Genomic DNA, 111,153 nt, shown 5'->3' on the forward strand with positions numbered 1-111,153 from the left:
CGGTCGGGACGAGCGGTATCGCTCCGAGGGGTGCGCGCACGGCCTTCACGTACTGCGGTCCGCCGACCGAGGCCGGGAACAGCTTGACCATGGCGGCACCGGCCTGCCACACGGACAGGATCTCGCTCGTCGTGAACGCTCCGGCCAGTACCGGGACTCCGAGCAGTCGTCCCTCGGCGATGACGTCCAGGCAGGTCGCCGGGGTGATGAGGTACGTGGCGCCCGCGTCCACCGCCCGCTGGGCGTCGGCCGGGGTGATGACCGTGCCGGCGCCGAGGGCCAGTCCGTCGGGCTTGGCCGCGGCGTACTCGCGGAGCGCCGCCAGGACGCCGGGGGTGGTGAGCGTGAACTCGACGGCGCGCACCCCGGTGGCGTGGAGGGCGTCGGCGACGTCGGCGAGGTGCCGGGCCGTGCCGGAGCGGAGGATGGCGATCACCGGGGTGGCGGTGACGGCGTCGAACAGGTCCGTCATGACGGGGCTCCCTGTTGATCGTGGGCGGTCGTGGGGCCGGGGGCGGCAGCGGGGTCGGCGGGTCCGGTAGGTACGGGCCGGGGTGCGGGGGTGGACGCGGGCGCGGGCGCGGGCGCGTCGGCGAAGGGGGCGATCGGCAGCCCGGTGGCCCCCGGCCGGCAGACGAACAGCCGTCCGGCGTCCGGTTCGGCGCGCAGTTGCTCGGGACTGCGCCCTTCGCGGGCGGTGGTGATGACCAGGACGTCGAGGTCGGGCCCGGCGAAGGCGCAGCTGGAGACGTGTGCGGCGGGTACGTCGACGACGGCGTACGGCGTTCCGTCCGGGGCGAACGCCCTGACCTGGCCGGCGCCCCAGACCGCCACCCACACGCGGCCCTCGGTGTCCACCGCGAGCCCGTCCGGTTCCTCGTCCGCTCCGAAGCGGGCGAAGGGACGACGGCTGCCGAGCGCGCCGGACGGCGGGTCGTAGTCGAAGACGTCGACGCGGTGCGTCGCGCTGTCGGCGAAGTAGAGCCGGCGTCCGTCGGGGCTCCAGCCGAGGCCGTTGGAGATGGTCACCGAGTCGAGGAGGGTGGCGACGCTGCCGTCCGGGTCGAGGCGGTGGAGGGATCCCGCGCCGGGGGTGATGTCGTACGCCATCGTCCCGGCCAGCAGCCGGCCCCGCGGGTCGCACTTGGCGTCGTTCATCCGGCGCCGCACCCCGTCGGAGGGCAGGGACGGGGCGGCGAACGGGGCGGCGCGGCCCGTCGCGCCGACGGTGAGGAAGCCGGTGCCCGCGGCGGCGATCAGGTCGCCGGACGCACAGGGCGCCACGGCTCCGACCGGCCGGTCGAGGGTGAGGGTGCACAGGGGCGCCACGTCGGGCGGTCCGGTGCCGTCGGCGCGGGCGATGAGGGCGCCGCGGTGGATCAGGCCGGCGGTGATGTCGACCCAGAGGAGTTCTTGGCGGTGCGCGTCCCAGACCGGCCCTTCGGACAGGAGTCCGGGCTCGGGGGCGCAGGGGACCGCGGTCCATTGCATGTCGTTGCTCCTTGTCGGTTCCGCGGGCAAACTCTAGGACTTCGTCTAACCCCTGTAAATACTCTTCCTCCAATGCCTGGAATAAGCTCGTGCGACCACGTGGCACATCCCGATCACTCGCCACACCCGATCGCTCACCACCCATGGGGAGGAAACGGCACATGGTCAGGCGCACTGCCCAGGACATCCGGCGCGGCAACCGGTTCGACGTGCTGCGGTGCGTCTACGCGGTCCCCGGGCAGGTGACCCGGCAGGACATCGCGGTGGCCACCGGGCTGTCCTTCGCGACCGTCGCCAACCTCGTGGCGGAACTCCTCGAAGCCGAGGTGCTCGCCGAGGCCGGGCACGAGGACTCCAGCGGCGGGCGCCCGCGGGCACGCCTGGAGGTCAATGCCGGGCGCGGGTCCCTGATCGGCATCGACGTGGCCGAAACGACCCTCCAGGCCCAGCTGTTCGACCTGAAGCTGCGCGTGCTGCACAGCGTGGAGATGCCCCTGCCCGTGCCCCTGCCCCTGCAGGAGGCCGCGGAGGCCGGGGAGGCCCGAGAGGCGTTGGAGGTCCGGCCGGCCGATGTCGTCGACACGATCGCGGCCGCCGTGGAGGAGCTGATGACCGCCTCGGGCACCCGCCCGGCCCAGGTACTGGGAGCCGGAGTCAGCGTCCCCGGCGTCGTCCAGCGGGAGGGCGGCGTGTCCGTCTTCTCGCCGTACTGGTCCTGGCGCGAGGTGCCGCTGGGCGCCCTGCTGGCCGAACGGCTCGGCATGCCCCTCTACCTGGACAACCCGCTCAAGGCGAGCACGGTCGCCGAGATGTGGTTCGGGGCCGGCCGGGACGTGGACGATCTGGTGGTGGTGACCCTGCGAGGGGGCGTCGGCGCGGGCATCGCGATCGGCGGCGCCCTGTACCGGGGCGCGGCCAATCGCGCGGGCGAGTGGGGGCACACCCGTCTCGTCGACGGGGGGCGGGAGTGCCGGTGCGGCAAGCGCGGCTGCGTCGAGGCGTACGTGAGCACCGCCGGCGTCGCCAGGACGGTCCGGGAAACGGCCCCGGACGGCGCCATGACCGGCCACGGCGACGAGGCGGCGGTCGTGGACGCCCTCGCCCGCGCCGCCGCCGCGGGCGACCCGGCCGCCGTCGAAGCGGTCACCCGGACCGCCCTCCACCTGGGCACGGCCGTGGCGGACCTGCTCAACCTCTTCGACCCGCAGGTCCTGGTGATCGGGGGGCCGACGGCCGAGCGGCTGGGCGAGCGGCTGCTCCGCGAGACGCGGGACGTCGTCGCGCGGCACGCGCTGCCCCACGCCCTGGACTCGGTGGAACTCCGGCTGAGTGCCGTCCGGAACAACCCCGTGAGCCTCGGCGCCGCGACGTTCGCCCTGGAGGGCTTCCTCGACGACCGGGAGACCTTCGGACCCGTGAAGGCCGGCCGCCGCGCGGCCCGCACCCGGCCGGTCGCCTGAGGTCCCGGCCGGGCCGCCGGGCCGCCGGGCCCTCGGGCGCCTCCCCGGCCGGCCGTTGTCGCTTCGATACCTGTTCGCAACAGGTTCGATTGCTCCAACTCGCGCTCCCGGACGTCCCATTCAGCACCGATGACGTTCGAGGGAGACCGCATGGAGCCCCACCAGGACCGCACGCCCGGCACGCCCCGCACCCCCGGCACGTCGCTCAGGGGCCGCCCGGCCCGGCGGAGAACCTACGGCAGACTGACCGCCGCGCTCCTCGCCGGCGGCCTCCTGCTGACCGGCTGCGGAAGCGGCGGTGCGAGCCGCAGCGCCGACGGGGAGTGGAAGGGCGGCGACTCCGGGCCGCGGCCGTCCGCCACCCGCCCCGGCGGGGAGAGCACGGAAGGCGAGAGCGACGGACGGCGCCCCACCGCACCGCCCGCCGACTACCTCTCCACCTTCGCGCTCGACGTGGACACCGCCAGCTACGGGTACGCCCGCCGCACCCTCGCGGACGGCAAGCTCCCCGACCCGGCCACCGTGCGCCCCGAGGAGTTCGTCAACAGCTTCCGCCAGGACTACCAGGAGCCCGACGGCGACGGCTTCTCCGTCACCGTGGACGGGGCCCGCACCACCGAGGCGAACTGGTCCCTGGTCCGCGTAGGCCTCGCCACCCGCGTCGGGAACGGCGGGGCGGACGGCGCCGAGGCGCGGCCGCCGGCGGCGCTGACCTTCGTCGTGGACGTCTCCGGTTCCATGGCCGAGCCCGGCCGCCTCGACCTCGTCCGCAGTTCCATGAAGCTGATGACCGACCAGCTCCGCGAAGACGACTCGGTCGCCATCGTCACCTTCAGCGGGAAGGCCCAGACCCGGCTGCCGATGACCCGCGTCGAGGGCCACCGCGACCGGATCCAGGAGGTCGTCGCCGCGCTGCGCACCGCCGACTCCACCAACGTGGAGGCGGGGGTCGTCCGCGGGTACGAGGTGGCGGTCGAGTCCCTGCGGCCCGGCGCCACCAACCGGGTCGTCCTGCTCTCCGACGCCCTGGCCAACACCGGCGCCACCTCCGCCGACACCATCCTGAACCGGATCGGCGAAGCCCGGAGCAAGCACGGCATCACCCTGTTCGGCGTGGGTGTGGGCAGCCAGTTCAACGACGCCTTCATGGAACAGCTCGCCGACCGGGGCGACGGACACACCACCTACGTCTCCGACGCGGAGGGCGCCCGCAAGGTGTTCTGCGAGGACCTGCCGGCTCACGTGCAGCTGCGGGCCCGCGATGCCAAGGCCCAGGTCGCCTTCGATCCGCAGACCGTCGAACGGTTCCGGCTGATCGGCTACGACGACCGCCGCGTCGCCGACGGCGACTTCAGGAACAACAACGTGGACGGGGGAGAGGTCGGCTCCGGCCACACCGTGACCGCCCTGTACGCGGTGCGGCTGCGCCCCGGCGCCACCGGACACCTGGCTACGGCGACGGTGCGCTGGCTGGACCCGCGCACCCGGGCGCCGCACGAGGAATCCGGCAAGATCGAGGCGGCGGCCCTGTCCGGCGACGTGTGGACCGGGGCGTCCACCCGCTTCCAGGTCACCGCGGTGGCGGCCTACTTCGCCTCCGCCCTGCGCGAGCGCGACGGAGGCTGGGAGCGGGTACCGGGCGCCCTCCCGCTGGGGACCCTGGCCGGGCACGCGGACCGGCTGTTCGGGAGCACCGAGGATCCGGCCGTACGCCAGCTGGCGCAGTCCGTGCACGAGGCCCGGGCGCTCACCGGCTGAGCGCCCGGACGAGGGGGTGCGGGTACGGGGCCGCCGCCGCTAGTGGTCCAGTACGGCGGCCCGTACGCACAGGACGTCGGGGAGGTGCTCGGCCAGCAACTGCCAGCTGTCCCCGTCGTCCTGGCTGGCGTACAGCTCGCCGTTGCGGTTGCCGAAGTAGATCCCGGCCGGGTCCGCGTCGTCCGTGCAGAGCGCATCGCGCAGCACCGTGCCGTAGTGATCGCCGGCCGGCAGTCCCTTCGTCAGGGGCTCCCAGCTGGCGCCCGCGTCCCTGGTGCGGAAGACCCGGCAGCGGTGCTCCGCCGGGACGCGGTCGGAGTCGGCGTTGAGCGGGAAGACGTAGGCGGTGCCGGGCCGGTGCGGGTGGGCGGCCACGGCGAAGCCGAAGTCGGAGGGCAGGCCCCCGCCGATGTCCGTCCAGCGGGTCCCGGCGTCGTCGCTGCGGTAGACGCCCCAGTGGTTCTGCAGGTAGAGCCGGCCGGTGTCCCCGGCGTCCTGGGCGATCTTGTGCACGCACTGGCCGAACTCGGGGTTCGGATCGGGCAGGAACACCGCCGAGACCCCGCGGTTGGACGGGGCCCAGCTCGCCCCGCCGTCCGTGGTCCGGAACACCCCGGCCGTGGAGACCGCCACCGTGACCAGATCCGGGTCGCCCGGGTCGGTGATCACCGTGTGCAGGCCCTCGCCGCCGCCGCCCGGAACCCACTTGTCCCGGGTCGGGTGCTCCCACAGGGGGCGGACCAGCTCGAAGGACTCGCCGTGGTCGGCCGAGCGGAACAGCGCGGCCGGTTCGGTGCCCGCGTAGACCACGCCGGGGGCCTCGGGGCCGGCCGGATGGAGCTGCCAGACCCGCTCCAGGGAGGCTCCCGTGTCCTCGGGGAACTTCACGGCGGCCGCCGCGGGCTCCCGCCAGGTCGCGCCCAGGTCGTCGGAGCTGAAGACGGACGGCCCCCAGTGCGTGCTGTCCCCGGCGACCAGGAGCCGGGGCGCGCCGGCGCGCCGGTCGATGGCCACGGCCGAGACCGCCTGGGCGTTGAAGTGCGGTTCGCCGAACTCCCAGGTGCCGCCGGACCCCCGGCGGCCGATGAACAGTCCCTTGCGGGTCCCCGCGAGCAGTACCACGTCGGTCATGGCCGACACCTCCGGACGTCTTTGTCCTGCACGGCAGCTTTTCCGCCAGTCTGCACCCGACCACTGACAGAGGCAGGCCGCGGCGCGCTGGCCCGCCCGGTCGTACGAAGGGTCTCGTACTACGAGAGAATTCGTAGTACGGTGAATCTCGTACTTAGCGGCCGGTTCCCCGGTGCGCTTCCAGTCGCCCCCCGGAGACCCCTCATGAGTGCTGCTCCCGTTTCCTTCGCCGCCCTGTTCCAGCCGTGGACCATCCGCTCGGTCACCGTCCCGAACCGGGTGTGGATGGCCGCGATGTGCCAGTACAGCGCCGAGCCCTCCGGCCCGGACGCCGGGGTCGCCCACGACTGGCACTTCGCGCACTACGCGGCCCGCGCCACCGGCGGCGCCGGCCTGATCATCCAGGAGGCCACGGCCGTCACACCCGAGGGGCGGATCTCCCCGTACGACCTCGGCATCTGGAACGACACGCAGGTCGAGGCGCTGCGCCGGATCACCTCCTTCGTGAAGGGCCAGGGCGCGGTTGCGGGCATCCAGCTCGCCCACGCGGGCCGCAAGGCCTCCAACGACCGCCCGTGGAAGGGTGGTCGGCCCGTCGGACCCGAGGCGCACGGCTGGCGTCCCAGCGCTCCGAGCCCCGTGCCCTTCTCCGCGGACCACCAGGTGCCGCACGAGCTGACGGTCCGGGAGATCCGGGAGATCGTGGAGCAGTTCGCGGCCGCCGCCCGGCGCTCGCTCGCCGCGGGCTACCAGGTCGTCGAGATCCACGGCGCCCACGGCTACCTGATCGGCGAGTTCCTCTCCCCGCACACCAACAAGCGCACCGACGAGTACGGCGGCTCCTTCGAGAACCGCACCCGCCTCGCCCTCGAAGTCGTCGACGCCGTACGGGCGGTGTGGCCCGAGGAGCTGCCGCTGTTCTTCCGGATCTCCGCCACCGACTGGCTGGAGGAGGACGGCTGGACCGCGGACGAGACGGTCCGGCTGGCCGGGCTGCTCACGGAGCACGGCGTGGACCTCCTCGACGTCTCCTCCGGAGGCCTCGCCCCGGGCGTGACGATCCCGGTCGGCCCCGGCTACCAGGTGCCCTTCGCGGCCCGGGTCAAGGCCGAGACCGCCCTGCCGGTCGCCGCCGTGGGCCTGATCACCGAACCGGAGCAGGCCGAGAAGATCCTGGCCAACGGCGAGGCCGATGCCGTCCTGCTGGGCCGCGAACTGCTGCGCGACCCGTACTGGGCCCGCCGCGCGGCCGCCGAGCTCGGCGCGCAGATCCGTACGGCCGGGCAGTACCGGCTCGCCTGGTGAACCGGCGCGGCGCGGGGGCCGGGCTCCCGCGCCGCACCCGGCCGTTCGGCTCCGTTCCTACGATGGTTCTCGTACGATGGAGGGATACCCCGAACCGCGGCATCGCGGTACCGCCCAGTGAGTGGAGTACGGACATGACGGAACGTGACGCGACCCGTGTCCTCGCCCACCCCGAGGCGGCCGAGATCCGGCTCGAAGGGGTCCTGCACGCCCTCTCCGACCCGGTTCGGCTCTCCATCGTCCGCGAGCTCGCGGCCACCGACGCCGAGCTGGTCTGCTCGCACTTCGAGCTCCCGGTCACCAAGTCCACGACCACGCACCACTTCCGGGTCCTGCGCGAGAGCGGTGTCGTGCGCCAGTCCTACCGCGGCACGGCCAAGCTGAACGGACTGCGCCGCGCCGATCTCTCCGAGCTGTTCCCCGGACTGCTCGACGGGGTCCTCGCGGCGGCCGCCGCCGAGGAGACGCGCGACCGGGGCTGACGCGGGGATCAGTCCGTGCCGCCCGCCGCGGCCAGCAGGCCCGCCCAGTCCGGGATCTTGACGGAGCGTCGGCCCAGGGACCGCCCCAGTTCCGCCTCCGCCGTCTCGATCGCCAGCCACCCCGGCCACCGGACCGGCCGCAGTCCGGCCCGGAGCAGGGCCTCCAGCGGGTCCCGCTCGCGATCGCGCCGGGCCAGTGCCCCCGCGTCCTGGAGCAGGGAGGAGGCCGTCTCCTTCGCGCAGGGCCGGTTGGTGCCGATGACCCCGGTCGGGCCGCGCTTGATCCAGCCCGCCACGTATTCGCCGACGGAGGCGCGGCCCTCGCGGAGCACCCGGCCCGCCGCGTGCGGGACCGTACCGCGCCGCTCGTCGAAGGGCAGCCCGTCCAGCGGAACTCCCTGGTACCCCACCGAGCGCAGGACCAACTGCGCCGGGACGTCCTCGTAGACCCCCGTGCCGGTGACCCCGCCCAGGCCGTCGGGAGCCGTCCGTTCGAACCGCATCCCGGTGACCCGGCCGTCCGGGCCGCCGAGCACCTCCACGGGGCGCAGGAAGAACCGCAGCGCGATCCGCCGGTCCCCGCCGCTCGCGGGGGCGGCCGCCCAGCCGCGCAGCACCTCCACGTTGCGCCGGTTCGCGGCGGGCAGGGCCGCGCCAGGGTCCGCGTACGCCGGGTCGAGGGCCAGTTCCGCCGGGTCGGCCAGCGCGTCCACGCCGGGCATGGTGCCCAGCTCGCGCAGCTCCTTGGTGGTGAACTTGCCCTGCGAGGGCCCGCGCCGGGCCACCATGTGGACGGCGCGCACCCCGCTGGCGCCGAGCGCGCCCAGCGCCGGCTGCGGCATGTCGGTGGGGGCCAGTTCGGGTACGCCCCGGGCCAGGATCCGTGTCACGTCGACCGCCACGTTCCCGGCGCCGACCACGATCGCCGAATCCACCCCGGGAAGCCCGAAGGCCTCGGCCGCGGCGTCCGGGTGGCCGCTGTACCAGGACACGAAGGCCGTGGCGGAGTGCACCCCGGCCAGGTCCTCGCCGGGGATGCCGAGCATCCGGTCCCGGGCCGCGCCCACGCAGTACACCACCGCGTGGTACAGCTCCAGGAGCCGGGCGGTGGGCAGGGCTTCGCCGCCGACCTCGACGTTCCCGAGGAAGCGGATCCGCTCGTCCTCCAGCACGGTGCGCAGGCTGCCCTGCAGGGACTTGATCTTCTCGTGGTCGGGGGCCACCCCGTAGCGCACGAGCCCGTACGGGGCGGGCAGCCGGTCGAGCACGTCGACCCGGATTCCCGGCACCTCACGCTGCTGTACGAGTGTCTGTGCGGCGTAGACCCCGCTGGGGCCCGATCCGACGACGGCGATACGAAGCACGGCGGAGCTCCTCCCGCAGGTGTTCCCAGCATGACACCGGGGGCCGGGGGCGTCAGCCCATCGCGCGCATCCGGTGGACCTCGGCGCTCTGGGTGGCCGCCACCTCGTTGGCCATCTCCTCCACGGCGGTGTTGTTGCCCGCGGCCAGCACCTCGCCCGCCATCTTCAGGGCGCCCTCGTGGTGGGCGGTCATCAGGGCGAGGAAGAGCCGGTCGAAGTCCGCCCCCCTGGCCGCGGTCAGTTCCCCCAGCTGCTTCTCGGTCGCCATGCCGGGCATCGCCGCGTGGTCGTGGCCCCCCGGGGCGGCGCCGGGCGCCGGGTTGCGGGCCGCCCATCCCTCCATCGCGCCGATCTCGGGCTTCTGCGCGGCCGCGATCCGCTCGGCGAGCCGCTTGACCCCGTCGGACGCGGCCCGGTCCGGAGCGAGCGCGCTCATGGTCAGTGCCTGACCGTGGTGTTCGATCATGTTCCGCACGTACGCTCGGTCCGCCGCGTTGGGGGTGTCGTCGGGCAGTTCCCTCGCGGCCTGTTCGGGGGAGATGGTGCGCGCCTTCTCGCCGGGTTTGCCGGGGGCGACCACCACCGGCTCGCCGTCGGCCGCGCCGTCCGTACCGCCGCCGTCCCGGCAGCCGGTGAGGGGGAGCAGGAGCCCGACGGTCAGGGCCGCTGCGACGATTCGCCCGAGTGAGACTTTCGCCATGTCCATGCTAAGGACCATACTGCCGGGGTCCGCGTTCCGTTCCCACCACGGGCGGAACCGATCGGACCCATGGGAGGGCACAGTGACCTCGATGCACACCAGCAGACGGCGCAGATCCCTGGGAGTGGCCGCAGCCGCGGCCGGACTCCTCACCACGTTACTGGCGGCCGGACCCGCGGCCGCCACCCCCGATCCGGGAGACCTGCTCCCGGGCGCGGGTGCGCCACAGAGCGCCGCCACCGCGGCCGGCGCGGGCCGGGAGTTGGCGCCCGGCGAGATACCGGGCCAGGACGAGATCGTCCACAGCCGCAACATCAAACCCCTGGCCAACATCCCCAGTACCGACCCGAACCAGATCAATTCCGACATGACGTTCCAGGGCAAGTACGCCTACGCGGGCAACTACAACGGCTTCGTGATCTACGACATCGGCAACCCCAGGAAGCCGAAGAAGGTCACCGAAGTGCTGTGCCCCGGCGGGCAGAACGACATCTCGGTCGACGGGGACCTGCTCTTCCTGTCCACCGACTCCTCGCGCAGCGACGACTCCTGCAACAGCGTCTCGCAGCCCGCCACGGAGAAGTCCTCGTGGGAGGGCATCAGGATCTTCGACATCAAGGACAAGAAGAACCCCAAGTACGTCAAGTCCGTCGAGACCCCGTGCGGCTCCCACACCCACACGCTGGTGCCGGGCGGCCGGGACGACTACCTCTACGTCTCCTCCTACAACCCGAACGACGCGTTCCCCGACTGCAAGCCGCCGCACGACGGCATCTCGGTCGTGAAGGTCCCCAAGAAGAGCCCGACGCAGGCCGCGGTCGTGGCCTTCCCGATCCTCTTCCCGGACGGCGGCAACCCGGGCGGGCCCACCAACCCGGGCGTCTCCAAGACCACGGGCTGCCACGACATCACCGTGCTGCCCTCCAAGGACCTCGCCGCGGGCGCCTGCATGGGCGACGGCATCCTCTTCGACATCAGCAAGCCCGAGGAGCCGCGCGTCATCGACCGGGTCCAGGACAACGTGAACTTCGCGTTCTGGCACTCGGCCACCTTCAACGAGCGGGCGAACAAGGTGGTGTTCACCGACGAGCTGGGCGGCGGTGGCGGCGCCACCTGCAACGAGGCCACCGGCCCCACTCGGGGAGCCGACGGCATCTACGAGATCACCGGCCGCGGTGACCAGCGCAAGCTGGTCTTCAAGAGCTACTTCAAGATCCCGCGCATGCAGGCCGACACCGAGAACTGCGTGGCCCACAACGGCTCGCTGGTCCCGGTCGGCGGCGGCCGCGACATCATGGTCCAGGCCTGGTACCAGGGCGGCATCTCCGTCTGGGAGTTCACCGATTCCACCAGCCCGAAGGAGATCGCCTACTTCGAGCGGGGCCCGCTGACCACCGACAAGCTCGGCCTCGGCGGCTCCTGGTCCGCGTACTACTACAACGGGCACATCTACTCGAACGACATCGTCAAGGGCCTCGACGTGCTGAGGCTCGACGACTGGCGCACCGAAAGCGCCAAGTGGGTGTGGCTGGACCGACTCAACGTGCAGACCCAGCCCGTGTACCACTAACGGGGCGAGGGAAACGTTCCGCCGGGCGGTCCACCGTCCGGCGGGACACCCGACTCCCAGTCCAGCCCGTACCGCTGGAACAGCTCGGCCCGCAGCCGGGCCGCCGGCATCGGCGCGCCCGGCAGCAGCACCGCCACCACCGCACCCATCAACAGCGCCCGCAGCAGCGGGTAGTCGGTGTCCACCTCAGTCGATCCGTACCGGACGACGGTGTCCCGCAGCAGCTCCGCGAGCCGCTGCTGCTCGACGCACTGCACGAACCCCTCCGCCTGCAGGATCCCCGCCATGTGGGTCCGCATCAGCCGGGGCTGGTCCCGGGCCAGCCCGAGGATCGCGTCGATGGCCCGGGCCAGGCGCTCGCGGCCGTCCTGCGTACGGGGCTCGCGCTCCAGCGCCGCTTCCAGGGTGAGGTGCATCAGCCGGTGCACGGCGGACTGCAGGAGCTGGCGCTTGCCGGGGAAGTAGTAGGACACCAGACCGCGGGCGGCTCCGGCCCGGTCGGCGATGTCGCCGAGGGTGGTGGCCTCGTAGCCCCGCTCCGCGACCAGCTCGACCGTGGCGTGCAGCAACCGCTCCCGGGAACGCCTGCGCAATTCTTCATTGACCGATGCGCTGCGCGGGGACATGCTTGCTCCTGCGTTGACTGGCTCGCAGCCAGTATACTCAGCGCGCCGGACCGCCTGCTCTGGGCGACACGGGGGATCGCCCAGAGCAGGCACCGTCCGAGGCCGGAACCGAGACCGTGAGCGTCACGAGTGCCGCGCCCAGCAGCCAGCCCGCCAGGACGTCCGAGAACCAGTGGACGCCGAGGTAGATCCGGGTGAAGCCGACCCCGAGGACCGAGACCGCGGCGAGGGCGACGAGCAGCGCCAGGGTCGGGCGGGGCCGCGTGAGCGGGCGGGAGACCGGTCGGGACACCGGTTGGGAGAACGGCCGCGCCGGCCCGCGTGCGAACAGCCATACGAGCAGCCCGCAGACCGTCGTCGCCGTCAGGGCGTGCCCCGACGGATAGGCGGCGTAGTCCGCGGAGACGACCGGATCCGGCCAAACCGGCCGCTCCCTCCCCACCAGGAGCTTCAGCCCCTGACTCACCGCCGAGGCCGCGAGGGTGGCCAGCGCGATCAGCAGCGCGCACCGGCCCCTGCCCCGCCACCACAGCCACAGGCAGGCCGCGCCCGCCAGGGCCCGCATGGTCCACGGGTCCCAGACCCAGTCGCTGAGCACCCGCATCGCGTGGGTGACCCCGGGGTGGGAGACGGCGTACGCGTGCAGCCCCCGCGCGATCCGCCCGTCGAGGGACAGCAGCGGACCCCAGCGGGCGGCGACCAGCACCGTCAGCACGGCCGCCGCGGCGAGCAGCGCGCACAGCAGTGGGGTCCGCAGCCGTACGTGATCGCTCCGCATCCGCCGATCCTCGCACCCGGCGCCGCCGATGCTCCGCAAGGGCGGCGGTCCCGCGATCCCCGGCGGGCGGCCCTCAGGCGAGGGCGCCCAACCCCGGGCCGAACGCCACCAGCAGCGGGATCGCCGGCGCCAGTGTCGCCAGGGCCGTCAGTCGCATCCGGCGCACGGCCGACAGGCGGGGCGCGGCCGCCAGCAGCCGCCGGACCCGCTCGGGGACGTGCGCGTCCGGCGCGGGGGACGGGCCGAAGACCCCGCGGTCCTCGTTCAGGCCGATCAGGGCCAGGGCGGTGGTCAGGCGGCCGTACCGCCGCGAGGCCACGTCGTCGGCGGCCAGCTCCACCAGCCGGTGCATCTGCGCCTCGAACGCGGCGAAGACCGGGACCCGCGGGAATCCCCCGGACAGGGCTCGCGAGCAGTGCAGCAGCCAGTCGTGCCGGGCCGACGCGTGCCCCTGCTCGTGGGCCAGTACGGCATCCAGCTGACTGCCCTTGAGCCGGCCCAGGGCCGCCGTCGTGACCACCAGCCGGGGGGCCGGACCCGGGAGCCACCAGCTGTCGGGCCGCTGCCCCTCCAGGACCACGAGCCGCGCCCCGGAGGCCTGCTCGCCGGGCAGCAGAGGGGCCCGCAGCAGCAGTTCGGCGCCCTGCGCGCGGCGCCGGGCGCGGGCCCGCAGGATCTCCCGGGCCAGCATGGCGCCGGTCCACAGCCCGCCGCCGGCCAGTGCGAGGGCGGTGCCCGTGGCCCAGAGCCCGCCCCCGGCGCCCAGCCCGTAGGCGTCCACCACCCCGTGCGGAGCCGGGGCGAACAGCCCGCCCCGTACGGCCTGCCAGGCGGCGGCCGCGCTCAGCAGCATCGACAGCGCGAGGCACAGCAGGACGGCGCCCACCACGCACTGCCACGTCCACAGGGCCACGACGGGCTCGCGCTCGGGCCAGCGGGCCCGGGCCAGCAGGCGGGGTGCGAGCACCGCGGTCAGGGCGCCGAGCAGCAGGAGAACGGCGGGGACCATCATGGGCCTCAGCCTAGGAGCGTGCGGCTACCTGCGGGTATGGTCCGGGCCAAGGGTGATGGAGGACACGTTTGGCGGGCCCGCCCGCGGCCTCACATCGTGAGCAGCATCGCCAACATCCCGATTCCCATGGCCAGTCGGCAGGCGCGGATCACTTCCGCCGGTCCGGCGGGTGCTCCGGGTCCGCCCGTGCCGAGTGCGCCGCCCGCGCTCCGCGCGCCCCCGACCGTGACCAGCCGGGCGCCGCCCAGCACCACGTAGCCCGCGTAGTAGACGAGTAGCAGGCCGGTGAGCAGCGGCAGTCCGGCGCCGTGCCCGTGGGCGTGGCCGGAGGCCCCCGCGGCCGCGCCGGTGCCCGAGGCCAGCGCCATGTAGACCATGGTCAGCGAGCCCACCAGATGGTGCGCGTGGTGCGGTCCGCCGCGCAGCAGCCACAGCGCGTGCAGCGCCGCCCCGCAGAAGACCACGCCCAGCACGGGCGCCTGCCAGTCGCCGCCCAGCCGGAGCGGCACCGCCATCAGGGCCATGCCGAACCCCATCGCCGCCTCCCCGGCCGCCGGTCCGCCACCGGCTCTGCCCGCGCGCCGCAGACAGTACGCACCGCTCGCCGCGCAGAGCAGGACGAGGAGCCAGGCGGAGACGGCGGTGGAGACGGAGGTGGAGAGGGACGTGGCGGGACCGTGCACGGCGGAACCTCCCGGTTCGTCGGCTTCACGGGAAGAGATGCCCCCTTCACACGGCCATCACGCCGGGCGAGGTTAGGCTCTGTGGGATCACCGGAAGAAGCACGTCGCAGACCTCGCGCAGAACGGAGCCCTCGATGCCGAGCGCCGCCCCCCAGGCCTTGACCTACCGCAGTGCCGTGGAGGCGGACATCCCGGCGCTCGTGGAGCTCGTGGAATCGGCGTACCGGGGAGAGTCGAGCCGCGGGGGCTGGACCACCGAGGCGGACTTCCTGGACGGGCAGCGGACCGACGCCGAGGACGTGGCCCGGATCGTGGGGCACCCCGAGGGCATGCTCCTCGTCGTGGAGCGCGCCGGTGAGATCGTCTCCTGCTGCCACCTCGAACACCGGGGGGACCACGTCTACTTCGGCATGTTCGCGGTCCGGCCCGGACAGCAGGGCGGCGGACTGGGCAAGGCGGTCATGGCGGAGGCCGAGCGCCGCTCCCGCGAGCAGTGGGCGGCCAAGGAGATGCGGATGACCGTGATCAACGTACGGGAGGAGCTCATCGCCTTCTACGTGCGCCGTGGTTACGAGCGCACCGGCGAGATGAGCCCCTTCCCCTACGGGGACGAGCGGTTCGGCGTCCCGCTCCGCGACGACCTGGCCTTCGAGCTGCTGGTGAAGCCGCTGTAGCCGCGGGGGCGGGGTCCACGGACCGCCGTGCGCGGTCCTCAGGCGGTGAAGCGGCCCGTGGAGCGGATCTCCGGGAAGTCGGTGAGCACGCCGTCGAGTTCGAGGGCCCGCGCGAGGCGCAGCCGCTCCAGCGTGTTGACCGTCCATCCCGTGACGCGCAGTCCGGCCTCGTGCGCCGACTCCACGGTGTGCAGGGTGAGGTGGCCGATGTTGAGGGCCACCGCCTCCGCGCCCGCCAGGGCGGCCCGGGCGACGACCTCCCCGGCGTCGGCCGGGGTCTGGTTCGCGTAGAGCACGGTCCGTACGCCCGGAACCAGACGGGCCGCCTCCACGAGCACCTCGTCGCGGAAGGAGGCCACCTCCACCCGGCCGGTCAGATCGCGGCGCAGCAGCAGCTCGGCGAAGGTCCCGACGGCGCCGAGGTCGTGGACCTGGATCCGCAGCGGGGCGCGGACCGCGTCGACGACCTCGTCGAGGACCGGCACGTGTTCGCCGTCTCCGGCGTCCAGCTCGCGCAGTTCGGCCAGGGTCAGGTCGGCCACTGCGCCCGAACCGTCGGTGGTCCGGTCCACCTCGGCGTCGTGCAGGACGACGAGGGCGCCGTCCTTGCTGAGCCGTACGTCCAGCGCGACGACGTCCATGCCGGACCGTTCCGCGCGGACGAACGACCGCAAGGTGTTCTCCGGTTCGACACCCATGACCCCGCGGTGCCCGATGGTGAGGAAAGTCAAGGTTCTCTCGCTTCCGTCGACGGCGGCCCCGCGCGCGGTCGCGGTGTCCCGACCGGCCGCGCGCGATATGAGGACGCATGCTAGTGCGCCCCCCGTGCGATGAAACCGCCTTTGCGGGGCCTCCGCAACGCCGTCCGGCCGCTTCCCGACGGGCCCGCCGGGGGCTGGTGAGCCCCCGCCGCGGCCCGCGCGGTCACCCGGGCGTGGGCGCGTCCCCGCCGGCTTGACGTTCCTGCGCGTGCGGGCTCTCCAAGGTCTCCACGCCCTTCAGGACTTCCAAGCCTTCCATGCCCTTCAGGCCTTCCAGATCAGCGAGCAGCTCCCGCGTCAGCTCCAGTTCGGCCAGGTGCTGGCGCTCGCTCCAGCGCAGGGCGAGCACCGGGAAGGCCCAGTCCCGCTCGGTCGCCGCGTGCGCCATGGCCTCCCGTACGGAGGCCAACTCCTCGGTGGTGCGCTCCAGATGCTCCGTCACCATCGCACGCAGCCGCTCCGGCTCGGCCAGGTGACCGAGCCAGACCCGCAGCAGCAGCCCGTGCTTGAGCACCGGGGGGCCGGCCTCGGCGACGTCGGAGGCCCAGCCGGCCAGCGCCTCGCGCCCGGCGGGGGTGATGCCGTAGCGCCGCTTGGCCCGCGCCTCTTCGGGGCCGGAGCGCACGGAGGCCGCGTAGCCCAGTTCCTCCAGGCGGCGCAGCTCGGCGTAGATCTGGCTGATGGCCGGGGACCAGTAGAAGAAGCGCAGCGAGGAGTCCGCCCACTTCTTCAGTTCGTAGCCGGTCCGCTCGCCGGGGAAGGAGAGCAGGCCGAGAACGGCCCACGCGGTCGGTGGAAGCTCTTGCTTCTTCGCCTTCTGACTACTAGTCATATTTCGAATAGAAGTGAGACCCGGCACGGGACGCGACCCTGGAGGCATAAGTGAAGTTCTCCGTCATCTTCGAGGCACAGCTGGCCGACCCGACCGTGGAGCGCGAGCACCAGGTCATCCGTGACTGCGTGGAGCAGGCGGTACTCGCCGAACAGATGGGATTCGACCGGATCTGGGCCGTCGAGCACCACTCCCTGAAGTGGTACGCCCACATGTCCGCCCCGGAAATCTTTCTGAGCTTCGTCGCTGCCCGGACGAACACCATACGCATCGGCCACGGAGTCGTGTGCATGCCCTTCGCCTTCAACCACCCCGTCCGGGTCGCCGAGCGGGCCGCGATGCTCGACCTGCTGTCCGGCGGGCGGGTCGACCTCGGGGCCGGGCGGGGCGGGACCGTGCAGGAGACCTCGCTGTGCGGGGTGGACAGGGACCGCACCACGGCGGAGGTCGAGGAGGCACTGCGGATCATCGGGAAGGCCTGGCAGGAGGACGAGCTGGAGTACCACGGGGAGCTCATCGACATCGATCCGCACCCGATCCTGCCCCGGCCGAGCCAGCGGCCCCACCCGCCGCTCTTCCTGGCGTGCAGCCGCGCCGAGACCCTGGTGCAGGCCGCGGAGCTGGGCGTCGGGGCGCTCGTGATGGGATTCGCCGGGCCGGAGTCCATCGCGGGGATGCGCTCCGTCTACGACGCCGCGATCGCCGGCCGGGACGGCGGCCGCTTCGTCTCCACGGCGGTCAACGACCACTTCTCGGTGCTCTGCCCGACGATCGTGCTCGACGACCCCGAGGAGGCCCGCCGGATCGGGATCCGGGGACAGCGGTTCTTCGCGCAGTCCATCGGCCACTGGTACGGCGGGACGGGGGTGCCGGACGAGGCGGTGGTCGAGGGAGCCGACGAGGGGGCGCAGATGCGCAGGGCGGCCGAGCAGGTGGTCGCCCGGCTGCACGAGCAGGACATCCCGGTACGGCCCACCGCCACGGCCACCTTCAACGCGGACCACGCCTACGGGAGTGCGGACGAGGCGATCGCGTACGTGGAGCGGCTGCGGGAGGCGGGGGCCGACGAGATCATGTGCCTGATCCAGATGGGGACCGTGCCGCAGGAGGCCTGTCTGGAGACCCTGCGGCAGTGGGGCGAGAAGGTCATCCCCCACTTCGCGAACCAGCGGGCGTAGGGGGCTGCCGCCGTGACGGATGTGACCGCCGCCCGGGGCGACCGGCTCGATCCCTCCGCCCGTCCCTACGCCGACGCGCTGGCCTCCCTCTTCCCCGACCTCGGGGGGCGCGTCACCGACGCAGACGAGGCCCGCCGGATCCTCGCCGCCGTGCCCGCCACGGCCCGGCCGGCCGTCGTGGGGGCCGTGGAGGACCGGGAGGTCCCCGGGCCGGCCGGGGCGCCGCCGGTCCCCGTACGCGTCTACTACCCCGACCCGGAGCGGTGGCCGGGCCCCCGGCCGACCGTGGTGTTCTGCCACGGCGGCGGCTGGGTCCTGGGTGACCTCGACCGCTACGACGCCACCGCACGGGCGCTCTGCCGGGCCTCCGGCGCCGTCCTGGTCTCCGTGGACTACCGGCGGGCGCCCGAGGCCCGCTTCCCCGCCGCCGTCCACGACGCGTACGCCGCCCTGTGCTGGGCGGGCGCGCACATCGAGGAACTCGGCGGGGACCGGGCCGCCCTGGTGGTGGCCGGGGACAGCGCCGGCGGGAACCTCGCCGCAGCCTCCTCGCTGCTGGCCCGTGAGCGCGGGGGCCCCGCCGTCGCGCTCCAGGTGCTGATCTACCCGTGCCTGGACGCCGCCCAGGACGCCGGGTCCTACCGGAGCAACGCGGAGGGGTACTTCCTGACCTCGGCGCACCTGCGCTGGTTCTGGGAGCAGTACCTGGGCCCCGGCGGCGACGGCGGCCATCCGCTGGCCTCCCCGCTCGTCGCCGACCCGAGGGGGCTGCCGCCCGCGTACGTGGTGGTCGCCGGCTGCGATCCGCTGCGGGACGAGGGGGAGGCCTACCACCACCGGCTGCTCGGCGCCGGGGTCCGTTCGGCCCTTGACTCCCACCCCGGAATGTTCCACGGGTTCCTCGCACTGGCCGGAGTGCTCCCCGAGGCGGGCCAGGCCTTGGCGCGGCTGGGCGAAGTCATCGACTCCACGCATAAGAACGGGAAGACTTCCGGTGAAACCGGGGGTGACGCAGGATAATTTCCCGGATCTCCTCTTGAGAAGGAGAGCCTCACCCGCTTACGCTGTGCCGACGTGAGGTTCTCCTGTGGAGGAAGTGACATGACGGAAACTCTTGTGCCGGGCATCGGCGGTGCCGTGACGACCGCTGGTGTACGGGTGGTCGACCACCCGGCATGGCCCGAGCTCAAGGCCGCCGTGGAGGAGATCCGGCCCTGGCAGTCGGCCGACGGCTCCATCGACTTCGAGCGCGAGGGGTCGCACATCCGCGCAGCCGCCCCGGCCGCGGTCGAGCGCGTGATCGAGGGCATCGAGGCGCTGTCGCCGCTGCTCCCGCACGGCGCCGCGTACCACCGCGCCCTCATCGGCGACCTGCGCAAGTGGGCCGACGGCGGCTTCGGCGTACCGGACTTCCTCGACTCCCTGCTGGCCTTCGCCCCGGCCGCCGAGCGCGCCGACGGGCTCCAGCACCTCGTGGTCTTCCCGATGTACACGCAGAACGGCAACCCGGACCGCAACCTCGAAGCCGTCGTGCTGAAGATGGTGTGGCCCGAATGGCTCTCCGAGCTGGAGCGCACCCGGTACGACAACCCGCTCTTCCTCGGCATCACCTTCGAGGACTTCACCCCGGGCTACGACACGCACTCCGCCGTGCTCTTCCCGGAGACCATCGCGGTGCGCGAGGCCCCCGAGCGCTTCACCTGGGGCGGCATCTTCTGCGACCGCGAGGCCGCCCGCTACCGCAAGGTCACCGAGGCCGCCGTCGACATCCTGGGCATCGAGCTGCCCGAGGACATCGCCCGGATGGTCGAGGACCAGGAGCGCTGCGAGAAGGCCTTCGTCCTGTGGGACATGGTCCACGACCGCACCCACAGCCACGGCGACCTGCCGTTCGACCCCTTCATGATCAAGCAGCGCCAGCCGTTCTGGATGTACGGCCTGGAAGAGCTGCGCTGCGACCTCACCGCCTTCAAGGAGGCCGTGAAGCTGGAGTCCGAGGGCAACGAGCACGGCCGTGACGTGCAGTACGCCGTCCTGTTCGACCGGATGTTCCGCTTCCCGGTGTCCGGCGACCGCAACCGCAACTACGACGGCCTCGGCGGCCAGCTCCTCTTCGCGTACCTCCACAAGCACGACGTCGTGCGCTGGACGGACAACAAGCTGAAGATCGACTGGATGCGCGCCCCGCAGGTCACCAACCAGCTGTGCGCCGAGATCGAGGACCTCTACCGGGCCGGCATCGACCGCCCGAAGCTCGTCCACTGGTTCAAGGCGTACGAGCTGGTCGCGGAGTACCTCGCCCCCCACCCGGGATCCAAGTGGGCCAAGGGCCCCGACGCCCTGGACCTGACGCAGCCGCCCCGCAAGCTCGTGGACGACGTGCTTCCGGACGAGTTTCCGCTGAGCATGTTCTATGAGGCCCTGGCCAAGAAGCTCAAGGGCGTGATCGCCTCGACCAAGGGCATCACGGCAGGGAACGCCGCGGACCGCGAGACCGCCGCGCGGGTCGCCGCGTGAGCACTCGCCCACAGGAGGCTGCACAGATGAACGGCTCCGGTAACGGGAACGGGAAGCTCCACGGGGCGGTAGTGGCGGTGGCGGGGGCCGGCGGGCCCGCCGGCCGCGCCACCCTGCTCCGCCTCGCCGAGGCGGGCGCCATCGTCGTCGCCTCCGACGCCGACGCGGCCCGGCTCGCCGAGGCCGTGGACGCCGCGCGCTACGCCCACGGCGGTGCCACGATCACCGGCGACACCGTCGACCTGCTCGACCTGGACGCCACCAAGGCCTGGGCCGAGCAGACCGAGAAGGAATTCGGCCGCATCGACGGCCTGGTCCACCTCGTCGGCGGCTGGCGCGGCAGCACCACCTTCACGGACGCGGACCTCGCGGACTGGGCCTTTCTGGAGAAGCTCCTCATCCGCACCGTCCAGACCACTTCCCTCGCCTTCCACGACGGGCTGCTGCGCAGCGACCGCGGCCGCTACGTCCTGGTCAGCCAGTCCGGTGCGCACAAGCCGGTCGCCAACAACGCCGCGTACAACGCGGGCAAGGCGGCGGCCGAGGCCTGGACCCTCGCGATGGCGGATTCCTTCCGCAAGGCGGGTGGCGAGGACGGTCCGGGCGCCGCGGCTGCGATCCTGGTGATCAAGGCATTGGTGCACGACGCGATGCGCGCGGAGCGTCCCACTGCGAAGTTCGCGGGCTTCACCGACGTCAAGGAGCTGGCCGAGGCCATCGCCGGCGTCTGGGAGCGGCCCGCCACCGATGTGAACGGACAGCGCCTGTGGCTCACCCCCCAACCGTGAAGACCGGTGCCGTGAAGACCGCGATACGCAAGTCGGCGGCCAAGACCGACGCCCGCCGCCACCACGACCCGGCGGTGCGCGGCTTCGCGAGCGACAACTACGCCGGGATCCACCCGGAGATCCTTGCGGCCATCGCGCTCGCCAACGGGGGCCATCAGGTCTCCTACGGCGACGACGAGTACACGGAGAACCTCCAGCAGGTCTTCCGCGGCCACTTCGGCCCGCACGCCGAGGCCTACCCGGTCTTCAACGGCACCGGCGCCAACGTGACCGCCCTGCAGGCGCTCACCGACCGCTGGGGTGCGGTGATCTGCGCCGAGTCGGCGCACATCAACGTCGACGAGGGCGGTGCGCCCGAGCGGATGGCGGGCCTCAAGCTGCTCACCGTCCCCACGCCGGACGGCAAGCTCACCCCCGAGCTCATCGACCGGCAGGCCTGGGGCTGGGAGGACGAGCACCGGGCGATGCCGCAGGTCGTGTCGATCACCCAGAACACCGAGCTCGGCACGGTCTACACCGTGGACGAGGTCCGTGCCATCTGCGAGCACGCGCACGCCAAGGGGATGAAGGTCCACCTCGACGGTGCCCGGATCGCCAACGCCGCGGCTTCGCTCGACGTGCCGATGCGCAGCTTCACGAACGCGGTCGGCGTGGACGTGCTGTCCTACGGCGGCACCAAGAACGGGATGATGGCCGGCGAGGCCGTCGTCGTGCTGAACCCGGACTCGGTCCGGCAGATGAAGCACATCCGCAAGATGTCGATGCAGCTTGCCTCCAAGATGCGCTTCGTGTCGGTGCAGCTCGAAGCGCTCCTCACGAAGGACCTGTGGCTGCGCAACGCCCGCCACGCCAACGCGATGGCGCAGCGGCTGGCGGCCGGGGTGCGCGAGACCGACGGGGTGGAGATCCTCTACCCGGTGCAGGCGAACGCGGTGTTCGCGCGGCTCCCGCACGAGGTCACGCGCCGCCTCCAGGAGCGTTACCGCTTCTACTTCTGGGACGAGATCGCGGGCGACGTCCGGTGGATGTGCAGCTACGACACCCAGGAAGAGGACGTGGACGGCTTCCTCCAGGCCCTCAAGGAAGAGCTCGCACGGTAGTGGCATAAATTCATAGGCATGCAGTCGAATGCATGGGTATGCTCCTGGATCATGGAACTGATCCAGGAGCATTCCGACGTTGCCGCCTATCTGGCGGCCGATGAAGCGGTCGACCACGGCCATCCACTGGTCGAAGAGACCGCCGACGCGCTGTGGACGGCCACGGGCGACGCATATTCATACGCCAAGGCGGCCTTCGAGTTCGTCCGTGACACCATCCCGCACTCCGCCGACTCCGGGGACGACCGCGTCTCCTGGCGAGCCTCCGACGTCCTGGAGACGCGCAACGGGATCTGCTACGCCAAGTCCCACGCGCTGACCGCCCTGCTGCGCAACCGGGGAATCCCGGCCGGCCTCTGCTACCAGCTCCTCGGCGACGGCGACGGATCGAACCTCGCCCTCCACGGCCTCGTCGCGCTGCGCCTGCCCGGCGGCGAGGGCTGGGCCCGGGTGGACCCGCGGGGCAACAAGCCCGGTGTGGATGCCCAGTTCACCCTCGACCGCGAACAACTGGCCTTCCCGGTCCGTCCTGAACTCGGCGAGATCGACTACCCGGGGGTGTACGCGGCACCCCGCCCGGCCCCGCTCAACGCGCTCCAGGAGTCCGCGGACCGGACGCAGTTGTGGCGGAACCTGCCGACGGCGCTGTAGCCGCCGGGGCGGCGGCGCCGTCCGTCTTCCGTAGGCGGCCGCGCGCCGTCACCACGGTGTGCAGCAGGGCGGCGGCCAGTTGCAGGACCGCGATCGCGAGCACCAGGATCCAGGGCGGTACGTCGGCGGCGAGCCCCACGAGGGCGGCGCCCGTGGACGCGGCCGTCACCTTCAGTCCGGCGCCGAGCGTGAACACCTGGGTCCGCGTCCCGTCGGGCGCGAACTCCGAGCGGATCCGCAGGGTGGCCGTCAGCAGCGGCCCGTCGCACACCCCGGCCGCGGCGAACGCCACGGCCGCGAGCGGGAGGGACGGGGTGAACGCGGCCACCGTCAGTGCCACCCCGGTCGCCGCCATGGCCCAGCAGGCGAGCCGGCCCGAGGGCACGGTCGTGATCCTGCCCAGCGTCAGGGAGCCGGTCAGGGCGCCCAAGGCGAAGGCGGTCATCAGTACGCCGCCGCCACCCGGGCTGCCGAGCGAGGTGGCCAGGAGGACCGAGGTGACGGTGAGCGCCCCGAGGCCGAGGAAGGCCAGGGTCGTGGCCGAGGTGATGGCCCGCAGCTGCCGGATCCGCCACAGGGCGGCCAGCCCGGCGCCCATCCCGACCCGGGGTGCGCCGGGGCCGGGGTCCGGGCTTCCGTGCGGGCTCCCGTACGGAAGGGTCGCCGCCAGCGCCGCCGCCAGCGCGCCCGACGCGGCCAGGAGCGCCATCGCGGGCCCGGCCGAGCCGAAGGCCGCGACGAGGCTCACGGCCGCCGGGGCGGTCACCGCCGCGCCGTTGTAGGTCGAGGCGTCCCAGCCGTACGCCCGGTCGCGCGCGGGGCCGGCCGGAACCAGTCCCGCCACCAGGCTCGACAGCCCGCCCGTCACCATCGGCCCGCAGGAGCCGCCGAGCACCGCCACCGCGAGCACCACCGGGGTCGGAGCCCGCCCGAGCAGCAACGCCAGGGCCGCCACGGCCGCGGTGAATCCCGCCAGAGCGCCCACGTGGAAGAGGCGGGGCCGGCGCGACCTGGCCGCGGCGGCGCCCGCGAGCGGAGCCGCGAGCACGTGCGGGGCCAGCCAAGCCGTCAGTACGAACGCGCCGTGTGCGGCGCTCCCGGTGCGCTGGAGGGCGAGCAGCACGACGGCCATGCCCATGCCCTCGGAGGCGAAGCGCGCCGCCAGTGCGGCGGCCAAGTACCGTCCGAGCCCCGGCATCCCGGCCCCTTTCGCCGGATGACGTGGCAGAGGGGTGTGAGGCTACGCCATACCGGTGTAGGGCGAAAGGATCGCGATTTTCGGGCAATAGGAAACTTTCCTGTCTGACATCGTTGTCAGCCTGGCATGCGCATGCGTATCTTCGGCCGCACGGATCCCCCCACGGACCCTCCTCAGGAGCACTCACCTCCGATCTCCGACCTCCGACCGGAAGGCGCTTCATGCGTTACGGAGTCCCCGCCGGGCTGCTCGCAGCGGCCCTCGGCCTGGTCGCGGCGCTGACCCTCGCCCCCACCTCCGCCGCCGTCACCCCCCACACCCCCGTCACCCCCGCCGCCCCCACGGCCTTCGCCCACCCCGGAGTCCTGAACAGCCGCGCCCAGCTGGACTTCGTACGCACCAAGGTGCAGGCCGGGCAGCAGCCCTGGAAGGCGGCGTTCGACGCCATGCTCGCGAGCCGGTACGGCTCGCTGTCGCGGACGCCCAAGCCGCGCGAGATCGTCGAATGCGGCTCCTACTCCAACCCCAACCTCGGCTGTACCGACGAGCGGGAGGACGCCATAGCCGCGTACACCGACGCGCTCGCCTGGTACGTCACCGGCGACGCCCGGTACGCGAAGAAGTCGATCGAGCTGATGGACGCGTGGTCCGCCCGGATCAAGGACCACACCAACAGCAACGCCCCCCTGCAGAGCGGCTGGGCGGGCTCCACCTGGCCGCGCGCCGCCGAGATCGTCAAGCACACCTACACCGGCGGCTGGCCGAACCAGGGGCGCTTCGCCACGATGCTGCGCGAGGTCTACCTGCCCGAGGTGATCGGCGGGAAGCCGAACAGCAACGGCAACTGGGAACTGATCATGATGGACGCCGCCGTCGGCATCTCCGTCCACCTCGACGACCGCGCGAGCTACGACAAGGCGATGGCGATCTACCTCGGCCGGGTGCCCGCCTACTTCTACCTGGCCTCCGACGGGCCGCAGCCGAAGTACCCGCCGCGCTCCACCATCGACACCAGGAGCGAGCTGATCGGCTACTGGCACGGCCAGAGCACCTTCGTCGACGGTCTGGCGCAGGAGACCTGCCGGGACTTCGGCCACACCGGCATGGGCATCGCGGCGACCATGCACGTGGCCGAGACCTCGCGCATCCAAGGGCGCGACCTGTACCCGGAGTTCAAGGACCGGTTCCGGCACGCGCTGGGCTTCCACGCCACGTACGAACTGGGTGGGGCCGTGCCCTCCTGGCTGTGCGGCGGGAGCCTGGCCAAGGGCCTGGGCCCGGCGACCGAGGTCGGCTACAACGCCCTGCACACCCGGCTCGGCGTCACGATGGAGAACACCCGCAGGCTCACCGAGGGCCGCCGCCCGGCGGGAACCGAGAACCACTTCGAGGCGTGGGAGACGCTGACCCACGCCCAGAACCCGAACTGACCGAACCCCTGACGACGGACTGCGGCCCCGCCCGATGGGCGGGGCCGCAGTCCGTCGTCAGGGGCAGGCCTCAGCCGGCTTCCTTGACCTGCTCCGGGGTCGGCGCGGTGCCGCCGAGGTGGGCCGGCAGCCACCAGGAGTCCTCGGCGCCCTTGGGCTTGGCCGGGTAGGCGGCCTGGGCGGCGTCCAGCAGCTCCTGCACCCGTCCGCGCAGCCGGCGGGTGATGGCCCCGGCGTACTGGTCGGCGGGAGCCTCCAGCGGCTCGCCCACCCGCATCGTCACGGGGATGTGGCTGCGCTTGAGGTCCTTGGGGCGGCCCTTGGTCCACATCCGCTGCGTGCCCCACAGCGCCACCGGGATCAGCGGGACGCCGGCTTCCTGGGCCATGCGCGCCGCACCGGACTTGAAGCTCTTGAGCGTGAAGGACTGGGAGATCGTCGCTTCCGGGAACACGCCGATGATCTCGCCCGAGCGCAGGGAGTCGAGCGCGTGCTGGTAGGCCGTCTCGCCCTGGGCGCGGTCCACCGGGATGTGCTTCATCGCGCGCATCAGCGGACCGGACACCTTGTGCCGGAAGACCGATTCCTTCGCCATGAAGCGGACGAGCCGCTTCTGCGGGCGCGCGGTCAGCCCGGCGAAGATGAAGTCGAGGTAGCCGATGTGGTTCGACACCAGAACCGCCCCGCCCTTGCGCGGGATGTTCTCGGTGCCCTTCATGTCGATGCGGACGTCGAGCGCACGGAAGAGGGTGTGTGCGGCGCCGATTACCGGGGGGTAGACGAACTCAGCCATGTGGGGAGGCCCCGCTTTCTGCCTGGAGGTGCTCCCGGCCGGAAGTTACGGCAGCGTAGGTACGCGGCCATGGGGATCGTGCCCCATACGAGAGCCGCAGGCCAGCCCAGACGCCCGTGCCCGGCGAGATTCTCGTCACGCCGGGAATGCGGCGTGCCCGCGGGGCGCTTCGATCAGCGTATGAACGTACCGGGATGATGGACGGGTGCCCGTACGGGCAGGCGACGGCGGAGACGGGGGCGCGGGTGCGCGCAGGCGAGCGGGTCGAGGGTGTGGGCGAAGGCCGGCTGGGCATCGCCGAACTGGGCGCCGAGCCGGGGGAGCGGGCCACGCTCGTGCAGTTCTCCAGTGCCTTCTGCCAGCCCTGCCGGGCCACCCGGCGGATCCTGGACGAGGTCGCGGCCTTGGTCGGGGGCGTCCGGCACATCGAGATCGACGCCGAGAAGAACCTGGACCTCGTACGGGCCCTCGGCATCGAGAAGACCCCGACGGTACTGGTCCTGGACGCGGAGGGCCGGATCGTGCGGCGGGCCGCCGGAATGCCGCGCAAGGCCGACGTGATCGCCGCCCTGGGCGCCGCCGTATGAGCCGGGCGCGGACCCGGCGGGCGCGGGGCGCGGCCCCCGGCCGGCGCGGGAGCCGGGCGTCCGGTGAGCCGGTACGCACGTCCGCACGCAGCGTGACGCGCCCTACATCTGCCCGTTGAGGCTTGACTGTGTACACGAGAGATCGCCAGGCTTGCGATATGCGGTATGAACTCCTGCTTTACGGACGGGACACCTCCTGATGACGGCTCCGACGGCTCCGTCCCCACGGGTGGGCGCAGGCCTGCCCGGCTCGCCCGCGCTGTTGCGCTCGGTGTTCCGCCGGCACGCCGCGGGCGTCGCCGTGATCACCGCCGAGAGCGGCGGCCGGCCGGTGGGTTTCACCGCGACCTCCCTCAACTCCGTCTCGGCGGACCCCCCGCTCCTGTCGTTCACCATCGGCACCGGGTCCTCCAGCTGGCCGGCGATACGGGACTCGGAGTACCTCGGGGTCCACATACTCGGCGAGCACCAGGAGGAGCTGGCGGGCCTGTTCGCCCGCAACGGGGCCGACCGCTTCGGACCTGCCACCGACTGGGCGCCCGGCCCGCACGGGGTTCCGGTCCTGGGCGGCGGCGTGCTGGCCTGGCTGGTGTGCCGGGTCGTGGCGCGGGTTCCGGCCGGTGAGCACCGGGTGATCATCGCGGAGGCGGTCGCCGGGGACCCGGCGGGAGACCCTGCGGGGGACCCGGCCGGGGAGGGCAGGCCGCTGCTGTACCACCAGGGGCGCTTCAACGCGTTGAGGGACTGAATCGTCCCTGCTGGGGCCGGTTCCACCGGCGTTGGCCAGATCACAGTTCACCGGCCTTGCAACCTGGCGGAACCCGCTGTGTACTGACGAGTAACATTCCTGAACGGGGCGCGGGCCGCCCCGGCGGGAACGGCCCGAGATGGCGCCTATGCTGCCTGAACAAGGCGGTACCAGAAATGTCGATGCGGTAGGAGAGCCGGCGTGAGCCTGAGGATCGTTGTCTGTGTGAAGTACGTGCCCGACGCCACTGGCGACCGGCAGTTCACCGAAGACCTGACCGTCAACCGTGACGACGTCGACGGCCTGCTGTCGGAGCTCGACGAGTACGCCGTCGAGCAGGCGCTGCAGATCGCCGACGAGGCCGACGACGCGGAGATCACCGTCCTGACGGTGGGCCCCGAGGACGCGAAGGACGCGCTGCGCAAGGCGCTGTCGATGGGTGCCGACAAGGCCATCCACGTCGAGGACGACGACCTGCACGGCAGCGACGTCATGGCCACCTCGCTGGTGCTCGCCAAGGCGATCGAGAAGGCCGGTTACGACCTGGTCATCACCGGCATGGCGTCGACCGACGGCACCATGGGTGTTCTCCCGGCGATCCTGGCCGAGCGCCTGGGCGTCCCGCAGGTCACCCTGCTCTCCGAGGTCAAGGTCGAGGACGGCGTCGTCACCGGCCGCCGCGACGGCGACTCGGCGAGCGAGCAGCTGGAGGCCTCCCTCCCGGCGCTCGTCTCGGTGACGGACCAGTCGGGCGAGGCCCGCTACCCGTCCTTCAAGGGCATCATGGCCGCCAAGAAGAAGCCGGTGGAGTCCTGGGACCTGGAGGAGCTGGAGATCGAGTCCGACGAGGTCGGCCTCGAAGGCTCCTGGACCGCGGTCGACTCCGCGACCCAGCGTCCGGCCCGCACCGCCGGCACGATCGTCAAGGACGAGGGCGAGGGCGGCAAGTCGCTGGCCGAGTTCCTGGCCGGCCAGAAGTTCATCTAAGAGCTTCGGCCCCTTCTCAAACGCCCCCTGACTACTTCGCATTCGCAGGAGCATCCCCAATGGCTGAAGTCCTCGTCTACGTCGACCACGTCGACGGCGCCGTCCGCAAGCCCACCCTCGAACTGCTGACGCTGGCCCGCCGCATCGGCGAGCCCGTCGCCGTCGCCCTCGGCGCCGGTGCCGAGGCCACCGCCGCCGTGCTCGCCGAGCACGGCGCCGTCAAGGTCCTCACCGCCGACGCCCCGGAGTTCTCCGACTACCTCGTCGTACCGAAGGTGGACGCGCTCCAGGCCGCGTACGCCGCCGTGTCCCCGGCGGCCGTACTGTTCCCCTCCTCCGCGGAGAACAAGGAGATCGGCGCCCGCCTGGCCGTCCGCATCGGCTCCGGCATCATCACCGACGCCACCGACCTGGAGGCGGGTGACGAGGGTCCGGTCGCGACGCAGGCCGCGTTCGCCGCGTCCTTCAGCGTCAAGTCCCGCGTCTCCAAGGGCACCCCGGTCATCACCGTGAAGCCGAACTCGGCCCCGGTCGAGGCCGCCCCGGCCGCCGGCGCCGTCGAGGCGCTCGCCGTCACCTTCGGCGCCCTGGCCACCGGCACCAAGGTCACCTCCCGCACCCCGCGCGAGTCGACCGGCCGCCCCGAGCTGACCGAGGCCGCGATCGTGGTCTCCGGCGGCCGCGGCGTCAACGGCGCCGAGAACTTCCACATCATCGAGGCCCTCGCGGACTCCCTCGGTGCGGCCGTCGGCGCCTCGCGCGCCGCCGTGGACGCCGGCTGGTACCCGCACTCCAACCAGGTCGGCCAGACCGGCAAGTCGGTCTCCCCGCAGCTGTACATCGCCTCCGGCATCTCGGGCGCGATCCAGCACCGCGCCGGCATGCAGACGTCCAAGACGATCGTCGCGATCAACAAGGACGCCGAGGCCCCGATCTTCGACCTCGTCGACTACGGCGTGGTCGGCGACCTCTTCGCGGTCGTCCCCCAGCTGACCGACGAGATCAAGGCGCGCAAGGGCTAAAACCCTGTCGCAGGCGTTGACCTGCGAGTAAGTGGTCTCCGGGGCCGTGTGGTGTTTCTCACCGCACGGCCCCGAGTCGTTTGTCCCAGGCGGCGGAGGGACCATTGACTGAGCGGAACCCCGTGACTAAATTCTGTAATGCGGATCTAAGATTCCGTGAAGCGGAAAAGAGGAGAGTGCACGATGGGTCAGCAGGAGAAGGTGGCGACGAGCCTCGCAGGCGCGGTCAGCGAGGGCATCAGCGCTTCCCTCAAGCCGGTGGACGCGGAACTCGCGCGCCACTACCCGGGCGACCCCGGCACCCGTCAGCCGATCCACACGGTCTACGTGCCCGGTGACGTCTTCGCCGCGGACACCATCCGGACCTGGGGCGACCAGGCCCTCGCGGCCCTCGACGAGCACGCCCCGGACGCCGCCACCTTCGCCAAGGTACTCGGCATCTCCGACGAGCTGGCCGTACCGGTCTACGACCGCGTCCGCGCCAAGCTCGCCTCCGAGCCCATCGAGGACCTCCGCGTCGACTTCGAGGACGGCTTCGGTGTCCGCTCCGACGAGGAGGAGGACCAGGCCGCGGCCCGCGCCGCCCGCCTCGTCGCCGAAGCCTTCTCCAACGGCACGAACGCCCCGTACATGGGCATCCGGATGAAGTGCATGGAGTCCAACGTCCGCGACCGCGGCATCCGGACCACCGACATCTTCCTGTCGGGCCTGCTCGCGCACGGCGGCCTGCCCGAGGGTCTGGTCCTGACCCTGCCCAAGGTCACCTACCCCGAGCAGGTCACCGCCTTCGTGCAGCTGCTGGAGGCCTTCGAGACCGCCCGCGGCCTGCGCCCCGGCAGGATCGGCTTCGAGATCCAGATCGAGACCAGTCAGTCCATCCTGGCCTCCGACGGCACCGCCGCGGTCGCCCGGATGATCGAGGCCTCCAAGGGCCGCGCCACCGGCCTGCACTACGGCACCTTCGACTACAGCGCCTGCGTCGGCGTCTCCGCCGCGTACCAGTCGAGCGACCACCCCGCCGCCGACCACGCCAAGGCGATCATGCAGGTCGCGGCCGCCGGCACCGGCGTGCGCGTCTCCGACGGCTCGACCAACGTCCTGCCGATCGGCACCACCGAGCACGTCCACGAGGCCTGGAAGCTGCACTACGGCCTCACCCGCCGCGCCCTGGCCCGCGCGTACTACCAGGGCTGGGACATGCACCCGGCGCACCTGCCGACCCGCTACGCGGCCGTGTTCGTCTTCTACCGCGAGGGCCTGGAGACGGCCGCCGCGCGCCTGAAGGCGTACGTCGCCAAGATCGAGGGCGACGTCATGGACGAGCCCGCCACCGCGAAGGCGCTGGCCGGCTACCTGGTCCGCGGCCTGGACTGCGGCGCCGTCGGCGCCGACGAGGTCACCGCCCTGACCGGCCTGACCCGCGCGGAACTCGACGCCTTCGCCATCCCGCGCCGCTCGGCGACGCTGACGGCCACCGCCTGAGGCGTTCGGCAGTGACGACGTGGCCCGGCCGGGCGGATCCCGGCCGGGCCACACTGCGTCCTGTCGTCAGGTGGTGCGTCAGAGCCACGGCGGCGAGAGCGGCCACGAGCACGCACACGCCCTGCCAGCCGGCCCGGCCGTAGACGCGCACACCGAGCCAGGACCCGGCACTCCCGCCCAGGTAGGCGCAGGTCATGTAGGCGGTGTTGAGGCGGCTCCGCGCGTCGGCCCGCACGGCGAAGACCCGCGCCTGATTCGCGATCATGCCGGCCTGCATCGCGATGTCCAGCACCAGCGTGCCCACCGTCAGGGCGACCAGACCCGGCACGCCGCCCCGGACTCCCGCCGCGAGGACCGCCGCCGATACGAGGACCGCGAGCAGGCAGACGAGGTTCACCGGATCGGGGCCCCACCGGTCCACCATGCGCCCGGCGAGCGGAGTGCAGAACATGGTGGCCCCGCCGACCAGCGCGAGCAGCCCCACGGCCTGCGGCCCCAGACCGTACGCCGGACCCGTGAGGAGAAGCGCCGCACAGGTCCAGACGGCCGAGAACCCACCGAAGACGGCTCCCTGGTAGAGGCAGGAGCGGCGCAGCCGCGATTCGCTGCGCAGCAGGCGCAGGGAGTCGGCGAGCAGCGCCCCGTACGGCCGCCGGGCGGGCGGCGGCGTGCGCGGTACCGACACGGCCAGGACGGCCGCGAGCAGCAGGAGGAGAACGGCTGCCACCAGATAGGGGGCCCGCCATCCCAGCCATTCGCCGAGCGTCGCACCGAAGGTGCGGGCCAGCAGCATCCCGCCGATCGACCCGGCCAGCAGGGTGCCCAGCACCGCCCCTCGGCGGTCCGCGCCCACCAGCCCGGCCGCCAGCGGGACGATGATCTGCGCGGCCACCGTGGTGATCCCGGTGAACATCCCGGCGGCGGCGAGGAACCCGAGGCTCGGGGCGCAGCCCGCGGCGAGCAGACCCAGTCCGGTGAGGGCGAGCAGGGTGACCAGGAGCGGGCGGTGGGGGAACCGGTCGCCGAGCGGCACCAGAAGGAAGAGCCCGGCCGTGTAGCCGACCTGGGTGGCGGTCACCACCAGGGACGCCGCATCGGGGGAGGTGCCCAGCCCGGCGGCGATCAACGGGCTGATCGCCTGCGGGAAGTAGAGGGTGCCCACCGCGACCGCACAGACCGACGCCAGGGTCAGTACCGTCCTGCGGCTCATCTCGGCCTGCCGGCCCGCCGTTCGTGTCATGGAGGGAAGTCCACGGCACCCGCGGTGCACCGCAAATTGATGTAGCGTATTGCTTAATGATCAGCTTCGAGCTCGGTGTCGAAGACCTCGCCGACACCCGCTTCGCCCTCTCGCCGCTCGGCGAGACCGTGCTGAGCCTGCGGGTGCTGCGCGAGCCGGGCCTGTCGGCGGTGCACCTCCCGTGGCGCAGGAGCGTGCTCGGCCGGCTCGGTGCGCTCGACACGGCTCTGCTGATGTCCCTGGTCGCCCAAAGGCGCACGCTGCCCGACTTCCTGACCCCGCGGCCCGCGAGCTTCGCCCCGGACTTCGAGGCGGAACTCGCCGCCGTCCGGGCCACCTCCCCCGACACGGTCCGCCGCGACCTGTTGGCCGCGCACGCCCCGGACCCGCTCCCCGACCCGCTGAGCGCGGCGGATCGCGCCGATGACGCAGCGGTCGAGGTACTCCGCGACGACATCTGCGACCTGCTCCGCAGCTACTGGGAGGCGGCCGTCCGGCCGGCGTGGCCGCGGATGCGACTGTTGCTGGAAGCCGACATGACCTACCGCGCACGGCAGTTGGCCGTGGGAGGCGCGCGCCGGCTGTTCGCCGACATGCACCCGAACCTGCGCTGGAACGACGGCGTCCTGCACATCGGCGCGATGATCAACAGCCACCGCGTCGCCGCGTCCGGGCGTGGACTGCTCCTCCTGCCGTCCGTCTTCGTCCACAAGCCGGCGCCCCCGGTCAGCCCCGAGGAGCCGCCCACGCTGGCGTACCCGAGCCGGGGGGTGGCGACCCTGTGGACCCCGCCGCCCACCGCGGACGAACCCGCGCTCGTGGCGCTCATCGGCGCTCCCCGTGCCCGGCTGCTCGGCCTGCTCGACGAGCCGCTGGCAACGGGCGAGATCGCCCGCCGCTTCCGGGTCACTCCGAGCGCCGTTTCCCAGCACCTGCGGGTGCTGCACGCCGCGGGCCTGCTGAGCAGGGCGCGCGACGGACGACAGGTCCTCTACCGGCGCAGCCCGCTCGGCGACGAGTTGGCCGGAGACGCCCGGGCGGCCGGGAACCCGGAGCCGTGAGGGTCAGTCGGCCGGCGGGAGCTCGCCCGAGCCGCGGGGGATCAGGCGGGTGGGGAGTTCGATGCGGGACGGGGGGAGGTCGGCGCCCGCCAGGCGCTGGAAGAGGCGGTCCGTGGCCACGCGGCCCAGGGCCGCGGCGTCCTGGGCGATGACCGTGATGCCGGGGTTCAGCAGGTCGGCCAGTTCGAAGTCGTCGAAGCCGACCAGGGCCACCGGGCGGGGCAGGGACGCGAGGACGCGTACGGCCGTGACCGTCACGCGGTTGTTGCCCGCGAAGAGGGCCGTGACCGGCTCCGGCCCGGACAACATCGCCCGGGCGGCGGCCGAGACCCGCTCCGGGGCCGTCGTGCCGAGCGAGACCCAGGCCCCGTCGACCGGCAGGCCGGCGTCCGCCATGGCCGCGCGGTAGCCCCGCAGTCGCTCGGTCGCCGTGTGGATGTGCGGCTGGTCGCCGATGAAGCCGATCCGGCGGTGGCCGCCCGCGATCAGGTGCGCCACCCCGTTCACGGCGCCCCCGAAGCTGTCGGACAGCACCACGTCCGCGTCGATCCGGCCCGCCGGGCGGTCCACGAACACCGTGGCCACCCCGGCCCGGATCTCCGGCTCCAGATAGCGGTGGTCGTTCCCGGCCGGGATCACCACGAGCCCGTCCACCCGGCGGGCGCACAGCGCGAGCGCCAACTCCCGCTCGCGCTCGGGGTCCTCGTCGCTGGAGCCGTTGATGAGCAGGGCGCCGTGGGCGCGGGCCACCTCTTCCACGGCCCGGTTGAGCGGCCCGTAGAAGGGGTCGGAGAGGTCCTCCAGGACCAAGCCGACGGTGGCGGTACGGCCCTTGCGCAGGACGCGCGCGCTGTCGTTGCGGCGGAAACCGAGCGCGTCGATGGCCTCCTGGACCCGCTTCTCGGTGTCCGGGGTGACCCCCGGCTCCCCGTTGACCACGCGTGACACCGTTTTGAGGCCCACGCCGGCCCGGGCCGCCACGTCCTTCATGGTCGGCCGGTTGCCGTAGCGCGGCTCGGACGGGCGGCGGGTGTGGGGCACGGTGTCGGACCTCCGGAGGGGCGGGCGCTGTGACGGTGCGGGCCCGACGCTGCGGACAGGCCCCTGACCTTGAGGATAAGCACTCGGAGGGGCACCGGGGTTTCCGTGGCAGGGTGGTGCGGGCAAGCCACTGGGGGCATCGGGAGAGGGGCAGACGTGATTGTCTGGATCAACGGCACCTTCGGCGCCGGGAAGAGCAGCACAGCGCGCGAGCTGACCGGCCTGCTGCCGGAGAGCACCTTGTTCGACCCGGAGTTCATCGGTGACGCGCTGCGCGTGCTGCTGCCGCGCAAACGCCTCGCGGAGGTGTCCGACTACCAGGACCTGCCGAGCTGGCGGCGGCTCGTCGTGGACACGGCGGCGGCGATGCTGGCGGAGCTGGGCGGGGTGCTGGTGGTCCCGATGACGCTGCTGCGGCAGGAGTACCGCGACGAGATCTTCGGCGGGCTCGCGGCGCGTCGGATCGCGGTGCGGCACGTGCTGCTCGCCCCGGAGGAAACGATCCTCCGGGAGCGGATCGCGACCCGGGAGGAGCCCGGGTCGGCGGCGGACGCGGACCTGCGGGTGCGGCAGTGGGCCTACGACCACATTCCGGCCTACCAGCACGCGCTGGGCTGGCTCGCGGCCGACGCGCACGTCATCGACAACGGGCCCCTGACCGTACGGGAGACGGCCGAGCGGATCGCCGAGGCCGTACGCACCGGCACGGCCCGGGTCTGCGACATCGTGCAGACCCCGCAGCCGACGCGCGAGACGGTCGCGGCCGGGGTGCTGCTCTTCGACGACGCGGACCGGGTGCTCCTGGTCGACCCGACGTACAAGCCGGGGTGGGAGTTCCCCGGCGGGGTCGTCGAGGCCGGGGAGGCCCCGGCGTGCGCGGGGGTACGGGAGGTCGAGGAGGAACTCGGGCTCGTACTGGAGCGCCTCCCCGAGCTCCTGGTCGTGGACTGGGAGCCGCCTGGGCCGCCGGCGGGCTACGGCGGCCTGCGGCTGCTGTTCGACGGGGGTCGGCTGTCGGCGGCGCAGACCGGGCGGCTGCGGCTGCCCGGACCGGAGCTGCGGGCCTGGCGGTTCGTGACGGAGGAGGAAGCGGCGGACCTGCTGCCGCGGGTGCGGTACGAGAGGCTCCGGTGGGCCCTGCGGGCCCGCGAACGGGGCCGGGCGGCGTACCTGGAGGCGGGACGGGCGGTTCCGTAGCCGGGGGCGGGCGGCGGGCGGCGGGCGGCGGGCGGCGGGCGACGGGCGACGAGCGGCGGGGGCCGGGGTGGGCCCGGCCCCCCCGCCGGGATCAGCCCGTCGGGGTGGGCGAAGGCCGAGCCGCGGCCGCCGCCTCCGCTGCCGCCAGGAGGGTGGCCGCGGTGTCCGAGGTCAGGGGGTCGCCGTGGCCGAAGCAGGCCACCGCAGGGGCCAGTGCGGCCAGTCGGAGCATCGACTCGACGGCCCGGGCGCGGTCCACGTTGAAGACACCGAGGATCACCTGGCCGACACCGGCGACGCAGTCGCCCGTGAACAGCACGCCGTGCTGCGGGAGATGGACGCCGATGCTGCCCGGGGTGTGACCCGGAGCGTGGACGACGACCGCGCCGTCGCCGAAGGGGAGTACCTCTCCGTCCTTCACCTCCCGGTCCACCCGGGTCGGCGGGGCCTCGGGAACCGTCAGGCCGTGTGCGTACAGCGGGAGTTCCCAGTCCAGCAGGACCGGCTCCGGGACCGGCTGCTCGCCGCGGATCACCGGCGCGTCGAGCGCGTGCGCCAGTACCTCCGCGCCCCAGCGCACTGCGAGTTCGCCCGCCGCTCCGACGTGATCGCGGTGGCAGTGGGTCAGAACGATCCGCTCCAGCCGCTCCGGCATCAGCCCGAGGGAACGTATCGCCCCTTCGATCGCGTCCGCCGAACCGGCGTGGCCCGCGTCGATCAGGGTCAGGGCCTCACCATCGCGCCAGAGGTAGGCCTGGCCGATGGGGAAGCGGAGCATGTGGAGGCGGCCGAGTACGACTTCTACGAGATCCATCACCCGAACGTACGGGGACGAACCACGCCGCCGGCGGAGGTTGCGCCGGTAGCGTGGTTCGCCCGTAGCCGAGCGTTCGGGGAACCGCCCGCGACACCGTCAGGCGCGCTTGGACTCCGCGTAGTTGACGAGGAACAGCGCCTCCGTGACCGACAGGCGCTCCAGCTCCTCGGGGGAGACGCTCTCGTTCACCGCGTGGATCTGCGCCTCCGGCTCGCTCAGGCCGATGAGCAGCATCTCCGCGTCCGGGTACAGCTCCGTCAGCGTGTTGCACAGGGGGATGGAGCCGCCCATGCCGCTGATCTGCATCTCCTGGCCCGGGTAGGCCGCCTTCATGGCCTGCGCCATCGAGGCGTACGCCGGGCTGTCCGTGTCCGCCTGGAACGGCTGTCCCTGGCCGACGACTTCGAGCTCCAGACGCGCCTTCCACGGGGTGTGCGCCACCAGGTGGGCCTCCAGCAGCTTGATCGCCTCCGCCGTGTCCACGCCCGGCGGCACCCGCAGGCTCACCAGCGCGCCCGCGCTCGCGTGCACCGAGGGGGTGGCACTGGCCAGCGGCGGGGAGTCGATGGCCAGCACGGTGACGGCCGGCCGGGACCACAGCCGGTCCGCGATCGTGCCCTCGCCGATCAGCTCGACCCCGTCGAGCACCTTCGCGTCGGAGCGGTAGTCGGCCTCCGGGTACTGGAGCCCCTCCCACACACCGTCCGAAGCCAGCCCGTCCACCGTGGTCGAGCCGTCCGGCGCGCGCAGCGAGGCCAGCAGTTGGATCAGGGCGGCCATCGCGTCGGGGGCGGCCCCGCCGAACATGCCGGAGTGCAGGTTGCCGCCCAGGGTGTCGATCTTGACCTTCAGCAGGCACATGCCGCGCAGGGTCGCGGTGACCGTCGGCAGGCCCGTACGGAAGTTGCCCGCGTCACCGATCACGACGGCGTCGGCGGCCAGCAGTTCGGGGTGGGCCGTCGCGTACTGCTGGAGACCGCCGGTGCCCTGCTCCTCCGAACCCTCGACGATCACCTTCACGTTCACCGGGACGCCGCCGTTGGCCTTCAGGGCGCGCAGCGCGAGCAGGTGCAGGATGAACCCGCCCTTGCAGTCGGCGGTGCCGCGGCCGTACCAGCGGCCGTTCCGCTCGGTCAGCTCGAAGGCGGGGGAGATCCAGGCCGCGTCGTCCAGCGGGGGCTGCACGTCGTAGTGCGCGTACAGCAGGACGGTCGGGGCGTCCGCCGGGCCGGGCAGGTACCCGTACACCGACTGGGTGCCGTCGGGGGTGTCGAGCAGCGCCACGTCCTGGAAGCCCTCGGCGCGCAGCGCGTCGGCGACCCAGTTCGCGGCGGCCTGGCTCTCGCTCTGGGGGAAATTGGCCCAGTCCGCCACCGACTGGAAAGCCACCAGCTCGGACAGCTCCTGCTTGGCGCGGGGCATCAGCGAGGCGACGGTCTCGGCGATCGGATGAGACGGCATGGGCACGCTCCTCTTGGGTGCGACGTTGGTGTACGTGTACGGGTTACGTATACGCCTCCCGCACGCGCGGGGTGTGCGTATGCGGGCTACGGCAAAAGACTCTTCCGATCCTCGCACAACGGGGCAGTCGATCTCGCGCCGTAGGATTTCCCCGGCATCGGAGCAACGGCATGAACCGCATGATCAGGAGCATCAGCACATCGTGAGCAGCGACGAGAGCGACAGCGGCGACGTACGCGACGCGGCGGCAGGACAGCCCGCTCAGGGGGCGGACGCGCAGACGGCCGGGGAGACCGGCGAGGTGTGGGACGTGGTCGTGGTCGGGGCCGGGCCGGCCGGGTCCTCGGCCGCGCACGCGGCGGCCGCGGCGGGACGGCGCGTCCTGCTGTTGGAGAAGGCGGAACTGCCCCGGTACAAGACCTGTGGCGGAGGCATCATCGGCCCCTCGCGCGATGCGCTCCCGCCGGGTTTCGTGCTGCCCTTCAAGGACCGCGTCCACGCGGTCACCTTCTCGCTCGACGGGAAGTTCGCCCGGACCCGGCGTTCGAAGCAGATGTTGTTCGGGCTGATCAACCGGCCCGAGTTCGACGCGGCGCTGGTCGCCGAGGCGGAGAAGGCCGGCGCCACGGTCCGTACGGGTACGGCCGTCGCGCGGGTGGAACAGCACGGGGCGTCCGTGCCCGACCGGCGGACCGTCGCCGTGATCCTCGGCGACGGCGAGACCGTGCTGGCCCGGGCCGTGGTCGGCGCGGACGGCAGCGCGAGCCGGATCGGCGCGCACGTCGGCGTCGAGATGGACCAGGTCGACCTCGGCCTGGAAGCGGAGATCCCCGTCCCGGAGACGGTCGCCGCGGACTGGAAGGGCCGGGTCCTCATCGACTGGGGACCGCTGCCCGGCAGTTACGGCTGGGTCTTCCCCAAGGGCGACACCCTCACCGTCGGGGTCATCTCGGCGAAGGGCGAGGGCGCCGCGACCAAGCGGTACCTGGACGACTTCATCGCCCGGCTGGGCCTGTCGGGCTTCGAACCGGCGATCTCCTCCGGGCACTTGACCCGCTGCCGCAAGCCCGGATCGCCGCTTTCGCGCGGGCGGGTGCTGGTCGCGGGCGACGCGGCCGGACTGCTGGAGCCGTGGACCCGGGAAGGCATCTCCTTCGCGCTGCGCTCGGGGCGCCTCGCGGGGGAGTGGGCCGTGAAGATCTCCGAGGCCCAGGACGCCGTGGACGCACGCCGCCAGGCGCTCAACTACGCCTTCGCCGTCAAGGCGGGGCTGGGCGTGGAGATGGGCGTCGGCAAGCGGATGCTGGAGCTCTTCGAGGCCAAGCCGGGCCTGTTGCACGCGGCGATCACCGGCTTCCGGCCGGCCTGGCTGGCCTTCGCCCGGATCGCCCGGGGCTCGCTGACGCTGGCCGAGATGGTGCGTACGTACCCGCTGGCGCGCAAGGCACTGCACGTGCTGGACGCCCGGCAGGCGCGGAGCAGGGGCGCGGGCGGGGCTGAGGCCGGTTCCGGTACGGGCTCCGGTTCTGGGGCCGGGGCCGGGGCCGGGGCCGGGGAGTCGGACGGGGCCCAGGGCGGGGCCAAGGGCTGAGCCGAGGAGTAGCCCGAGGCTGAAGTCGCTGACCCCGATGGGGGAGCAGCGGCGCCGAGGTGCGGAGTGTGGCGGTCTTGCCGGGTGTGCCGGCGAGGCCGCCGCCGCGTTTTCGGGGCTGGGGCTGGGGCTGGGGCTGGGGGCGGTGCCGGTGCCGGAAGGGCGGCGGGTCGCCCGGCTTGGGGGCGGTGCTGGCACCGGGCTCGGGCCCGGAGTCGGGCACTGCTCCGGGGGCGAGGCCGGGCCGGGAGGGCGGCGGGTCGCCGGGGATCGCCCGGGCGGGCGGGTCAGGAGGTGACCGTGATGCGGAAGACCGGGTGGTCGGGTGCGGCGGCGCGGAGCTCGGACTCGGAGGACTTCGCGGTGACCCCGTCGAAGAACCGGTTGACCTCCCAGCCCCACTTCTTCAGATATCCGCGCAGGACGACGGCCTGCTCGGCGGGGTCGGTGAGCTCGGTGACGGTGAAGGTGTGCACGGTGCGGCCCAGGCGGAGCTCGCCGCCGCCCGCGGCGCGCATGTTGCGGACCCACTGGGAGTGGCCGCGGGCGGAGACCAGGTACCGGGTGCCGTCCTGGGTGTACGGGTTCACCGGGATCCGCTGCATCTTGCCGGAGGTGCGGCCGCGCACCGACAGCTCGGCGGTTCCGGCCAGGCTCATGCCGAGCCGGGCGAGCTTGCCGACGAGGGCGTTGAAGCGGATGTCGAGCGGGCCGGCCTTGACGTAGTAGGGCTTGGGCGCGGTCATGACGGCCTCCGAGGAGTTTGGGAGAGCACTGCTCTCGCTTGAGAACAGTGTGCACGGATCGATGCTCCAAAACAAGAGCAGTGCTCTCTGAAGAGATCGACGCTCTCGTTGTTGGGCAGTGCTCTGCCTGCATGGCACACTGACACCCATGAGCACCGTGCGAGGGGCCAGGGAACGGGCCCGCATCGAAGTCACCGCCGCCATCAAGGACGAGGCGCGCCGCGCGCTCGCGGCGGAGGGCGCCGCCAAACTCTCGCTGCGGGCCGTCGCCCGCGAGCTGGGCATGGTCTCCTCCGCCCTCTACCGCTACTTCCCCAGCCGCGACGAGCTCCTCACCGCCCTCATCGTCGACGCCTACAACAGCGTCGGCGCCGCCGCCGAGGGCGCCGACGCCCGCTCGCTGGCCTCCGGCGGCACCCCCCGCGCCCGCTGGGCCGTGGTCTGCGCCGCCGTCCGCGACTGGGCGCTGGAGCACCCGCACGAGTACGCCCTCATCTACGGCTCGCCCGTCCCCGGCTACACCGCCCCCCTCGACACCGTCGGGCCCGCCTCCCGTGTGGGCAACTCCCTCATCGGCATCGTCCGTGCCGCCTACGAGGGCCGCGGCATTTCCCTCCCGCCGCTCCCCGCCGAGCTGCGCCCCGAGGCCGCCCGCATGGCCGCGGACTTCGCCGAAGGCCTGCCCCTCGAGGCGGCCGCGGCCCTGGTCGCGGCCTGGGCGCAGCTCGTCGGACTGATCTCCTTCGAACTGTTCGGCCAGTTCGAGCGGGTCGTCGAGGACCGCGCCGCCTTCTTCGCGCACGCCGCCGGACAACTGGCGCACGGGGTCGGGCTTCCCGCCGTATAGGCGCACACAGGCCCGTGCGGGGGACGGCCTGTCGACTGCGCCAGTGACTCCGAGTCCGGAGCGCGGGTCGCGGGCCGGTGAGGTTCTAGTCGCGACCTGATTGCCGCACGCGCGGCACGCATCCACTGGCGCCGACTCGTTGCGCACGATGTCCCGCACCTGGGCGGTCTGATCCTCGGCGGCGACCGCCCCGGTGACCGCGCAGAGGTCCGCCCCTGAGCTGTCTCGCCGGCACCGTCTGCTGTGGTTCCCGGACGCTCACTGGGGCCGGGCGACCGAGGCGGGAACCTTCGTTTGTAATAGGTCAATACGCTATCCGACTATTACCGTATGCTGTCTTCGGCGCTTCGCCCCCGGTCCGTAGGGACCGGGGGCGCCGGCGTCCGGAGGAGAGGTGTGTCGTGATCGAGCGGTACACGCGCCCCGAGATGGCGGCGCTGTGGAGCGAGGAGACCAAGTACGCGACCTGGGTGCGCGTCGAGGTGCTGGCCAGTACCGCGCAGACATCCCTGGGAGTCGTACCCGACGAAGCCCTGGCCGACATCCGGCGGGCCCCGCTGCCGGCCGTCGTGAGGATCCGGGAGCTGGAGGCCGAGCGGGACCACGAGATCCTCGCCTTCCTCGCCGCCTGGACCGAGACCATGCCGGCCGACTCCGCACGCTGGGTCCACCACGGCATGACCAGCTACGACCTGGTCGACACCGCCCAGGGTGTGCTGCTGGCCGACTCCGTGGACCTCGTGCTGGACGCGGCCCGCACGCTGACCGGGCTGCTGATCGACCGGGCCGAGGAGCACTGGGACACGGTCTGTGTGGCCCGCACCCACGGCGTCCATGCCGAGCCGACGACCTTCGGCCACAAACTCGCCGTCCACGCCCACGCCCTGCACCGCTGCACGGGCCGGCTCACCGCCGCCCGCCGGGCCGTCGCCGTGGGCACCCTCTCCGGAGCCGTCGGCACCTACTCCCACATCTCCCCCCAGGTCGAGGCGTACGTCTGCGGCGAGCTGGGCCTGGGCGTCGAACCGGTCCCCACCCAGGTCGTCGCCCGCGACCGCCACGCCGAGCTGATCGGAGCGCTCGCGATCACGGGCGCCGTGGTGGAGCAGTTCGCCCTGGAGATGCGCCTCCTGCAGCGCACCGAGGTCGGGGAAGTCGAGGAACCCCGCAGCGGCGCCTACCAGGGCTCCAGCGCCATGCCCCACAAGCGGAACCCGACGACCAGCGAACGGCTCTGCGGCCTGGCCCGGGTGCTGCGCGCGAACGCCGGAGCGGCGTACGAGAACATCGCGCTGTGGCACGAGCGCGACCTCGCGCACTCCTCCGTGGAACGCGTCGTCCTCCCCGACAGCCTCGCCATCGCCCACCACCAGCTCGTCTCCGCCGCCGAGCTTCTCACTGGCCTCACGGTCAATCCCGAGCGAATGGCCCGCAACCTCCGGGCCACGCGAGGGCTCGTCTACTCCTCCGAGGTCTTCCTCGGCCTCACCGAGGACGGAGTCGACCGCGAGAGCGCCTACCGCCTCGTACAGGCCGCCGCCGACGACGCGCACACGACGGGGTCATCCCTGGCCGAGACGCTCGCGGCCCGCGGAGTGCACGCCCCCGACGCGTGGTTCGAACCCCGCCGGTTCCTCGGCAACCGCGACCACCTGAAGTCCCGACTCGACACCCTCAAGAAGGAGCACCAGCGGCATGTGGACATGTGAACAGGTCATCGGAGCCGGCCTCGACGTCGCCGAGGTCGCCGCCCTCTACCGGGCCTCCACGCTCGCCGAGCGCCGCCCCGTCGAGGACACCGGCCGCTTCACGAGCATGCTGGCCGGAGCCAACCTCGTCATCACGGCCCGGGACGGCGACGGCCGGCTGATCGGCATCGCCCGCTCCCTCACCGACGGCGCCTACTCCACCTACCTCAGCGACCTCGCCGTCGACGTCGCCTGGCAGGGCAAGGGGGTCGGCCGCGACCTCGTCCGCGCCACCCGCGAGGCCGCACCGCGGGCCAAGGTCATCCTGCTCTCGGCCCCCGCCGCCGTCGACTACTACCCGCACATCGGCTTCGAGCGCCACAACTCCGCCTGGACCATGACCGCCCCCGCAGGCTGACCGCCCCCGCAGACTGGCCGCCCCCGCGGGCTGACCGAGCCGCAACCGGATCGTGGGTACGAGCACCGCCACGGCCGGCTTGTCCATCGCCGACGGGCGCGGCATGGCGGTGAGTCCGCGCCGTTCAGGGCTATTCATTCCGTACCGGTCAAGATGGTGACTTTATGGGCGCATGGGTCGCGAACCATCTGATCTGCCTCTCACGCAGGTGTCCCGGTTCGGGTGCCCACCCGTGACCACGACGCACCAGGAGAATCCCATGAGCACGCACGACTCGGCGGTGTCCCAGGCCCCCGACCTCTCGGTGGCACGGCGGCGCAGCGCCGAGTTGGAGGCCCTGATCGCCGCGGATCCGGGTCGGTTCCGGGTGCTGACCGGGGACCGGCCGACCGGGCGGCTGCACCTGGGGCACTACTTCGGCACCCTGCAGGGCCGGGTCAGGCTCCAGGACCTGGGCGTGGACACCTTCGTGATCGTGGCCGACTACCAGGTGCTCACCGACCGGGACGTCGCCGAGCACCTGGCCGAGCACGTCGAGGACCTGGTGCTCGACTACCTCGCGGCCGGCATCGACCCCGAACGGTCCACGATCTTCACGCACAGCTCGCTTCCCGCCCTCAACCAACTGCTGCTGCCCTTCCTCTCTCTGGTCTCGGTCGCGGAACTGCGCCGCAACCCCACCGTCAAGGACGAGATCGCCCACTCCCGGCAGGCCTCGGTCAGCGGGCTGATGTTCACCTACCCCGTGCACCAGGCCGCCGACATCCTCTTCTGCAAGGCCAACCTGGTCCCGGTCGGCCAGGACCAGCTCCCGCACCTGGAAGTCACCCGCACCATCGCCCGCCGCTTCAACGACCGCTACGGCCGGGGCACTCCGGTCTTCCCGGAGCCCGATGCCCTGCTGTCGGCGGCCCCACTGCTGCTCGGCACCGACGGCACCAAGATGAGCAAGTCGCGAGGCAACGCCATCACCCTGTCGGCAACCGCCGACGAGACCGCCCGGCTGATCAAGGGCGCCAAGACGGACGCCACCCGCCGCATCACCTACGACCCGGCCTCCCGCCCCGAGGTCTCCAGCCTCGTCCTGCTCGCCGCCCTGTGCCAGGAGCGCGACCCCGTCGCGGTCGCCGAGGAGATCGGCGACGGCGGCGCGGCGCAGCTGAAGAAGGCCGTCACCGAGGCGGTCAACGAGCGCCTCGCACCCATGAGGGCCCGCCGCGCGGAACTCGCGGCCGACACCGGCTACGTACGCGAAGTCCTGCGCTCGGGCAACGAGCGGGCCGGTGCCGTCGCCGAGGCCACCCTGGCCGAGGTCCGGACCGCCATGGGCATGGCCTACTGATGCCCGGGCCCGTGTGGTTGCGGCACATCGCCGAGATCCGGGCCGTTCCCGTCGACCGCGCCCTCGTCGCGCGCGGCGCCCTGGGCATGCTGCTGCCGCTCGCCGTCGGCCAGCTGGCCGGCAGGCCCGACCTGGGAGCAGCGGCGGGCCTCGGCGCGTACGGCGCGGCCGTCGACGACACCGCCGCGCCCTGGCGCACCCGCGCCCTGACCCTGCTGCTCCCGCAGCTGGGCGGCGCGATCGGACTGGCCCTGGGCCGGCTCACCGGGGGCCAGGCGTGGGCGCAGATCCTGCTGGTGGCCGTCGTCGCCCTGGTCTCGGGACTGCTGTCGACGATCGGCCGGATCAGCGACATGGCCGCCCTGGTCCTGCTGCTCGCCACCGCCATGGGCCTCGGACTGCCCACCGCCCCGGCCTGGTGGCAGGTACCGCTGCTGTTCCTCCTCGGCGGCATCCCCCTGATGCTGCTGTCCCTGACCGACGCACTGCGCCACCCCGGACGCGCCGAACGCCGGTCCGTCGCAGGGGCGCTGCGCGCCGTGGCCGACCTCCTGGACGCCCCCGAGAGCGCGTGGGCCGAGCGCCGCCACCAGGTCACCGTCGCCATGGACGCCGCCTACGACACCGTCGTCATCCGCCGGCTCTCGCCGCCCCGCCCGGGCAGCAGCGCCGCTCAACTGGCCGCCCACCTCGACCGGCTGATCGAGGTGATCGCGGCGGCTCCCGCCGTTCGCACCGCCCCGGCCCGCGAGTCGGCTGCCGAGTACGCCGACGCGGTACGCCGGGTCGCCGACGCCGTCGAGACAAGGATCCCCGGGCCGATCGCCCTTCCACCCGCCCCGCAGGACCGGGCCGGGCGCGCACTGCGCACCGCCGTCGCCGCACTCGCCACCCCCGGCGAGAAGCCCGCGGACGGCCGGCCCCGCCTGCTGCCGACGCGCCCCACGCCCCTGCGCCGGCTCGCCGGAGCCGTCGCGGCCAAGTTCCGAAACCCGGCCGCCCGCCGCTACGCCCTGCGCCTGACCGCGTGCCTGACGGTCGCCCAGGCGGTCGCCTCGCTCAGCGGCCTGCCGCGCTCCGGCTGGCTGGTGCTCACCGTCGCCCTCATCGTGCGGCCCGGCCTCGGCACCGTGCCCGCCCGGCTGGTGACCCGTGTCCTGGGCACCACGGCCGGGGTCCTGATCGGCCTCGCCGTCACCGCCGTGCTCCCCGCCGGCTGGTGGCGCATCGCCGCCGTGGTCGTCCTGACCGGCCTGCTCCAGGCCTACGCCCGCCGCAACTACGCCCTGCAGACCCTCTTCCTCACACCGGTCATGCTGCTGCTCGCCGACCCCCTGGGCCAAGCAGGATCCACCGTCCCCCGAGCGCGCCTGATCGACACCGTGATCGGCTGCGCCCTCGCCTTCATCGTGGGGTATGTGCTGTGGCCCGAGGACACCCGTGCCCGGGTGGACCACCGGCTGGCGACCGCCCACGAGGCCATCGCCGCCTACGCCGACGCGCGGGAAGCCGACGGCGACGCCGCGACCCTCCACACCCTGCGCCGCCGGATCCACGGCGATCTGGCCGCCGTCCGTACCGAACTGATCCGCCTGCGCACCGACCCGCGCCACCACCACACCCTCCAGGCGTGGCAGAACGACCTCGACCACGCGGAAGCCGCGATGACCCGTCTCACCAGCCTGACGGCCACGGGCCACCACGGCACACCGGTGGTGACCAAGGAGATGACCCGCGACCTTTCCACGGACCTGCGCCGACGGGCCGCCCGGCTACGGGAACGCCGGCCCCGACGAGTGCGCGTCCAGCGCTGACCCGCCTCAGCCGCAAGTGCTGTGGCATGTCGGCGGAGTGCTTCCCACCGGTGCCGCCCGCTCGGCGGACCGCTGAGTCAGGTCCTTGGCATCGGCGGCCTTGCGGCCAATGGGGGTATGCGGGGGCGTCCCAACCGGATCCATCGGCAACAAGACATAAATTGGCCCATATGTCGGCCACTGCGCGTACCACCGCGAATCGGTATCCCGAGCGGGTCACCTACGAACGGGACGCGGTCTACGCGATCCTCGACGAGGCCCTCGCCGTCCATGTCGGCTTCAACACCGACCTCGGCCCGGTGGTCATCCCCACCCTTCACATGCGGGTGGGGGACCAGCTCCTCCTGCACGGCTCCGCGTTCGGCCGCTTCATCACCACCGCCGCGTCCGGCGCGCCGCTGTGCGTGACCGCGACCCTGATCGACGGCGTGATCCTGGGCCGGGCCTCCTCCCATCACTCGGCCGCCTACCGCTCCGCCATGATCTTCGGGACCGCCACGGCGATCGAGGACGAGCAGGAACGCGCCGACGCCCTCGCCGACGTCGTGGAGAGCGTCATTCCCGGCCGGTTGTCCGGCCCGTATGCCGCCCGCCGCCCCAACGTCGAGGAAGCCCGGTACACGGCCTGTCTGACCATGCCGATCACGGAATTCTCGATGAAGGTCCGCGAGGGCTTCGCCCGGGACGAGCCCAAGGACGACCAGGTCGAATCCTGGGCGGGCTGGATTCCGCTGACCACCACCCCCGGAACCCCCGTCCCCGACACGATCACCGGCGACCGCTTCCCCGCCCCCCACTACGACCCGTCCATCCACCGCTTCCGCCAGAACTGACTCCACCCCGACGTGACTGGTGCAGAGAAGCCTGGACGGCCCTCGCGGGGCCGTCCAGGCCGGGGCGGGGAAAGTTCGCTTGTCAGTTCCTCCTACTGAAGCAGGGGAATCGGCCCTGGTGCGCCCGGCCGCCCGTCTAGTGTTCCTCGGGCCGGGTTCCCGTCCCGGCTGTCGTTCCGGCGCCCGGCCATCGACCCGGCGCCGCCCCCGCCGCCGCCCCGAGGAGCAGTCATGACCCGCGCCGCGAAGGCCGTTTACGCCATCCTGGCCACCCTCTTACTGGCCGCGCCGGCGCCGGCCGTCACCGCGTCGGCGAGCTCGGAGCCGGGCCCCGTCCAGGCCCAGGCCCGTACGCCCGCCCCGGCTCCGACACCCGAGGTGAGACCGACCCCCCGGGCAGCCGGCGTACGGGGCCTTGAGATAGCCGTCCCGGCCTACGTCTGGGCCGACGACCCCATGCTCGTCGACCTCACCGCCACCAGCCCGGCCGCCTCGGTCGTGGTGCTCAACCCGGGCAACGGCGACTCCCCGTTCGACGCCCCCTGGCGGGCCCGCGCCGACGTCCTGCGCACCGGCACCACCGCCACCGGCGAGAAGACCAAGGTGCTCGGTTACGTCCACACCGACCACGGCAACCGCGACATCGCCGAGGTCAAGGCCTCCGTGGACAACTACCTGAAGACTCCCGACGGCCGCCTCCACGTGGACGGCATCTTCTTCGACGTGGTCAGCCGCGACTGCGGCCCGGCCAACGCGATCCGCGACCACTACACGGAGCTCCGCCGCTACGTGCAGGACACCATGGAGGCCGTCGCCCCCGGCACGTCGGACCTGGTCGTCAACAATCCCGGTACGGCCATCGCCGACTGCTTCCTGGAGCCCGGCCGCCGCACCGCCGACGTCTTCGTCACCTTCGAGGACACGTACGCGGCCCACACCGGAGCCGGCTGGCTCGGCGGCAACGTCTTCAACGCACTCACCGGCTACCGCTCCGGCGCCGAACTCGACCCGAGCGGCACCGCGTTCTGGCACCTCGTACACGACGTCCCGGACGCCACCGCGATGCGCGCGACCCTCCGCACGGCCTTCCAACGCGGCGCCGGCTACGCCTACGCCACCAGCGCGCAGATGCCGAACCCCTGGGACGCCCAGCCCACTTGGAAGTACCGCGCCCAGACCTCGTACGCCTCGACCCTGGGCTGAGCCGCACTCCGTCCGCCCGACCGCGGTGACCTCGACGGTCCGGCCGTCGGGGTCCACGAACCGGTGGCGCCCCGGCGCGAGCCCGCCCTACGGCCGGGGAATCACATGCGGCCCGGTCCGGGAGGCCCGGTCTAGGACCGGCCGAGGCCTTCGCGGCCCTCGTTCTGCGGGCGGTGGGCGAAGCGCCACAGGACCTGTGCGACCCGGAGGAGGAACGCCGTCGCGGCCAGGGCTCCGCCCACCATCGTCAGGGTTCGGTCGGCCGTGGGGGAGAGGTCGAAGGCCAGGACGGGCACGTACAGCACCGCGAAGGCGAGTCCGGCCGCGAACAAGCCGCTGACGAAGGCGAAGACGATCTCGATGGTGATCGCGTCCCGGTCGGCCTGACTGCGTTGCTCCATGCCCGCAGTCTCGCCGCCCGAGCCGCACCACGACAAGGGCGCACCCGGTGTGCCCAGGGGTCAGATTCCGGCCGTGTCCACCCAGAGCCGGGCCAGTTCGGCGTCGCCCGTCACGCCCGGTCCGGTGAGCGGCCGGCGGTTCCAGAGCGCCGAGTAGAGCCAGGAGGCCTCGCCCGTCAGCGTGCAGTCCGCCTCCGCGCCGTCCGTGCCGTCCGCGCCGTCCGTGCCGTCGGGGGTTCCGCGTACCGTGCGCGCCGGCTCCTGGGACAGGTGTACGGTCCACACCGCGCCCGTGTCGGAGGCCCGTACCCGCATCACCCGCGGCTCCGCTGTCCGTACCCGGCTCTGCGGCCGCGCGTGGAACCCGGTCAGCAGCTCGTCCACCCCGTCCTGTGCGAAGCCCGGGTCCACCGCCCCGAAGGGCACGCCCAGCGCGGCTTCCGCGTCCATCCGGTGCACGGTGGTCTCGTGCGCCTGGCGCCGTGCCCAGAAGGCCAGCGGCGAAGGCGGCGCGGTCGGAAGGAAGGTCCAGCACTGCGCGTCGGCCGATGTCGCGGAAAGGGTCCGCACCAGCGTCGCGTGGCCCTCGCGGAACCAGGCCAGCAGTTCCGCCCCCACCAGCTCCGGCGCCTCCGGGAACGGTGCCCGCTCGGTGAGGCCCCGGGCCACGTACCCGGTGGCCCAGCGGTGCACGGAGCCCGTGTGCCGCAGCAGATCGGCGACCCGCCACTGCGGACAGGTGGGCACCAGGGCGTCCGTACCGGCCCGTTCGGCGGCCTCGGCGAGCTGCTCGCCCTCGCGGGCCACGGTCTTCACATAGCTGATGATCTCCATGCCGGGAGTCTCGCAGCCGCCCGCGGGGACGCACAACGAAGGATGATGGAGGTCACGGAGCCGGTCGCGGAGCCGGTTGAGGTGCACGCGGAGGAGACGGTGGAGGCGGTGGACGCCATGGGGCACACGGGCGGCGAGCTCTTCCCGCGCGAGCGGGCCGAGATCGTGCCCGGCGCCGTGCACGTGCCCGACTGGCTGGAGCCCGGGCGGCAGCGGGAGTTGCTGGAGGCCTGCCGGGAATGGGCCCGGCCGCCCGCCGGGCTGCGCAGGGTGCGCACGCCGGGCGGGGGGACGATGACCGCCCGGCAGGTGTGCCTGGGGCTGCACTGGTACCCGTACGGATACGCGCCCACCGCCGTCGACGGGGACGGGGCGCCGGTGAAGGCGATGCCCGACTGGCTCGCGCGGCTGGGGCGCGACGCCGTCACCGCCGCGTACGGGAGGGCGCCGGATCCGGCCGTCGCGTACGACATCGCCCTGGTCAACTTCTACGAGGGCGAGTCCCGCATGGGCATGCACCGGGACGCCGAGGAGCGCTCCGAAGCCCCGGTGGTCTCGCTGAGCCTGGGTGATTCCTGCCTCTTCCGCTTCGGCAACACCGCCTCGCGCGGGCGTCCGTATCGGGACCTTGAGCTGCGCAGCGGGGATCTGTTCGTCTTCGGCGGGCCGGTCCGACGGGCCTTTCACGGGGTGCCGAAGGTCCTGCCCGGCACCGCTCCGCCGGGCCTCGGGCTGACCGGGCGGTTGAACATCACGTTGCGGGTCGGCGGGCTCGGCTAGCGGGCGGCGCCCCGGACGCTCCGATCATGCGAGGATCGCTGTCATGAACGGCAACGGGGCCCCGCGGCGGGTGGGGGATGTGACCACGGTGTCCGCTGGGACGGACGGGACCGACGGAACCGAAGGGGCCGGCACGGCTGCGGGATCCGACAGGGCGGGAGCGTCCGTCGCGCCGACGGCGTCCGAGGCGTCCGCGTCCGCGAATTCAGCGTCCGCAGCATCGGCATCGGGATCGGCAACGGCCGCGACCTCGGCATCCGCGGCATCCGCCGGCTCCGCACGGACCAAGCTGGAGCGGGGCCGTGGCGCCCTCGGCCCGGCGCTGGAACTCGTCCACACCGGCCGGGCTCCGACCCGCGCGGTCCTGACGGCCGAGCTCGGTGTCACCCGTGCCACCGCCGGCGCCGTCGCCGCCGAACTGGAGGCGCTCGGCCTGATCCGTGTGGACTCCCGCCCGGGCGGGGCCGGCGGAACCCAGGGCCGCCCCTCGCACCGGCTCTCCGTGGACGAGAACGGCCCGGTGGCCCTGGCGGCGCAGGTGCACTCGGACGGGTTCCGGGCCGCCCTGGTCGGCCTCGGCGGCCGGATCGTCGCGACGGCTCCCGGACGGGTCCCCGTGTCGGCCGACCCCGCGCAGGTGCTCGGCGCGGTCGTCGAAGCCGGGGCCGCGCTGCTCGCGCAGACCGGCCGGCGCTGCATCGGCGCCGGCCTCGCCGTGCCCTCGGCGGTCGCGGAGCCGGAGGGTACGGCGCTGAACCCGCTGCACCTGGCCTGGCCGGCCGGTTCGCCCGTGCGGGCCATCTTCGCCGAATGCGTGAAGGAGGCCGGCATCGACGGCCCGGCGCTGACCGGCAACGACGTGAACCTCGCCGCGCTCGCCGAGCACCGCCACGGCGCCGGCCGCAGCGCGCAGCACCTGCTCTGCGTGGCCACCGGGCACCGCGGGGTCGGCGGGGCGCTGGTCCTGGACGGCCGCCTGCACAGCGGGAGTTCGGGCCTGGCTCTGGAGGTCGGCCACCTCACCGTGAACCCGGAAGGGCGCCCCTGCCACTGCGGCAGCCGCGGCTGCCTCGACGTGGAGGCCGACCCGCTGGCCTTCCTCACCGCCGCCGGCCGCACCCCGGGCCCCGAGGTGTCCCTGCTCCAGCAGGCCCGCGACCTGCTGCGCGAGGAATCCGCGGACCCCGGGGTACGGGCGGCCACCGAGGAGCTCATCGACCGGCTCGGCCTGGGCCTCGCGGGCCTGGTCAACATCCTGAATCCGGACCGGATCATCCTGGGCGGACTCCACCGCGAGCTGCTCTACGCCGACCCCGAGCGGCTGCGCGCGGTGGTCGCGGACCGCAGCCTGTGGGGGCGCAGCGGCGGCGTGCCGATCCTGCCGTGCACGCTCGACCACAACAGCCTGGTCGGCGCCGCCGAGCTGGCGTGGCAGCCGGTGCTGGACGACCCCCTCGGGACCCTGGGCACGGCGGCCTGAGCGCTCGCCGACCCCTCCGGGCGGCCGCGGCGGCCGGAGGCTACCCGGGCCGGGCGCCGACCGAGGCGCTCACCGACAGGCCTGCGGAGACCGGCTCCAGGGGTGCGGCGACGGGCGGGGCCGGCGCGGGGTCCCGTACGGGCTTGTCGGCGTGCGGCGCCCGCTTCTCGGCCAGGAGCACCGGGTGGCGTTCCGGCGCGGCAGGGCCGGGGGCGGCGCGCAGGGAGAACCACACGACCTTGCCCGAGCGGCCGTCCTGCTGCCGGGCCCCCCAGGCCTCGCTGAGCGCCTCCACGAGCTGGAGCCCGCGTCCGGAGGTCTCCAGGGCGTCGACCGGGGCCGTGCCCGCGGGGCGGGCGGCCGCGGAGGCCTCGGCGGCCGCTGCATCCCGGAGCATCGGGAGGCGGGGGTCGCTGTCGTAGACGGAGACGGTCAGCCGGCCGAGGCGGAGCTCGATCTCGACCGTGCAGGTCTTGTGCGGCTGCGCATGACGGTGGACGTTGCTGAGCAGCTCCGTGACGCCGAGCGCAGCCCGGTCTATGAGCGGATCGAGCTGCCAGTGGCGCAGTTGCGCCGAAACGATTCGGCGGATCTGTCCGATCCGCAAGGGCAGGGCCTGCAGTTCGACGACGCAGTGCCTGCGGGAATGACTGATCACGGCTGCGACTCCCCGACATCAGTGTTACGGGTGCTGCACCCTCGGTGACGCCTCCCCAGGGTCACCCACTGTGGGCCGGTGTGCAACCGAAAGCGACCAAAAGCGATCCGCATGGATCCCCAAAGTGACTGTTTGCGCAGGTGAGGGGGGTACATTGCGAAAGCGGGCGGCGAAAGGCGAAGAGGCGCCGGGCCCGCCGAGCACTCGGGACTTCCGGAAGTACGAAGGAGCACGGCGCATGAGCACCACCGGTACGACCGCCACGACCATCGACGTCGACCGCAGCGACGCGGACTACCGCGCTTGGCTGAAAGAGGCCGTCCGCAAGGTGCAGGCGGACGCGAACCGCTCCGCCGACACCCACCTGCTGCGCTTCCCGCTCCCGGAGGCCTGGGGCATCGACCTCTACCTCAAGGACGAGTCCACCCACCCGACGGGCTCCCTCAAGCACCGCCTCGCCCGCTCCCTGTTCCTCTACGCCCTCTGCAACGGCTGGATCCGCCCCGGCCGCCCCGTCATCGAGGCCTCGTCCGGTTCCACGGCGGTCTCGGAGGCGTACTTCGCCAAGCTGATCGGCGTCCCGTTCATCGCCGTCATGCCGCGGACGACGAGCCCCGAGAAGTGCCGGCTCATCGAGTTCCACGGCGGCGAATGTCACTTCGTCGACGACTCGATGAAGATGTACGAGGAGTCGGCCGAGCTCGCCGCCCGCACCGGCGGCCACTACATGGACCAGTTCACGTACGCGGAGCGGGCCACGGACTGGCGCGGCAACAACAACATCGCCGAATCGATGTACCAGCAGCTGCGGTTGGAGCGTTACCCCGAACCCGCCTGGATCGTGGCCACGGCCGGCACCGGCGGCACCTCCGCGACGATCGCCCGCTACGTGCACTACATGCAGCACGACACCCGCATCTGCGTCCCGGACCCGGAGAACTCCTGCTTCTTCGACGGCTGGACCCGCCACGACCCGCACGCGACCAGTGACTGCGGCTCGCGCATCGAGGGCATCGGCCGCCCCCGGATGGAGCCGAGCTTCGTCCCCGGTGCCATCGACCGGATGATGCGGGTGCCGGACGCCGCGAGCGTCGCGGCGTGCCGGGCGCTGGAGCGGGTGATCGGCCGCAAGGCGGGCGGTTCCACCGGTACCGGGGTGTGGAGCGCCCTGAAGATCATCTCGGAGATGGTGGCGGAGGGCCGCACGGGCAGCGTCGTGACCCTGCTCTGCGACGGGGGCGAGCGCTACCTCGACAAGTACTACTCCGACGAGTGGCTGGCGGAGCAGGGGCTCGACATCGCGCCGTACGCGCGGACCCTCGACACCATGCTGGCGACCGGCGTGTGGAGCGAGCCCGTCGGGTGAAACGTTTTCCCTGGCCGGTGCGGGGTCCGCTGGCTACGCTGTGCTGACTTTTGGGTACGGCGCGGGGCGGGGGAGCCATGGCGGAGTTCGCTGGCGGCGGCACGGGTGTGCCGGTCCAAGGTGGGGGCGGCGAGGGGCCGTTGGCCTGTCCCCGGTGCGGCCGGGAGGACCAGGTGCTCGGCGTGTCCGCCGCGTACTTGCGCTCCAAGGCCAAGATGCGGGTGGAGCGCGGTGGCGGCGAGGACGACAGCGTCACGACCCGCGAGGAGAACTCGGCGCTGGCCAAGGCCCTCGCGGTCGCTCCCGACGAGCCGGACAACGGCGCCGCGGGCTGCGTCGGGGTGCTGCTCCTCCTCGCCGCGATCGGCGCCTTCGTCTGGGGTGCTATCGCGGGGAAGTGGTTCGAGAACGGCACGACCCCACGGCTCTACGGGACCGACGGCGCCGGCCCCTTCGCGGTCGACCAGCCCGCCACCTACCTGGTCTGGATCGGTGCGGCCCTGCTGCTCCTCGGCATCCTCCTCCTCGCCCTGTCGGGCCGGTCCGTACGGACCTGGCGCCGCCGGACGGAACCGGGCCGGGTGGCCGCCGACCGCGTCTGGGCGGACGGCTGGTACTGCGGCCGCTGCGGCACGGTCCACTTCGCGGGCGAACGGTCCCTGACCCTGCAGGAGTTCCGGACCCGGGTCTGGTCCGCGGGCGGCTACGGGGACCTGGCGGTGCGGCACCCCGCGATCTGACCGGTGACGGGCCCGCGGCGACAGCCCCGTAGGCACCGCGGCGCCGACTGCTTACGCTGTGCGGACGTTGATCACGGCGCGGCCTCGGGGGGAACCATGGCGGGCATTGAGTACAACAGGCCGGAGCGGGACGGGCGGACGCGGGACCAGGTCACTTCGCCGCCTTCGCCGTCCCCGGCGGCCGAAGCGGACCGGGGCGCGGGCTCGCTCCCCGGGTGTCCCAGCTGCGGCCGGGACGACGAAGTGCGTGCCGTCCAGGCGGTGTTCCTGGACGGGCACCGGCACGTCCGCGAGGAGAGCGGCGCCGGGGTCCAGCGGCGGGCCGTCACCAGGGAAACCGTCTCGCGCCTGGCCCGGGCCCTGGCGCCGACCGCGCCCGCACCGCGGATCCAGGGACGCAGCTGCCTGGGCGTGCTCCTCGTCATGGTGTCGCTCGGCACCTTCTGGGTCGGCGCGCTGGCCGGGCACTGGTTCGGCGGGAGTATGGGCGAGAACCGGCCCGGGTATCCGTACGAGGGGTGGGACGGGGCGGAGACCTCCGACCCGGAGGCCGGGCTCTTCTTCCTCGGCGTGATCTCGGCGATCGCGCTGCTGGCCGCGGTCGTCCTCTTCGTCAGGGCCTCCAGGGACGGGCGGGCGTACCGCGGGCGGATGGAGGCGGGCCTTGCCGCCGCCGAGCGGCTCTGGATCCGGAGCTGGTACTGCGGGCGTTGCGCCCGGGTCCACTTCGAGGGCGAGTCAGCGGCCCTGACGCTGCAGGAGTTCCGGGTGCGCGTGTGGACGGCCGGAGGGTACGGGGACCTGGCCGAAACCCATCCGGCGGTGGAGCTGATCATCGCCCGCCAACCCGACGGCTCCTACTGATCCGTACCGGTCCGCCGCGCCGTCAGCCGCAGGTCCAGCGCGCGGACCGCGGAGCGGAACGACTGGCCGAGTCCCGGCCGGGCCGCGGTCAGGGCGAAGCGCACGGGGGCCGGGCCGTCCGCCGCGAAGGTCCACTGGACGTGGGTCCCGGAGCCGGAGGGGGAGAGGCGCCACTCCTCCAGCAGGGCCCGTATGCCGGGGGCGTTGGTCTCGTCGACCCGGTACGCGTAGCGCCGCTCCGGATCCGCGGCCATGATCGTCTCCTGGAACCGGACCCCGCCCGCCAGCTTGACCTCGCGCCCGGCGCCCCCGTGGGTGGGCCGGGCCAGGGTCACCGCCCGGAACCAGCTCGGCCAGCCCTCGACCTCCTCGGCCAGCGCCCGGTACACGTCCCCGGGAGCCGCCGTGGTCCGGCCGGCGAAGACCAGGCGGGTGGGGGCGACCTCGATGAAGTCCATTCCTACGGGGCGGAGTCGGCGGGCCATGGCGGCACTCCCTCGGTTCGGCGGACGGCCGGGGCATCCGGCGGGCTGTCACCCTAGCTGTCGGTCCGTCAGTTGTCCGCTACGGGGTTGATCGGCTCGGGTGGTCGACCGGCGCGGGTCGACATGCGGGCGGGCAACCCGTTTCGCGGACCGGGTCCCGGCCGGGACAATGCCGCACATGCTTATCAGAGCAGCGCACATCGACGAACTGCCCCTCCTGCAGGACATCGAGCGGGCCGCCGGGGAATGCTTCCGGACCATCGGCATGCCGGAGATCGCCGACGACGAACCGCTTCCACTGGAAGAACTCCGCGGCTACCGGCGGGCCGGGCTGGTCTGGGTCGCGGCCGAAGGCGCCGGCACGGGGACCCCGGTCGGCTACCTCCTCGCCGACCGGGTCGACGGGAACCTCCACGTCGAGCAGGTGTCCGTGCACCCGGACAGCGCGCACCGCCGCATCGGACGGTCCCTGCTGGAACACCTCGCGGCGCGGGCCCGGGCGGAGGGCGCCCCCGCGCTGACCCTCACGACCTTCAGCGACGTACCGTGGAACGCCCCGTACTACGCCCGGTGCGGCTTCCGGACCCTGGGCGAGAGCGGCCTCGGCCCCGGCCTGCGGGACATCCGAGACCGCGAGGCCGTCCACGGGCTCGACCGGTGGCCCCGGGTGTGCATGCGCCGGGACGTCCTCGGCCCGGTCGGCCGCCCCAGCGGTGGGGCGGTGTCCGGTCAGAGCTCCGGAAGGTCCGCCGGGTAGAGCAGGGTGAGGTCGTCCTTGCTCGGCTCCGACAGCTGCGCGACCCGCCCCGCGTGCCGCTCGACCATCGACTCGAAGGTCTGGCGCGCGGTGCGGCCGTTGCCGAAGGCGGGTCCCTTGGGCAGGTCGGTGAAGTACGTCAGCAAGGCGTCGGAGGTCTTCTCGCCGAGCAGGTACTCGTGCTCCTCTGCCTGCTGTTCCACGATCCGCAGCAGTTCCCCGGGCCCGTAGTCCCCGAAGGTGATGGTCCGTGAGAAGCGGGAGGCCACGCCCGGGTTCACGGTGAGGAAGCGGTCCATCTCCGCCGTGTACCCGGCGACGATCACGACCACCGCGTCCCGGTGGTCCTCCATCAGCTTCACCAGGGTGTCGATCGCCTCGCGCCCGAAGTCGCGGCCCGAGTCCTCGGGCGCCAGCGCGTACGCCTCGTCGATGAACAGCACCCCGCCGCGCGCCCGGTCGAAGGCCTCCTGGGTGCGGATCGCGGTGGACCCGATGTGCTCGCCGACCAGATCGACGCGGGACACCTCCACGAGGTGGCCGCGCTCCAGCACCCCGAGGGAGGCCAGGATCTCCCCGTACAGCCGGGCCACGGTGGTCTTGCCGGTGCCGGGGGAGCCGGTGAAGACAAGGTGGCGGCGGACGGAGGCGGCCTTGAGCCCCGCCTGCTGCCGGCGCCGGCCCACCTCGATCATGTCGGTCAGCGCACGGACCTCGCGTTTGACGCTGTCCAGCCCCACGAGCGCGTCGAGGTGCCCCAGCACCTCGACCGAACCGCGGGCCGCGGCCTGTTCGGCCGTGCCGGAGTCCGTCTCGTCGGCCGGCCGCTGGGCCGGCACCCGCTCGGCCGTGCCCACCGCCGCGGGGCCCGGCGCGGCCGACACCGTACGGATGCCCGTACGCTCCCCGGCCGCCGCCACCCCCGCGCCCGAGCCGGCGCCCACACCGGAGGCGGACCGGGCGGCGAGGCGCGGGCCGGACTCGTCGCTCGTGCAGTCCTCGGCGACCGGGCCGTCCTCCGCGAACTCGTAGCCCCCGCGCGCGCAGCGCTCGGTGTGGCAGCGGTGCAGGGAGGTGCGGCAGCCGTCGATGACGTGGAAGCCGAAGCCCGCGCTGGCCGTGACCCGGCACGCGGTGAAGGTGCCGCGCCCGCCCGCCGACACGTAGAAACCGGCTTCGGCGGGGGAGCTGACCGTGCACCGCTCCAGCGTGGGATCCGCGCCCTTGGTGACGATCACGCCGGTCTGGACGGAGTCGATGGTGCAGTTGGCGAGCGTGCCGCCACTGCCGTGGTCGCGGAACCAGGCCCCCGTGGCCGCCTCCCGGATCCGGCAGTCGTCCAGCTGGGCCGTGGCCCCGTCGCTCACCGAGACGGCGGTGTTGCGCACCTGGGAGATGTCGCTGTCCACGACGTCCACGCGCGAACCGCGGTCCAGTACGAACAGCGCGTCCGGTACGTCGTGCACCCGGCAGGAGTCCAGCGAGACCCCGGCCCCGTCGCTGATCCAGACGGCCGGATAGTCGCCGGTGCTGTCGTGGATCTCGCAGGAGTCGGCGACGACGCGGGTGCCCGGGTCCCACACGGACAGGCCGTTGCGGCCGAAGCGGCGGACGGTGGTGCGGCTGAGCGTGAGCACCGAGCGGGAGCGCAGGTCCACCGCGTTCTCGGGGATGTCGTGGATATCGCAGCCGGCGAGCGTGAGGACGGCGTCCGTGTCGAGGGTGACCCCGTCGGCCGAGGTGCGGTGGACCGCACAGTCGGTGAGCACGGCGGTGGCCCGCGCGGCGATCTGCACGCCGGCGCCCTTGATCTCGTAGACCTCGCAGCCCAGCGCCTCCAGGCCCGAACCGTCGCCGGTCACGGCGATGCCCGCGCCCGTGGCGTGGTGGATCCGGCAGCGCTCCAGCCGGGGGCGGCCGCCCCCGCGCACGGAGACCCCGGTCTGGCCGGCGGCAACCACCTCGCAGTCGGCGAACACCCCGCCGCCGCCGTCCAGTACGGCGATGCCGATCCCGGCGGAGTTCTCCACCGTGCAGCGCCGGACCAGGGGCCGGGCGCCGCTCCCGCGGACCTCGATGCCGGCCGCCGAGCGCGTGCTCACCCGCAGGTCGGTGAGCTCGGGGGAGCCGTCCTCGACGAGCAGCGCGGGCGCCGTGGGGTCCTGGCCCTCCAGGTGGAGGTCCTGGATGACCGCCGAGGCGCGGACGGTCAGCGCGACCCCGTCGAGCGGTGCGATCCGCACCGAACCCAGCGAGCCCTCCGGGCCGCGCAGGGTCACGGCGTGGTGCAGCACCAGATTCTCCCGGTAGGTGCCGGGCGCGATGGACAGGACGTCGCCGTCGCCCGCCACGGCCAGCGCGGCGGTCAGCGTCGGATAATCACCGGAGCGGCGACGCCACCGCGAGGAACCGCCGTGCGTCACCTGGACCGTGCCCTGAGCCATGGTGCTGTCGTGCCCCCACCCTCGTGTTCCGTGTCTGCGCCTGCTGATCGTCCGCGGGCCCGAACCGTCCGCGTGTCCGACCGTGTACGTGTCTGCTGTGCTGTGCTGTGCCGTGTTCGTGCCGTGCCGTGTACGTGTCTGCCGTGCGCGCGCCCTGCCGTTTCGGGCTCGCGCCGCCGAATCGTCCGTCCCGATCGCCCGGCCGTTTCGACGGCCCCGATCGGAGCAGCCGCTCCGGCGCTCCACCGTAGCGCGCGCGGGGCCGGTGAGTTGCCAGGTCAGCTGCCCGCGCCCGCCCGGCCCCAGTCCGGTCCCGCCGCGGCCCACGCGCGGTCCAGCCGGATGTACCGCCGATGCATGAGCCTTCGTACGACCAGGCGGCGAAGCGTCTCCACCAGCGTGGCGATGCCCAGGGCCGCCGCGAGCCCCGCCACGCCCGCGTGGAAGCTGGCGGAGGAGGGGTCGAGGGGCTGCCCGACCAGACGGCCGTGCGCATCGGTCCATATCCGGAACCGGTCGCCGGCGTGCGGCGGTTCCTCCGCGGCCGGCACCGTGCCCTGGTGGTTGCTGCCGTCGGGCGCCGTCCACGACGCGACGATCTGCGTACGCTGCGGGGCCTGGCGCTGCGCCGTCGGATCGGTGGCCGCGCCGGGGAGCGGATCCGGTGTCGGCCGGATCACCACCGCCGGTACGAGATGACGCGCGTCCCGCTGTTCGCGCGCGGCCCGCTGCAGCGTGCCGTCGACCTGCACGCCGGCCGCCCAGCCGATGGCCGGAGCCACCAACAGGACGCAAAGCAGCGCCGCGAAGGCCACCCAGGCCTCGAATAGATCCGTCTGGCGGCGCAGCGGATTGCGCCGCCAGCGCCACACTCCCATTGCTGTCCGCACGGTCCGGCTCCCCCTACTTGTGCCAGTCTGCGCCTGCCTGCCGTCCCAGCCTCCCGCACGCCCCGGCCACCCGCATTCCGGGACGCGCGAGACGTGTGTCACCTGATCCGGTGCTCACGTCCCGAATGTTCCAACGGGCAGGCGGTGGCGGTTGGTTCCAGGGTGACGCCAGAGCCCCTCGAAGGTGTCAATCCGGGTGGTCCCACCGGCCCCCTGGAGGCTCTGTCCGCGCACGCGCTCACGCCAGGACCCGCACCTCGTCGCCGACCCGCAGCGTCCCCAGCCGCACCGGCACCAGGAGCCGCCCGAAGGCCAGGGACTTCCCGATCCGCCGGTGCCTGGCCAGGGTCTGGAGCGGCTCCTTGCCCCGCAGCGCCGTCGTCTGGTCGGTGGTCGTCACGACACAGCGTCCGCACTCGCGCGCCCCGCGGAAGACGGCGTCGCCGATCGCGACGCGTTCCCAGCCGTCCTCGGCCCACGCCTCGGCCCCGGACACCACCACGTTCGGGCGGAACCGGTTCATCGGGAGGGGGCCCTCGTCCGGATGGTTCCCCCGGGCGATCAGCGCGTTGAGCGCGTCCAGGGAGGCGAGGGTGGTGATCAGCAGCGGATAGCCGTCGGCGAGGCTCACGGTTTCGCCGGGCAGCGCGTACTGGGGATCCACCGGCCGCCGTACGGCCGGGTCGTCCAGGTGCACCAGGCGCGCCGGTACGCCGAGGTACGCGGTGAACCAGTCGGCGGCCGCTTGCGCCGCCGACACGGTCTCGATCTTCTTGCCGAAGAGCACCACCGGCTCCAGCGGACCCCGCCCCGGGACCTCCACCGTCAGATCCGCCATGCCCGGCGCCGAGACCTCGAACCCGCCGCCCCCCAGCGGACGGGCCCGCGCCAAGGCCAGCCTCGGCTGCTGGCGTTGGGTGATGACCGTGCCCTCCCCGTCCACCACCGCCCAGCGGCGGTCTCCGGACAGACCCCAGGGCTCCACGGCCACCTCGTCGGGTGCCGTCCCCGCCACCGATTTGACGGGATGGACGTGGAGCGCCTGGACACGCAGTTTCACCATGGGGAAATACTGCCAGCCGCCCTCACGGACTCCGCGGCGACCTCGTCGGAGGGGGCAGGCCGGGCGTGGCGGTCAGTAACCGCGCCCCTGCGGCTGGTACGGACGTCCGTACGGGTCCTCGAACGAGGCGGCCGGCACCGGCGCGGGCTGCGCCTGCATCGGACGCGGCGCGGCCGGGCGCATGGCCTCGTACCCGGTGCCGGCGGCGATCGGGCGGGGCTGCTGCGGCTGGGGCTGCGGAACGTAACCCGTGCGGGCCGCGAACGGCTGCGGCTGCTGCGGGACGTACGGCACCGGCGCCTGCTGGAGCGGCATCGGCATCGACATGGGCTGCGGCATCGGAGCCATCTGCTGCATGTGCGGCATCTGCTGGGGCGCGGCCTGCTGCTGGTACGGGTACCCGTACGCCGAGGCGTGCTGCGGCTGCTGTTGTTGCGGGCGGGCGGGCGGCAGCGCTGCCGGCAGGGCGGGGAGCGCGGACGCGAGGGCCGGGAGGTACCCACCGCTCGAGTAGCCGGCGCTCGGCGAGTCGTAGGCGGCGGGGACCCGGATCGGGGCGATCTGCGGGGTCCCGCGTTCGGCGACGAGGGAGTCGTAGATAGGGGTGTCCGGGAAGGAGGGCGCGGAGTAGTAACCGCCGCCATAAGTGGAGCGGGGGGAGGTCATGGACCTAAGTTAAGCCCACGACTTCACCGGGTCCATAGCGAGGTGCCGCCAACACCGCCCTGACCTGCATATTCGCAGGTCAGGGCCACAGCTTTCACTTGGCGTTCACGTGCACGATTTGGTCACTTCCGCCCCGTCTTGCTCCTACTCGTACTCACCGGTTGGGTGTTGCACGGATCGCGCGCGAACCTTGTGCTGACGAGCCGTCACAACCCACTGACCTCGGATGACGTGAAGGAGAAGGGTGGACTCCGGTTTCAGGCGTCGCCGGGGCGGGCATAGGTACGGCCCTTCCATGCGGCCCCGCGCCCGCGGTAGTGCTGCACGGCCGAGTCGACGGTCATCAGGAGGTACAGCAGCGTGGTGAGCGGGAGGAGCGGCGCGAGCACCACCGGCTGGTGGTAGTAGCGCAGCATCGGCAGGTAGGTGCCGGCCATCAGGAGCCAGGCCAGGCCGCCGGCCCAGGCGACGTCGGGCCGCCCGCCGGCGAGGCCGGCGAGGAGCGCGGCCGGCGGCACGAGGTAGACCAGGACCAGCCCGGCCACCGTTCCGGCCAGCAGCGCGGGCCGGTGGCGCAGTTGTGCGTAGGCGCTGCGCGAGACCATCCGCCACAGGTCCGCGAGGGAGGCGTACGGGCGCACGCTGTCCACCCGCTCCGCGAGCCCGAGCCAGATCCGGCCGCCGGCGCGCTGGACCGCGCGGGCGAGCGAGACGTCGTCGATGACGGCCTGCCGGATCGACTCGGGGATCCCCGCCCGCACGGCCGCCTCGGTGCGCAGCAGGACGCACCCGCCGGCGGCGGCCGCGGTGCGGGTGGCGGGGCGGTTGATCCAGCGGAAGGGGTAGAGCTGGGCGAAGAAGTACACGAAGGCCGGGACGATCAGCCGCTCCCAGACGCTGACGGCGCGCAGCCGGGCCATCTGGGAGACCAGGTCGAGATCGGCCGTCGTCGCGGCGGCGACCAGCTCGCGCAGGCTGTCGGATGCGTGGGCGATGTCGGCGTCGGTGAGGAGCAGGTACTCGGGGGCGGGGCCCTGGGCGGAGCCCTGGGGGGACTCCGGTCCGAAGTCCGGGCCGGGGTCGGGGCTCGGGTGGGCGCCGGAGCGGGCGCCGGAGCGTGCGTGCGCGATGCCGTGCCGGAGCGCCCAGAGCTTGCCGGTCCAGCCGGCGCCCGGCTCGCCGGGGGAGAGGACCGTGAGGGGCAGCCCGCACTGTGCGTCCGCGAGCCGCCGGGCGAGGGCGGCCGTTCCGTCCGTACTCCCGTCGTCGACCAGGATGACCTCGGCCTCGCCGGGATAGTCCTGCGCGAGCAGCGAGGGCAGGCTGTGCGGCAGCACCTCGGCCTCGTCCCTGGCCGGGACCACGATCGCTACGGACGGCCAGCGCGCGGGGTCGTGCCGGGGCGGGAGGCGCGTATCGGTCCGCCAGAACATGCCTTGACCGAGGGTGAGCCAGAGCCAGACGGCGAGCGAGGCGCACGCGGCGACGAGGAGATAACCCATCCCGGCAGTCTGCCGGGAGCGGCCCGCGGGGGGTGTCGGGACACCGGGGTTCGACGGGGCGGGTTGGGGCGGGGTTCGGGTGGGGTTCGGGTGGGCCGGGACGGCCAGCCGGGCCGTGGCGGGGCGGTGGCCGCTCCACGGTTGGCCGCGGAGTGGTGGCGTGGCGGGAGTGGCGGTCCTGTCGACCCGGGCGGGGGCGGGGGGATCCATTAAGGTGACCAAGTGAAGATCGCCCTGATGGACTCCGGAATCGGCCTCCTCGCGGCGGCCGCCGCGATGCGCCGGCTGCGGCCGGACGCCGAGCTGGTGCTGTCCTGCGACCCCGACGGGATGCCCTGGGGTCCGCGGACCCCGCAGGACCTCACCGGGCGGGCCCTCACCGTCGCGCGGGCCGCCGCCGCGCACCGGCCGGACGCGCTGATCGTCGCCTGCAACACCGCTTCCGTTCACGCGCTGCCCGCGCTGCGCGCCGCGCTGGAGCCCGCGATCCCCGTCATCGGAACCGTGCCGGCGATCAAGCCCGCCGCGGCCGCCGGAGGGCGCGTGGCCATCTGGGCCACCCCCGCCACCACCGGCAGCCCCTACCAGCGGGGCCTGATCCGTGACTTCGCCGACGGGGCGCACGTCACCGAGGTGCCCTGCCCGGGACTGGCCGACGCCGCCGACGCCGCCGACGAGGCAGCCGTCGTACGGGCCGTCGCCGCGGCCGCCGCACTGACCCCGGCCGATGTCACCGACGTGGTGCTCGGCTGCACGCACTACGAGCTGGTCGAGGATCTGATCCGGGCCGCGCTCGACCGGCGCACCGGCGGCGCAACGTACGCCTTCCACGGCTCCGCCGAGGCCGTCGCCGTCCAGGCCCTGCGCCGGCTCGGCGCCCGCCCCGAGCCGGGCCTGCCGTACACCGGCGGCCTGACCGTCCTGCTCAGCGGCCGCCCCGGCACACTGCCCGAGGCCGCCCTCGGCTACGCCGAAGGCCGCCTGCTGGCCGGGCGGAGCGCAGCCGTCGGGGGATCCCTCCAGGGGTGACCCCCGGGGAGGCGGACCCGTCAGCAGCCGGGCTGCCGCTGCTGCCCCGGAGCCGCCACCGCGTCGGCCCCGGCCTCCGCGAGGCGCCGGGCCAGTTCCCGTAGCCCGGCGGCGTCCAGGACCCGGCCCCCGAAGCCCGGCAGCGGTACGTGCAGCCGGGCCGTCCAGGACTCCGGGACCGCCGCCGCGCCGTACCGCGCCCCGGCCAGGGTGGCGGTGACCGCCGCCACCGTGTCGGTGTCGCCGCCCAGGTCCACGGCGGCCCGTACGGCGTCCGCGAAGCCCCTCGTGGTGCGCAGCGCCCACACCGCCGAGCCCAGGCAGGGCCACACCGCCCCGTTGGCCTCGGTGGCCAGCTCCGGATGCCAGTCAGGGGCGAGGATCCGCCCGTACCGCTCGCGGTGGTCCGGATGCACCTGCGCCAGCGTCGCGGGGAGCGCGGAGAGGGGGTCGTCGCCGTCGAGGGCCACGCGTACGAGGTCGTGCAGGACGGCCGTGCCTTCCCAGGCGGCCCGGTCCCCGTGGGTGAGCGCGGCGATCCGCCGGGCGGCGTCCATGGTCGGCTCCCGCCCGGCGGGGGCGAAGTACACCGCCGAGGTCGAGGCGCGCATCAGGGAACCATTGCCCGCCGCCCGTGCGGTGTCCTGGAAGTGCAGCGCGGCTGCCAGGTCCCACGCGTCGCCGCTCGCCAGCACGCTCCTCGTCTGCAGCCCGATGTCCTTGGGGCCCCCGGCCGCCCAGCGCCGGAACCGGCCGAAGACGTCGGGGAGTTCGAGTCCGCCGCAGTCCAGCAGGGATTCCCCGACCAGCACGGCCATCTGCGTGTCGTCGGTGGCCTCGCCCGGATCCCAGCCGCCGCCACCGCGCATCTCCTCGCCCCGGGCGCTCAACTGCCCGGCGGGGCCGAACTCGTAGGGCGCGCCGAGCGCGTCCCCGGCCGCAGAGCCGAGCACGGCTCCGGCGGCACGGTCGGTCCGGGTGGTCACGGGGTCTCCTCCCGCGGTCCGGGGCACACGCGGTCCAGCACCCCGCGCGCGAAGGCGTCCAGGTCGGTGAGGCCGGCCGCGGCCAGGGTGGCAGGAGCGCCCGCCAGGAGGTGGGGGACGGCTCCGTGCAGCGCGAGGGTGAGGGTGCGGGCCTGCTCCGGACCGGCCGGCAGGCCGGCGGCGGCCAGCAGGTGGCCGAACGCCGCGAAGTCCGCCGCCGCGATGGGGTCCAGGAGCTCGGCCAGCCACGGCCTTCGGGTCGCCTCGGCCTGGAGCTCCAGGTACGCCACCATGCGGGGCCGCCCGGGTCCGGCCGTATCGCGGAGCAGTCCGGCGAGCAGCGCGGCGAGTGCGGCCCGGTCGGCGGGTCCGGGTCCGGCCCCCGCGAGCCCGTCGGCCAGTGCCCGGTACTGCTCCAGGCAGCGCCCGGCGACCGCCTGCAGCAGCGCGTCACGGGTCGGGAAGTAGTTCTTGGCCGTACCGAGCGGCACGTCGGCCGCCGCGTCGACGGCCCGGTGCGTCAGGCCCCGCCCGCCCGCCTCGGCGAGCACCGCGATGGCCGCGTCCCGCAGCCGGTCCCTTCGGTCCTGGTTCACGTTGCCAGCATAACCACGCCCGTGGTACCACAGGTGTAGCACCACGGGTGTGGTGGTTCGGTGGGAGTGGTCAGAGCGGGGGCGTGCCGTGGACGTGAGTGCCGGGGTCAGGGCTGGGCGAGGGGGCTCGGCGGTGGTCGTCGGCGCCGGGGTCGGTGGCCTCGCCACCGCCATCGGTCTGCGCAGGGCCGGATGGGCGGTGACCGTTCTGGAGCGCCGGGTCGAGTCGGAGCGGTACGGCACCGCCCTCGGCATCCACCCCGCGGCCCAGGAGGCCCTCGACCGGCTCGGCCTCGGCGGGGTGCTCCGGGCGCGCGCGGTCCCGTACCGCGACGCGCAGATCCGGCGGCCCGACGGCCGGGTCCTGGCCGCGCTTCCGCTGGAGCGGATCGAGCGCAGGGCGGGCCGGCCCGAACTCCTCATCTCACGGCCCTACTTGATCGACGCGCTGCTCGCCGAACTCGCGCTGCTCGGGGGCGCGGAGATCGCGTACGGCCGGGCCTACGAGGCTTCGGCCGCGCGGGGCGCGGACCTCCTCGTCGGCGCCGACGGGATCAACAGCGCGGTCCGCGCCGAGCGTTTCGAGGGCGTGAGCCGGCCGCGCGAGCTCCGCTCCACGGCCTGGATCGGCACCGCCGGATTCGAGACCGGCGTCTACGGCGAGACCTGGGGCCGGGGCCGCTTCTTCGGGATGACCCCGGTCGAACCCGGCCGCACCAACTGGTACGCCACCGTGCCCGAGGCAACCACCGCCCAGGAACTGCGAGCCGCCTTCGCCGACTGGCACGACCCCATCCCGCGCGTGCTCGCCGACACCGACCCGCAGACCTGGATCCGCTACCGGATGCGCCACCTGTACCCGGCGCTGCCCTCCTTCACCCGCACGGCCCCGACCGGACCGGTGGCCCTGGTCGGCGACGCGGCGCACGCCATGACGCCGAACCTCGGCCAGGGCGCCTGCACCGCGCTCCTCGACGCGGAGGCGCTCACCCGGGCCGTTGCCGCCCGCGGACCCGGCGGCCTGCCCGCCGCGCTGCGCGCGTACGAAGGCGAGCGCCGTCGCAGTGCGCAGCGGGTGGCGTTCGGCTCCCGGACCCTGCACCGCTTCATGACGGTCCGCCGCCCGGCCCTGCGGGACGCGCTCGTCGGCCTGCTGCCCGGTTAGCGAGGCCCGGTCGGCCTAGGCGGTCGGGGTCGCGGCCAGTCGGCGTTCCGCTTCTTCTCCCGAGACGTCCTCCAGGTGGGTCAAGAAGATCCACGTGTGTCCGTACGGGTCGCGCAGGTGGGCCGTGCGGTCGCCGTGGAACTGGTCCGCGGGCTCCTGCAGCACTTCCGCGCCCGCCGCCGCGGCCGTCCGGACGAGGTCGTCCACGTCCGCGACGAACACGTGCAGCGCCACCGACGTCCCGCCGAGCGCGGTCGGGGCGGTGAAGCCGCCGCCGGCCGTGTCGCCGAGCATCAGTACCGCCCCGCCGACCCGTATCTCCGCGTGGATGACTCCGCCGCCCGGTGCGTCCAGCCGGAACTCCTCCACCGCCCCGAAGGCCCGTGCGTAGAAATCCAGGGCGCCGACCGCGTCGGCCACCATGATGTGCGGCACCACCGCCGTGCGATAGCGCTCCGGGATCGTCCGTCCTGACACCTCTGCCGCCTCGATGTTCGTCATGTCCGTGACCGTAGGACCTCAAGCGCGATTCAGGTCAAGAAGCCGGTGGCGTCCCTGCGGAACGTGAGTACGCTGCTACACATGACGGGTCACCCCCCGGGGCCGCTCTGGACGGGCCGGGCCTCCAACCGCGTGCAGTGGATCCTCGCCGGAGCCGGCGCGGCCTGTCTCGCGCTGGGCATCGAGCTCGCCGTCGACCACGCCTGGGGCGCCGGCATCGTGGCGCTGCTCATGGCGGTGATCGGCTGCCTCGCCGCGGGCCTGCTCATCCTCTTCGGCACCCTCGCCTTCGTGCACGTCGCCGTCACCGTCGACGTCGAGGCCATCGAGGTGCGCTGCGGGCACATCGGGCTGCCGCGCCGCAGGATCCGGCTCACGGACGTGGAGGCCGCCGAGTACGTGCCGCGGATCACCCCGCAGCAGTGGGGCGGCTGGGGCTACCGCTGGCGTCCCGAGCGCGGCACCGCCGTCATCGTCCGGCGCGGGGAAGGCCTGGAACTGAGGCTCGGCGACGGCAAGCTCTTCACCGTCACGGTCGACGACGCGGAGAGCGCGGTCCGGGTGATCCGCACCCATCTGCGCGCGCTGGCCCACTGACTCCGTCACCTGCACAGCGAGGGGACGTACACTCCGCCAGATGAGCAGCAGTGCGACCCGCGCGGCCGGGAACGATGCCGGAAACCAACCGCGAGGGCAGACGGAAGCGGAAGCGGTGGACGGCGTGCGGACGCAAGCGTCCGGGGCAGGGGCCGTGGCGGGTTCCCCCGCGCGGCGGTGGGCCGGACGGCTGGCGCGGCCCGGGCTCGCCGTCCTGTCCGGAGTGCTCCTCTACCTCAGCTTCCCGCCCCGCCCCCTGTGGTGGCTGGCCCCCCTCGCCCTGGCCCTGCTCGGCTGGTGCCTGTACGGGCGCCGCGCGCGGGCCGGTTTCGGCCTCGGCGTGCTGCACGGGCTCGGCTTCCTGCTGCCGCTGCTCGTCTGGACCGGCGAGGGCGTCGGCCCGGTGCCGTGGCTGGCGCTCGTCACCCTCGAATCCCTGCTGATGGGCCTCACCACCCTCGGCATCGCCCTCGTCAGCCGGCTCCCCGGCTGGCCGCTGTGGGGCGCCGCCGTTTGGATCGGCGGCGAGGCACTGCGCGCCCGGGCCCCCTTCGGGGGCTTCCCCTGGGGCAAGCTCGCCTTCGGCCAGCCCGACGGCGTCTTCCTGCCGCTCGCCGCGCTCGGCGGCACCCCGCTGCTCTCCTTCGCCGTGGCCCTGTGCGGATTCGGGCTGTACGAGGTCCTGCGTGTCGGCGCCGACACCCGCCGGGCCACCGCCGCGCTGCTCGCCGCCACCGCCGTGGCCGTCCCGCTCGCCGGGGCGCTGGCGGCCAAGCCGCTGGTGTCCGACGCGGCCGAGGACGGCACCGTGGTGGCCGCCGTCATCCAGGGCAACGTCCCGCGCGCCGGGTTCGACTTCAACGCCCAGCGCCGCCAGGTCCTGGACAACCACGCCAACCGCACGATCCAGCTCGCCGAGGACATCAAGCTCGGCAAGGTCGCGAAGCCCGACTTCGTCGTCTGGCCGGAGAACTCCTCCGACATCGACCCGTTCACCGAACCCGACGCCTACGGCGTCATCGACAACGCGGTCAAGACCATCGGGGTGCCCGTCGCCATCGGCTCCGTACTGGCCCCGGAGACCGGCCCGCTGCGCAACACGATGATCCTGTGGGACCCGGTCAAGGGCCCCGTGGACACCTACGACAAGCGGAAGATCCAGCCCTTCGGCGAGCGCATCCCGATGCGCTCCTTCGTCCGGCTCTTCAGCTCCGACGTGGACCGGGTGCGGCGCGACTTCGGCCCCGGCAAGGAACCCGGCGTCTTCGACATGGCGGGCAGCGGAGTCGGCATGGTCACCTGCTACGAAGCCGCCTTCGACGACGCCGTCCGCTCCACCGTCCGGGCCGGCGCCCAGGTCATCGCGGTGCCCAGCAACAACGCCACCTTCGGCCGCACCGAGATGACCTACCAGCAGCTCGCCATGGACCGGGTCCGGGCCGTGGAGCACAGCCGGACCGTACTGGTCCCCGTCACCAGCGGGGTCAGCGCGGTGATCCGCCCCGACGGCGAGATCGTCCAGCAGACGAAGCTGTTCACGGCCGACGCCCTGGTCGCGGAGATTCCGCTGCGCTCCACCGAAACGCCCGCCACCCGTTTCGGTCCGCTCGCCGAGTACCTCCTGCTGGCCGTGGCCGCCGCCGGACTCGGCTGGACGTTCGTACGCCGGATGCGCAGGGCCTCGTAAGGTCGCGGGGCCTCGTAAGGTCGGGGAATGACCACACCTGACTTCATCCGTACCCTGCGCGCCACCGCCGGTCACCAGTTGCTGCTGCTGCCGGGGGTGACCGCCGTCGTCGTCGACGAGCGGGGGCGGGTCCTGCTGGGCCGTCGCGCCGACACCGGACGGTGGTCGGTCGTCGGCGGGATCGCGGAGCCCGGCGAGCAGCCGGCCGACACGGCGGTGCGCGAGGTGTACGAGGAGACGGCGGTGCGGTGCGTACCGGAGCGCGTGGTGCTGGTGCAGATGCTCCCGCCGATGACCTACCCGAACGGGGACGTCTGCCAGTTCCAGGACATCACCTTCCGCTGCCGGGCCACGGGCGGGGAGGCGCGGGTCAACGACAACGAGTCGCTGGAGGTGGCCTGGTTCGAGCCGGACGCGCTGCCGGAGCCGCTGGAGTCCTTCGCGGTGGACCGGATCCGTCAGGCCCTGCGGGACGAGCCGACCTGGTTCGAGGCCGCCGCCCCGGTGGGCCTCGGCACCTGACCGCCCCGGCCCCGGCGGGCCGGGCTCAGCCGTTGCCGGAGGCCTCGCGGTAGAGCTCCACGGCCTGTTCGCCCATGACCGCGCTGTACGAGACCTCCGGCACGGTCCCGCCGCCCTCGTAGCCTCCGAGTACCCCCGCCAGTGCGCCGTCGACGAGCCAGGGGCTGCCGCTGGTGCCGCCGGTGAGGGCCGGGCATTCGATGCGGCGCTGGGTCCCGGAGAACAGGGTCGTGGTGTTGGCGCAGTACAGCGGGGACTCGCTGCGGCTCGGATAGCCCACGAGGGACACCGTGGCGTCGGCCGTCTGCTCGGCCGCGACCGGGAAGCCCCCGACCACGTCCTCGATCTGCCGTCCGACCGACTGTCCGTCTTCCGACTGTCCGTCTTCCGACTGCCAGTCGTCCGACTGCCCGCCGTCCAGCGGGGCCACCGTCGCGAAGGCGATGTCGGCGTCGGGGTCCTCGCCTTCCGTCCAGCCCGGGGCCACGTACACGCCGGTCAGCTTCCACAGGCCGTACGGGGCCGCGCCGTCGCGGTAGCCCGGGGCGAACACGGTGGTGTCGGGGCTGCCCAGGCAGTGCGCGGCGGTGACGATCACATCGCGGTCCCGGCTGCGCACCACGGAGGCGGTGCAGAAGTGGCCGCCGTCGAGCCCGCCCGCGAAGAGCGCGCCGACCCGCCCGGCCGTCTCGTCGGCGGAGGCCGTGACGGTGACGCCGAGCGGCGGTTCGGCCGGTGCGTCGGGGGAGTCGACGCCGAGCAGGGCCGCCATGGTGGCCAGGGCGAGCAGGATCCGCGCAGCGCGCCGGTCGCGGGCACGGGCGCGGGAGCGGCGGTCCGGTCGGGAGGGGAGGCGCTGGATCATGCTCCGAGCCTCACGGGGCAACCTGTGACCGGAGCCGGGGAATCCGTATGAATCCGCTGTGAATCGTCCGAGGAGGCCGACGAGCCCCTTCACGGGCCGGATCGGCTCCGCCCCCGGCCCGGATCGCGCGCCGGCCCGGACAGCGCGCCCACGAGGAGGGCATCGCCTACGATCCCGATCCGCTGCCGGAGGACCCCATCGAGTTGACCTACGAGGAGTTCCTCGACGGGGTCGTACGGATGCGCGAGCGCGGGGTGGCCCTGGCACGCGATCCGGAGCAGGCCTGGCCGCACTTCCGCGGCCGGCGCGTCGACTACGAGGCGGTCGCCTACGCCTTGGCCCACCGCATCGACGCGGTGCCCGCGCCCTGGTCCGGACGCCGCCGCGGGGGCCCCGTCGAGGTCCCCACCCCGGTGGACCGCAAGCGGGCGGACGGATAGCCGGACGGATGGCCGGACGGCCTGCCAGGCGCTGCGCCGTCAGTCGCGCCGCTCGTACACCGTCACCCGGCGGCCGCGGACCTCCCGGTCCTCCACCACGGTGAACTCGGCCCGCAGGACGGCCGCCTTCGCCCGGTCGGCCGGGGAGCCCGAGGGCTTCGCCGCCTTCCGCGAGTCCGTCACCAGGAGGACCCGCCGCTGCTCCCGCAGGGCCGCCGAGATCCGTGCCGGGTCGGCCTCCTCGCCCTTGAGGGTGCCCGACTCGGCGGGGCCGCGGGACAGCGCGATGTCCTTCAGGCCGGCGAACGCCCCGGGCGAGACCAGTGCGGTGTCCCGCCGGGCCGCCGGGACGAAGAGCACCGCGTCGCCGTCCCGCTTCAGCGCGGACACCTCCCCGGCCACCGCCAGGACGTCGTCCACCCGGCTGGCCGGAGACCGGTCGGCCAGGGCCACGGGCAGCAGCGCCGCCGCCGAGACCGCGACCACGACCGGCACGAGTGCGCCCGAGGCCTTCGGGTACCGGGGCGCGAGGGCCCGTACGGCCGCGCCCAGCGCCGCACCGATCAGCAGGGCCAGACCCAGCATGGAGAACAGCACGTACCGGTCCAGGAACAGCGGCTGGATCAGGGAGGCGGCGGCCAGCCCCAGCAGGGGCACCGCCAGCAGCGGCAGCCCGACCGAGGCCGCCGTCAGCCGGGCGGGGAGACCGGTGCGCGGCCCGTTCCCGCGGTCCGCCCACGCGCCGAGCGCGCCGACCGCCAGCAGGACGCCCGGGCCGATCATCATGTGCCAGGTCAGCGGCGGTATCCAGGAGACCTGGCCGGACTGGGTCCGGCTGAACAGGATCAGCGGCAGCGCCCCCGCCACGGCCGCCGCCGAGGCGAGCAGCCAGGGCGCCACGACACCGCGCCGGGCCCGCGCCCACCACAGGGTCACCGCGTGGGCGGGCAGGATCAGCAGGGAGAACCAGTTCAGCAGGGCGCAGACCAGCACGAGAGCCCCGTACGCCGTCCAGCGCGGCAGGGTCCGCCACCGCCCGGGATCGGTTCCGGTGCCCGCGATCAAAGAGACCAGGAGCAGGGTCGACAGTCCGGCCCCGCCCGCGATCAGGGCGTAGGACCGGCCCTCCTGGAGCTGGAACTGCACGGCCGGCAGCAGCCCGAGGGCCAGCCCGCCGCCCAGCCCGGCCCACGGGCCCGCCAGCCGGCGCCCGATCAGCGCCACACAGGCGGCGGCGACCGCCACCGCCAGCACCGAGGGGAGGCGCAGGGTGGTCGTGCTCGCCCCGAACACCTCGAAGAGCACGTGCATCAGCAGGTAGTACAGGCCGTGGACCGCGTCCACATTCCCGAGGAGCTGCCAGATCTCAGCGGGGGAGCGCTCCGCCACCTGCCAGGTCGCCGCCTCGTCCCGCCACACGCTGTTCTGCCGGGAAAGTCCCCACAGGCCGAGCGCCAGGGTCCAGAGGACCGGAGCCAGCCATATGGGATACGGCCGTCGGATGCCGGTGGATATGTGGGAAGTCATGAAGGCGTACGGATCCTCGGGCATCAGTTCGGGCAGAAACCACCAGTCTATGGACGATACGGAGGGTTCCCGGACCGGGTGTTGTGCACGACGGAGCGTGATCAACGGGCCCGTCCGCCCCTAGCCTCGCGGCAGCAAGGTGCGCAACCGGCACGCGGCAGGCACGCAGGAGCACGAACGAGGGGCGGTACCCGGTGAACTGGCTGATCCACGACTACCGCGAGAGCGATCTCGCGGCCGTTGTCCATCTGATCGACACCACGGCCGAACTCGGCCAGGAGTCGGTCTTCTCACTCGCCGAATGCATCAGCGCCCTCACCGACCGGCAGCCCTGCGTGGTCGCCGTCCACCAGGGCGTCCCCATCGGCGCCGCCCTCGCCTGCGTCACCGGCGAACGCGCCTGGGTCATGCGCATCGCCATCGCCGCCGGCTGGCGCGGCCGCGGCCTGGCCAGCGCGCTGCTCGTGGAGCTGGAGCGGCGGCTCATCGCCGCCCGCGTCGGGCGCATCGCGTACGTCCTGCCCGAGGAGGACCTGCTCGGCGAGGGCCTGCTCAACGCCGGCTACACCCGCCAGCCCGCCGTCGCCTACTTCGAGAAGACCGAGCCCCTGCACGGCCCGGCCGCCGGCCTCCTGGACGACCTCGGCGGCCGCTTCCTGCCGAACGACCTGTGGACCAAGGTCGCCGGCATGGAGACGGAGAAGGACCTCATCGAGCGCCGCGTGGTGCTGCCGCTCGCCGAGCCCGAGCGGGCCGCCGCGCACGGGGTGCGCCCGCCGCGCGCCATCACCCTCTTCGGCCCGCCCGGTACCGGCAAGACCACCTTCGCCCGGGCCATCGCCTCCCGCCTCGGCTGGCCCTTCGTGGAACTGCTGCCCTCCCGCCTCGCCGACGAGGGGAACCTCGCGGCGGCGCTGCGCGACGCGTTCGCCCGCATCGCCGAGCTGGAACGGGTGCTCGTCTTCATCGACGAGGTCGAGGAGATCGCGCCCGTGCGCACCGAACCGGCCCAGCCCGGCGGGATCCACGGGGTGACCAACGAACTGCTCAAGCTGATACCCGGCTTCCGCGAGGGCGACGAACGGCTGCTGGTCTGCGCGACGAACTCCATCCGCTCCCTCGACCCGGCCTTCCTGCGCCCCGGCCGCTTCGACTACCTGATCCCGATCGGCACCCCGGACGCGGGCGCGCGCGCCGCGATCTGGGCCCGGTACACGGCGGGCCGTCCCGATGTGGACGTGGCGGCGCTGGTCGAGGCGAGCGAGCTGTTCACCCCGGCCGACATCGAGCACGCGGCAAGGATCGCGGCGCAGGTGTCCTTCGAGCGGGACCTGGAGGCGGTGGGCGCGCGCGGCGCGGCGGCGGCCCAACTGGGCGCGAGCACGCAGGACTACCTGGCGGCGGTGGCGCAGTGCCGGCCGACGGTGACCCCGGCGATGACGGGGGAGTTCGCGGCGGACATCACCGCGCACGCCCGCTTCTGAGGAAGAAGCGCTCCGAGCTGCCCGCCACGGACGGGCAGGCAAGACGGCCCGCAGCCACTCCCCAAAGCGGCTGCGGGCCTCCCGCGCGGACTTGGCATCCGTGCGGGACGGCCACGTTCCGTTGGGGTGTATCGCCGGCTGGAACGTGGCAGCAAGGGTGCCGTGAGGGCCATCCCTGATGCCCTCGCCAACACATTCGAGTCAACCAGGGGCGGGGGTGGCGGCGCCTCGGCCGCACGGCCACGATCGCCCCGCCGGAAGGACCGGGTTGAGGGGCCGGGCCGCCGGCCGAAAGGAGGACGGAGCAGGGACCTGGGCCGGGGCCGAGGGCCGGGGTTAGGGTCGGGCCATGGCCTTCGTCGTCTTCATGACCCTTCCGGGGCTGGCGCTGCTGCTCACCGCCGTCGCCTTCCTCGACCTCGTGCTGGAGCGCGCGGGCCGCGCCGGTGTACTGCCCTGGCGGTGGAACGGCCGCCAGGGGCAGATGTCCGCGACCGGCTTCGAGCAACTGCACGCGAGCTTCTCGCCGGGCAAGCAGAACGAGCTCAAGGAGCGGCAGAGCGCCCTGGTCATGCGCGACGACGAGGAGGACGGCGCCCCGCCCCGGTCCCGTGTCGACCTCGACGGCGGGCTCGCGGTGATCCGCATGCCCGCTGCCTCCCCCGCTACGGGCGGCAGCGGTACGTGAACTCCGCCGCGGCCGTGTGCCGTACGGGCGAGACGAGTTCGAGCTCGGCCTTCGCGGGGTAGGTGCCCGCGCCCTGGAAGGTCCACAGCAGGTGCAGGCGGGCCTCCTTGCGGCCGCTCGGCACGCGTTCGGTGAGCTGCTCGGAGCGGGTGCCGTCACTGCGCAGCCAGCGGTACGTGAGGGTCCCCGGCCGCCCGTTGGTCTGCACGACCGCCACCACGTCGGCGGTGCCGTCGCAGCCCGGACCCTTGGCATCGGTGGTGACCGCCACGTCCCGGACCTCCAGGGCCGGGCCGTAGCGCTGCCAGCCCAGGTAGCACAGGACCCCGATCAGGACCACGGCGGCCAGGGTGTAGCGCCGCCATTCGCCTGGCCGGCGGCGTGTGCGGGGTACCGGGGCGACCGGGAACGGCAGCGGGAGGGCGGCCGTCACCCCCGGTCCGAAGCGCAGCACGGACCCCTCGACGCGGTCCGGCACGGCACCCACCGGCACGTCGAACCGTGCGGTCGCGTCGGTGCCTGCGGTCGCGCCCGTGCGTTCGGTCGCGCCGGCGCCGTCGAGCCGCTCGGTCCGCTCGGTGCCCTGGGGCGGTCCGGTGATCCAGTGGCTGCCGAGCACGGTGGCGCTGTAGTCGTCGTCGCCCTGCGGGGCGTGCGGCCCGGTCATTGGGGCGCCACCGTGCAGCGCGGGATCTGGACGGTCGCGTACGCGTACCGCTTGGGGGCGGCGGGCTCGGTGGAGGCGCGCACCGTCAGGTAGCAGCCGCTGCGCCGCGTGAAGCTGTGCTGCTGCGACAGCGAGGTCAGAGAACCGGCGGGCGCGGTGACCCGGTCGGTGCCGTCCGCGACGGCGAGGTCGTTCGGCGCGTCGCCGAGGAACCACTCGAAGAGCACGGTGACGGGCCCGCCTTTGGCGTCGAGGCTCACGGTCGCTTCACCGACCGTGGGCGAGGCTTTGAGGGTGACGGACACCGAGGACACGATCACGCTCGGGCTCGGGCTCGGCGTGACCGTGGGCGTGGGTGTCGGGGATGTGGTGGGGGTCGGCGTCGGGGACGGCGGGCCGCTGTACGTGGGCGTGGCGGACGCGGACGCGGACGCGGACCCGGACACCGACGCGGACGGCGACGGCGTCGTACCGGTCGGACTCGCCGACGGGCTCGGGCCGGTGCTCCGGCTCGGCGAGGCCGACGGCGTCGGGAACGGGCTGCTGCCGGGGGCGGGCGCCGAAGCGCTCGACGTGGCGAAGGCGTTCAGCGCCTTCGCGCCGCCCGGCTCCGAGCCCACCGCCTGGTAGCCGAGTACGGCCACCAGCCCGAGCACGAGCGCGGCCCCCGCCGCGAGCAGACCCCGCCCGCCCGGGCTCCAGGGCGGGCGCGGCGGCAGGACCGTCGTGGCCAGTGCGGTGACGCCCTGGGCCGGGGCGGCCGCGGAGGGGAACAGCAGGGGCAGCAGGGCCGCCATCGCGGCCAGCTTGCGCTGTCCGCGCTCCTCCCACTGGGGCCCGTACGCCGCCAGGGCCACCGCCTCCAGCTCCGCGACGAACGCCTCGGCGTTCGCGGGCCGTTGTTCGGGAGCCTTCGCCAGTCCCCGCCGGATCAGCGGGCGCACCGGCTCGGGCGCCTCGGTCTCCGGGACCGGCGCCTCGATGTGCTGGACGGCGAGCTCGGCGAAGTTCTGCCCGTCGTACGGCTTGCGGCCCGTCAGGCATTCGAGGAAGGTCGCCGTCGCCGCGTACACGTCGGCCTCGGGCGAGGCGGGCCGGCCCTGCCACTGCTCGGGGGCCATGTAGGCGGGGGTGCCCGCCGCCCCGGGCGTGGTGCCCAGGGGGGTGGCGATGCCGAAGTCCACCAGCTTGGAGGTCCCGTTGGCCGCGACCAGGACGTTCGCCGGCTTGTAGTCCCGGTGGACCACACCGGCCCGGTGCGCGTCGGCCAGCCCCAGCAAGGAGCCCTTCAGCAGCACCAGCGCCGCCTCCGGTCCGGTCCGCCCGCACTGCTTGAGGAGGGCGTTCAGCGGGATGCCGTCCACGAGCTCCATGACGATCGCGGCGCCGCCGGGCGCCTCGACGTACTCGTACAGCCCCACCACGTACGGGGAGCGCAGGGCGCCGAGCAGCTGGGCCTCCGCCCGGAACTCCCGGACGAAGACCGGGTTCTCCAGCATCCGGTCGTTCAGGTACTTCACCGCGACGGCCGTGCCGGTGACCTCGTGGACCGCGAGGACCACGCGGCCGCTGGCACCCGAACCGAGCTCGCGGACCTGCGAGTAACCGGGAACCGACCACACGCCGTTCATGCCTTCCCCCTTGCCGTGGCGTGACCGCGCCCCGGAGCCGCTCCTTCCAGGGGACCGGCCATCACCTGGGACACAATTCCGCCACGGCCGGTTCCCTGTCGGGGGAGCCCGGATCAGGCCGCAGCGGCCCGCGCTCCGATCATGGAGTGCAGCCGGTCGGCCGCCGCCCGCCCGAAAGCCGGATCGTTGATGTGGGTGTCGTAGTCGTGGATCCGCGCGGCGCTTCCCCGCAGGCCTTCGCGCAGCGCCGAGAACAGCGCTCCGTCGGCGTCGGGGTCATGGTAGGGCCCGCCGGGAGCGCCGAGCGTGGACAGTCCGCGCAACGGTACGCAGACGGCCGTGGGGCCGGTGGCCGCACGGAGTTTGGCGGCGACCCGGCGGCCGAGCTCGGCGCACTCGGCCCCGGTCGTACGGATCACCGTGATCGAGGGGTTGTGGACGCGGACCCGGCGGTAGCGGACCCGTTCGGGCAGGCTCTCCATCGGGCCGAACTTCACCATGTCCAGCGCCCCCAGGCTCACCACCTGCGGGATCCCGGCCCGCCCGGCGGCGCTGAGCCGGTCGGGCCCGGCGGTCAGGATGCCGCCGCACAGGTCGTCGGCGAGCTCGCTGAGGGTGAGGTCGAGGACCCCGGCGAAGATCCCCTGGCCGGCCAGGGTCTCCAGGGTCCGGCCGCCGGTTCCGCTGACGTGGAAGACCAGTACCTCGTAGCCCAGTTCGGTCAGGCGTTCGCGGGCCGCGTCCACGCCGATCGTGGTCACGCCCGCCATGCTCGCCGCGATCAGCGGCCGCGGCCCCGAGCCCAGCAGGGCCGGCCGGCGCAGTTCCAGGGCGGAGCGCGCGTAGGCCTCGGCCATCCCGGCGACGGCCGCGACGGCATTGGCCATGACCGGAGCGGAGACGCTGTTGATCCCCGCGATGTCCACGACGCTGTACATCATGGTGATGTCCGCGGATCCGACGTACGGGGCCACGTCCCCGGACGCCATCGAGGAGACCATCACCTTCGGAACGCCGAGCGGCAGTGCGCGCATCGCCCGGGTGGCGATGGAGGTCCCGCCGCTGCCGCCTATCGCGAGCACTCCGTGCAGCCGGCCCTCGGCGTGCAGGCGTAAGAGGGTCGCTTCCGCGCCCCGGGCCATCGTGGTGACGGCCGCACCCCGGTCGGCGGCCGCGCGCAGTTCGGACAGTTCCGTTCCCGCGGCCCGCGCCACCGCTTCGCGCGGTACGTCGGCGGGCACGCGGGGCTCGTTCATGATTCCTGTGTCGACCGTGATCACTTCGACGCCGGCGCGCAGCAGCCTCTCGCGCAGCCAGCCGTACTCCACACCCTTGGTGTCCAGGGTTCCCACCAGCACGACGTTCGTCATACGTGCAATGTCCATGCAGGTGGGGTTTGTTGGCAAGTAAAGGTCAGGTCAACCCTGGTTGACCGTCGTTCCCCAGCAGCTCCAACAGCCGTTCCAGGAAGGGAATCTGAGACACCACCAGCTTGGTCCTGGCCACCGGGGGAGCGAACCACTCCACCCGGTCCAGCTCGGGGAACTCCGCCGTCCGCCCCGATTTCGGCGGCCACTCCATGGTGAAGGTGCCGGGCACCGCGAGGGCCGGATCCAGGTCCGCCCGTACCGCCCAGATCGTCACCAGCTTCCCGCCGATCATCCGCACCTCGCCCAGCGGCAGGTACGGACCCTCCGGCGGAGGCAGCCCGACCTCCTCCTCGAACTCCCGGCGGGCCGCGTCGCGCGGGGTCTCCTCGGGGCCGTACTCACCCTTCGGGATCGCCCAGGCGCCCGCGTCCCGGCGCTCCCAGAGCGGGCCGCCCATGTGGCCGAGCAGGATCTCCACCCCGGCCCCGGGGTGCTGGCGGAACAGGAGGAGCCCGGCGCTGCGCTTCGCGGTCATGGCCCCATCCCTACCCCGTCCGGGCGCACCTCAGTGATCGTGCGGGCCCTGGCGGTGGACCGGGCCGTGGGCGTCCGCGCAGTGCGCGTCGGGCCGGTCCTCGCCGGGGCGCCCCACGGTGAGCAGGGAGTCCTGGGCGTGGTCCACCTGGAGGGTGGTGTGCGTGATCCCGTACTCCTTCGCCAGCAGGGCCTCCAGGTCCCGGCGCACGGCGTGGCAGTCGCCCTCCGGGGCCACCAGCACGTGCGCGGAGAGCGCGGCCTGCCCGGAGGTGATGGTCCAGATGTGCAGGTCGTGGACCTCGGTGACCGGGGGCTGCCCGACCAGGCGGTCGCCGACCGTGTCCGGGTCCACGTGGGCCGGAGCGGCCTCCAGCAGGATCCGGCCGGACTCGCGGACCAGTCCGTAGCCCGCCTTGACCATCAGGACGACCACGACGAGCGAGGCGATCGAGTCGGCCTGCCGGAAGCCGGTGGTGAGCACGATCAGACCGGCGACGGCGGTGCCGATGAAGGCGAACAGGTCGTTGAGGATGTGCTGGTAGGCGCCCTCCACCGCGAGCGAGGTGCGGTTCGCCTTCGAGATGCACCAGGCCGCCACGATGTTGACGACGATCCCGGCCAGCGCCGTCACCAGCACCAGCCCGCCCTCCACGGGCGGCGGATCGAGCAGCCGCCGTACGGCTTCGTACGCAAGCCAGACCGCCAGCAGCAGCAGGGTGAGGCCGTTGGCCTGGGCGGAAAGTATCTCCGCCCGCTTGAGGCCGTACGTGAATCCACCGCGCGCCGGCCGGGCGGCCAGCCGCATCGCGATCAGCGCCAGGACGATCGAGACGGCGTCCGTCAGCATGTGCGCGGCGTCGGAGATCAGGGCCAGGGAGTGCGCCAGGACGCCGATGACCACCTCGATGGCCATGAAGCCAGCGATCAGGCCGAGGGCGATGCCGAGCCAGCGGCGGTCCGCGTCGGCGGCGACACCGTGGCTGTGGCCCGCGTGACCGTGACCGGGCCCCTCGTGGCCGCCGTGGCCGCGGTGGTCTTCGGGGCCCTCGTGGCCGGCCGTGCCGACGGTGTAGCGGTCGTGCTGCGCGTGGTCGTGCGCGCTCATGGTGTCCCCCGTGAGTCGTGGCGCGTGGCGTGCGCGCGGATGGCGCTCCCGTACGCGTCGGACGAAATTCCGTACGCGTCGTCTGAAGTGAAGCGCACCTCAAGGCGATGGGCAAAGGCTGCAACGGGGACCGTTGTCATTACCCATAACGCCCGCCTGACCTGCGGTTATGCCGGGCTCGCCGGATCGTGGGAAAATCGGCCCATGGCCCAGCGCCCCGGTGTGCCGACCGCGCCAGAGCTCCTCCTGGAAACGGACAGGGGCTCCACCGCGATGAGCCCGCGCCGGACGTACCACGTCGGCCGGGACCCCCTCTGCGAGATCTGCCTCGACGACGCCCGCGTCTCCTGGCACCACGCGGTGCTGCGTCCGGACGGCGACCACTGGACGCTGGAGGACGAGGACAGCACCAACGGAACCTGGGTCGACGGCTACCGCGTCCGCGAGTGGGCGGTCGGCGTCGGCAGCGAACTGCGCTTCGGCAGCGCTGCCGACGGACCGCGCGTCCGCTTCGCCGAACCGGCCGTCGTCTCCCGCCCCGCCTCGGTCTCCCGCCCCGACATGACCAGCACCTTCAGGCAGCCGACCTCGGTGCGCCCGCTGGCCGACCGGGCCGCCGTCCGCATCGGCCGAGCCCCCGACAACGACCTCGTCGTCAACGACCTCGTCGTCTCCCGCCACCACGCCGAACTGCGCGTCCGCCCCGACGGCAGGTACGAGATCGCCGACCTCGGCAGCCACAACGGCACCTACCTCAACGGTGCGCGCCTCGCCGGAGCGGCCGCCATCGGGGAGGGCGACATCGTCGGCGTCGGCCACTCCGCCTTCTGCCTGGTCGGCGACCAGCTGCAGGAGTACGTGGACACCGGCGAGGTCTCCCTCGACGTCCAGAACCTCGGCGTGGCCGTCGACCACGGCCGCAAGACCCTCCTCGACGGCGTCTCCTTCCCCGTCGGCGCCACCACCCTGCTCGCGGTGGTGGGCCCCAGCGGCGCCGGCAAGTCCACCCTGCTCGGCGCACTGACCGGCCTGCGCCCCGCCGACCAGGGCACCGTCCTCTACGACGGCCGCGACCTCTACCGGGACTACGCCGAACTGCGCAGCCGCATCGGCCTCGTCCCGCAGGACGACATCCTGCACGCCCAGCTCACCGTGCGCCGCGCCCTCGTCTACGCCGCCGAGCTGCGCTTCCCGCAGGACACCGCCAAGGCCGAACGCGAGGCCCGGGTCGACGAGGTGATCGGCGAACTCGGCCTCCAGCAGCGCGCCGACCAGCCCATCCACAGCCTCTCCGGCGGCCAGCGCAAACGGGTCTCCGTCGCCCTGGAACTGCTGACCAAGCCCTCCCTGCTCTTCCTGGACGAGCCCACCTCCGGGCTCGACCCGGGCATGGACCGCTCGGTGATGAACATGCTGCGCGGCCTCGCCGACGACGGCCGCACCGTCATCGTCGTCACCCACAGCGTCCTCAACCTGAGCGTCTGCGACCGCCTCCTCGTCCTCGCGCCCGGCGGCCGCATCGCCTACTACGGGCCCCCGGACGAGGCGCTCGGCTTCTTCGGCTTCGACCAGTGGCCCGAGGCCTTCGAAGCCTTCGAGAACGAGCGCGAGCGCGACTGGGCCGGGGAGCACCGGGCCTCACCGCTGTACCGCCGCTACGTCGAGGTCGCCGGCGGGGTCCCGCTCGCGGGGGCCGCCGACCGGGCCGCGGGCGTCCCGCCGAAGCCACCGCCCAAGGCACAGAGCTGGGGTTCGCAGCTCTCCACCCTGATCCGCCGCTACGCCGCCGTGCTCAGCGCCGACCGCACCTTCCTGATCATCATGGTCGCCCTGCCCTTCGTCATGGGCGCCATGGCCCGCGCCCTGGCCGGCAGCGAACTCACCGCGGAGACGGCGCTCAACGCCCTGTTCATCCTGTGCGTCGGCGGAGTCCTGACCGGAGCCGCCAACGCCGTTCGCGAACTGGTCAAGGAACGCGTCATCTACCAGCGCGAACGCGCCGTGGGGCTCTCCCGGTCCGCCTACCTGATGTCCAAGGTGGTGGTCCTCGGCGCCGTCACCATCGGCCAGGCGGTGGTCCTCACCCTCGTCGGCCTCGCCGGAGTCAAGACCAACGCCCCCGATGGCAAGGGCCTCTTCCTGCCCCCGCTCATCGAGATCACCCTCGTCGTCGCCATGCTGTCCGTCACCGCCATGGTGCTCGGACTGCTGATCTCCGCCCTGGTGTCCAAGGAAGAGGTCACCATGCCGCTGCTGGTCCTGCTCACCATCGTGCAGGTCGTCTTCTGCGGCTCCCTGCTGAAACTCACCGGGGTCCTCGTCATCGAACAGTTCGCCTGGTTCGTACCGGCCCGCTGGGCCATGGGCGCGATGTCGGCCACCATCGACCTCGGCGCCATCGTGCCCGGCAAGATCACCCAGGACCCGCTCTTCGACCACAAGCCCCGCCTGTGGCTCATCGAGGTGGGGATGCTGGCAGCCCTGGCCGTGCTGTTCGGCGTGCTGACGGGCCGGGTGCTGCGCCGCCACGAGCCGACCATCATGCGGAAGTAGCCGCGATGACCAGCCCCGGCCAAGCCGCGGACTTCCGGCCCACCCACATCGTCCCGCAGGACGGCCTCCCCGCGTGGGAGACCCCGGACCTGTCCCGGCCGACCGTGCCGCTCGACGCCTTCCTCCCCGTACGGCTGCTGTCCCGGCGCGGGGAATGGGGGGAGATCCTGTGCGCCAACGGGTGGTCCGCCTGGGTGGACGGACGCCTGCTCCTCGCCGTGCCGCAGCCCCCGCCGACCGGCGGGCGCCCGCTGACGCGCGTCGAGGACCCGCAGCCGCTGCTCACCCGCTGCGCCGAGGAGCTGGAACGCTACCGGCGGGCCGTCGCCGACCTCGCGGCCGGGCGGACCGACCCCGAATCCTTCCGGCGCTCCCTGCGGGGACTGCGCGTCGGCGTCGTCGTCGACGGGGAGTCCGTGTGGCTCTACGACGAGACGGCGGGACGGTGGATGTACGGGGACGGGAGCCGCCTGGCCACCTACGCGGTCGTCGCGGGACCCGGTGCCCCGCCCGCGCCCCAGGCGCCGCCGTCGGAAGCCGACACCGAGGGCGGTGGCGACGTACGAGATGTTCCGCATGTTCCGCACGAACCCACGAAGATCGTGGACTTGCCCGGGCCGGAGGCGGGCTGATGGGCTCCGATGCGGCGGCGGAGCCGTTCCGCGGGCGGGAGTCCGACCTGCGGGGGCGGCGGATCGCCGGGTACGTGGTGGAGGCCGAGATCGGGCGCGGCGGGATGGCGGTCGTCTACCGGGCGCACGACGTACGGCTGGACCGGACGGTCGCGCTGAAACTGCTCGCGCCCGAACTCGCGCGCAACGACGTCTTCCGGCAGCGGTTCGCGCACGAGTCGAAGGTGGCGGCGGCCATCGACCACCCGCACATCGTGCCCGTCTTCGAGGCGGGGGAGACCGACGGGATGCTGTACATCGCCATGCGCTTCGTGCCCGGCCAGGACCTGCGGGCCATGCTCGACCGGACGGGCTCGCTGCCCGTGGAGGCGGCGGCCCGGATCTCCGGCCAGGTCGCCTCGGCGCTGGACGCGGCGCACGCCCACGACCTGGTGCACCGGGACGTGAAGCCCGGCAACATCCTGGTCGCGGGCGGCACCGACAGCGAGCACCCCGAGCACGTCTACCTGACCGACTTCGGGCTGACGAAGAAGTCGCTGTCGCTGACCGGGTTCACGAGCGTCGGGCAGTTCGTCGGCACCCTGGACTACGTGGCGCCCGAGCAGATCGCCGGGAAACCGGTCGACGGCCGGTGCGACGTCTACAGCCTGGGGTGCGTGGTCTACGAGATGCTGGCCGGTGGCCCGCCGTTCCAGCGCGACGACGACATGGCGCTGCTCTGGGCCCACCAGTACGATCCGCCGCCCGCGGTGTCCTCCCGGCGGGAGGGCCTGCCGGCGGGGGTGGACGAGGTGCTGGCGCGGGCCCTCGCGAAGGCGCCGGAGGACCGGTGGGGGAGCTGCCTGGAGTTCACCGGGGCGCTGCGGCGGGCGGGCGCGGGGGAGGGCGGGGGCCCGGGCGTCGCGGCGTTCGTCCACGCGCCGGCCCGGGTGGCCTCCGACGGGCCGCCGCCACCGCCGCCCCGGTGGGCCCTGCCGGTGTTCTAGGGGGGTGTCCCGCCCCCAGTCTCCCGTGGTGATCAAGGCGGTGATCCGGCCGCGACACCACCCGCAGCCGCGCCTACGCTGGTGTCATGGCAACGGTGCAGGTCGGCGGGGTGGAGGTCGCCTACGCGCGCGTGGGTCACGGTCCGCCCCTGGTTCTCGTGCACGGAGCAGGCGCGGACGGCCGTATGTGGCAGCCGCAACTCGCTGATCTGGAAGATGAGTTCACCGTGGTGGCCTGGGACGAGCCGGGCGCGGGGCGTTCCTCCGATCTGCCGGCGGATTTCGGCCTGGTGGACTTCGCGCACTGCCTCGCCGCCGTGATCGAGGCGCTGCGGCTCGGCCCGGCGCACGTGGCCGGGCTCTCCTGGGGCGGGACGGTCGCGCTGGAGCTGTATCGCCACCGTCCGGAGCTGGTCAGGACGCTGATCCTGGCCGACACCTACGCCGGGTGGAAGGGCTCGCTGCCGCCGGAGGAGGTGGCCGCCCGGGTCGAGGGGGCCAAGCGGATGCTCGCCGCGCCCGGGGAGCGGTTCGATCCGACACTGCCGGGGCTGTTCGCCGGTGACCCTCCCTCCGCGTTCGTGCCGTTGCTCGACGCGATGGCCGACGACGTGCGGCCGCGGACCATGGGAGCGGAGCTGTCCATGATGGCCGAGGCCGACGAGCGCGACCTGCTGCCCGCGATCACGGTGCCGACCCTGCTCCTCTGGGGCGAGCTCGATGTGCGGTCACCCTTGAGCGTCGCCCGTGCGTTCCGGGCCGCGATCGCGCACAGCGAGCTCGTGGTGCTCCCGGGCGTGGGGCACGTCAGCAACCTCGAGGCACCGGAGCGGTTCAACCACGCCGTCCGGCGGTTCTGCCGCGCCCACGCGTGATCGGGTCGAGACCCCTCGGCACGCTCGGCCCAGGGCCTGTCGTCAAACTCCCGTCTGCCTCGGGCGGCGACGGGAGTTTGACGACGGGCCCTAGTCCTCGTGGTCGGGAACGGGCGTGCACACGACGTGGGCCGTGACCTCGGCGTGAGCGGCCGAGGCGTACCAGCCCTTGCGGCCGTCCGCGTCGACGACGGGGTGGGAGGCCAGGACGGTGTGCCGGAGCGTGCCGTCGCGGCCGTGGTCCCAGTGGGTCGTGGAGTACCCGCCCGACTGCACGGCCGTGCCGCGCGGACAGAACACCCTGCTGACGGAGACCGCCTGGGCGGAGCCGTCCTTGCGGCCGGTGTCGCCGGAGAGGTGGCGGGCGCCGGGGCCGGTCGCCTGGGTGGGGAGGGCGGTGGAGAGGGTCAGGGCGAGCGCGGAGAGGGCGATCAGGCCAGCGGCGTGAAGCGGCCGGAACAGGCCTTTGGTCATGTTCACGGAGACCAGCGTGTCATGCGGAAACGATCCCCCGATGAGCCGATTTGCGACTGTTCACTCGAACGGCGCAACAGGTCGGCTGGGGCGGGTGGGGTGGGAGGGACGGCTGAGATGCTCGGGGTGGCCGGGATGGCCCGGGTGGCCGGGATGGGCCGCCGGGTCAATGGGCGGCGGGTGCTGCGGGGTCTACGGGTGCTGCGGGGTCTCCGGCGGTCCGGCGGTCGGGTCCGCCCCGGCGGCGGGGAAACAGGGCGCCGAGGAAGCCCGCCACCGCGCCCGCGAGGAAGGCGAGGCCGACCGTACGCCAGAGCAGGGGGCGCAGCTCCAGGTTGCCGCTGAGGTCGTCGACGTCGCCGAGGCCCAGCAGGGAGAGGCCGAACTGGGCCTGGATCCGGGCCAGCAGGCAGACCACCAGGGTGGCCAGGGCCAGGGCGACGGCCAGGTGGAGGGCGTGCTGCCAGGGGCGGACGTGCGCGGGCGAGCGGGCGGCGGCCAGCGCCCCGGCGCCGAGCAGGAGGACGACGGCCAGCACCACCAGCCACCAGGCCCGGGAGTCCCGCTCCGCGAGCGAGGCCACGTCGATGGTGGACAGCTCCGAGGCGGAGCCGGAGCCCTGGCCGGTGGCGCGCAGCACCTCGTCCAGGACCTGCGGTACGGGCAGCCCGAACGGGCCCTCGGCCTTGCCCTCCCACGCCCCGCCGAAGCCGAGCGTGAGGGCGGGCCAGACCAGGTTGGGCAGACCCAGCAGGATCACCGCCAGGGTGCGGTCCGCATGCCCCTGGGTCGCCGCCACCACCACGCCGGCGCCGATCCCGAGGACCACGTACGCGAGGAGCAGCGCGACCACGGCGAACGCCGCCGGCCGCACCGCCGCGTGGAAGCGGACCAGCCCCGTCGGGAGCGGTGCGCGCCGGGACACGAGCAGCGCGATCAGCAACAGGCCCAGGATCCAGAGCAGTCCGAAGCCGAGGGTGGCGGGGATCGCGGCCTCAAAGCCCACCGTCGGGCCGGCATCGAGGACTTCGCCGATGTCGCCGAGGATCGAATCGCCGGTGGAGATGGCGAAGTTCCGGCGGGCCAGCAGGGCGACGCCGGTCAGCGCCACCAGCCAGAGGAGCACCAAGGGGGCGGCGCGGGCGAGCAGTTCGCGCGCTCTCGCCACGGCCCGGTTGTGCAGGGGGCGAAGGAAGAGCCAGCCGGTGGTCAGCGCGCCGGCCAGGCTGACGGAGAGGGGGAGCAGGGACAGGCTCGCGTCGGCCCCCGCCAGGAAGCCGGCCCCGCCCGTCACGTCGACCGAGCCGCCCGCGGCCATCAGTACGACGGCGGCCACCACGTGCGGGAACGCTCCGTCGGGCAGAGATCCTGCGCCGGCGAGGGCGAGCCCCGCGGAGGCGACGATCGCCATGACCGCGAAGCCCGCCAGGACCGCCACGAGGGCGTCGCGCCAGGCTCGCGCGGCCGGTGCCGTTGTAGGGCTCACCCTGCCACCGTAGGCAGCTCCGCTTGCGGCCACCACCCGGACGGCGCACACAATGGTCGCCAGGAGTGCACCACATCCGGAGATTTCCGCTGATGACCCGCGGAAGTTCCATAACGGAACGTCCACGGAACACCGGGAGCACCGTCCGAAGGGTCCGCAGCGGAACGTCCACAGGGGACCGGAACCCCTCCGCCTGGGAAGAAGAGCCCGTGACCACTCAACCCTCCGGCCAGCAGCCGCCGTGGCCGACACAGCCGTCACAGCCGCCCTCGCAGCCGCCGTCGTCTTCGTCCGGGCGTCCCACGGGTCCGCCTTCCGGGCCCCTGTCCGGGGGCCGGGAAGGCCCCCCGCCACCCCCGCCGCCGGCCCCTCCCGGAGGATCCGGGAGCGGGGTGCCCCCCGGGCCGCCCGAGCCCCCGCACAAGCCCTGGTGGCGCTCCGTTCCCCGGCTCGCCACCACGATCGTCGCCCTCGCCGCCGCCGTGACCCTGGCCGTCGTACTGACCAGGCCCAGCGGCGGAGGCGGCGGCACCACCACCTCCGCGGGCAACGAGGTCTTCCTGCAGCCCGCGGCGGCGTCCGGGCCCGACCCCTTCACCGAGTCCACCGCCGCCAAGGAGGCCACGGCCCCGCCCGAGAGCCCGGCGCCTGCGACGACGGGTCCGACGACGGGGACGAAGCCCGAGTCGAAGGCCCCGTCGGCCACGGGAACCACGGCCACCCGCAGCGTCAGCGGAGCCTCGCCCGAGCTGTACGGGGGCACGGCCAACGTGGCCAGCTGCGACGTCGAGAAGCAGATCCGGGTGCTCTCGGCGCAGCCCGGCAAGAACGCCGCCTTCGCCTCCTCGCTCGGCATCCAGCCGGCGACCGTGCCGACGTACCTGCGCTCCCTCACCCCGGTCCAGCTCCGGGTGGACACCCGGGTCACCAACCACGGCTACCGGGACGGCAGCCCCACCAGCTACCAGGCCGTGCTCCAGGCCGGGACCGCCGTGCTCGTGGACGACCGCGGGGTGCCGCGAGTGCGCTGCGCCTGCGGAAACCCGCTCGGGCCGCCGGTGGCGCTGAAGGCCAACCCGAAGCGGTTCGGGCAGCCCTGGACCTCGTACCAGCCCGCGCGGGTCGTGGTCATCGCGCCGTCCGTGACCATCGTGAACAACTTCGTGATCTACGACTACCAGGACCGCCGCTGGTTCGAGCGCGACCGGGGTGACCACCACGGCCGGCACGACAGGCCGATCCCGCCGCCGGTGATCCCGACGCCGATCTTCACCACTCCGCCGCCGTCGCCGACGTTCACGTCGCCGTCGCCGACGTTCACCTCCCCGTCTCCGACGTCGCCGTCCCCGACGTCACCGTCCCCGACGGTGTCGCCGTCCGACTCTCCGTCGAAGTCCCCGTCCGAGTCGCCTTCGGAGTCTCCGTCGGAGTCGGAGTCGGTGTCGCCTTCGGAGTCGGTCTCGGAGTCCGCGTCCGAGTCGCCCTCGGAGTCCGCGTCGGAGTCCCCGTCCGAGTCCCCGTCGGAGTCGCCTTCGGAGTCCGTGTCGGCGTCGGTGACCGGGTCGGAGTCCGCCTCGGAGTCCCCGTCCGAGTCCCCGTCCGCGTCGGTGTCCGAGTCGGCCTCCACCTCACCGTCCGCGGACCGGCGGGTGACCTCGCCGACGCCGTCCGCGTCGCCCTCGAAGAGCGCTGTGGTTCCGTCGCCCTCGCGGAGCTCGTCGGAACCACTGCCTCCGGCCCCGCCCAAGATCTCCTCGGTGGCGCCGGAGCCCGAACCTCCGGTGACTCCGGTGGCTCCGGTGCGGCCTGAGCCGCCGAAGCCGACGCCCCCGCCGCTGGTCTCGCCGCCCCCGCCCCCGCCGCCCCCGCCGGTGACCTCCGTGCGGCCCCAGCTTCCGCCGCCCTCGCCCTCGCCGGTCGAGCCCGGATCCGGTGGCGACGCGGGCCAGGACGGAGGTACGGACAACGGCGGTGGTGGCCAGTAGGGTCCCCGCCCGGAACGAAGACCTCCCCGAGGGCCGACGGCCCTCGGGGAGGTCTGCTACCGCCGTCGTGCAGGGGCGGCCGTTAGCGGACGCGCCCGTACAGGTTCGGGTTGTACGCGCTGAAGCTGGAGACGCGGACCTGCTTGCCCGGGCGGGGGGCCTCGATGTACTTGCCGCCGCCGAGGTAGATGGCCACGTGATGGATGCCGGAGGTCCTGCCGTTCGAGGTCCAGAACACGAGGTCGCCGCGGCGCAGTTCGGAGCGGGAGATCGGGGTGGTGGCCCGGTACTGGTCGGAGGCCACGCGGGGGAGGGTGATGCCCGCGGAGCGGTACGCGGCCTGGACCAGGCCCGAGCAGTCCCAGCCGCGGGGGCCGTTGCCGCCCCAGACGTACGGGTCGCCGAGGTGGCTGTTGGCGAAGGAGATGGCGCCTTCCGTGCCCTGCCGGACGGGGGCGCCGGAGGAGCCCGAGGAACCGGAGGAGCCCGAGGAACCGGACGAGCCGGATGAGCCGGAGGAAGAGCCGGATCCGGATCCGGAGCCGCCGGCGAAGCGCTCGTACTTGGCCTTGTGCTGGGTCCAGCGCCACCAGCCGGTGCCGTCCTTGTACCAGTACACGCGGTCCGTCGCGTCCCAGCCCGCGCGGCCGCGGAAGGTCGGCTCGGAGGTGCGTACGGAGGAGGACGAGGAAGAGGGAGAGGAGGTGCCGGCGGAAGAGGAACGGCCGCTGTTCGCCACGTACTTGCTGTAGTGCTGGGTCCAGCGCCACCAGCCGGTCGTGTCCTTGTACCAGTACTTCGAGCCGTCCCAGCCGGCGTGCGCCGGGGCCGGTTCGGCGGACGCGGTGCCCACTCCGGTGCCCATCAGCAGCGTGGCGCCGACGGCCGCGACCACGGCGCCGCGCAGGGTGCAGCGACGGCGGCGGGCCGCGGCGGCCGTCATGGCCGTCGTGCCGCGCGCGCAGCCGGTGCAGTCACAGCTGTCGGGTATCTCTTCGGTGAACTCGGGCGTGCGCATGCATGGTTCCTTATCCATCGGGGGTGTTTTCAACGGGCGTCGGCGGCAGGGCCGCGCGCCGTGTAGAAGGCCACGGTCAAGTCCTTGACCAGGGCCTTGCGTTCGTAGTCGTCCAGGCTCACGAGCCCGCGGTCCGACATCCGGTGAACGGTGTCGTCCACGGCGTCGAGCACGGAGGTGAGGACGGAGTCCCGGTGCCGGGCGTCGATCGAGGCGACCCGGCGGCGCTGCATCGCGGCGGCGACCTCGGGGGCGTACTCGACGTGCAGCGGCCGGGCGGAGAAGACTTCGATGCCGACGGCCTTGCACTCGGCGGCGAGCAGCCGGGTCAGTTCGTCGCCGACGGCCTCGGTGTCGCGCAGGGTTTGCGGCCCGGCCGGTTCCGGGCCGAAGGAGTCGGCGGGCATCCGGGAGAGCACCCGGGCGGTCGCGGACTCCACCTGCCCGCTCAGGTACGCGGCGTGGTCGTCGACCGCGAGCAGCGCGCGGGCGGTGTCCCTGACCCGCCAGACGACGAGGACCACGGACCGCAGCGCGGTGCCCTCGGAGTCGACGACGCAGAGCGGCTCGCTGCGCCAGTGGCGCAGCCGCACGTCGACGCGGGTGTGCCGGGGCAGCGGGTTGGACCAGATGAGGCCGGTACGCCGGATCGTGCCGCGGTAGCGGCCGAAGAGGGTCAGCGACCAGGCCCGGCCGGCGCGGCCGCGCCGCAGTCCGCAGAGCGCGGCGAGCGTGAGGAGCGCGCAGCACACGACGACGGCCAGGGGCCAGACCTCGGCGGGGGAGGTGGAGGGGCGGAGCTCCTCGAACCGCGCGAGGGCGGCGGCGCCGGCCGTGGCCAGAGCGGCGGTGAGCAGCGCCCACCAGCCGGAACAGGCCCGCGCGGGGTGTTCGGTGAGCTCGGGGTCGAGCACGGCGGGGAGGGTCCGCGGGGTGTTCGGCGCCGCCATCACCGGTCGGGCGGGCCGGGGTATCGCCGCATGCACGGCGGCCTGGCCGAGGGTGTCGGGCTCGGCGGTGCCGTGGCTTCCGCGGGGGCGGCCGGGGGTCCCGTCGCCGCCGGGCGAGCCGGGTCCGTGGGGCCGGCCCGGACCGCCGGGTCCGCCGCGGGCGCCGGAGTTATCGGGGCGGACGGCGGTCGTGGCGGGGGCTCCGGCCTGTTCCTCGTCGCGGAAGAGCGGGCCGAGGACGAGCGGATCCCGGTAGGGCCGCACCACCAGACTCCCGCGCCCGGTGCGGGCTCCGAGGGAGCCGTCGCCACCGGAGCCGGAGGCTTCGGCCAGGGGGGACGCGAGCGGCGCGGATATTCGGCCCGGGGTCTGCGCCCCTTCCTCCGGCCTCTCCGTCCCGCCTTCCACCACTCCTTCCGCCCCTCCCTTCGGTGCTCCCGCCGGTTCTCCGGTCGTCTTCGGCGCTTGCGACAAGCCACACCCCACACAGCCGTGGGCGCCAACGACCCCGTTCCGGGGGGTTCCTGACGCCAGCAAAGATGATCACGAACGGATCGATCTTCGCGAAATCGTACAAGTCGCCTATTCGGTGAAAGTCACGACAGGCCGAGACTTTGGTCCTTTTTCGCCCTGATATTCGACGTCCTGGGCGCTCGCTAGCGCACAAGGGGTCCGGCGCCCCCGTGGACACGCCGGACCGGGCCTGCGCGTACCGCGAACCCGCGCCCTGCCCGTGCGTCCCCGCGCCTCTCCGCACCGCCCCGGCACGCTCCCGCAGACCGGCGCGCACCGTCGAAGAGTGAGACCCTGAAGGTGTGGCCGAAAGGGGAGTGACCCCCCAGGTCGAGTGGCCTGCCCGGACGGACACGAGCCTCGCGCTCAACCACATGGGCACCTTCGACTGGGACCTCGACAGCGGGCAGATGTTTCTGGACACCACCGCCCTCGAGGTCCTCGACCTGCGCCCCGAGGAGTTCACGGGCGCCCCGGCCGGACTGCGGATGCGCCTGGCGCCCGGCGAGGAGGCCCGGCTCGACGCGAGGGTCGCGCAGGCGCTGAAGGCCGGCCGCAGTCACTACGGGGCCTACGTGCGCAGCCGCGACCGGGACGGAGCCCCGGGCTGGACCCATGTCCAGGGCCGCATCCTGCGCGACCCGCACGGGCGCCCGTACCGGATCATCGGGATCATCCGCGACGCCGTCCACGACCCCGGCGAGCCCGGCGCGGCCGGTGAGCGCGACGAGGGCCGGCGCCGCATGACCGGGGTCGTCGAGCGGACCACGGCGATCCTGGCGCACGCCCGCACCGTCAACGACGTCACCGACGTCCTCAAGGACCCCGAGGCGCTCGGCCACCTCGGCGCGGTCAGCGTCATGCTCGGCGTCGTCGACGGCGGCCGGATCCACCTGGTCGCGGAGGGGCAGCTCGACGCGTACGTACCGGAGACCGAGTACACGCGGATCGACGCGCCGCTGCCGCTGAGCGAGGCCGTACGGACGATGCGGCCGGTGTTCATCGGCTCCCGCGAGGAGTTCCAGCAGCGCTACCCGGACCTGTGGCCGTACATCGAGCCGCTGTCCGTCCACAGTGGCGTCTACCTGCCCCTGATCGCGCAGGGCCGTCCCGTAGGCGCGCTCGGGCTGCTCTACACGCGCGAGGGCGACTTCAACGCCGAGGAGCGCAACGTACTGATGGCGCTGGGCAGCGGCATCGCGCAGAGCCTCCAGCGCGCCATCCTCTTCGAGCAGGAGCACGACCTCGCCGAGGGCCTCCAGAAGGCCATGCTGCCGCGCCGGATCCCGGAGGTGGCGGGGGCGCTGATCGCCGTACGGTACCGGGCCGCCCGGATGGGGCGGGACATCGGCGGCGACTGGTACGACGTGGTCCCGCTCGGCGAGGGCCGCGTCGGCGTGATGATCGGCGACGTGGAGGGCCACGACACGGACGCCGCCGCCGTCATGGGCCAGCTGCGCATCGCGCTGCGCGCGTACATCGCCGAGGGCCACACCCCCGGCGCGGCCATGGCGCGGGCTTCGGCCTTCCTGCGGGACCTGGAGACGGAACGCTTCGCCACCTGCACGTACGCCGAGATCGACCTCACCAGCGGCATGGCCCGGCTGGTCCGTGCAGGGCACCTCGACCCCGTGGTGCGGCGCGGCGACGGCAGCTGCCACCGGGTACAGGTGGCGGGCGGGCTGCCGCTGGGCCTCCCGGCGCGCGAGCCGGGAGCGGGCGGCGCGGGTGCCTCCGGCGGTCCGGATGCCTTCGCCGCCGCCGCCGGTACGGGTACGGGATACCCGGTCACCAGCCTCGAACTGCACCCCGGGGACACCCTGCTGCTGTGCACGGACGGTCTGACCGAACGGCACGGCGGGGACGGCGACACGGGTCTGCGCGAAGTCATGGAGGCGGTCCGGGACGGGCCGGCGGACGTGGAGGAACTCGCCGACGTGCTGTGCGACCTGGTCGGGGACTCGGGCGGCGGGGACGACATGGCCCTGCTCCTGCTGCGCCGCCGCGGCACCCCGCTCCCGCGCGGCAGCGGCCCGCTGCGCCACCGGCTCACCCCGGGGGACCCGGACGCCCCGGCGATGGCCCGGCACCTGATCCGGGCGGCCGCCGCCGCGTGGGGTGCGTGGGACGTGGCGGACGAGATCGAGCTGGCGGCGGACGAGCTGATGACCAACGCGCTGGTCCACACGGACGGAGTCGGCGGGGTCAGCATGCGGCTGACCCCGGAGGGCCGGATCCGGATCGAGGTGGAGGACACCAGCAGCGCCCTGCCGCAGCGCCGGGAGGCCGATGACTGGGCGGTTTCGGGGCGCGGGCTGCTGCTGGTGGACCGGCTCGCGGATGCCTGGGGCGTGGAGCCCCGGGGTGGCGGGAAGTGCGTGTGGTGCGAGTTCGCCGTACCGGCGCCCACCGGCTCGGCCCCCGCCGGCTCGCCTGCCGATCCCCCGTCCCCGGAGCCCGGCGCGGTGTAGGTGCGCCGGGCTCCGGGGGCTCGGCGGGGTTTCGCGGGCCGGTGCCGGTGAACCCTTCCGGCCACAGCACTAGGGGGCGGCGTAGGTGGCCTGCGCCTGGGCCGCCTTGGCGATCTGCATGGCCGTCAGCCCGCGCACGAAGCGGATCGCGAGGACGGAGGCCGCGAGCAGCACCACGCCGTACCCGGCGGCGACGGTGGCGGCGGTGGCGAGCCCGTCCGCGTCGGTGGCACGGCCGTGGAGGGTGTCGTAGGCGCGGTTGGCCAACAGCGCCGTGATCCACACGAGCCACCAGCTGGTGACGGGCGCGGTCGAGACGGGGCGGTGGGCGCCGTCCGGCCCGCGCAGGAGGCTGGCGGCCCAGATCTCCTTGGCCATCTTGTACGGGATGCGGAGGAAGGCGAAGGGGACGAACCAGCCGCCGATGGCCCAGGCCGGGGACCGGGTGACCGCGTCCCGGCCGAGGATCAGGGCGTTGTGGTGGACCCGGTGGAACCAGCTGACGAAGAGGACCGCCGTGGTGATCAGCAGGGGGATCTCCACGAGGCCCGCCAGCGCCATCAAGGTGTCCGGCAGGGTGCCCGCGTCCGCGGTTCCCGCGCCCGGGTAGCTCCCGGCGCGCAGGGCCGAGCCGAGGTACAGGCCGGTTCCGGTCAGGAGCAGGGCATACAGGACGAAGAGGGCGAGCAGGACGGTCGTTGCCGTCGCGAGCCCACCGGGCGGGCGCAGCCGGGCGAGGGGCTCCGGGGGAGCCGCCTGCGGGGAGGGCACCCGGGGCGGAGTCCGCTGGTCGGGGTCGACGGGCGGCGGCGAGCCGGTCGCACTGAAGGACATGAAGAGGTACCCCCGGGAACAGGTGACATGCGGAGAAGGCCCGCCGGCCCGCCGCCATGTGGTCACGGTCGAAGCTATGGCCGGGCCAAGATCTCAGACCGCACCTTTGAACGGCTTGGATGGCGTGGACGGCCCCCCCCGGGGTGGGTGCGGGCGAATGGCTGATACTCACCGGACTCGCGCTGTGTTCATGTACTCATATGCATGGAGCTGGATGATCCTGCGTGGATGTCCACCCTGCGCCCGCTGTTGCCCGTCATGCTGCCGGCCCTGCTCACCGCGCTGCTCGTGGCCCCGGCGTCCCCACGGGCCCACGCCTCGGGTAGCGCCTCCGGGAGCGGCAAGCGCGAGGGGATCGAGACGGCCCGCACCGCCCGGCAGATCGCCCCCGGGGTACGGCTGGAGTCGTACGACCGGCTCGAAGCCGACCGGTGGCTGCGCATCGACGAACTCGACGTCCACTTGGCGGGTACGAGTACGAGTACGAGCACGGGGGCGAGCAAAGGCACGGGCCCGGGCACGGGTACGAGTGCCGGCGTGCGGGCGGAGTACCTCGGCGGCCGGGGCCTCGCCACCGTCACGGACTCCGCCGCCCGTCACCCCGCCGGGCCGGGCCGCCGTGTGGTCGCCGCCGTGAACGGGGACTTCTTCGACATCCGGGGTACGGGCGCCCCGCTCGGCCCCGGCATCGGCGCCGGCCGGCTGCTGCACGCGGCCTCGCCCGGCGCCGGAGCGGCCGTCGGCTTCGGCGCCGACGGGCCGGGCCGGGTGCTCCGCCTCGCCCTCGACGGGAGCGTCACCCTGCCGGGCGGCCGGGTCCGCCCGCTCGCCGGTTTCAACACCGCGCGGCCGCCCGCCGAGGGCTTCGCCGCGTACACCGCCGACTGGCCGGCGGACGGACTCCCCGTGTCCGGACCGGCGGTGGAACTGCGCGACGGCCGGGTCACGGCCGTGCGCGCGGCGGTACGGGGGCCCGCGCGCCGGGAGCGTCCCGCACCCGGGACCACCGTGCTGGTCGCGGCCGGCCCGGCCGCGCCGGAACTCGCCGCGCTGCGCCCCGGGGACGCGGTCGCAGTGGCGGCCCGGCCGGTGGCGGCCGGGGGCGGGCCGCTCCCGGCGAGCGCGGTCGGCGGCCGGGAGGCCCTCGTGGTGGCCGGGGTCCCGCAGAACCACGAGGGCGAGCCGAACAACGCGGCCGCGCCGCGCACCGCCGTCGGCTTCTCCCGCGACGGCCGCCGGGCCCGCCTGGTCACCGTCGACGGCCGGCAGCGCGACAGCGGAGGGATCACCCTGACGGCCCTCGGCCGGCTGATGCACCGGCTCGGCGCCCACGAGGCCCTCAACCTGGACGGCGGCGGCTCCTCGACCCTGCTCGCCGCGCTGTCCGGGGAGACGGCCCTGACCGTGGAGAACTCCCCGTCCGACGGCCGCCGGCGCCCGGTCCCCAACGGCCTGGTCCTGACCGTCCCGGCGGGCTCCGGCCGCGCCGCCGGCTACCGGATCGAGCCCGTCGGCGGCGCCGCGCGCGCCTTCCCCGGCCTCACCCGGACCCTCAGCGCCACCCCCTACGACACACGCCTCGGCCCGGTGACCGCCCGGGAGACGGCTCCGGGGTGGTCCCTCCCCGGGGGCGGGGGCCGGATCGACTCCGCCGGGGTGCTGCGTGCGTCGGCCCCGGGCCCGGTGGAGGCACGTGCGGAGCTGGGAGCGGCGCGCGGTGCGCTCCGCGTCGAGGTCCTCGGGGCGGTGGCCCGGGTCCGGGCCGTGCCGGAGCGGATCGGGCTCGCGGAGGAGGGGGAGAAGGCGCGTTTCGTCTTGACCGGGTACGACGCGCAGGGCGCCGCCGCCGTCATCGAACCCCGGGACGTACAGCTGGATTTCGACCGGTCCCGGTGGAGCGTCGCCGACGACGGGCGCGGCGGCTTCACGGTGACCGCCCTGGTCGCGGGCGCGGCCGGGCCGTTGCGGGCCACGGTGCGCGGTGCCTCCGTGGCCGCGGCCGAACTGGCCCTCGGGGTGGGGCTGTCCGACCGGCCGCTCGCGGATCTGGAGGACGCGGCCCGCTGGACCGGTACCGGCGCCGCGCCCGCGGCGGGCCGCCCCGGCCGGGGGCTCGCCCTGGCGCCGCCCACCGGGGGAGGGACCGCCGTCGCGACCCCGCCCCGGCCGCTGCGGATCCCCGAACTGGCGCGGTCGCTGTCCCTCTGGGTGCACGGCGACGGCTCCGGGGCCCGGCCCGCGGTGGAACTCGCCGACGGTGACGGGGCCGCCGCCGTCCTGCGCGGGCCCGCCGCGGACTGGACCGGCTGGCGGCAGATCAGCCTGCCGCTCCCGGCGATGGCGGAGCGCCCGTTCACCGTGACCCGGCTCTCGGCCACCGCCCCGGCGGCCACCCGCGCCGAGCCCGTTGCCGGAGCCCCGGCCAGGGGCACTGCTCCCGCCAAGCCCGCCGCCGCCCCGCGGCTGCTGCTGGACACCCTGGCGGCGCGGACGCCGCCGACCGGGGTCGTCGGTGCGGCCGGTTCCCCGGACCCGATCGTGGCCACGGCGGCCCGGGTGAACGCCCGGCCCTGGCGGTTCGCGATCACCGCCACCGCCACCGCAGCCCGGCAGGCCGCGACCTCCGCCGGGACCCCGGCCGTCGACTTCGTGCTGACCGGCACCGGCCGCCCCGCCTTCGTGCACCGGGGCGTACGGTTCCTGCCGCTCGGCTCCACGCGCCCCACCCTGGCCGGCGGCGGGCTGGACCGGATCACGGCCCTGCGCGCGGCCCTCGCGGAGGCCGCCCGGGAGTCGGGCACGGGTGCGCTGGCCGTCGTAGAGCCGTACGCGCCGAAGGCCGTCGACCGCAAGGAGGCCGCCCTGCGGGTGCGCCTCCTGTCGGAGTTCCGCCGGGCCACCGGCAAACGGGCCGTGGTCATCACCATCGGCGCGCCCCGCTTCGCGGCCGGCCGCAGCGAGGGCGTGCTCCACGTCGCGGCTCCGCGCACCGGCCGCACGGTGATCGGCGCCGACGCCTTCGCGGCGGGCGACTGGCTCTCCGTACTACCGGCGGGCAGCCGGTGAAAGCGGTCAGGAACGGAGAAGCACCGGCCGCCCACCCGGCCGTAGCGTGAAACCCATGGACATCAACCTTTCGCAGTGCTTCATCGCCGTCGACGACCACGACAAGGCGATCCCCTTCTACCGGGACGTCCTCGGTCTGGAGGTCCGGAACGACGTCGGGTTCGAGGGGATGCGCTGGGTGACCCTCGGTTCCCCCGCGCAGCCCGATGTGGACATCGTCCTCGAACCGCCCGTCGCCAACCCGAACGCCTCGTCCGCCGACCGGGAGGCCATGGCGGAACTGCTGGCCAAGGGCCTGCTGCGCGGAGTCATCTTCAGCACGGACGACTGCGACGCCACCTTCGAACGCATCCGGGCCGCCGGGGGTGACGTGCTCCAGGAGCCGATCGACCAGCCGTACGGCGTCCGGGACTGCGCCTTCCGTGACCCGGCCGGCAACATGCTCCGGTTCCACCAGCCCCGCACGCGCTGAGATCCACCGCCCCTCTTACCCGGCGCCGCGCCCGCATGACACCGCCGATCGGGTAGACAGGGAAGCGTTGCCGCGACCGCGAAGGCGGCGCCACCCCGACAGGGCGGCGTCAGCCCAACAGTATGGAGACACGATGAGCAAGGTCACGAGGACGGGCGCGCAGTCACCCGAGCCGCACGCCGCCGACGTCCACGACCTGATCCGCGTACACGGTGCGCGGGTGAACAACCTCAAGGACGTCAGCGTCGAGATCCCCAAGCGGCGGCTCACGGTCTTCACCGGCGTGTCCGGCTCGGGCAAGAGCTCCCTGGTGTTCGACACGATCGCCGCCGAGTCGCAGCGGCTGATCAACGAGACCTACAGCACCTTCGTCCAGGGCTTCATGCCGACCCAGGCGCGGCCCGAGGTGGACGTCCTCGACGGGCTGACCACCGTGATCACCGTCGACCAGCAGCGGATGGGCGCCGACCCGCGCTCGACGGTGGGCACCGCCACCGACGCGAACGCGATGCTGCGCATCCTCTTCAGCCGGCTCGGAAAGCCGCACATCGGCTCGGCCAAGGCCTTCTCCTTCAACGTGGCTTCGATCAGCGGGGCCGGCGCCGTCACCATCGAGCGTGCCGGGCAGACCGTGAAGGAGAAGCGCAGCTTCAGCATCACCGGCGGCATGTGCCCGCGCTGCGAGGGCCGGGGCTCGGTCAACGACATCGACCTGACCGCGTTGTACGACGACACCAAGTCGCTCAGCGAGGGCGCCCTCACCATCCCCGGCTACACGATGGAGGGCTGGTACGGCCGCATCTACGCCGGCTCCGGCTTCTTCGACATGGACAAGCCGATCCGCAAGTACACCAAGCGTGAGCTGCACGACCTGCTCTACAAGGAGCCGACCAAGGTCAAGTTCGACGGGATCAACCTGACCTTCGAGGGGATCATCCCCAAGCTCCAGAAGTCGATGCTGTCCAAGGACGTCGAGGGGCTGCAGCCGCACGTCAGGGCGTTCGTGAAGCGCGCGGTGACCTTCAGCGTCTGTCCCGACTGCGAGGGCACCCGGCTCAACGAGGGCGCCCGGTCCTCGAAGATCAAGAAGATCAGCATCGCCGACGCCTGCGCGATGCAGATCAGCGACCTGGCGAAATGGGTCCGCGACCTCGACGAGCCTTCGGTGGCCCCGCTCCTGGCCACGCTGCGCCAGACCCTCGACTCGTTCGTGGAGATCGGGCTCGGCTACCTCTCGCTGGACCGGCCCTCGGGCACGCTGTCGGGCGGCGAGGCCCAGCGCGTCAAGATGATCCGCCACCTCGGCTCCTCGCTCACCGACGTCACCTACGTCTTCGACGAGCCCACCGTCGGCCTGCACCCCCACGACATCCAGCAGATGAACCGCCTGCTGCTGCGGCTGCGCGACAAGGGCAACACGGTGCTGGTCGTGGAGCACAAGCCGGAGACGATCGCGATCGCCGACCACGTCGTCGACCTCGGCCCCGGCGCCGGCCAGGGGGGCGGCACCATCTGCTTCGAAGGGAGCGTCGAGGGGCTGCGGGCGGGCGACACCATCACGGGCCGGCACTTCGGCGACCGGGCGAGCCTCAAGGACACGGTGCGCGAGCCCAGCGGACAGCTGGAGATCCGCGGCGCGAAGAAGCACAACCTGCGGGGCGTCGACGTCGACGTACCGCTCGGGGTGCTCGTCGTGGTCACCGGAGTCGCCGGCTCCGGCAAGAGCTCGCTCGTCCACGGCTCGATCCCGGCGAGCGAGGGCGTGGTCTCGGTCGACCAGGGCGCGATCCGCGGCTCCCGGCGCAGCAACCCGGCCACCTACACCGGCCTGCTCGACCCGATCCGCAAGGCCTTCGCCAAGGCCAACGGGGTGAAGCCGGCCCTGTTCAGCGCCAACTCCGAGGGCGCCTGCCCCGCCTGCAACGGCGCCGGGGTCATCTACATGGACCTGGCGATGATGGCCGGCGTCTCCACCACCTGCGAGGAGTGCGAGGGCAAGCGCTTCCACGCCTCGGTCCTGGAACACCACCTGGGCGGCCGCGACATCAGCGAGGTCCTCGCGATGCCGGTCACCGAGGCCGCCGAGTTCTTCGGCGAAGGCGAGGCGCGCACCCCGGCCGCGCACAAGATCCTGGAGCGGATGGCGGAGGTGGGCCTGGGCTACCTCAGCCTCGGCCAGCCGCTGACCACCCTCTCCGGGGGCGAGCGGCAGCGGCTCAAGCTGGCCACGCACATGGCGGACAAGGGCGGTGTCTACGTACTGGACGAGCCGACCGCCGGCCTGCACCTCGCCGACGTGGAGCAGCTCCTCGGCCTGCTCGACCGCCTCGTCGACTCCGGAAAGTCGGTGATCGTGGTCGAACACCACCAGGCGGTCATGGCGCACGCCGACTGGATCATCGACCTCGGCCCCGGCGCCGGTCACGACGGCGGCCGGATCGTCTTCGAGGGCACCCCCGCCGACCTCGTCGCGGCCCGCTCCACCCTCACGGGCGAGCACCTGGCGACCTACGTGGGCGCGTAAGGCCCTTAGAGCCGTACGAGGGTGACCTCGGTCGCCTTCACGCTGGTCCACACCGCGGCGCCGTCGACGATTCCCAGTTCGGCGGCCGCCTCGGGGGTGATCTCCGCGACCAGGTCGGGCGCCTGGTCCGAGCCGACCAGGACGCGCAGCCGGCTGCCGACCGAGGTGATCTCCCGCACGGTGCCGGGCCATACGTTGCGAGGGCTGCCGCCCGGGCGGTCCCGGTGCACGGACACCGCCTCGGGGGCGATGATCGCGAGCGCCTGTGCCCCCTCGGGCAGCGCCTCGGCCACCACCAGGCGGCCCCCGCCGGCGAGTACCAGCCCGTCGGCCGAGGCCGTGCCGGGCCAGGCGTTGCGCCCCAGCATCCGGGCCACCCACGGGGAGCGCGGGTGCCGGGTCACCTCGGAGGGCGGGGCGTCCTGCAGGGTCCGCCCGTCGGAGAGCACGAGGACCCGGTCGGCCAGGGACACCGCCTCGACGGGGTCGTGCGTGACGATGAGGCAGACCCCGCCGAAGCCGGCCAGGTGGGTCCGCAGGGTGTGCCGGACATGGGCGCGGGTGGTCTGGTCGAGGGCGGCGAGGGGTTCGTCGAGGAGCAGCAGCCGGGGCCGGGCGGCCAGCGCGCGGGCCAGCGCCACCCGCTGGGCCTGCCCGCCGGAGAGCTGGGCGGGCTTGCGGTGGGCGAGGTGCCCGACGCCGAGCCGGTCCAGCCAGTCCTGTGCCTCCGCCCGGGCCGCGGCCCGGGGCACCCGGCGTGCGCGCAGCCCGTACGAGGTGTTGGCGAGCGCGCTCAGGTGCGGGAACAGCGCCCCGTCCTGGGGGACCCAGGCGACCTGGCGCCGGTGCGGGGGCAGGCCGGTCACGTCGGCGTCGCCGAGGCGGAGCTCGGCGTGGGCGCGGGGGGTCAGGCCGAGCAGGGCGCGCAGCAGGGTGGTCTTGCCGGCGCCGTTCTCGCCGACGACGGCGATGGTGGTGCCGGGTTCGGCATCGAGGGTGAGCTCGTTGAAACCGGTGACGGTGGCGTGCAGCGGCCAGTGCCCGCCGTCTGCGGAGGCCCCGGCCGATTGCCGCGCCGGCTCCGCGGGCGGTACGGGCCCCGCGGGCGGTACGGGCCCCACGGGATCGGGGCCGGCTGCCTCCTCCGCGACCACCGGCGCACCGGAGTCCTTGCCGGCGACGGGGGTTCCCGTCCACCTCCCGCGCAGGGCGATGAGTACGGCCATGGCGATCGCGAGCAGCAGCAGGGACACCGAGGTGGCGGCCTCGGGCTGGTCCTGGAGGAGCAGGTAGACCTGGAGCGGCAGGGTCTGGGTGGTGCCCGGGAGGTTGCCCGCGAAGGTGATCGTGGCGCCGAACTCGCCGAGCGCCCGCGCCCAGGTCAGCGCGGCTCCGGCGACCAGTCCCGGGGCCACCATCGGCAGCGTCACGGTGAAGAACACGCGCAGCGGCGTGGAACCGAGGGAGGCGGCGGTCTCCTCGTAGCTCGGCTTGAGCCCGGCGAGCGCGCCCTCCAGGCTGATCACGAGGAAGGGCATCGCGACGAAGGTGGCCGCGACGACCGCACCGGAGGTGTGGAAGGGCAGCGTGATGCCGAAGGTGCCCTCCAGCCAGGGGCCGAGCAGCCCGCGCCGGCCGAAACCGAGCAGCAGGGCCACACCGCCGACCGTGGGCGGCAGCACCATGGGGAGCAGGACCAGGGAGCGCACCAGCGCCTTGCCCTTGAACTCGACGCGGGCCAGCAGCCAGGCGAGCGGCACCCCGAGGAGAAGGGAGAAGCCGAGCGACCACAGGGACACGACCAGCGAGAGCCGCAGCGCCTCGACCACACCGGGGCTGGTGAGGTGCGAGCCGAGATCGCGCCACTGGGTGCGGGTGAGGATGCCGACGAGCGGCATCAGCAGGAACGCCACGGCGAGCAGCGCGGGGAGCGCCAGAGCCACGGGGGGCCGGGCGCGGCGGGTACGGAGTCTGCTCATGTGGGTTCCTGGCCGGGGACGTCGGGACGCCGCCGGGGAATTCGGGACTCCCGGCGGCGTGTGAAGCGTAATGCGGGGGCGGCAAACGGAGGGGGACCGCCCGTCCCCCCGGACCGGGCGGTCCCCCTTCGTGGTCCCCCTTCGTGCGCCGGACCCGGCAGGCGGTTACGGCTTCTGGAAGCCCGCGTCCTGGAGGATCTTCTGGGCCTCGGGGGTGCTCAGCCAGGCCACGAACGCGGCCGCGGCCTCGGCGTTCTTGGAATCCTTGAGCGAGGCGGCCGGGTACGAGGCCACGGCGTTCTCGGCGTCCGGGATCTCCACGACGGCGACCTTGTCACCGGACTTGAGGGTGTCGGTCTTGTAGACCAGACCGGCGTCGGCCTCGCCCAGCTCGACCTTGCTCAGCACGGCGCGGACGTTGGGCTCCTGGGACACCGGCTTCACCTCGATCTTCTGCGCGTCGAGGATCTGCTTGCTGTAGCGGCCCACCGGGACCTCGGGCGCGGCCAGCACGACCTTGAGCTTGGTGTCGGCGAGGTCCTTGAGGCCGGCGACCTTGAACGGGTTGCCCTTGCCGGTGGCGATGACCAGACGGTTCTTGGCGATGACCGTCGGGTCGTTGGTCTGGGCCAGCAGGCCCGTCATGGTCTTGGTGTCGGCGGTGACCAGCGCGTCGGCGGGGGCGCCCTGCTTGACCTGGGCGGCGAGCTCCTGCGAACCGGCGAAGGAGAAGGTGACCTTGGTGCCCGGGTGCGCCTTCTCGTACGCCGCGCCGGCGGTCTTGAAGACGTCGGTGAGGGAGGCGGCGGCGAGCACCGTCAGGTTCGCGGCCTTGGGCGCGGCGGACCCGGAGGCGCTCGGGGAGGCTGCGGCCGCGTCCTTCTTGTCGTCGCCGCTGCCGCAGGCGGCGAGCGCCGGCACGAGCAGGGCGGCGGAGAGGGCGAGCGCGGCCGTACGGCGGTTCAGGGGCAGGATCGGGGACATGAGCTGGTGCTCCTCGGTCGGGTCGGCGGGCGGCCTGGTGCCGGATCCGCGCGGTGGTGACCCGCGCCGGGGACGGGCGGAGCGGGTGGGGAAGCGTTGTATGGAGCGGGGGTTGAACGGGGTGGTGCCGAGCGGTACCGAGCGGTGGCCGGTGGGGTCAGGCGCGGTCGATGTGCACGCTGGTGGACTTCACACGGGCGGTGGCCCGCATGCCCACCTCCAGCCCGAGCTCGTCGACTGCCTCCCGGGTGAGCAGGGAGACCAGGCGGTGGGGACCGGCCTGGATCTCGACCTGGGCGGCAACGTCGCCGAGCTTGACGGCGGTCACGATCCCGGGGAAGGCGTTGCGCGCCGACGTATGGGTCTCGCCGTCCTCGGCGTGGGCCCCTTGCGCCACCTCGACGGAGAAGGCGGCCAGGGCACGGCCGTCGATCAGCCGGCGACCGCTGTCGTCGCGATGGGTGGTGACGCGGCCGGCGTCGGCCCAGCGGCGTGCGGTGTCAGGGCTGACGCCCAGAAGACGGGCCGCCTGACCGATGGTGTAGGACTGCATGTGCGACAAGGTAGGGGCACGTGTGCCGCATTTGCAATTCCATTGGGATGATATCCATGGCAGGTACTGCCACCTTGTCGTAACCGCCAAAACCCCTTCCGTTTCTACGGACTCGGCCCGGCCCGTCTCGCCTCGCTAAAGTCGGGGCATGGCTGAAGAGGGAACCGTGGGTGCGGGATCGGGTGCGGGGTCGGCGCGGGTCGACGTGTGGATCTGGTCGGTCCGGCTGACGAAGACGCGGGCGATCGCCGCCACGGCGTGCCGGGCGGGACACGTGCGGGTCAACGGGGAGCGCGCGAAGCCGGCGCAGGCAGTGCGGGCCGGGGACGAGGTGCGCCTCTTCCATGCGGGGCGGGAGCGCATCGTGGTGGTCCGGCGCCCGGTGTCCAAGCGGGTCGGCGCCCCGGTCGCCGCGGAATGCCTGACGGACAACAGCCCGCCCCCGCCGACCCCGGTCGAGGCCGCGGTGGTCGGCATCCGCGACCGCGGCGCGGGCCGCCCGACGAAGCGCGAACGCCGAGAGATCGAAACCCTGCGGGGCGGCCGGTAGCCGCCGTTTCTCGCCGGTAAAGGCGGAGTGGCAGGGGAGGCGGCACCGGAGGGGGTCGCCTGGCTCTGCGACCGATGCGACCCTTGCGACCCGTGCGGCCCCTGCGGCTGCCGTGCTTCCGCCACCGCTGTCACCGTCCGGTGGGCGTGCGCATCATCAGTGTCGACTTATCGACCTCTTCCGGGTCCTGCTTCCGCCCGCCCGCCCTCACGTGGTGAAAATTTCTGCAAGCCATTGCGGCAGTTCTCGCCATAAAGGGCCCCTTAGGGCTGCCCGGACGCGCACCGTGGCGAGATTTCTGCTTCACGAGGGGTTCACGCGCTGGTGACACGTGGATAACCTCCCCGCAAAACCTTGCGGCAAGTTTTCAATGCCGCGGAGCCGCGGGGCTGTTGGGCCCTGCTTCGAGGAGCAGACCTTGAGATCACGTACACGATCACGTCTTAGAGGGCGGTCCACGGCCCTGGCCCTGGCCGTCGCCGGGTGCCTGGCCGCCGCGTTGCCGGCCGCCGGAGCCTCTCTCGCCGAGGCGGCCACCGCCTCCCCTGCCGCCGCGACGGCTGCCGGCGACGGCACGGCGACGGTCTTCTACTACACCAAGACCCGCAACTGGGCCGCATACAACCTGCATTGGGCCCCCGACGGCGGCAGCTGGACGACCGTACCCGGCACCGGGATGGAAGCCGCCTGTACCGACTGGGTGAAGAAGACCGTCAGCCTCGGCGCGGCCGCCGGCCTCCAGGCGACCTTCAACAACGGCCAGGGGACCTGGGACAACAACGGGGGCAAGAACTACGCCCTGGGCACCGGGGTCATCACCGTCAAGGACGGGGTCGTGGCCCACAGCGACCCGTGCGCCGCGGACCCGGGCACCGGCACGGGGACCGGTGCGAGCGCCACCGTCTACTACTCGACGGCGACGGTCGGCTGGCCGACCGTCAACCTGCACTGGGCCCCGACCGGCGGCTCCTGGACCACCGCCCCCGGCACCGGCATGGACCCGGCCTGCACGGGCTGGGTGAAGAAGACGGTCCCGCTCGGCACGGCCGCCGGACTCGCCGCCACCTTCAACAACGGCAACGGCACCTGGGACAACAACAACGGCAGGAACTACGCCCTCGGCACCGGCCTGTCCACGGTGAAGAACACCACCGTCACCGCGAACGCCGCCGATCCGTGCGCCGCCGTCGTCCCCGACACGACCGCGCCCACCGTGCCCGCGAACCTGCGGGCCTCCGCCACCGACGTGTCCACCGTCGTGACCTGGGACGCCGCCACCGACGACCGGGGAGTGACCGGCTACCAGGTCACCCGCTCGGGCGGCACCAAGGGCACCGTCGTCACGTCCGTCACCTCCACGGTCCTCACCGAATCCGGCCTGGAGGAGCGCACCGCCTACACCTACACGGTCAAGGCGGTGGACGCCGCCGGGAACCTCTCCGCCTCCTCCGCCGCGGCCGTCGCCACCACGGGCACCCGGCCCCCGGCCCCGGCCGGATCCGCGCCGCTGGGCGGCGACCCGCGCAAGGACCCGATCTACTTCGTGCTCACCGCCCGCTTCAACGACGGCGACAGCGCGAACAACCGGGGCGGCAGCCAGGACGTGAAGTCCGGGAACGCCGCCAACAACGACCCGATGTTCCGCGGGGACTTCAAGGGGCTGGTCGAGAAGCTGGACTACGTCAAGGCCCTCGGTTTCTCCGCGATCTGGATCACCCCGGTCGTGCTGAACCGCTCCGACTACGACTACCACGGCTATCACGGCTACGACTTCTACAAGGTCGACCCCCGCCTGGAATCGGCGGGCGCCTCCTACCAGGACCTGATCAACGCCGCCCACGCCAAGGGCGTCAAGATCTACCAGGACGTGGTCTACAACCACAGCGCCCGCTGGGGGGCCAAGGGCCTGTTCACCCCCACCGTCTTCGGCGTGCGCGACGCGCAGTGGTCCTGGTACTACGACGAGAAGCAGGCCGGCTTTGAGTACGACGGCCTCACCGTCGACCCCAAGAGCGGAAAGTCCTACTACAACGGCGACTTGTGGTCGACGGCAGAGCCGGCCGGGAACACCTGCGTCAACTGGGGTGCGGCCACGCAGTACAAGAGCGCCGAGGGCTACACCATCTACAACTGCCAGTGGCCCAACCCCACCTCGGGCATGTTCCCCAAGGCCCTGTTCCACCAGTGCTGGATCGGCAACTGGGAGGGTGAGGACGCCCGTTCCTGCTGGATCCACGAAGACCTCGCGGACTTCAACACCGAGAACACGGCCGTCCAGAACTACCTCATAGGCGCCTACAACAAGTACATCGACATGGGCGTCGACGGCTTCCGGGTCGATACGGCCGTGCACATCCCCCGCGTCACCTGGAACCGGCGCTTCCTGCCGGCCATCCAGCAGCGCGTGGCCCAGCAGTTCGGCGCGCAGAAGGCCCAGGACTTCTACGTGTTCGGCGAGGTCGGCTCCTTCGTCAACGACAAGTGGAACCGCGGCTCGGCCAACCAGTCCGCCCAGTACTACACCTGGAAGGAGTCCGCGACGTACAGCGCGGACGACGCCACCGCCGCCGTCCAGCAGTACACGACCGACAACGACCCGGCCAAGCAGCCGACCAGCACCAACGCCTTCCTGAACGGCAACCTCTACCACGCACCCGATCACAGCAAGTTCTCCGGCATGAACGTCATCGACATGCGCATGCACATGAACTTCGGCGACGCCAACAACGCCTTCCAGAACGGCAAGGACTCCGACGACAGCTACAACGACGCCACCTACAACGTCGTCTACGTCGACAGCCACGACTTCGGCCCCGGCAAATCCTCCACCCGTTACGCGGGAGGCACCGAGGCCTGGGCCGAGAACATGGCCCTGATGTGGACCTTCCGCGGCATCCCGACCCTGTACTACGGCTCCGAGACCGAGTTCCAGGCCGGCAAGCAGATCGACTGCGGCCCGACCTGCCCGCTCGCCGGCACCGGCCGCGCCTACTACGGGGACAAGATCGCGGGATCGGTCACCGCCTCCGGCTTCTCGAAGGTGGCCACCGCCACCGGGCCGGTCGCCGCCACCCTCGAATCCCCGCTGGTCAAACACCTCCAGCGGCTGAACGAGATCCGCCGCGCCGTGCCCGCGCTCCAGATGGGCCAGTACTCCACCGAGGGGGTCTCGGGGGGCATGGCCTTCAAGCGCCGCTACACCGACACCGCCACCGGAGTGGACAGCTTCGCGCTGGTGGCCGTCACGGGCGCCGCCACGTACACGGGCGTACCCAACGGCACGTACAAGGACGCGGTCACCGGCGACGTGAAGGCCGTCACCGGCGGCACCCTGTCCGTCCCCGCCCCCGGAAAGGGCAACCTGCGGGTCTACGTGCTCGACCTGGGCGGCAGCAACGCCGCCCCCGGCAAGGTGGGCGCCACCGGCCCCTACCTCAAGTAGCGGAACGGGCCGCCCGCCAGGAGGCCCGTCAGCGCAGGAGACCGGCCAGGAACTCGCGCTGGTCGTTGGCGAGGAGAGCGAGCTGCGTGCGGTTGGCGAGGCCGCACTTGTGCAGGGCACGGGAGAGATGGGTCTTGACCGTGCCCTCCGCAAGGCCGAGCCGCTCGGCGATCTCCCGGTTGCCGAGTCCGTCGGCGAGCGCGACCACACAGCGCAGTTCGCCCTGGGAGAGGTCGCGAAGGCGGGCCTTGACCTCCGGCGTCGGCGCCGGATGGTGGTGGGTGGCGAACCGGCTCATGACGGTGGAGATCACGTCGGGGCTGAGCACGGCGCGGTGTCCGGCCGCGCTGTGCACGGCTTCGCGCATCTCCGCGGCCGAGGCGGTCTTCAGCAGGTAGCCGTCGGCGCCGGCCCGCCAGACCCGGGCCACCTGCTCCTCGTCCGCGATCGTCGTCAGGTTGAGGATGCCGAGGCCCGGGTGCCCCTCGCGGAGCAGCCGGGCGGTCTCGGCGCCGTCCGGGCCGTCGGGCATGGCCAGGTCCAGTACGACGACGTCGGGGGAGTGTTCCGCGACGGCCTCCAGGGCCTCGGAGCCCGTGCTCGCCTCGCCCACGACCTCGATCTCGTCCGGGACGGCGAGGATGGTTCTCAGTCCCGCGCGGATGACATCCTCGTCATCGGTGATCACGATACGGATCACTGCTCTGCTCCTTCGGGTGGGTAGGGGGCGTGGGCGCGCAGCAGGTAGCCGCCGCCCCGGACCGCCTCGTCGGCATCGACCTCGACCTCGGCGTCGGCGGGGCCTGTGCCCCACCCTCTCGGGCCATTTCGTAAGCGGAAGTGAGCGAGCCCGTCGAACTCGCGCACATGTTCGATTCACGCGTTATCCTTGACCCATGCACGCACTCCAGGGCTCGCTCTTCGACCAGGGCGACGAGATCCGGCTCGGCCCGCTGGTGGGTGCCCGGCGCACCGAGCTGGGCGCCGGGGCATGGGTGGATCACCTGCCGGGCTGGCTGGCGGGCGCCGACGCGCTGTTCGAGCGGCTCGCGGCCGACGTTCCGTGGCACGCCGAGCGGCGGCAGATGTACGAGCGGGAGGTGGCGGTCCCGCGCCTGCTGGCCCACTACGGCGAGGCCGACCCGCTGCCGCATCCCGCCCTCGCCGAGGCCCGGGACGTACTGAGCCGCCACTACGCGCCCGAGCTGGGCGAATCCTTCGTCACGGCGGGCCTGTGCCTCTACCGTGACGGCCGCGACAGCGTCGCCTGGCACGGCGACCGCACCGGCCGCTCCGCCACCGAGGACACGATGGTCGCGATCCTCTCGGTGGGTGACCCCCGCGACCTGGTCCTGCGCCCCCGCGACGGCGGCCCCACCCTGCTCCGCCTGCCCCTGGGCCACGGTGACCTGGTGGTGATGGGCGGCTCCTGCCAGCGCACGATGGAACACGCCATCCCCAAGACGGCCCGCCCGGTGGGCCCCCGGATCAGCGTCCAGTTCCGCCCGCGCGGGGTCCGCTGAGCCGGCGGGTGCGCAGGCCGGGGATGCCCTACGCCGCGTCGAGTTCCTTGGGCGGACGGGCCGTGGAGGCCGCCGCGTGGAGCGAGCGCAGGGCCAGCAGCAGGATGCCGATGTCGTCCAGGTAGACCGGGTCCGGGATCAGGTCCACGGGGGAGATCGTGTACGCCACGGCGGCCCAGAACAGGGCCTTGTCGCGCAGGGGGATGCCCGCGTCGCGCAGGAGCCGGCGGGCCGCGAAGACCCGTACGAGCAGTACGGCTGCGGTGACCGCCAGGCCGGCCGCCACCACCGCCGCCACGATGAGCCAGACGGTCGTCGCGTCCATCAGGCGCCCTGTGTCCGGAGCCGGCGGCTGACCTCGCCGAGCCCGTCGGCGAGGGTGTCGAGCTGTTCGGGGGTGAGGACGTCCACCAGTACCTCCCGGACCGTGCTCACGTGCCCCGGCGCGGCCTCCGTCAGGCGGGCGCGGCCCGCCTCGGTGAGGACGGCGTAAATCCCCCGGACGTCGGAGGGGCAGGTGCGGCGGCGCACGAGGCCCGCCTTCTCCAT

At 73.3% G+C, this 111,153-nt stretch carries 101 protein-coding genes and 1 pseudogene (2 of these 102 only partly in view); 54 read left to right on the forward strand and 48 right to left on the reverse strand.

Annotated elements, in window-relative coordinates; genetic code table 11:
- Both OG276_RS33510 and OG276_RS33515 read right to left on the reverse strand, forming a co-directional pair.
- Positions 1 to 472, reverse strand: the 5' portion of a protein-coding gene (locus tag OG276_RS33510) for a bifunctional 4-hydroxy-2-oxoglutarate aldolase/2-dehydro-3-deoxy-phosphogluconate aldolase (protein WP_266911152.1). 155 nt of this gene lie to the left of the window's left edge; the window shows 472 of its 627 coding nt (coding positions 1-472); it begins with the start codon at positions 470 to 472; its stop codon lies beyond the left edge, outside the window.
- Entirely contained in the window at positions 469 to 1,491 is a 1,023-nt protein-coding gene (locus tag OG276_RS33515) for an SMP-30/gluconolactonase/LRE family protein (RefSeq protein WP_266911154.1), read from the reverse strand. The genes OG276_RS33510 and OG276_RS33515 overlap by 4 nt, the downstream gene beginning before the upstream one ends.
- Before the next feature lie 161 nt (positions 1,492 to 1,652).
- Here OG276_RS33515 and OG276_RS33520 point away from each other — a divergent pair, with 161 nt between their 5' ends.
- A complete protein-coding gene (locus OG276_RS33520; RefSeq protein ID WP_266911156.1) occupies positions 1,653 to 2,951 on the forward strand; it encodes an ROK family protein in 1,299 nt (432 codons plus the stop codon).
- 150 nt (positions 2,952 to 3,101) lie between these two features.
- Entirely contained in the window at positions 3,102 to 4,709 is a 1,608-nt protein-coding gene (locus tag OG276_RS33525; protein WP_266911158.1) for a von Willebrand factor type A domain-containing protein, read from the forward strand.
- 39 nt (positions 4,710 to 4,748) lie between these two features.
- Here OG276_RS33525 and OG276_RS33530 read toward each other — a convergent pair whose 3' ends face one another.
- Positions 4,749 to 5,840 carry a sialidase family protein gene (locus tag OG276_RS33530; protein WP_266911160.1) on the reverse strand — a complete coding sequence of 364 codons (1,092 nt, stop codon included), beginning with the start codon at positions 5,838 to 5,840 and terminating at the stop codon, positions 4,749 to 4,751.
- A 204-nt stretch (positions 5,841 to 6,044) separates the two neighbouring features.
- Between OG276_RS33530 and OG276_RS33535 the strand changes: the two genes are divergently transcribed.
- Both OG276_RS33535 and OG276_RS33540 read left to right on the forward strand, forming a co-directional pair.
- Positions 6,045 to 7,145 carry an NADH:flavin oxidoreductase/NADH oxidase gene (locus OG276_RS33535; protein WP_266911162.1) on the forward strand — a complete coding sequence of 367 codons (1,101 nt, stop codon included), beginning with the start codon at positions 6,045 to 6,047 and terminating at the stop codon, positions 7,143 to 7,145.
- A 134-nt stretch (positions 7,146 to 7,279) separates the two neighbouring features.
- A complete protein-coding gene (locus tag OG276_RS33540) occupies positions 7,280 to 7,627 on the forward strand; it encodes a helix-turn-helix transcriptional regulator (RefSeq protein ID WP_266911164.1) in 348 nt (115 codons plus the stop codon).
- An 8-nt stretch (positions 7,628 to 7,635) separates the two neighbouring features.
- Here OG276_RS33540 and OG276_RS33545 read toward each other — a convergent pair whose 3' ends face one another.
- Entirely contained in the window at positions 7,636 to 8,991 is a 1,356-nt protein-coding gene (locus OG276_RS33545; RefSeq protein ID WP_266911166.1) for an FAD-dependent oxidoreductase, read from the reverse strand.
- Positions 8,992 to 9,043: 52 nt separating this feature from the next.
- A complete protein-coding gene (locus OG276_RS33550) occupies positions 9,044 to 9,697 on the reverse strand; it encodes a DUF305 domain-containing protein (protein ID WP_266911168.1) in 654 nt (217 codons plus the stop codon).
- A gap of 85 nt (positions 9,698 to 9,782) precedes the next feature.
- Between OG276_RS33550 and OG276_RS33555 the strand changes: the two genes are divergently transcribed.
- Positions 9,783 to 11,261, forward strand: a complete 1,479-nt coding sequence (locus OG276_RS33555; RefSeq protein ID WP_266911170.1) for an LVIVD repeat-containing protein — start codon at positions 9,783 to 9,785, stop codon at positions 11,259 to 11,261.
- Here OG276_RS33555 and OG276_RS33560 read toward each other — a convergent pair.
- From OG276_RS33560 to OG276_RS33575, 4 genes are all read right to left on the reverse strand, one after another.
- Complete coding sequence (locus tag OG276_RS33560) at positions 11,258 to 11,887, reverse strand: TetR/AcrR family transcriptional regulator (protein ID WP_266911172.1); 630 nt, start codon at positions 11,885 to 11,887, stop codon at positions 11,258 to 11,260. The two genes, OG276_RS33555 and OG276_RS33560, sit on opposite strands and share 4 nt — an antisense overlap.
- 37 nt (positions 11,888 to 11,924) lie before the next feature.
- The gene (locus tag OG276_RS33565) at positions 11,925 to 12,665 is read right to left on the reverse strand and encodes a phosphatase PAP2 family protein (RefSeq protein WP_266911174.1); all 741 of its coding nucleotides are present in this window, start codon (positions 12,663 to 12,665) and stop codon (positions 11,925 to 11,927) included.
- A gap of 73 nt (positions 12,666 to 12,738) precedes the next feature.
- Positions 12,739 to 13,677, reverse strand: coding sequence for a M56 family metallopeptidase (locus tag OG276_RS33570; RefSeq protein ID WP_266911176.1), 939 nt, complete (start codon positions 13,675 to 13,677; stop codon positions 12,739 to 12,741).
- Positions 13,678 to 13,766: 89 nt separating this feature from the next.
- Positions 13,767 to 14,360: a DUF5134 domain-containing protein gene (locus OG276_RS33575; RefSeq protein ID WP_266911178.1), complete on the reverse strand. Its 594-nt coding sequence runs from the start codon at positions 14,358 to 14,360 to the stop codon at positions 13,767 to 13,769.
- Between the two features lie 134 nt (positions 14,361 to 14,494).
- On the opposite strand from OG276_RS33575, the gene OG276_RS33580 reads away from it, so the two are divergent.
- Positions 14,495 to 15,034 (forward strand): GNAT family N-acetyltransferase, encoded by a 540-nt coding sequence (locus OG276_RS33580; protein ID WP_266911180.1) that lies wholly within the window; start codon positions 14,495 to 14,497, stop codon positions 15,032 to 15,034.
- Positions 15,035 to 15,072: 38 nt separating this feature from the next.
- Here the strand turns inward: OG276_RS33580 and OG276_RS33585 are convergent, their stop codons facing one another.
- Both OG276_RS33585 and OG276_RS33590 read right to left on the reverse strand, forming a co-directional pair.
- Positions 15,073 to 15,765: a glycerophosphodiester phosphodiesterase family protein gene (locus OG276_RS33585; protein ID WP_266911182.1), complete on the reverse strand. Its 693-nt coding sequence runs from the start codon at positions 15,763 to 15,765 to the stop codon at positions 15,073 to 15,075.
- A 193-nt stretch (positions 15,766 to 15,958) separates the two neighbouring features.
- Positions 15,959 to 16,627, reverse strand: coding sequence for a PadR family transcriptional regulator (locus OG276_RS33590; RefSeq protein WP_266911184.1), 669 nt, complete (start codon positions 16,625 to 16,627; stop codon positions 15,959 to 15,961).
- Positions 16,628 to 16,677: 50 nt separating this feature from the next.
- Here OG276_RS33590 and OG276_RS33595 point away from each other — a divergent pair, with 50 nt between their 5' ends.
- From OG276_RS33595 to OG276_RS33620, 6 genes are all read left to right on the forward strand, one after another.
- The gene (locus tag OG276_RS33595) at positions 16,678 to 17,805 is read left to right on the forward strand and encodes an LLM class flavin-dependent oxidoreductase (protein WP_266911186.1); all 1,128 of its coding nucleotides are present in this window, start codon (positions 16,678 to 16,680) and stop codon (positions 17,803 to 17,805) included.
- Positions 17,806 to 17,817: 12 nt separating this feature from the next.
- Complete coding sequence (locus tag OG276_RS33600; protein ID WP_266911188.1) at positions 17,818 to 18,825, forward strand: alpha/beta hydrolase; 1,008 nt, start codon at positions 17,818 to 17,820, stop codon at positions 18,823 to 18,825.
- A gap of 81 nt (positions 18,826 to 18,906) precedes the next feature.
- A complete protein-coding gene (locus OG276_RS33605) occupies positions 18,907 to 20,322 on the forward strand; it encodes a DUF6421 family protein (RefSeq protein WP_266911190.1) in 1,416 nt (471 codons plus the stop codon).
- 26 nt (positions 20,323 to 20,348) lie between these two features.
- Complete coding sequence (locus OG276_RS33610; protein ID WP_266911192.1) at positions 20,349 to 21,110, forward strand: SDR family oxidoreductase; 762 nt, start codon at positions 20,349 to 20,351, stop codon at positions 21,108 to 21,110.
- Positions 21,107 to 22,210 (forward strand): low specificity L-threonine aldolase, encoded by a 1,104-nt coding sequence (locus tag OG276_RS33615; RefSeq protein WP_266911194.1) that lies wholly within the window; start codon positions 21,107 to 21,109, stop codon positions 22,208 to 22,210. Before OG276_RS33610 ends, OG276_RS33615 begins: the two co-directional genes overlap by 4 nt.
- Before the next feature lie 51 nt (positions 22,211 to 22,261).
- Complete coding sequence (locus OG276_RS33620) at positions 22,262 to 22,861, forward strand: transglutaminase family protein (protein WP_266911196.1); 600 nt, start codon at positions 22,262 to 22,264, stop codon at positions 22,859 to 22,861.
- Here the strand turns inward: OG276_RS33620 and OG276_RS33625 are convergent.
- Positions 22,797 to 24,059 (reverse strand): MFS transporter, encoded by a 1,263-nt coding sequence (locus tag OG276_RS33625; protein WP_266911198.1) that lies wholly within the window; start codon positions 24,057 to 24,059, stop codon positions 22,797 to 22,799. The genes OG276_RS33620 and OG276_RS33625 overlap by 65 nt on opposite strands.
- Before the next feature lie 221 nt (positions 24,060 to 24,280).
- Between OG276_RS33625 and OG276_RS33630 the strand changes: the two genes are divergently transcribed.
- Complete coding sequence (locus OG276_RS33630; RefSeq protein ID WP_266911200.1) at positions 24,281 to 25,489, forward strand: alginate lyase family protein; 1,209 nt, start codon at positions 24,281 to 24,283, stop codon at positions 25,487 to 25,489.
- Between the two features lie 70 nt (positions 25,490 to 25,559).
- Here the strand turns inward: OG276_RS33630 and OG276_RS33635 are convergent, their stop codons facing one another.
- Positions 25,560 to 26,282 (reverse strand): 1-acyl-sn-glycerol-3-phosphate acyltransferase, encoded by a 723-nt coding sequence (locus OG276_RS33635; RefSeq protein ID WP_266911202.1) that lies wholly within the window; start codon positions 26,280 to 26,282, stop codon positions 25,560 to 25,562.
- Between the two features lie 194 nt (positions 26,283 to 26,476).
- Here OG276_RS33635 and OG276_RS33640 point away from each other — a divergent pair, with 194 nt between their 5' ends.
- From OG276_RS33640 to OG276_RS33660, 5 genes are all read left to right on the forward strand, one after another.
- On the forward strand, positions 26,477 to 26,869 hold the full coding sequence (locus tag OG276_RS33640) for a thioredoxin family protein (RefSeq protein ID WP_266911204.1): 393 nt from the start codon (positions 26,477 to 26,479) through the stop codon (positions 26,867 to 26,869).
- Between the two features lie 199 nt (positions 26,870 to 27,068).
- The gene (locus OG276_RS33645; protein WP_266911206.1) at positions 27,069 to 27,617 is read left to right on the forward strand and encodes a flavin reductase family protein; all 549 of its coding nucleotides are present in this window, start codon (positions 27,069 to 27,071) and stop codon (positions 27,615 to 27,617) included.
- A gap of 201 nt (positions 27,618 to 27,818) precedes the next feature.
- Positions 27,819 to 28,604 (forward strand): electron transfer flavoprotein subunit beta/FixA family protein, encoded by a 786-nt coding sequence (locus OG276_RS33650; RefSeq protein WP_250738898.1) that lies wholly within the window; start codon positions 27,819 to 27,821, stop codon positions 28,602 to 28,604.
- 59 nt (positions 28,605 to 28,663) lie between these two features.
- A complete protein-coding gene (locus OG276_RS33655) occupies positions 28,664 to 29,626 on the forward strand; it encodes an electron transfer flavoprotein subunit alpha/FixB family protein (protein ID WP_266911209.1) in 963 nt (320 codons plus the stop codon).
- A gap of 183 nt (positions 29,627 to 29,809) precedes the next feature.
- Entirely contained in the window at positions 29,810 to 31,108 is a 1,299-nt protein-coding gene (locus tag OG276_RS33660; RefSeq protein WP_250738901.1) for an aldolase/citrate lyase family protein, read from the forward strand.
- Here the strand turns inward: OG276_RS33660 and OG276_RS33665 are convergent.
- Positions 31,023 to 32,318 (reverse strand): MFS transporter, encoded by a 1,296-nt coding sequence (locus OG276_RS33665; protein ID WP_266913342.1) that lies wholly within the window; start codon positions 32,316 to 32,318, stop codon positions 31,023 to 31,025. The genes OG276_RS33660 and OG276_RS33665 overlap by 86 nt on opposite strands.
- A gap of 86 nt (positions 32,319 to 32,404) precedes the next feature.
- On the opposite strand from OG276_RS33665, the gene OG276_RS33670 reads away from it, so the two are divergent.
- A complete protein-coding gene (locus OG276_RS33670; protein WP_266911211.1) occupies positions 32,405 to 33,409 on the forward strand; it encodes a helix-turn-helix transcriptional regulator in 1,005 nt (334 codons plus the stop codon).
- Positions 33,410 to 33,412: 3 nt separating this feature from the next.
- Here the strand turns inward: OG276_RS33670 and OG276_RS33675 are convergent, their stop codons facing one another.
- The gene (locus OG276_RS33675; protein ID WP_266913344.1) at positions 33,413 to 34,399 is read right to left on the reverse strand and encodes a LacI family DNA-binding transcriptional regulator; all 987 of its coding nucleotides are present in this window, start codon (positions 34,397 to 34,399) and stop codon (positions 33,413 to 33,415) included.
- A gap of 207 nt (positions 34,400 to 34,606) precedes the next feature.
- Between OG276_RS33675 and OG276_RS33680 the strand changes: the two genes are divergently transcribed.
- A complete protein-coding gene (locus OG276_RS33680) occupies positions 34,607 to 35,647 on the forward strand; it encodes an NUDIX domain-containing protein (protein WP_266911213.1) in 1,041 nt (346 codons plus the stop codon).
- Between the two features lie 91 nt (positions 35,648 to 35,738).
- Here OG276_RS33680 and OG276_RS33685 read toward each other — a convergent pair whose 3' ends face one another.
- A complete protein-coding gene (locus tag OG276_RS33685; RefSeq protein ID WP_266911215.1) occupies positions 35,739 to 36,461 on the reverse strand; it encodes an MBL fold metallo-hydrolase in 723 nt (240 codons plus the stop codon).
- A 99-nt stretch (positions 36,462 to 36,560) separates the two neighbouring features.
- Complete coding sequence (locus tag OG276_RS33690) at positions 36,561 to 37,925, reverse strand: dipeptidase (RefSeq protein WP_266911217.1); 1,365 nt, start codon at positions 37,923 to 37,925, stop codon at positions 36,561 to 36,563.
- Positions 37,926 to 38,226: 301 nt separating this feature from the next.
- Here OG276_RS33690 and OG276_RS33695 point away from each other — a divergent pair, with 301 nt between their 5' ends.
- On the forward strand, positions 38,227 to 39,516 hold the full coding sequence (locus OG276_RS33695) for a geranylgeranyl reductase family protein (protein ID WP_323182417.1): 1,290 nt from the start codon (positions 38,227 to 38,229) through the stop codon (positions 39,514 to 39,516).
- A 287-nt stretch (positions 39,517 to 39,803) separates the two neighbouring features.
- Here the strand turns inward: OG276_RS33695 and OG276_RS33700 are convergent, their stop codons facing one another.
- The gene (locus OG276_RS33700; protein ID WP_266911221.1) at positions 39,804 to 40,262 is read right to left on the reverse strand and encodes a nitroreductase/quinone reductase family protein; all 459 of its coding nucleotides are present in this window, start codon (positions 40,260 to 40,262) and stop codon (positions 39,804 to 39,806) included.
- Positions 40,263 to 40,410: 148 nt separating this feature from the next.
- Between OG276_RS33700 and OG276_RS33705 the strand changes: the two genes are divergently transcribed.
- The 7 genes from OG276_RS33705 (at position 40,411) to OG276_RS33735 (ending at position 48,407) form a co-directional block, all read left to right on the forward strand.
- Positions 40,411 to 41,109, forward strand: a complete 699-nt coding sequence (locus OG276_RS33705) for a TetR/AcrR family transcriptional regulator (RefSeq protein WP_266911223.1) — start codon at positions 40,411 to 40,413, stop codon at positions 41,107 to 41,109.
- Between the two features lie 401 nt (positions 41,110 to 41,510).
- Complete coding sequence (gene purB, locus OG276_RS33710; protein WP_266911225.1) at positions 41,511 to 42,818, forward strand: adenylosuccinate lyase; 1,308 nt, start codon at positions 41,511 to 41,513, stop codon at positions 42,816 to 42,818.
- Positions 42,805 to 43,215, forward strand: coding sequence for a GNAT family N-acetyltransferase (locus OG276_RS33715; RefSeq protein WP_266911227.1), 411 nt, complete (start codon positions 42,805 to 42,807; stop codon positions 43,213 to 43,215). Before purB ends, OG276_RS33715 begins: the two co-directional genes overlap by 14 nt.
- Before the next feature lie 259 nt (positions 43,216 to 43,474).
- Positions 43,475 to 44,557, forward strand: a complete 1,083-nt coding sequence (trpS, locus tag OG276_RS33720; RefSeq protein ID WP_266911229.1) for a tryptophan--tRNA ligase — start codon at positions 43,475 to 43,477, stop codon at positions 44,555 to 44,557.
- On the forward strand, positions 44,557 to 46,371 hold the full coding sequence (locus OG276_RS33725) for an FUSC family protein (RefSeq protein WP_266911231.1): 1,815 nt from the start codon (positions 44,557 to 44,559) through the stop codon (positions 46,369 to 46,371). Before trpS ends, OG276_RS33725 begins: the two co-directional genes overlap by 1 nt.
- Positions 46,372 to 46,541: 170 nt before the next feature.
- A complete protein-coding gene (locus tag OG276_RS33730; RefSeq protein WP_266911233.1) occupies positions 46,542 to 47,204 on the forward strand; it encodes a pyridoxamine 5'-phosphate oxidase family protein in 663 nt (220 codons plus the stop codon).
- 231 nt (positions 47,205 to 47,435) lie between these two features.
- Complete coding sequence (locus OG276_RS33735) at positions 47,436 to 48,407, forward strand: spherulation-specific family 4 protein (RefSeq protein WP_266911235.1); 972 nt, start codon at positions 47,436 to 47,438, stop codon at positions 48,405 to 48,407.
- A 131-nt stretch (positions 48,408 to 48,538) separates the two neighbouring features.
- Here the strand turns inward: OG276_RS33735 and OG276_RS33740 are convergent, their stop codons facing one another.
- Together OG276_RS33740 and OG276_RS33745 are read right to left on the reverse strand one after the other, a co-directional pair.
- The gene (locus tag OG276_RS33740; RefSeq protein ID WP_266911237.1) at positions 48,539 to 48,808 is read right to left on the reverse strand and encodes a DUF6332 family protein; all 270 of its coding nucleotides are present in this window, start codon (positions 48,806 to 48,808) and stop codon (positions 48,539 to 48,541) included.
- A gap of 60 nt (positions 48,809 to 48,868) precedes the next feature.
- Positions 48,869 to 49,642: a maleylpyruvate isomerase family mycothiol-dependent enzyme gene (locus OG276_RS33745; protein ID WP_266911239.1), complete on the reverse strand. Its 774-nt coding sequence runs from the start codon at positions 49,640 to 49,642 to the stop codon at positions 48,869 to 48,871.
- A 117-nt stretch (positions 49,643 to 49,759) separates the two neighbouring features.
- Between OG276_RS33745 and OG276_RS33750 the strand changes: the two genes are divergently transcribed.
- A complete protein-coding gene (locus tag OG276_RS33750; RefSeq protein WP_266913346.1) occupies positions 49,760 to 50,422 on the forward strand; it encodes an alpha-ketoglutarate-dependent dioxygenase AlkB in 663 nt (220 codons plus the stop codon).
- Between the two features lie 43 nt (positions 50,423 to 50,465).
- Entirely contained in the window at positions 50,466 to 51,902 is a 1,437-nt protein-coding gene (locus OG276_RS33755; RefSeq protein WP_266911241.1) for an ROK family protein, read from the forward strand.
- 40 nt (positions 51,903 to 51,942) lie between these two features.
- Here OG276_RS33755 and OG276_RS33760 read toward each other — a convergent pair whose 3' ends face one another.
- Positions 51,943 to 52,560 (reverse strand): ATP-binding protein, encoded by a 618-nt coding sequence (locus OG276_RS33760; RefSeq protein ID WP_266911243.1) that lies wholly within the window; start codon positions 52,558 to 52,560, stop codon positions 51,943 to 51,945.
- 238 nt (positions 52,561 to 52,798) lie between these two features.
- Between OG276_RS33760 and OG276_RS33765 the strand changes: the two genes are divergently transcribed.
- The 3 genes from OG276_RS33765 to OG276_RS33775 all read left to right on the forward strand — a co-directional run bounded on the left by OG276_RS33765 (position 52,799) and on the right by OG276_RS33775 (position 55,530).
- A complete protein-coding gene (locus OG276_RS33765) occupies positions 52,799 to 53,926 on the forward strand; it encodes a PLP-dependent cysteine synthase family protein (protein ID WP_266911245.1) in 1,128 nt (375 codons plus the stop codon).
- Between the two features lie 77 nt (positions 53,927 to 54,003).
- Complete coding sequence (locus tag OG276_RS33770) at positions 54,004 to 54,666, forward strand: hypothetical protein (RefSeq protein ID WP_266911247.1); 663 nt, start codon at positions 54,004 to 54,006, stop codon at positions 54,664 to 54,666.
- 96 nt (positions 54,667 to 54,762) lie between these two features.
- Positions 54,763 to 55,530: a hypothetical protein gene (locus OG276_RS33775; protein WP_266911249.1), complete on the forward strand. Its 768-nt coding sequence runs from the start codon at positions 54,763 to 54,765 to the stop codon at positions 55,528 to 55,530.
- Here the strand turns inward: OG276_RS33775 and OG276_RS33780 are convergent.
- Positions 55,524 to 56,015 carry an SRPBCC family protein gene (locus OG276_RS33780; RefSeq protein WP_266911251.1) on the reverse strand — a complete coding sequence of 164 codons (492 nt, stop codon included), beginning with the start codon at positions 56,013 to 56,015 and terminating at the stop codon, positions 55,524 to 55,526. The genes OG276_RS33775 and OG276_RS33780 overlap by 7 nt on opposite strands.
- 178 nt (positions 56,016 to 56,193) lie before the next feature.
- Here OG276_RS33780 and OG276_RS33785 point away from each other — a divergent pair, with 178 nt between their 5' ends.
- Positions 56,194 to 56,772 (forward strand): GNAT family N-acetyltransferase, encoded by a 579-nt coding sequence (locus tag OG276_RS33785; RefSeq protein ID WP_266911253.1) that lies wholly within the window; start codon positions 56,194 to 56,196, stop codon positions 56,770 to 56,772.
- Here the strand turns inward: OG276_RS33785 and OG276_RS33790 are convergent.
- The 5 genes from OG276_RS33790 to OG276_RS33810 form a co-directional block, all read right to left on the reverse strand.
- On the reverse strand, positions 56,745 to 59,216 hold the full coding sequence (locus OG276_RS33790; protein WP_266911255.1) for a right-handed parallel beta-helix repeat-containing protein: 2,472 nt from the start codon (positions 59,214 to 59,216) through the stop codon (positions 56,745 to 56,747). The two genes, OG276_RS33785 and OG276_RS33790, sit on opposite strands and share 28 nt — an antisense overlap.
- 278 nt (positions 59,217 to 59,494) lie before the next feature.
- The gene (locus tag OG276_RS33795) at positions 59,495 to 60,106 is read right to left on the reverse strand and encodes a hypothetical protein (RefSeq protein ID WP_266911257.1); all 612 of its coding nucleotides are present in this window, start codon (positions 60,104 to 60,106) and stop codon (positions 59,495 to 59,497) included.
- A gap of 238 nt (positions 60,107 to 60,344) precedes the next feature.
- The gene (locus OG276_RS33800; protein ID WP_266911259.1) at positions 60,345 to 61,169 is read right to left on the reverse strand and encodes an MOSC domain-containing protein; all 825 of its coding nucleotides are present in this window, start codon (positions 61,167 to 61,169) and stop codon (positions 60,345 to 60,347) included.
- 72 nt (positions 61,170 to 61,241) lie between these two features.
- On the reverse strand, positions 61,242 to 61,835 hold the full coding sequence (locus tag OG276_RS33805) for a DUF6643 family protein (protein WP_266911261.1): 594 nt from the start codon (positions 61,833 to 61,835) through the stop codon (positions 61,242 to 61,244).
- Positions 61,836 to 62,092: 257 nt separating this feature from the next.
- Positions 62,093 to 63,337: a glycosyltransferase gene (locus OG276_RS33810; RefSeq protein ID WP_266911263.1), complete on the reverse strand. Its 1,245-nt coding sequence runs from the start codon at positions 63,335 to 63,337 to the stop codon at positions 62,093 to 62,095.
- 222 nt (positions 63,338 to 63,559) lie between these two features.
- Here OG276_RS33810 and OG276_RS33815 point away from each other — a divergent pair, with 222 nt between their 5' ends.
- Positions 63,560 to 64,366, forward strand: a complete 807-nt coding sequence (locus tag OG276_RS33815) for a glutamate racemase (protein ID WP_266911265.1) — start codon at positions 63,560 to 63,562, stop codon at positions 64,364 to 64,366.
- A 20-nt stretch (positions 64,367 to 64,386) separates the two neighbouring features.
- Here the strand turns inward: OG276_RS33815 and OG276_RS33820 are convergent, their stop codons facing one another.
- Complete coding sequence (locus OG276_RS33820; protein ID WP_266911267.1) at positions 64,387 to 65,352, reverse strand: ADP-ribosylglycohydrolase family protein; 966 nt, start codon at positions 65,350 to 65,352, stop codon at positions 64,387 to 64,389.
- Positions 65,349 to 65,948 (reverse strand): TetR/AcrR family transcriptional regulator, encoded by a 600-nt coding sequence (locus OG276_RS33825; protein WP_266911269.1) that lies wholly within the window; start codon positions 65,946 to 65,948, stop codon positions 65,349 to 65,351. Before OG276_RS33825 ends, OG276_RS33820 begins: the two co-directional genes overlap by 4 nt.
- 133 nt (positions 65,949 to 66,081) lie before the next feature.
- Here OG276_RS33825 and OG276_RS33830 point away from each other — a divergent pair, with 133 nt between their 5' ends.
- Entirely contained in the window at positions 66,082 to 67,113 is a 1,032-nt protein-coding gene (locus OG276_RS33830) for an NAD(P)/FAD-dependent oxidoreductase (protein WP_266911270.1), read from the forward strand.
- Between the two features lie 15 nt (positions 67,114 to 67,128).
- On the opposite strand, the gene OG276_RS33835 is transcribed toward OG276_RS33830, so the two are convergent.
- The gene (locus tag OG276_RS33835; protein ID WP_266911272.1) at positions 67,129 to 67,614 is read right to left on the reverse strand and encodes a VOC family protein; all 486 of its coding nucleotides are present in this window, start codon (positions 67,612 to 67,614) and stop codon (positions 67,129 to 67,131) included.
- Positions 67,615 to 67,695: 81 nt separating this feature from the next.
- Here OG276_RS33835 and OG276_RS33840 point away from each other — a divergent pair, with 81 nt between their 5' ends.
- From OG276_RS33840 to OG276_RS33850, 3 genes are read left to right on the forward strand one after another with little or no spacing between them, the layout of a single operon-like run.
- A complete protein-coding gene (locus tag OG276_RS33840) occupies positions 67,696 to 68,211 on the forward strand; it encodes a hypothetical protein (RefSeq protein ID WP_266911274.1) in 516 nt (171 codons plus the stop codon).
- 40 nt (positions 68,212 to 68,251) lie between these two features.
- Positions 68,252 to 69,898: an apolipoprotein N-acyltransferase gene (lnt, locus tag OG276_RS33845; protein WP_266911276.1), complete on the forward strand. Its 1,647-nt coding sequence runs from the start codon at positions 68,252 to 68,254 to the stop codon at positions 69,896 to 69,898.
- 27 nt (positions 69,899 to 69,925) lie between these two features.
- The gene (locus OG276_RS33850) at positions 69,926 to 70,420 is read left to right on the forward strand and encodes an NUDIX domain-containing protein (protein WP_266911278.1); all 495 of its coding nucleotides are present in this window, start codon (positions 69,926 to 69,928) and stop codon (positions 70,418 to 70,420) included.
- A gap of 25 nt (positions 70,421 to 70,445) precedes the next feature.
- Here OG276_RS33850 and OG276_RS33855 read toward each other — a convergent pair whose 3' ends face one another.
- On the reverse strand, positions 70,446 to 71,285 hold the full coding sequence (locus OG276_RS33855) for a serine protease (protein ID WP_266911280.1): 840 nt from the start codon (positions 71,283 to 71,285) through the stop codon (positions 70,446 to 70,448).
- A gap of 203 nt (positions 71,286 to 71,488) precedes the next feature.
- Between OG276_RS33855 and OG276_RS33860 the strand changes: the two genes are divergently transcribed.
- Positions 71,489 to 71,725 (forward strand): hypothetical protein, encoded by a 237-nt coding sequence (locus OG276_RS33860; RefSeq protein ID WP_266911282.1) that lies wholly within the window; start codon positions 71,489 to 71,491, stop codon positions 71,723 to 71,725.
- 39 nt (positions 71,726 to 71,764) lie between these two features.
- Here the strand turns inward: OG276_RS33860 and OG276_RS33865 are convergent, their stop codons facing one another.
- Entirely contained in the window at positions 71,765 to 73,252 is a 1,488-nt protein-coding gene (locus OG276_RS33865) for a hypothetical protein (RefSeq protein ID WP_266911284.1), read from the reverse strand.
- Between the two features lie 194 nt (positions 73,253 to 73,446).
- Between OG276_RS33865 and OG276_RS33870 the strand changes: the two genes are divergently transcribed.
- Positions 73,447 to 74,736 carry an ATP-binding protein gene (locus OG276_RS33870; RefSeq protein WP_266911286.1) on the forward strand — a complete coding sequence of 430 codons (1,290 nt, stop codon included), beginning with the start codon at positions 73,447 to 73,449 and terminating at the stop codon, positions 74,734 to 74,736.
- A gap of 349 nt (positions 74,737 to 75,085) precedes the next feature.
- Positions 75,086 to 75,424 (forward strand): DUF6191 domain-containing protein, encoded by a 339-nt coding sequence (locus tag OG276_RS33875; RefSeq protein WP_266911288.1) that lies wholly within the window; start codon positions 75,086 to 75,088, stop codon positions 75,422 to 75,424.
- On the opposite strand, the gene OG276_RS33880 is transcribed toward OG276_RS33875, so the two are convergent.
- The 5 genes from OG276_RS33880 to OG276_RS33900 form a co-directional block, all read right to left on the reverse strand.
- On the reverse strand, positions 75,402 to 76,091 hold the full coding sequence (locus OG276_RS33880; protein WP_266911290.1) for a hypothetical protein: 690 nt from the start codon (positions 76,089 to 76,091) through the stop codon (positions 75,402 to 75,404). The two genes, OG276_RS33875 and OG276_RS33880, sit on opposite strands and share 23 nt — an antisense overlap.
- Positions 76,088 to 77,722: a serine/threonine-protein kinase gene (locus tag OG276_RS33885; RefSeq protein WP_266911292.1), complete on the reverse strand. Its 1,635-nt coding sequence runs from the start codon at positions 77,720 to 77,722 to the stop codon at positions 76,088 to 76,090. Before OG276_RS33885 ends, OG276_RS33880 begins: the two co-directional genes overlap by 4 nt.
- A gap of 113 nt (positions 77,723 to 77,835) precedes the next feature.
- The gene (locus OG276_RS33890; RefSeq protein ID WP_266911294.1) at positions 77,836 to 79,092 is read right to left on the reverse strand and encodes a Tm-1-like ATP-binding domain-containing protein; all 1,257 of its coding nucleotides are present in this window, start codon (positions 79,090 to 79,092) and stop codon (positions 77,836 to 77,838) included.
- 43 nt (positions 79,093 to 79,135) lie between these two features.
- Positions 79,136 to 79,627 (reverse strand): NUDIX domain-containing protein, encoded by a 492-nt coding sequence (locus OG276_RS33895; RefSeq protein ID WP_266911296.1) that lies wholly within the window; start codon positions 79,625 to 79,627, stop codon positions 79,136 to 79,138.
- Positions 79,628 to 79,657: 30 nt separating this feature from the next.
- Positions 79,658 to 80,734: a cation diffusion facilitator family transporter gene (locus OG276_RS33900; RefSeq protein ID WP_266911298.1), complete on the reverse strand. Its 1,077-nt coding sequence runs from the start codon at positions 80,732 to 80,734 to the stop codon at positions 79,658 to 79,660.
- A 204-nt stretch (positions 80,735 to 80,938) separates the two neighbouring features.
- Here OG276_RS33900 and OG276_RS33905 point away from each other — a divergent pair, with 204 nt between their 5' ends.
- The 4 genes from OG276_RS33905 (at position 80,939) to OG276_RS33920 (ending at position 85,780) form a co-directional block, all read left to right on the forward strand.
- The gene (locus OG276_RS33905; RefSeq protein WP_266911300.1) at positions 80,939 to 83,287 is read left to right on the forward strand and encodes an FHA domain-containing protein; all 2,349 of its coding nucleotides are present in this window, start codon (positions 80,939 to 80,941) and stop codon (positions 83,285 to 83,287) included.
- Between the two features lie 5 nt (positions 83,288 to 83,292).
- Positions 83,293 to 83,919 (forward strand): hypothetical protein, encoded by a 627-nt coding sequence (locus tag OG276_RS33910; protein WP_266911302.1) that lies wholly within the window; start codon positions 83,293 to 83,295, stop codon positions 83,917 to 83,919.
- Positions 83,919 to 84,905: a serine/threonine-protein kinase gene (locus OG276_RS33915; protein ID WP_266911304.1), complete on the forward strand. Its 987-nt coding sequence runs from the start codon at positions 83,919 to 83,921 to the stop codon at positions 84,903 to 84,905. Before OG276_RS33910 ends, OG276_RS33915 begins: the two co-directional genes overlap by 1 nt.
- Before the next feature lie 86 nt (positions 84,906 to 84,991).
- Positions 84,992 to 85,780, forward strand: coding sequence for an alpha/beta fold hydrolase (locus OG276_RS33920; RefSeq protein WP_266911306.1), 789 nt, complete (start codon positions 84,992 to 84,994; stop codon positions 85,778 to 85,780).
- 90 nt (positions 85,781 to 85,870) lie between these two features.
- On the opposite strand, the gene OG276_RS33925 is transcribed toward OG276_RS33920, so the two are convergent.
- Positions 85,871 to 86,260, reverse strand: a complete 390-nt coding sequence (locus tag OG276_RS33925; RefSeq protein WP_266911308.1) for a hypothetical protein — start codon at positions 86,258 to 86,260, stop codon at positions 85,871 to 85,873.
- A 160-nt stretch (positions 86,261 to 86,420) separates the two neighbouring features.
- The gene (locus OG276_RS33930; RefSeq protein WP_266911310.1) at positions 86,421 to 87,740 is read right to left on the reverse strand and encodes a streptophobe family protein; all 1,320 of its coding nucleotides are present in this window, start codon (positions 87,738 to 87,740) and stop codon (positions 86,421 to 86,423) included.
- Between the two features lie 323 nt (positions 87,741 to 88,063).
- On the opposite strand from OG276_RS33930, the pseudogene OG276_RS33935 reads away from it, so the two are divergent.
- Positions 88,064 to 89,293 (forward strand): annotated as a pseudogene (locus OG276_RS33935) (DUF6777 domain-containing protein); the annotation flags it as partial.
- Between the two features lie 514 nt (positions 89,294 to 89,807).
- Here OG276_RS33935 and OG276_RS33940 read toward each other — a convergent pair.
- Positions 89,808 to 90,743 (reverse strand): C40 family peptidase, encoded by a 936-nt coding sequence (locus OG276_RS33940; protein WP_266911312.1) that lies wholly within the window; start codon positions 90,741 to 90,743, stop codon positions 89,808 to 89,810.
- A 29-nt stretch (positions 90,744 to 90,772) separates the two neighbouring features.
- Positions 90,773 to 92,101 (reverse strand): SPFH domain-containing protein, encoded by a 1,329-nt coding sequence (locus OG276_RS40890; protein ID WP_323182387.1) that lies wholly within the window; start codon positions 92,099 to 92,101, stop codon positions 90,773 to 90,775.
- Positions 92,102 to 92,508: 407 nt separating this feature from the next.
- Between OG276_RS40890 and OG276_RS33950 the strand changes: the two genes are divergently transcribed.
- Entirely contained in the window at positions 92,509 to 94,677 is a 2,169-nt protein-coding gene (locus OG276_RS33950; protein WP_266911314.1) for a SpoIIE family protein phosphatase, read from the forward strand.
- Positions 94,678 to 94,746: 69 nt separating this feature from the next.
- Here the strand turns inward: OG276_RS33950 and OG276_RS33955 are convergent, their stop codons facing one another.
- Positions 94,747 to 95,511: a DUF4328 domain-containing protein gene (locus tag OG276_RS33955; RefSeq protein WP_266911316.1), complete on the reverse strand. Its 765-nt coding sequence runs from the start codon at positions 95,509 to 95,511 to the stop codon at positions 94,747 to 94,749.
- A gap of 228 nt (positions 95,512 to 95,739) precedes the next feature.
- On the opposite strand from OG276_RS33955, the gene OG276_RS33960 reads away from it, so the two are divergent.
- The 3 genes from OG276_RS33960 to OG276_RS33970 all read left to right on the forward strand — a co-directional run bounded on the left by OG276_RS33960 (position 95,740) and on the right by OG276_RS33970 (position 101,573).
- Positions 95,740 to 98,577, forward strand: coding sequence for a phosphodiester glycosidase family protein (locus tag OG276_RS33960; RefSeq protein ID WP_266911318.1), 2,838 nt, complete (start codon positions 95,740 to 95,742; stop codon positions 98,575 to 98,577).
- A gap of 55 nt (positions 98,578 to 98,632) precedes the next feature.
- Positions 98,633 to 99,049, forward strand: a complete 417-nt coding sequence (locus OG276_RS33965) for a VOC family protein (protein ID WP_266911320.1) — start codon at positions 98,633 to 98,635, stop codon at positions 99,047 to 99,049.
- A gap of 133 nt (positions 99,050 to 99,182) precedes the next feature.
- The gene (locus tag OG276_RS33970) at positions 99,183 to 101,573 is read left to right on the forward strand and encodes an excinuclease ABC subunit UvrA (protein WP_266911322.1); all 2,391 of its coding nucleotides are present in this window, start codon (positions 99,183 to 99,185) and stop codon (positions 101,571 to 101,573) included.
- 5 nt (positions 101,574 to 101,578) lie between these two features.
- On the opposite strand, the gene OG276_RS33975 is transcribed toward OG276_RS33970, so the two are convergent.
- From OG276_RS33975 to OG276_RS33985, 3 genes are all read right to left on the reverse strand, one after another.
- Positions 101,579 to 103,552, reverse strand: a complete 1,974-nt coding sequence (locus OG276_RS33975) for an ABC transporter permease (RefSeq protein WP_266911324.1) — start codon at positions 103,550 to 103,552, stop codon at positions 101,579 to 101,581.
- Positions 103,553 to 103,717: 165 nt separating this feature from the next.
- A complete protein-coding gene (modA, locus tag OG276_RS33980) occupies positions 103,718 to 104,536 on the reverse strand; it encodes a molybdate ABC transporter substrate-binding protein (RefSeq protein ID WP_266911326.1) in 819 nt (272 codons plus the stop codon).
- 157 nt (positions 104,537 to 104,693) lie between these two features.
- A complete protein-coding gene (locus OG276_RS33985) occupies positions 104,694 to 105,089 on the reverse strand; it encodes a molybdopterin-binding protein (protein WP_266911328.1) in 396 nt (131 codons plus the stop codon).
- 148 nt (positions 105,090 to 105,237) lie between these two features.
- Between OG276_RS33985 and OG276_RS33990 the strand changes: the two genes are divergently transcribed.
- The gene (locus OG276_RS33990; RefSeq protein ID WP_266911330.1) at positions 105,238 to 105,639 is read left to right on the forward strand and encodes an RNA-binding S4 domain-containing protein; all 402 of its coding nucleotides are present in this window, start codon (positions 105,238 to 105,240) and stop codon (positions 105,637 to 105,639) included.
- A 370-nt stretch (positions 105,640 to 106,009) separates the two neighbouring features.
- A complete protein-coding gene (locus OG276_RS33995; RefSeq protein ID WP_266913348.1) occupies positions 106,010 to 109,081 on the forward strand; it encodes a carbohydrate binding domain-containing protein in 3,072 nt (1,023 codons plus the stop codon).
- Between the two features lie 28 nt (positions 109,082 to 109,109).
- On the opposite strand, the gene OG276_RS34000 is transcribed toward OG276_RS33995, so the two are convergent.
- Entirely contained in the window at positions 109,110 to 109,781 is a 672-nt protein-coding gene (locus OG276_RS34000; protein WP_266911332.1) for a response regulator transcription factor, read from the reverse strand.
- Positions 109,782 to 109,977: 196 nt separating this feature from the next.
- Here OG276_RS34000 and OG276_RS34005 point away from each other — a divergent pair, with 196 nt between their 5' ends.
- On the forward strand, positions 109,978 to 110,604 hold the full coding sequence (locus OG276_RS34005) for an alpha-ketoglutarate-dependent dioxygenase AlkB (RefSeq protein WP_266911334.1): 627 nt from the start codon (positions 109,978 to 109,980) through the stop codon (positions 110,602 to 110,604).
- A 28-nt stretch (positions 110,605 to 110,632) separates the two neighbouring features.
- Here the strand turns inward: OG276_RS34005 and OG276_RS34010 are convergent, their stop codons facing one another.
- Both OG276_RS34010 and OG276_RS34015 read right to left on the reverse strand, forming a co-directional pair.
- Entirely contained in the window at positions 110,633 to 110,929 is a 297-nt protein-coding gene (locus OG276_RS34010) for a YkvA family protein (RefSeq protein WP_266911336.1), read from the reverse strand.
- Positions 110,929 to 111,153 carry the end of a MarR family winged helix-turn-helix transcriptional regulator gene (locus OG276_RS34015; RefSeq protein WP_266911338.1) on the reverse strand. The gene runs 240 nt beyond the window's last position, so 225 of the gene's 465 nt are visible here — the last part of the coding sequence; its start codon lies off the right edge, out of view; the stop codon is at positions 110,929 to 110,931. Before OG276_RS34015 ends, OG276_RS34010 begins: the two co-directional genes overlap by 1 nt.

The sequence above is a fragment of the Streptomyces sp. NBC_00086 genome (genome assembly GCF_026343255.1).
In the GTDB taxonomy this organism is placed as follows: Bacteria; Actinomycetota; Actinomycetes; order Streptomycetales; family Streptomycetaceae; genus Streptomyces.

What these genes read in the sequence shown, in the direction of transcription:
- OG276_RS33515 (WP_266911154.1), bottom strand. Translation starts at nt 1,491, where the DNA reads ATGCAATGGACCGCGGTCCCCTGCGCCCCCGAGCCCGGACTCCTGTCC.
- OG276_RS33520 (WP_266911156.1), top strand. Translation starts at nt 1,653, where the DNA reads ATGGTCAGGCGCACTGCCCAGGACATCCGGCGCGGCAACCGGTTCGAC.
- OG276_RS33525 (WP_266911158.1), top strand. Translation starts at nt 3,102, where the DNA reads ATGGAGCCCCACCAGGACCGCACGCCCGGCACGCCCCGCACCCCCGGC.
- OG276_RS33530 (WP_266911160.1), bottom strand. Translation starts at nt 5,840, where the DNA reads ATGACCGACGTGGTACTGCTCGCGGGGACCCGCAAGGGACTGTTCATC.
- OG276_RS33535 (WP_266911162.1), top strand. Translation starts at nt 6,045, where the DNA reads ATGAGTGCTGCTCCCGTTTCCTTCGCCGCCCTGTTCCAGCCGTGGACC.
- OG276_RS33540 (WP_266911164.1), top strand. Translation starts at nt 7,280, where the DNA reads ATGACGGAACGTGACGCGACCCGTGTCCTCGCCCACCCCGAGGCGGCC.
- OG276_RS33550 (WP_266911168.1), bottom strand. Translation starts at nt 9,697, where the DNA reads ATGGACATGGCGAAAGTCTCACTCGGGCGAATCGTCGCAGCGGCCCTG.
- OG276_RS33555 (WP_266911170.1), top strand. Translation starts at nt 9,783, where the DNA reads ATGCACACCAGCAGACGGCGCAGATCCCTGGGAGTGGCCGCAGCCGCG.
- OG276_RS33560 (WP_266911172.1), bottom strand. Translation starts at nt 11,887, where the DNA reads ATGTCCCCGCGCAGCGCATCGGTCAATGAAGAATTGCGCAGGCGTTCC.
- OG276_RS33565 (WP_266911174.1), bottom strand. Translation starts at nt 12,665, where the DNA reads ATGCGGAGCGATCACGTACGGCTGCGGACCCCACTGCTGTGCGCGCTG.
- OG276_RS33570 (WP_266911176.1), bottom strand. Translation starts at nt 13,677, where the DNA reads ATGATGGTCCCCGCCGTTCTCCTGCTGCTCGGCGCCCTGACCGCGGTG.
- OG276_RS33580 (WP_266911180.1), top strand. Translation starts at nt 14,495, where the DNA reads ATGCCGAGCGCCGCCCCCCAGGCCTTGACCTACCGCAGTGCCGTGGAG.
- OG276_RS33590 (WP_266911184.1), bottom strand. Translation starts at nt 16,627, where the DNA reads ATGACTAGTAGTCAGAAGGCGAAGAAGCAAGAGCTTCCACCGACCGCG.
- OG276_RS33605 (WP_266911190.1), top strand. Translation starts at nt 18,907, where the DNA reads ATGACGGAAACTCTTGTGCCGGGCATCGGCGGTGCCGTGACGACCGCT.
- OG276_RS33610 (WP_266911192.1), top strand. Translation starts at nt 20,349, where the DNA reads ATGAACGGCTCCGGTAACGGGAACGGGAAGCTCCACGGGGCGGTAGTG.
- OG276_RS33620 (WP_266911196.1), top strand. Translation starts at nt 22,262, where the DNA reads ATGGAACTGATCCAGGAGCATTCCGACGTTGCCGCCTATCTGGCGGCC.
- OG276_RS33625 (WP_266911198.1), bottom strand. Translation starts at nt 24,059, where the DNA reads ATGCCGGGGCTCGGACGGTACTTGGCCGCCGCACTGGCGGCGCGCTTC.
- OG276_RS33630 (WP_266911200.1), top strand. Translation starts at nt 24,281, where the DNA reads ATGCGTTACGGAGTCCCCGCCGGGCTGCTCGCAGCGGCCCTCGGCCTG.
- OG276_RS33635 (WP_266911202.1), bottom strand. Translation starts at nt 26,282, where the DNA reads ATGGCTGAGTTCGTCTACCCCCCGGTAATCGGCGCCGCACACACCCTC.
- OG276_RS33640 (WP_266911204.1), top strand. Translation starts at nt 26,477, where the DNA reads ATGATGGACGGGTGCCCGTACGGGCAGGCGACGGCGGAGACGGGGGCG.
- OG276_RS33645 (WP_266911206.1), top strand. Translation starts at nt 27,069, where the DNA reads ATGACGGCTCCGACGGCTCCGTCCCCACGGGTGGGCGCAGGCCTGCCC.
- OG276_RS33655 (WP_266911209.1), top strand. Translation starts at nt 28,664, where the DNA reads ATGGCTGAAGTCCTCGTCTACGTCGACCACGTCGACGGCGCCGTCCGC.
- OG276_RS33660 (WP_250738901.1), top strand. Translation starts at nt 29,810, where the DNA reads ATGGGTCAGCAGGAGAAGGTGGCGACGAGCCTCGCAGGCGCGGTCAGC.
- OG276_RS33665 (WP_266913342.1), bottom strand. Translation starts at nt 32,318, where the DNA reads ATGAGCCGCAGGACGGTACTGACCCTGGCGTCGGTCTGTGCGGTCGCG.
- OG276_RS33670 (WP_266911211.1), top strand. Translation starts at nt 32,405, where the DNA reads ATGATCAGCTTCGAGCTCGGTGTCGAAGACCTCGCCGACACCCGCTTC.
- OG276_RS33675 (WP_266913344.1), bottom strand. Translation starts at nt 34,399, where the DNA reads ATGAAGGACGTGGCGGCCCGGGCCGGCGTGGGCCTCAAAACGGTGTCA.
- OG276_RS33685 (WP_266911215.1), bottom strand. Translation starts at nt 36,461, where the DNA reads ATGGATCTCGTAGAAGTCGTACTCGGCCGCCTCCACATGCTCCGCTTC.
- OG276_RS33690 (WP_266911217.1), bottom strand. Translation starts at nt 37,925, where the DNA reads ATGCCGTCTCATCCGATCGCCGAGACCGTCGCCTCGCTGATGCCCCGC.
- OG276_RS33700 (WP_266911221.1), bottom strand. Translation starts at nt 40,262, where the DNA reads ATGACCGCGCCCAAGCCCTACTACGTCAAGGCCGGCCCGCTCGACATC.
- OG276_RS33705 (WP_266911223.1), top strand. Translation starts at nt 40,411, where the DNA reads ATGAGCACCGTGCGAGGGGCCAGGGAACGGGCCCGCATCGAAGTCACC.
- OG276_RS33715 (WP_266911227.1), top strand. Translation starts at nt 42,805, where the DNA reads ATGTGGACATGTGAACAGGTCATCGGAGCCGGCCTCGACGTCGCCGAG.
- trpS (WP_266911229.1), top strand. Translation starts at nt 43,475, where the DNA reads ATGAGCACGCACGACTCGGCGGTGTCCCAGGCCCCCGACCTCTCGGTG.
- OG276_RS33725 (WP_266911231.1), top strand. Translation starts at nt 44,557, where the DNA reads ATGCCCGGGCCCGTGTGGTTGCGGCACATCGCCGAGATCCGGGCCGTT.
- OG276_RS33730 (WP_266911233.1), top strand. Translation starts at nt 46,542, where the DNA reads ATGTCGGCCACTGCGCGTACCACCGCGAATCGGTATCCCGAGCGGGTC.
- OG276_RS33735 (WP_266911235.1), top strand. Translation starts at nt 47,436, where the DNA reads ATGACCCGCGCCGCGAAGGCCGTTTACGCCATCCTGGCCACCCTCTTA.
- OG276_RS33740 (WP_266911237.1), bottom strand. Translation starts at nt 48,808, where the DNA reads ATGGAGCAACGCAGTCAGGCCGACCGGGACGCGATCACCATCGAGATC.
- OG276_RS33745 (WP_266911239.1), bottom strand. Translation starts at nt 49,642, where the DNA reads ATGGAGATCATCAGCTATGTGAAGACCGTGGCCCGCGAGGGCGAGCAG.
- OG276_RS33750 (WP_266913346.1), top strand. Translation starts at nt 49,760, where the DNA reads ATGGGGCACACGGGCGGCGAGCTCTTCCCGCGCGAGCGGGCCGAGATC.
- OG276_RS33755 (WP_266911241.1), top strand. Translation starts at nt 50,466, where the DNA reads ATGAACGGCAACGGGGCCCCGCGGCGGGTGGGGGATGTGACCACGGTG.
- OG276_RS33765 (WP_266911245.1), top strand. Translation starts at nt 52,799, where the DNA reads ATGAGCACCACCGGTACGACCGCCACGACCATCGACGTCGACCGCAGC.
- OG276_RS33770 (WP_266911247.1), top strand. Translation starts at nt 54,004, where the DNA reads ATGGCGGAGTTCGCTGGCGGCGGCACGGGTGTGCCGGTCCAAGGTGGG.
- OG276_RS33775 (WP_266911249.1), top strand. Translation starts at nt 54,763, where the DNA reads ATGGCGGGCATTGAGTACAACAGGCCGGAGCGGGACGGGCGGACGCGG.
- OG276_RS33780 (WP_266911251.1), bottom strand. Translation starts at nt 56,015, where the DNA reads ATGGCCCGCCGACTCCGCCCCGTAGGAATGGACTTCATCGAGGTCGCC.
- OG276_RS33785 (WP_266911253.1), top strand. Translation starts at nt 56,194, where the DNA reads ATGCTTATCAGAGCAGCGCACATCGACGAACTGCCCCTCCTGCAGGAC.
- OG276_RS33790 (WP_266911255.1), bottom strand. Translation starts at nt 59,216, where the DNA reads ATGGCTCAGGGCACGGTCCAGGTGACGCACGGCGGTTCCTCGCGGTGG.
- OG276_RS33800 (WP_266911259.1), bottom strand. Translation starts at nt 61,169, where the DNA reads ATGGTGAAACTGCGTGTCCAGGCGCTCCACGTCCATCCCGTCAAATCG.
- OG276_RS33805 (WP_266911261.1), bottom strand. Translation starts at nt 61,835, where the DNA reads ATGACCTCCCCCCGCTCCACTTATGGCGGCGGTTACTACTCCGCGCCC.
- OG276_RS33810 (WP_266911263.1), bottom strand. Translation starts at nt 63,337, where the DNA reads ATGGGTTATCTCCTCGTCGCCGCGTGCGCCTCGCTCGCCGTCTGGCTC.
- OG276_RS33835 (WP_266911272.1), bottom strand. Translation starts at nt 67,614, where the DNA reads ATGACGAACATCGAGGCGGCAGAGGTGTCAGGACGGACGATCCCGGAG.
- OG276_RS33840 (WP_266911274.1), top strand. Translation starts at nt 67,696, where the DNA reads ATGACGGGTCACCCCCCGGGGCCGCTCTGGACGGGCCGGGCCTCCAAC.
- lnt (WP_266911276.1), top strand. Translation starts at nt 68,252, where the DNA reads ATGAGCAGCAGTGCGACCCGCGCGGCCGGGAACGATGCCGGAAACCAA.
- OG276_RS33850 (WP_266911278.1), top strand. Translation starts at nt 69,926, where the DNA reads ATGACCACACCTGACTTCATCCGTACCCTGCGCGCCACCGCCGGTCAC.
- OG276_RS33855 (WP_266911280.1), bottom strand. Translation starts at nt 71,285, where the DNA reads ATGATCCAGCGCCTCCCCTCCCGACCGGACCGCCGCTCCCGCGCCCGT.
- OG276_RS33865 (WP_266911284.1), bottom strand. Translation starts at nt 73,252, where the DNA reads ATGACTTCCCACATATCCACCGGCATCCGACGGCCGTATCCCATATGG.
- OG276_RS33875 (WP_266911288.1), top strand. Translation starts at nt 75,086, where the DNA reads ATGGCCTTCGTCGTCTTCATGACCCTTCCGGGGCTGGCGCTGCTGCTC.
- OG276_RS33880 (WP_266911290.1), bottom strand. Translation starts at nt 76,091, where the DNA reads ATGACCGGGCCGCACGCCCCGCAGGGCGACGACGACTACAGCGCCACC.
- OG276_RS33885 (WP_266911292.1), bottom strand. Translation starts at nt 77,722, where the DNA reads ATGAACGGCGTGTGGTCGGTTCCCGGTTACTCGCAGGTCCGCGAGCTC.
- OG276_RS33890 (WP_266911294.1), bottom strand. Translation starts at nt 79,092, where the DNA reads ATGACGAACGTCGTGCTGGTGGGAACCCTGGACACCAAGGGTGTGGAG.
- OG276_RS33895 (WP_266911296.1), bottom strand. Translation starts at nt 79,627, where the DNA reads ATGACCGCGAAGCGCAGCGCCGGGCTCCTCCTGTTCCGCCAGCACCCC.
- OG276_RS33900 (WP_266911298.1), bottom strand. Translation starts at nt 80,734, where the DNA reads ATGAGCGCGCACGACCACGCGCAGCACGACCGCTACACCGTCGGCACG.
- OG276_RS33905 (WP_266911300.1), top strand. Translation starts at nt 80,939, where the DNA reads ATGGCCCAGCGCCCCGGTGTGCCGACCGCGCCAGAGCTCCTCCTGGAA.
- OG276_RS33910 (WP_266911302.1), top strand. Translation starts at nt 83,293, where the DNA reads ATGACCAGCCCCGGCCAAGCCGCGGACTTCCGGCCCACCCACATCGTC.
- OG276_RS33915 (WP_266911304.1), top strand. Translation starts at nt 83,919, where the DNA reads ATGGGCTCCGATGCGGCGGCGGAGCCGTTCCGCGGGCGGGAGTCCGAC.
- OG276_RS33920 (WP_266911306.1), top strand. Translation starts at nt 84,992, where the DNA reads ATGGCAACGGTGCAGGTCGGCGGGGTGGAGGTCGCCTACGCGCGCGTG.
- OG276_RS33940 (WP_266911312.1), bottom strand. Translation starts at nt 90,743, where the DNA reads ATGCGCACGCCCGAGTTCACCGAAGAGATACCCGACAGCTGTGACTGC.
- OG276_RS33955 (WP_266911316.1), bottom strand. Translation starts at nt 95,511, where the DNA reads ATGTCCTTCAGTGCGACCGGCTCGCCGCCGCCCGTCGACCCCGACCAG.
- OG276_RS33960 (WP_266911318.1), top strand. Translation starts at nt 95,740, where the DNA reads ATGTCCACCCTGCGCCCGCTGTTGCCCGTCATGCTGCCGGCCCTGCTC.
- OG276_RS33965 (WP_266911320.1), top strand. Translation starts at nt 98,633, where the DNA reads ATGGACATCAACCTTTCGCAGTGCTTCATCGCCGTCGACGACCACGAC.
- OG276_RS33970 (WP_266911322.1), top strand. Translation starts at nt 99,183, where the DNA reads ATGAGCAAGGTCACGAGGACGGGCGCGCAGTCACCCGAGCCGCACGCC.
- OG276_RS33975 (WP_266911324.1), bottom strand. Translation starts at nt 103,552, where the DNA reads ATGAGCAGACTCCGTACCCGCCGCGCCCGGCCCCCCGTGGCTCTGGCG.
- modA (WP_266911326.1), bottom strand. Translation starts at nt 104,536, where the DNA reads ATGTCCCCGATCCTGCCCCTGAACCGCCGTACGGCCGCGCTCGCCCTC.
- OG276_RS33985 (WP_266911328.1), bottom strand. Translation starts at nt 105,089, where the DNA reads ATGCAGTCCTACACCATCGGTCAGGCGGCCCGTCTTCTGGGCGTCAGC.
- OG276_RS33990 (WP_266911330.1), top strand. Translation starts at nt 105,238, where the DNA reads ATGGCTGAAGAGGGAACCGTGGGTGCGGGATCGGGTGCGGGGTCGGCG.
- OG276_RS33995 (WP_266913348.1), top strand. Translation starts at nt 106,010, where the DNA reads ATGCCGCGGAGCCGCGGGGCTGTTGGGCCCTGCTTCGAGGAGCAGACC.
- OG276_RS34005 (WP_266911334.1), top strand. Translation starts at nt 109,978, where the DNA reads ATGCACGCACTCCAGGGCTCGCTCTTCGACCAGGGCGACGAGATCCGG.
- OG276_RS34010 (WP_266911336.1), bottom strand. Translation starts at nt 110,929, where the DNA reads ATGGACGCGACGACCGTCTGGCTCATCGTGGCGGCGGTGGTGGCGGCC.